The sequence below is a fragment of the [Actinomadura] parvosata subsp. kistnae genome, assembly GCF_900323885.1.
GTDB lineage: Bacteria > Actinomycetota > Actinomycetes > Streptosporangiales > Streptosporangiaceae > Nonomuraea > Nonomuraea composti.
In genome coordinates, this window is the sequence record NZ_OOHJ01000005.1 from 338170 (window position 1) to 451634 (window position 113465).

Here is a 113465-nt window from a genome sequence, read left to right on the forward strand (position 1 = left end):
CGGCTCCACCTGGACCGGCTCGCCCGCCCGCTGCACGGCATGCGCTTCGGCGACCTGGCCGGGCTGCAACGGTGGATGCACGGCTACCTGGCGGCCGACCTGAAGCGGCGGGCCGACCCCGCCTTCAGCCCCGACCTGGCGCTGGTCCTGGCCCTGCGGGACGCGCGTCCCCGCATGGCGGGCGATCCGTGGTTCGAGGGGCTGTACGGCCTGGTGGCCGACGGCCCGCCGCTGGCCCGCCAGGCCGAGCTGCACGCCCTGGCCAGAGCGGGCGTCGTCACCTTCATCGGGGCCGAGCCGCGCATCGAGCGGGACGCGGACGGCTGGCGGGCGAGCGGCCCCACCGTCCCCGGCACGACGACGGCCCGGACCCTCATCGAGGCGCGCCGGGCTACTGCAGACCGCTCCTGACGGAGGTGATGCGGCGGGTGTTGAAGCCGAGCCAGTGCATCCGCCCCACGTAGCGCGCGTGCTCGACCTTGAGGCAGCGGTCCATGATCACGCTCACGCCGCCGTCCTCCGCGATCCGCGCCCCCTCCTCGTTGATCACGCCGAACTGGCACCACAGCGCCTTGGCGCCGATCGCCACCGTCTCCCGGGCGATCCCCGGCAGGGCGTCGGGGGCGCGGAAGACGTTCACGAGGTCGACCGGGACGGGCACGTCGGCCAGGCCCGGGTAGCTGGTCTCGCCCAGGATCTCCTTCTCGCGCGGGTTGACCGGGATGATCCGGTAGCCGTGCCGCTTGAGGTAGTAGCCGACGAAGTGGCTGGCCCGCAGCTCGTTGCCGGACAGGCCGACGATCGCGATCGTCGTGGTCGAGTGCAGCACGCGCTGGATCGTCAGCGGGTCCTGGTAGCGGTCGAGTCCGGTCATGCCGTGCCGATCCCTTCTCCGGCGCCGATCCCTTCTGCGGCGCCGATCCCTTCTGCGACGCGGGCCAGGGCCTGCTCCAGGTCCCAGATCAGGTCCTCGACATTCTCGATGCCGACCGACAGCCGCACCGTGCCGGGGCCGACGCCGGCCGCGCGCAGCTCGTCGTCGCCGAGCTGCCGGTGCGTGGTGCTGGCCGGGTGGATGACGAGGCTCTTGGCGTCGCCGACGTTCGCCAGGTGCGACCAGAGCGTCAGGCCGCCGATCAGGCCCTGCCCGCCGGCCCGGCCCCCGGCGCAGTCGAAGGAGAACACCGCGCCGGCGCCGCGCGGCAGGTACTTGTCCACCAGCGGCCGGTAAGGGCTGTCGGGCAGGCCCGGGTAGGTGACGGCGGAGGCCAGCTCGTGCGAGCGGAGGAACGCGGCGACCGCCCGCGCGTTGCCCACGTGGCGGTCCATGCGCAGCGACAGCGTCTCCAGCCCCTGCAGGAACAGGAAGGCGTTGAACGGCGACAGCGCCGCCCCCAGGTCGCGCAGGGTCTCGGCGCGCAGCTTCATCAGGTAGCCGTACTCGCCGAACGTCTCGTGGAAGCGCAGCCCGTGGTAGGCCGGCGACGGGTCCGCGACCACCGGGAAGCGCCCGTTCGACCAGTCGAACGTGCCCGCCTCCACGACCACCCCGCCGATGCTCGTGCCGTGCCCGCCGATGAACTTCGTCGCCGAGTGGACCACGATGTCGGCGCCCCACTCGATCGGGCGGCACAGGTACGGCGTCGCGAACGTGTTGTCCACGATCAGCGGCAGCTCGTGCTCGTGCGCGACGGCCGCCACGGTCTCGATGTCGAGCACGTTCCCGGCCGGGTTGCCGATCGTCTCGCCGAAGAACGCCTTCGTGTTCGCCTGCACCGCCTTCCGCCACGCGTCCGGATCGTCGGGATCGACCCAGGTCAGCTCGACGCCCATCTTGCGCAGCAGGTGCTTGAGCTGGTTCACCGTGCCGCCGTACAGGGCCGAGGACGACACCACGTGGTCGCCCGGCTGCAGCAGCGTGAACAGCGCGGCCGCCTGCGCGGCGATGCCGCTGGCGAACGCCACCGCGCCGGCGCCGCCCTCCAGGTTCGCCACCCGTTCCTCGAACACCGCGACGGTCGGGTTCATGATGCGCGAGTACGTGTTCCCGTACTCCTGGAGGTTGAAGTACGCCGCCGCGGACTCGGGGTCCTCGAAGACGTAGCTGGTCGTCTGGAAGATCGGCACCGCTCGGGCGCCCGTGTTCGGGTCCGGCCGCTGCCCGGCGTGCAGCTGCCGGGTCTCGAACCCGAACGCGCGGGCCTGTTCGGCGCGGGGGAGCTGGTCGGTCACGAAGAGCCTCTCTCTTGGACGGGCTGAGCCAGGAACCGGCGGATGACGGGCGTCTGCCGCGCCTCCTCCAGCAGGAAGCAGTCGTGCCCGTAGGGCGCCTCGATGACCTCCAGCTCGACCGGCTTGCCGAGCGCGCGCAGCGCCCCCGCGATCTCCTCCGACGCCGACGGCGGATACAGCCAGTCGGAGCTGAAGGCGATCAGCAGCGTGCGCGCCGAGACGCCTTCCAGCGCCCGCGCCAGCGACCCGCCGCCGTGCTGCCGGGCCAGGTCGAAGTACGTCAGCGCGCGCGAGGTGTAGAGGTAGGTGTTGGCGTCGAAGCGCTTGACGAACGCCTCGGCCTGGTGGCGCAGGTAGCCCTCCACCTCGAACTCCGGCTCGGTGATCGTGTAGCCCGGGCCGTCGCCGGAGCGCAGCCGCCGCCCGAACTTGGCCTCCAGCGCGGGCGCCGACAGGTACGTGATGTGGCCGACCATCCGCCCGATGCCCATGCCGGCGTCGGGGGCGCGGCCGGTGCCGTGGTAGCGGCCGCCCTGCCAGGCCGGGTCGCGCAGGATCGCCTCGCGCGCGATGGCGTTCCAGGCGACCCCCTGCGGGTGCAGCGCGTGCGTGCTGGCGATCGGGATGACCGCGTCGACCTGGTCGGGATAGAGCACCGCCCACTGCAGCGCCTGCATCCCGCCGAGCGAGCCGCCGGCCACCGCCGCCAGCCGCTCGATGCCCAGCGCGTCGAGGAACGCGCGTTGCGTGCGGACCATGTCGGCGACCGTGATCACGGGGAAGTCGGGCCCGTACGGCTCGCCGGTCGCCGGGTCGATCGAGGACGGCCCTGTCGTGCCCCGGCAGCCGCCCAGCAGGTTCGTCGAGACGACGAAGAACCGGTCGGTGTCGAACGCCTTGCCGGGGCCGATCATGCCGTCCCACCAGCCGAGCCCCTTGCCGTGCCCTTCGGCGCCGAACCCGTCGCGGGCGCTGCCGCCGGACGGCGCCCTGGACAGGCCCGCCGCGTGCGCGTCGCCGCTGAGCGCGTGGCACACCAGGACGACGTTGTCGCGGCGGGGCGACAGGGTGCCGTAGGTCTCGTACGCGACCCGGACCGGGTGCAGCTCCCGGCCGCAGTCGAGGGGGACCGGCTCCGGCAGGTCGAGGTGGCGGGTCTCCACCACCCCGACGCTGCCGGGCGCGAGCGTGGTGGCCGGCTGCGACATGGGTCTTATCGTAACCGCCACGGGCAGTGTATGGTCAAATACCTACCGGAAATACAGGGAGTCGGAGGAGCGGTATGACCACGGTCGCCAACGGAGTCAACGTCCAGGCGCTGCTGGAGGCGCGCGAGGTGCTGAAGGGCGCGCCCGAGGCCGCCCGGTTCGTCTGGCGGGCCACCTCCACGTGGCGCGGCGGCGTCCACAGCACCACGACCGTCAAGGAGTTCTACGGTCTCGGGCAGGAGCGCAGCCACAAGAGCGAGGCCGTGTTCGACGCCGACCACCCCGAGGTCTTCGCCGCCGAGGACCAGGGCATCACGCCCATCGAGTACCTGCTCGTCGGCCTGGCGAGCTGCCTGACCGCCGGCGTCGCGTCCGTCGCCCAGAACCGCGGCATCCAGCTCCGCTCGGTCGAGGCCACCCTCGAAGGCACCCACGACATCCGCGGGATCCTCGGCGCCGACCCCGACGTCCGCAACGGCTTCGACGACATCACCGTGACCTTCCACATCGACGCCGACGCCTCCCAACAGGACATCGAGGCGCTGGTGGCCCAGTCGCAGAAGCGCTCGGCCGTCTTCGACGCCCTGACGAACCCGACGAACGTCACCGTTCAGGTCGCCTGAGAGCCAGGCACGTCCGAAAGGGCCGAGCGCATATGAGCGGGCCGAGCACGTCTGAGAGGGGCGAGTCATAGAGCACGTCACCGCCGTCGTGGTCGGCGCCGGGCACGCCGGCCTCGCCGCCAGCCACTTCCTGCGCGAACGCGCCATCGACCACCTCGTGATCGAGCGCGGCGAGGTCGCCAACTCCTGGCGGCGCGAACGCTGGGACTCCTTCCGGCTGCTCACCCCCAACTGGCAGACCCGCCTGCCCGGCCACGCCTACGAAGGCCCGGACCCCGACGGCTACATGACCGCCAAGGAGGTGACCCGGTTCATCGAGGGCTTCGCCGCCCTCTCGCGGGCCCCCGTCAGGACCGGCACCGAGGTCACCTCCGTGCGGGCGGCCGGCGACGGCTACCGCGTGACGACGAGCCACGGCGAGATCCGCTGCCGGGCCGTCGTCATCGCCGGCGGCGCCTGCAACCGGCCCGTGGTGCCGCCGTTCAGCGAGGCGGTGCCGCCGTCCGTGCGGCAGCTCACCGCGTTCGACTACCGCGAGCCGGGGCAGCTCCCCGACGGCGGCGTGCTGGTCGTCGGCGCGTCGGCGACCGGCGTGCAGCTCGCCGCCGAGCTGCGCCGCTCGGGGCGGCCGGTCGTCCTGTCGGTGGGGGAGCACGTGCGGCTGCCCCGCACCTACCGCGGGCGCGACGTTCTGTGGTGGATGGACGCCTCAGGCGTCTGGGACCAGCGCCACGACGAGGTCGAGGACCTGGCGCGGGCCCGCCGGCTGCCCTCGCCCCAGCTCGCCGGCACCCCCGAGCGCGCCACGCTCGACCTGAACGCGCTCACCGCCATGGGCGTCGAGCTGGTGGGCCGCTGGGCCGCCGTCCGCGACGGGTGGGCGCTGTTCTCCGGCGGGCTGCGGAACGTCTTCTCCCTCGCCGACCTCAAGATGGAACGCCTGCTCGACACGTTCGACGCGTGGGCGCGCACGCACGGCGTCGATCCCGGCCCTGCCGAGCGCCTGCCGCCGACCCGCGTGCCCGAGCGGGCGCGCCTGCGGCTCGACCTGCGCGGCGGCGAGATCCGCACGATCGTCTGGGCGACCGGCTTCCGCCCCGACCACGACTGGCTCCACGTCCCCGTCCTCGACGACAAGGGACGGCTGCGCCACGACGGCGGCATCGTCGATCACCCCGGCCTGTACGCGCTGGGGCTGCCCTTCCTGCGCCGGCGCCGGTCCACGTTCATCAACGGCATCGAAGCGGACGCCCGCGAGGTGATCGCCCACCTCGCCGGCCACCTGGCGGCCCGGGCGCGCTGAACCGGCGTCAAGAGGCGGACTGCGCCTGCCAGCCGTGGACCAGCAGGCCGAACGCCGTCTCCACCGCCGCCCGCGGATCCTGCCGGCTCCTGGACAGGGCCGGGATCTGCAGGACGAACCGGGCCAGCGCCCAACAGGCGAGATCGTCGGCGTCCCGGCCCAGCTCCTGCGCGATCGCGGAGCCCAGGGCGGCGGCGTGCCGCGTCCACATCCGTTCCGCGTACTCGCGCAGCGCGGGCGTCCGGTCCACCAGCTCCGTGAAGCCGCGCAGCCGCGGATCCGACGCGAGCGGCACCCACACCTTCAGCGCGTGGGCGCGCAGCGCCTCGACGACGTCCTGACCAGGGGCCCGTTCGCGGACCGCGGCGACCAGGCCGGCCTCGACGTCCTCCTCGCGGTCGAAGACCAGCGCCTCCTTGCTCGGGAAGTGCGTGAACAGCGTCGTCGTCGACACGTCGGCCCGGTCGGCGACGTCGCGGACGCTCACCTGCTCGAAGCCGCGCTCCATGAAGAGCTCAAGAGCGGCGTCGGCGATGGCCTGCCTGGTCGCGGCCTTCTTGCGCTCGCGACGGCCAACGGTCGGGGAGTCGGGCATGGCGCCACTGTAGCCCATGACTGGACCGGAACCGAAACTGGTCCGAGTTCAGTTTTGAAGCTATTGCACTTTCGTACTCACTTCTGCTTTGGTGGTCTCCGTACGGCCCTCGGCCTCTCTTGGCCAGGCAAGCCTCACCTCGTCCGGAAGGAATCCACCATGACCAGCTCACCGACGCCCGCCCACGCGCGGATCAGCATCATCGGCGCCGGCCCCGGCGGCCTCACCTGCGCCCGCATCCTCCAGCGGCACGGCATCGAGGCGACCGTCTACGACCGCGACCCCGCCGGGGACGCCCGCGACCAGGGCGGCTCGCTCGACCTGCACGAAGAGGACGGGCAGCTCGCCCTGCGCGAGGCCGGGCTGCTGGAGCGGTTCCACGCGCTGGCCAGGTTCGAGGGGCAGGAGATGCGCAGCATGGATCCCGCTGGGCGCGTCCTGGCCCACCACGTGCCCGAAGAGGGCGAGAAGCGCAAACCCGAGATCGACCGCGGCCGGCTCCGCGATCTCCTGCTGGGCTCGCTGCCCGAGGGCACGGTCCAGTGGGGCCGCACGCTCGCCTCGGTCAGCGGAACGGCGGGCGGGCCGCGCACCTTGACGTTCACCGACGGCACGGTCACCGAGGCGGACCTCGTCATCGGCGCGGACGGCGCGTTCTCCCGCGTCCGGCCCGCCGTGTCGCCCGCGGCGCCGCACTACACCGGGGTCGGCTTCGTGGAGGCGTGGTTCGACGACCTCGACGACGCGCACCCCGAGGTCGCCGAGCTGGTCGGCCAGGGGAGCGCCCACGCCGCCGACGGGGAGCGCGGCCTGTTCGCGCAACGCAACGGCGGCGGCCACCTGCGCGTCTACATCATGCGGAAGGTCCCGCTCGACTGGATGGCGGCCGCCGGGCTGCGCCCCGACGACACCGACGGCATCCGCGCGCACCTGGCCCGCGAGTACGCGTCCTGGTCGCCGCCGCTGCTGGGGCTGATCACCGACAACGACGGTCCGTACGTCGACCGCCCGCTGTTCGCCCTGCCGGTGCCGCACACCTGGGAGCACACGCCCGGCGTGACCCTGCTGGGGGACGCCGCGCACCTCATGCCGCCGCTGGGCGTCGGCGTCAACCTCGCCATGCTCGACGCCTGCGACCTCGCACTCGCGCTGGCACGCGCGGCGACGATCGACGACGCCGTCCGCGACTACGAGAAGACGATGCTGGCGCGCTCGTCCGAGATCGCCCGGACGCTGGAGGGCGGCGCCGAGTTCCTGCTGGAGGTCCCCGACGGCAACGGCCCGCCCGACCACGCCCACGCCTGAAAGACGTGAGCCATACGTCGGGGCCTGGTCACCGGCTCGTGGGTCACCGGCTCCTGGTCACCAGTTCCGCACCTCGTGGGCCCACGCGACCAGCCCCGCCACGAACCCCTGCCGCTCCACGGGCGACAGCTCGTCCAGGACCCGTAGCAGAGGCGCGGCACGGAGAGCGACGAACCCCTCGATCATGGCCCGATGCCGAGGGGCCAGCGACACCAGCGTGCGGCGGCGGTTGGCCGGGTCCTCCCGGCGCTCGACCAGGCCCGCCCGGCTGAGATCGCCCAGCAGCTCGCTCGCGGTCGTCAGCGACATGCCCATCCGGCCCGCCAGCTCGCTCACGCTCAGCGACGTCTCCACCGTCAGCTGCGGGAGGACCGCGCCGTGCCGGGCGGTGAGCCGGTGGCCGCGGAAGATCTCGCGCAGCTCGTCGGGCATCTCGGTCTGGGCGCGGCGGAAGTAGGCCTCCACCAGCGGCACGAAGCCGAGGGCTTCCTTGACCTCCTCCGGTCGCGGCAGTCGAGGGGGCGGGGCGTCGTCCATCACGGCCACAGGATACAGTCCTGATATCCCAACAGTTCGGATATCCGAAGTGAGGTAGCCGTGATACTGGTGACAGGGGCGACGGGCAATGTCGGCCGTCATCTGGTCGACCTGCTGCTCCAGGCGGGCGAGCGGGTCCGCGCGATCAGCAGGAACCCCGAGCGGGCCGGCCTGCCCGACGGCGTGGAGGTGGTCAGAGCCGACCTGTCCAGCCCGGACGACCTGCGGGCCGCGCTGCGCGGGGCCCGGCGGGCATACCTGTTCCCGGCCGCCGGCCAGGTGCGGGGCTTCCTGGACGAGGCCAAGCGCGCCGGCGTCGAGCACGTGGTGCTGCTGTCCGCGCTGGCGGTGAACATGAAGCAGTCGGGGGTGATCGGCAGCCTCCACGCCGAGTACGAGCAGGCCGTGACCGAATCCGGGCTGCCGTGGACGTTCCTGCGGCCGGGCGCGTTCATGGCCAACGACCTGCGGTGGGCGCCCGGCGTCAAGAACGGCGGCGTCGTGCAGGCCCCCTTCGCCGAGGCCGCCACCGCCCCCATCGACGAACGCGACATCGCCGCCGTCGCCGCGCGGACCCTGCTGGAGGACGGGCACGCGGGCAAGGCGTACGAACTGACCGGCCCCGCCTCGCTGACCACGACGGAGCGGGTCCGCATCCTCGGCGAGGTGCTGGGGCGCGAGCTGCGCCTGGAGGAGCTGTCGCCCGAGGAGGCCCGGGCCCAGATGATCCCGCAGACGCCGGCGCCGGTGGTGGAGTCGATGCTGACGCTGTTCGCCTCGTTCGTCGGCCAGGTGGCGGAGGTGTCCCCGGCGGTGCGGCAGTTGACGGGCCGCGACCCGTACCCCTACGCCGACTGGGCGGCCCGCAACGCTGCGGCGTTCCGCTGACGCCGACGCCGACGCCGACGCGGATGCCGACGCTGTCGCGGACGCCGACGCGGACGCCGACGCTGACGCGCAGGAACACCCGCCGCCTCGCGCTCCATGCAGGGCTGCTTGCGTGGCGCCACCCTTGCAGCAAAGCGGATAGGCCGTTCCACTTCGGTAGGATGGGGGCATGAGCACGACGGCCGAGCCCGACCCGTCCGACGGCGCGCAGCCCCGAGGGGAGCTGCGCGCCGACGCCGAGCGGAACCGTGAGCGCATTCTGGCCGCCGCCCGCCGCCTGTACGCCGACCAGGGGCTCGACGTCTCCATGGCGTGCGTGGCCCGGGAGGCGGGCGTCGGCAAGGCCACCCTGTCGCGCCGCTTCGCCACCCGCGAAGAGCTCATCAACGCCGTCTTCACCGACCGCATGGACGCCTACGCCGCCACCACCGCCGAAGCGCTCGCCGACCCCGACCCGTGGCGCGGGTTCGTCGGGTTCATCCGGTCCGTGTGCGCGATGCAGGCCGCCGACCGGGGTTTCGCGGCCGTGCTGGCCATGACGTTCCCGGCCGCCAAGGCGCTGGAGGCGCGCCGCGCCGAGGCGTACCACGGCTTCCTGGAGCTCATCTCCCGCGCCAAGGCCACCGGCAACCTGCGCGCCGACTTCACCGCCGAGGACCTCATCGTCCTGCTGATGGCCAACGCCGGCGTCGTCGCCGCCACCGCCGACAGCGCCCCCGGCGCCTGGCGCCGCCTGGTGGGGCAGATGCTGCGGGCGTACGCGGCCCCCGGCGCCGACCTGCCTCCCATGGAGCCGTCGCCGGAGCCCACGGCCCTGTACCGCGCCATGGTCCGGCTCGGCCGCACCTAAGCACCGGACCGGCGCATCTCGATGGTGGCCGGTGTGCGAGCCGCCCGACCTGCCACCTCATCCAGGGCGAATCCACCTGAACGGGCACCGCCCCGCACGACGGCCCACCGCCCGTGCACGGCGGCCCATCGGCCCCGCGCAACTGCTCACCGCCCCCGCATGGCTGCTCACCGCCCCTGCATGGCTGCTCACCGCCCCTGCATGGCTGCTCGCCGACCCTGCGCGGCGGCTTACCGGCCCGGCACAGCGGTTCACCGGTGCGGCGGCCCTGCGACCGGCCGGAGGAGCCGTCCCGCACGGCGGGGGAGTCGTCCCGCACGGTCCGGCTCACCGCCCCGCACGCCTCCCCCCGTTGCCCAGCGCGGAGATCCGGCGACCGGCGGGGGAGCCGTAGACCCCCGGGTGGCCCCCGTCCGGCGGAGGGTTGTGCGGGCTGATACTGTGTCGGTCTCGTCGGAGGACCGTTCTTGGGAGGTGAGACCCATTACCGCTGCGTCAGTCTGGGTGCTCCCTCCTCTTCAAGCGGCCCACAGGGATTAGGTGACCGCGGGAGCGCCCATCGGCATCCCGGAAGGCTCCTATGTCGGTTTTCTCGTCATCTATCCGTACTGCTGCCATCGTTGCCCGCCTTCGCGCCGCCGGCTGTGTCTTCGCCGAGGACGAGGCCGAGTTGCTCCTGTCCACCGCCTCCACCCCCGCCGACCTCGACGCCATGGTGGCGCGCAGGGTCGCGGGGGAGCCCCTTGAGCACGTGCTGGGGTGGGCGGAGTTCTGCGGGCTGCGGGTGTACGTCGAGCCGGGCGTGTTCGTGCCGCGGCCGCGCACCGCGTTCCTCATCGAGGCGGCCGTGGCCCTGGCCCGTGAGGTAGAGGGCACGCCGGTCGTCCTGGACATGTGCTGCGGCACGGGCGCGATGGGCGCGGCGGTGGCGGCGGGCCTGCCGCGGGCCGAGTTGCACGCCGCCGACCTCGATCCCGCCGCCGTGCGGTGCGCGCGGCGGAACCTGACGGGCTCGGCGACGGTGTACGAGGGCGACCTGTACGACCCGCTGCCCGCCACCCTGCGCGGGCGGGTGGACCTGCTCATCGCCAGCCCCCCGTACGTGCCGTCGGAGTCCGTGGGCCTGCTGCCGCCCGAGGCCCGGCTGCACGAGCCGCTGCTCGCGCTCGACGGCGGCGCCGACGGGCTCGACGTGGTGCGCCGGGTGATCGCCGGCGCGCCCGCCTGGCTCGCGCCCGGCGGCCGGCTGCTGGTGGAGACCAGCGAGCGCCAGGCGGAGGCGACCGCCGAGTCCGTACGGGCCGCCGGGCTCGCCGCCCAGGTGGCCACCTCCGACGACCTGGACGCCACGGCCGTCATCGGCACCCGGCGCCGGGAGGTCTGACGGCCCAGCACCATCCAAGGCGGTCGGCCTGGCCGCGGTTGAGGTGATCGGCTCGGACACCAGGCAAGGTCCAACGCTGTCGGGGTGGTCGGCTTAGCGGTGTTAAGGTGATCGGCGATGGCACAGAAGGGACTGGCGCGGGACACCGTCGTCCGTGCGGCTCTCGAGCTGCTCGACGAGACCGGCCTGGAGGGCCTGTCGGTCCGTCGCCTCGCCGCCCGCCTCGGGGTCCAGAACCCGGCGCTCTACTGGCACTTCCGCAACAAGCAGGAGCTGCTCGACGAGATGGCCCGCGAGCTGCTCGCCCACGACATGGGCGGGCCGGCCGAGGGGGAGGGCTGGCGGGCGTGGCTGACGCGGCGCGCGCACCGCTACCGGCGCACGCTGCTCGCGCACCGCGACGGCGCGCGCCTGGTCGCGGTGGGCAACCCGGGGCCGGAGGTGGCGAGGAGCTTCGAGGCGGAGCTGCGGGCGCTGACCGGGCTCGGCTTCACGCCCGCGCGGGGCCTGCACGCGATCACGGCGATCAGCCACTACACGCTCGGTTTCGTGCTGAACGAGCAGGCCGCGCTCGACCGGCAAGCGAGCGGCGGCGGCTTCGACCTGGCCGCCTTCGCCGCCGAGCATCCGCTGACGGTGGAAGGGGTCCGGACGGGCGGCGCGCCCACGAGCGACGAGGCGTTCGCGCACGGCCTGCGGCTCATCCTCGACGGCATCGCCGCCTCGGCACCGGCGTGAAGGGTGCCCGGCCTCGTGCAGTGATTTCGCACCTTTTGCAGTGCGGCATGCGATTGTTTTGTTCGTGGACTTCTCCGTTGAGAACCGCTTTCATTTCCTCCGTCGAATTCCGGGACGGAGGAACAATTGTCGCGTACACGGAGAAGTGCACGAAGAATTACCGAAATGACCCTCGCGTTCGCGGTGGTGGCGGGCACGGCCCCGCCCGCCGCGGCGGCGGCCCCGCCCGAGCCCGTACGGATCACCCGCTTCCTGGGTGAGCAGCGGATCCCGTACAAGGAGACGTTCGCGGGCACGACCGTGGGCGGCCTGTCCGGGTTCGACCGTGACCCGCGCACCGGCGTGTGGTATTTCGTCTCCGACGACCGCTGGCGCTACGGCCCCGCCCGCTTCTATACGGGCCGGCTGGCCTTCGACCGGGTGACGGGCGGCTTCACCGGCGTGCGGCTGACCGGCGTCACCACGCTGACCAGGCCCGACGGCACGCCGTACCCGGGCTATGGCAAGCCCGGCTCGGCCGACCCCGAGTCGATCAGGGTCGACCGGTGGAGCGGGCGGCTGCTGTGGGGCGACGAAGGAGACCGGCCCGACCGGTCGAATCCGGATATTCCCGTTTCGCATTCGACGGTGCGCGAGACGAATCTCGGCGGGCGCGAGACCGGCGCGCTGCCGCTCCCGTCGAATTTGCGGTTCACGACCACGGAAAGCGGGCCCCGGCGCAATTTCGGGTTCGAGGGCGTGGCCGTCACCGAGCGCAGTGTCACCGCCATCACCGAGGGGCCGCGCTTCGAGGACGGGCCGGTGCCGACGGCCGACGACGGTTCGGTGACCCGGCTGACCGTGTGGGACCGCCGCGGCCGGGTGCGCGCCCAGTACGCCTACCCGCTCGACGCGCTCGCGGCCCCGCCGAGCCCGCCGACGGGCCTGACCGACAGCGGCGTGTCGGAGCTGCTGGCCATCGACGACCACCGCTACCTGGCGTTGGAACGTTCCTGGATCCAGGGGGTCGGCTACCGGGTCAAGCTGTACGAGATCGACGTGCGCGACGCCTCCGACGTGCGCAACCGCGACTCCCTGACGCGGTACCGGACGTACCGGCCGGTCTCCAAGCGGCTCGTGCGCGACCTCGGCGCGTTCCGGCCGCCGGTGCAGAACCTGGAGGGCATGTCGTGGGGGCCGAGGCTGGCCAGCGGCGAGTGCACGCTGGTGATCGGCTCCGACGACAACTTCTCCGAGGACGAGGTCACCCAGCTCATGGCCTTCGGCGTCACCGGCTGTCGCTGACCCCGTCCGGCCGTCACATGCCGTGGATGCGGCGGCCCGTGATCTGCTGGGGGACGATGCGGATGTAGAGCTGCCGCTCGCCCCCGGCCCACGGCGTGACGCCCGAGCCGGTCACGCCGGCCAGCTCCTCCGGCGGCACGTGATGGGCGGGCCCCTGCACCAGCACGCTCCACCCCTCCCGGTTGGTCTCGTCGATGTTGTCGATCTGGAAGGCGATCTTGATGTCGACGCCTTCCAGCCCGGTACGCAGGTCCTTGTCCATCGCCCCGCCCGCGGCCGTGCGGAAGACGATCGCGCCCTCGTGCACCTTGTAGTTGACCGGCAGCACCGTGGGCCCGTGCGAGCCGTTGAACGCCACCCGCCCGATCCCGCCCGGCGCGATCAGCCGCCGGCACTCCGCCTCGTCCAGCGTCTCCAGAGTCGGGTGCGCCATCGCGGGGCCGCGCCCGCGCGGCCGGTCCTGGCCGCCGCCCAGCAGGTCCTCCACCGTCGTCCGCAACGCGTCGGCCAGCCGGTAGAGCGCGCCCGTGTCGGGCGTGTCGGCGTTCTCCTCCAGGTACTTCAGGTAGCCCGGCGACATGTCCGCGTGCTCGGCGACCTGCTCGCGGGTCAGCCCCAGCCGCTCGCGGTGATGGATGATGCGCCGGCCGAGATCCCCGGTGCCTGCCATGATGACTTCCTCTCTGCCATGGGTACGGGGCTCGCCCTCCGGCCCGGGCGGGCTCATCGCCGGCCCACCGGCACGCGGCCCGTCACGTCGGCCTCCGCCAGGTCGGAGACGACCGCGCCGGCGCCGGCCGCCAGCATCGCGGCGGCCTGCGCGCCGCTCCTGTCCACGGCCACCACCTGCCCGAACCCGCCCCGCCGGCCCGCCTCCACGCCGGGCAGCGCGTCCTCCACGATCGCCACCTCCCGCGGCGGCAGCTCCAGCCGCCGCGCCGCCTCCAGGAACAGCGCGGGATCCGGCTTGCCCGGCAACCCCAGCCGGGCCGCGTCGTCGCCGTCCACGAGCACGTCGAACAGGTGCAGCAGCCCCGCCGACGACACCACCGCCCGGCAGTGCCGGCTCGCCGACACCACTCCCGTACGGCAGCCGCGCCGCCGCAGCTCGTGCAGCAGCGCGACCGTGGAGGGGAAGGCGGCCACGCCGTGCCGCCGGATCTGCTCCACGAACAACGCGTCCTTCGCCAGCCCGAGCCCGTGCACCGTCGGCGCGCCCGGCCCGTCGTCCGGGCCGCCCTCGGGCAGCGTGATGCCGCGCGAGGCCAGGAACGTGCGCACGCCGTCGAGGCGTGGCCGGCCGTCCACGTGGGCGAGATAGTCGGCGCGGATGTCGAAGGGCGCCGAGCGCCCGCGCAGGAACGCGTCGAAGACGTGCTTCCACGCCGCGGCGTGCACCCGGGCCGTGTCGGTGACCACGCCGTCGGTGTCGAAGACGACGGCGCGCGAACCGGTCAGATCGAAGGTGGCCATGCAGGGACGCTACCCGCGTACGTGCCGGCCAGCCATGGTCCTCGGACCTCAGGGCACGGGACCTTCGGCCCGCCTCACGGGAAGCGGGAGCGCGCAGTGGGTAAACCTCTCACCAGGCCGCGCCACGTGAATCCCCGTTCCCACCGCCATGGCAGGAGGCGCCCCGCATGAGAGCGTTGACCGCAGGATCGTTGTCGTTGCTGGCCGTGCTGGGGGTGGGTGTGGCCGGCTGCGGCGACGCCGGGCCGCCGCGTTCCCAGGGCACCGCCACGCTCAGCCCCGCACCCGCCCCGACCCCGCCCGCCCCGGACACGCCCGTTTCGACCACCCCGGCCCCGGACGCGACCGGTCCCGCCACGGAACCGCCCGCCTCGCCCTCGGCTTCCGCGAGCACGGGACCGCCCGGAGCGGGGGAGAGCCTGGTCGCCGGCCGCTACCAGCCGCTGTGGCCGTTCTCCAGCCCGGAGGAGGTGGCGGCCTGGCAGCGCGAGTACCGGGCGGGCGGCCACCAGCCGTGGCACCTCGACGCCCGCGGCACCGCGATCGCCTTCAGCCGCGACTTCCTCGGCTTCTCCGGCATCGACCGCGCCGTCAAGACCGTCACGGACGGCGCGCACGCGCGCGTCCACGTCGGCTTCGGCGCCGAGGGCGTCGCCGACCCGCCGGTCGCGGCCGTCGTGCACCTCGTCCGGTACGGCTCCGGCCAGGACGCCCCTTGGGAGGTCGTCGGCACCGACGACACCACGCTCTCCCTGACCAGGCCCGCCTACGGGGCCGCGGTCCGCTCCCCGGTGACCGTCGGCGGGCGCGTCACCGGCGTGGACGAGAGCATCCGGATCCAGGTCCGCCACCCCGGCTCCGGCTCGCCGGTGGGGCAGCGGTGCTGCGTGAGCGCGGGCGGCCAGAACGCGCCCTGGTCGGCCTCGGTCACGTTCAGGCGGCAGCCGGGGCGGACGCTGACCATCGTCGCCTCGACCGGCGGCCACGTGGCGCAGGTCGAGCGGTTCGCGGTGACGGGCGTGACCTCACCGCCCTGACCTCCCCGCCCTGACCTCACTGTCCTGAGTGGGCCCTAGCATGGGTGGGCATGGAGCTGCGGCAGCTTGAGTACTTCGTGGCCGTCGCCGAGGAGGCCGGCTTCACCCGGGCCGCGGAGCGGCTGCACGTGGCCCAGCCCGGCGTCAGCGCGCAGATCCGGCAGCTGGAGCGGGAGCTGGGCGAGCCGCTGTTCGACCGGTCGGGGCGGGTGGTGCGGCTGACCGCGGTGGGGGAGGCCGTGCTGCCGTACGCGCGGGCCGCGCTGGCGGCGGTGTCCGGGATGCGGATGGTCGCCGACGAGTTCAGCGGGCTGCTGCGGGGCCGCGTCGTGATGGGCGCGGTGTCCACGCCGTCCGTGCTCGACCTGCCGGGGATGCTGGCCGGCTTCCACGAGCGGCATCCGGCGGTGGAGATCTCGCTCGTGGAGTCCGACCCGGGGCGGCTGCTCGATGGCGTCGTCACCGGGCGGATCGACCTCGCCCTGCTCGGCCTCGGCGCGCCGCTGCCGCCGGGGCTGGAGGTGCGGGTCGTCGTGGACCAGGAGCTGGTGGCGGCCGTGCACCCCGGGCACGAGCTGGCCGGGGCGGGGCCCATCGAGGTGACGGAGCTGAAGGGGCTGCCGCTGATCAGCCTGCCGCCCGGCACGGGGCTGCGCACGGCGCTGGAGGAGATGTGCGCGCGGGCGGGGTTCGCGCCGCACGTGGCGTTCGAGGCCAGCGAGCCGTACGTGCTGGGGCAGCTCGCCGCGCGCGGCCTCGGCGTGGCCGTCCTGCCCGAGTCGGCGGTCGCGGCGCCCGCGTCCGAGCTGCGCGTGCTGACCTTCAGCGGGTCCGGCCTGCGCGGCCGGATGGGCCTGGTGTGGCGGGGCGGCGGCGAGCTCAGCCCCGCCGCCAGGGCCTTCGTCGAGCACGCCCGCCGCCACCTGCCCGACCTGGGGCCGGACTGCTAGTTTACGAACGAGCATTCACTAATCGTCGGGGGGACACGATCATGGGCAGGCCCCGCACCACCAGCGACGAGGCCATCCTGGGGGCGACCGCCCGCGCCATCGGGCGGCACGGCCCGCAGGGCCTCACGCTGGCCGCCGTGGCCCAGGAGGCCGGGCTGTCCCCGGCCACGCTCGTGCAGCGGTTCGGCTCCAAGCGCGGCCTGCTGCTCGCCTTCGCCGCGCACGCCGCCGGCGCCGCCGCCGAGCCGTTCCAACGCGCCCGCCAGGAGCACCGCTCACCCCTGGCCGCCCTCCAGGCCGCGCTCGTGCACCTGTCGGAAGGCGTGTCCACGCCGGAGGAGCTGTCCGGCAGCCTCGGGTTCCTGCAGCTCGACCTGACCGACCCCGACTTCCGCGCGCACGCGGCCGAGCACGCCCGCCGCACCCGCGACGAGATCGCCGCCCTGCTCGCCGACGCCGTGGCCGCCGGGGAGCTGCGCGGCGACGCGCAGGCGGCCCCGCTGGCCAGGGCGGTGCAGACCACCTACAACGGCACCCTCATCCTGTGGGCGCTGACCGGCGACGGCCCGCTGCCCGGCGCGATGCGCGCCGCCCTCGCCCAGACGCTGGGCCCGTACCTCGCCGGATGAGTTCTCGACTCCGCGACGCTCCGGGCCAAGACTGGACCGACGGCCCCCGCCGCGAGGCATGATCGTTATCGCAGGACCCATGGCCACCGGGCCGCCGGCACGGTGGCCGCAACGCTTCGAGGTGCTCATGACCCAAGTGGAAGACCCCGCGCCGCAGTCGCAGTCGCAGTCGCTGGCGGAGCTGGCCCGCAGGTACGGGCTCAGGCCCGCCATCGCGCGTCCCCGCTTCCCCGTCTACCTGCGCCAGCTCTGGCAGCGGCGGCACTTCGTGCTGACGTACGCGACCTCCCGCAACGTCTCCAAGTATTCGGGCTCGGCCCTGGGCCAGCTCTGGCAGGTGCTCACCCCGCTGCTGAACGCGGCCATCTACTATGTGATGTTCGGCCTCATCCTCGGCGGCAGCAAGAACATCCACAACTATCCCGCGTTCCTGCTCACCGGCATGTTCGTCTTCACCTACACCCAGCGCACCGTCACCGCCGGAGCCAAGTCGATCTCCGGCAACCTGTCGCTGATCCGCGCCCTGCACTTCCCCCGGGCGTCGCTGCCGCTGGCGTACACGATCCAGGAGTTGCAGCAGCTCGTCATCTCCATGGGCGTGCTGCTCGTCATCGTGCTCCTCACGCACGAGCCGCTGACGCTGTTCTGGCTGATGATCCCGATCGTGCTGGTGCTGCAGACCATGTTCAACATCGGCGCGGGGCTGGTGCTGGCCAGGCTCGGCGCCTCGCTGCGGGACCTCAACCAGCTCCTGCCGTTCATCATGCGGACCTGGCTGTACGCCTCCGGCGTGTTCTTCGCCATCCACGACAAGGTCGTCAACAGCGCCGGGCTGCCCGAATGGGTGGCCACCGTCATGTACCTGAACCCGGCGGCCTCCTACATCGAGTGGATGCGCGACATCCTCATCGCGGGCCACACCCCGCCGCAGCTGGTGTGGATGTCGTGCGTCGTGTGGGCGGTCGTCGCGCTCGCCGCCGGCTTCTGGTACTTCTGGCGCGCCGAGGACCGCTACGGACGCGGCTGACCCGGCACTCAGACGGCTCGCGGGCGGTACGGGCGCCGCTGACCCCGGCGCTCAGGCGGTACGCCAGCCCGGCTCCACCCACCCCGCGACCTCGGGCAGCCCCAGCCGGAAGCGGGCCCGCGGCGCCTGGCCGAGCCGGTAGGAGACCGAGCCGAACGTCCGGATCGGCCATTCCGGGACGCCCGGCACGCAGATCGGCACCGTGTCGTCCGTCAGCAGCTCCTCGGCCTCGGCCGCCGACCCCTCCGCCCGCCACGCGGCGTCGAGGAAGCTCAGCCGGGCCTGCGAATCCCGGACGCTGCCCCGTTCCCGCAGCTCCCGCAGCGCGCCCTCGTCCAGATCCGCGCTGGCCAGCGCATGATTGGTGTGCACCAGGCGGCCCTCCCGCAGCGGGACGGGCACCGCGCCGCCCGCCGAGCACTCCAGGCTCTCGATGCCGCCACCGTCGCCGACCGCGTAGTGCTGGCCGCTGGCATGCGGCACGCCCCGCACGAACGCCGCCGCCCCGGCCCGGTCACGGTGCGCCAGCGCGCCGCGGATCACGGCGGCCACCGGCAGCCCGTGCGGGTCACCGTTCAGCATGCCCAGCGTGTTCACGCACACCGCGACGCCCGCCGCGTTCACGCCGGTCAGCGCCAGCATCCCGGCGGAGGTCAGCACGAGCTGCTCGGGAGCGTCGTGCGGGCGCAGGCGCAGGATCAGCTGCGAGCCGTCCATGAACGCCGGCAGATCCATGTTCTGCGCCAGCCGGGCGCCCGAACCGCCCCGGCCGGCCCCCACGACGCTGCAACCATGCCGGCGCAGGTACTGGCGGCGCATCCACCACGCCTCGTCCATCCAGTTGCAGGCCACCACGTCCGCGAACGGCACCCCGGCGCCCTCCGCGATGCCGCGCAGCTCATCCGCCAGCCCCGGCAGCAGCCGCCGGACGGTGCCCAGCAGCGGCGAGCCGGTGACCAGCTCGGCCGTCGAGCGGGACGTCGACTCCCGCCACACCTCCAGCGCCCGCCGCACCTCCGCCCGCGCCTGCTCACCGTGCGCCCGCCCCATGTCGAGGTGGGTGCCCGCGCACTCGATCACCGTCATCGCGACCCGCCCGGGTACGCCCTCGCCATCGTCCCCTCCATCACCGGCAACCCGCCAGGCGGTCCGCGATCAACGCAGCACCCGCCGCGCGGCCGCGATCGTGCCGACGACGGCCGCGGCGGTCAGGACGCGGCGGACGGCGGTCTTCCGCCTGCCGTGCCAGCCTCCCGCCACCGTGCCCGGCCCCTCGTCCGGCCGGAACAGGTTCCCCGGAGTGTCCGGCGCCGGCTCCTTGCGCGACAGGTGCGTACGGTCCACCTGCACCGCCATCATCCGCTCCGTCAGCCCGGGAGCGAGCCTCGACTGCACGACCAGGTTACGCCCCATGGGGCCCACCACCACCTCGCGGCGCGGCCGGCGCACGAGGCCGACGACGGCGCGGGCGACCCGCTCGGCCGGATACACCGGCGGCATCGCCACGGCCCTCCGCCCGGTGTGGTTGGCCGCGTGCTGGAACAGCGGCGTGTCGATCGTGGCCGGCATCACCGTGCACACCTTCACCCCGCGCACCCCGTCCAGCCGCAGCTCCTGCCGCAGGCTGGCGCCGAGCGCCCGGACCGCGTGCTTCGACATCCCGTACGCGTGCGCGTACGGCTGCGCCACCACGCCCACGATCGACGCCACGTTCACCAGCACGCCCTCGCCCCGCTGCCGCAGGTGGGGCAGGGCGGCGCGGGCCCCGTGCACGTACCCCATGACGTTGACGTCCAGCACCCGGCGGAACTCGTCGAGCGGCACCTCCCCGAACGGCCCGAACAGCGTGACGGCCGCGCAGTTGACCCACACGTCGACGCGCCCGAACCGGGCCACCGCCTGCCGGGCGAGCTCCTGGACGGCGTCCGCGTCCGTGACGTCGGTGGGGACGGCGAGCGCCCGCCCGCCCCGGCGCTCGCACTCCAGCGCCGCCTCCTCCAGCGCCTCCCGCCGCCGCGCCGCCAGCACGACCGCGGCCCCCTTGGCGGCGAACGCCAGGGCCGTGGCCCTTCCGATCCCGCTGGACGCCCCCGTGATCACCACGACCTTGTCGTTGACTCTCATGGGCAGCGACACCTACCCACCGCCCCCCGCCTAAACGACCGCCCCTCAGGAGGGCGCTGTGCGGGGCGAGCGGGACCGACCTGGAGGCCGAGCGGTGCGAGTACGATCCGTCGTGGGTGGCGGGTGTCTCAGGGGCGGAGGTGGCCGGACAACCAGCCCACCACCTTGGTCACGAAGCTGATCCGGTTGGCGACCTGCCGGATCTCGTGGCCCTCGTCGTGGAAGATGAGGTGGTCACAGGGGACGCCGAGGGCGGTGGCCGCCTCGATCACCTGCTCGGCCTCGTACAGAGGCACGTTGGTGTCCTGGGCGCCGTGGACGACCAGAAGGGGCACGGCCAGCCGGTCGAGGGCGCGCAGCGGGGACAGGGCGCGCAGCAGGTCCCGGTCGGTCTCCGGGTGGCCGTACTCGCCGACCGCGGCCGCCGCGATCCACGGCTCCGAGCGGGCGTAGAAGGTCTCGAAGTCGGCGATGCCGCTGACGCTCACGCCGGCGCGGAACAGGCGCGGGTGGGTGACGAGCGTGGCGAGGGTGAGGTAGCCGCCGTACGACCAGCCCATGCAGGCCAGCCGGGACGGGTCGGCGGCGCCGAGGCGGACCAGCTCGGCGGCGCAGTCCGCCACGTCGTCGACGGCGTGGAAGCGCAGCTCGCGGTCGTCGGCCTGGCGGAAGGCGCGGCCGTACCCGCCGGAGCCGCGCACGTTCGGCGCGAGCACGCCGATCCCGGCGGCCAGCAGGTTCTGGTACAGGGGGTTGAAGGCGGGCCGCTCCTGGTCCTCGGGGCCGCCGTGCAGGAACACCACGAACGGCGCCGGCCCGCGCACGTGCGGCGGCCTGTAGAGCCAGGCGGCCAGGTCGAGGCCGTCGCGGGCGTGCAGGTGCACCAGCTCGGCGCCGGCCGCCGTGGGCAGCGGGCCGGCGCCGGCGGCGTGCCGGTAGCCGCCCCGGTCCAGGTCGCACAGCAGCACGTGGGACGGCTCCCGCGGGCTCTGCGCGGCCAGCGCGGCCAGGGTGCCGTCCCAGCCGATCCTGGCCGAGGTGACCAGGTCGGCGGGCGGCGGCGGGAGGTGCCGCAGCTCGCCGCGTTCCAGCTCCATGACGTCCAGTTCGGAGCGGCCGTGCACGTTCCACAGCAGCAGCGCGCGGCGGCCGTCGGCGCTGAGCGCGAGCCGGTCCAGCTCCGCGTCCGGCCGTTCCGCCAGGACGACGGCCTCGGCGCCGTTCCGCACGGCCAGCAGCGCGGCCCGGTCGCGGCCCGCGTCCGAGACGAGGTAGGCGATGTCACCGCCGGGGGAGAGCGCTCCCGCGTCGGTGGTGCCGGGCAGGCCGGGCAGCAACGGGCGTTCGCCGCTCGGCAGGTGCGCGCCCAGCGCCTCGGCGCGCAGGTCGGCCACGAACATGCGCCGCCGGCCGCGCGCGCCCCGCCGCAGCAGCATCGTCGCGTGGTCCCGGCTGATGGCCACCGGGCGCAGCAGCCTGCCGGACGCGATGACCTGCCGGCCGCCCGTGACGGCGTCGATGAGCGCGGCCTGGGTCAGGCCGGTGGACGACGTCTCGGCGACCAGCAGCGTCTCGCCCCGTCCCGTCCAGCGGATCAGCGCGGCCGAGCCGCCCTCCGGGGCCGACAGCAGCCGCAGGTCGCCGCCGTGCGGCTGGACCGTCCACACCTGCGTGTGCTCGCCGCCGCCCGGCGCCACGAGCACCGCCAGGTGCGTCCCGGTCGGCGCCCAGCTCACGTCCACCGCCGGCTGCGGGCCGGTGTCCACGACCCACGCCTCGTCGGCGCCCCGGAGCGGCTGGATCCACACCCGGGGAGAGCCGCCGTGGTCGCTGACGAACGCCACCGCGCTGTTGTCGGGGGCCAGCGCGGGCGCCAGGCAGCTCCACGCGGTCAGGCTCTCGGCGGCGGGCAGGTGCGGCAGCCCGCCGAGCAGGTGCACCCTCCCATCAGGGTGCGGCGGGCCACCGGTGAGGCCCGGTGTCACGCTTTCCGTCGCAGGTCGCATCACACGCCGTGGGTCTGCAGCCACAGCTCGAGCAGCCCGAGCTGCCACAGCGTGTTCACGCCGGTCGTCGCCCGGTCCCGCTCGGGGTCGGCGAGCAGCCGGTCCACGTAGTCCTGGCGGAACAGGCCACGGTCGCGGGCGGCCCGGCTGGTGAGCGCGTCCCGGACGAGCTCGAGCAGGGCCCCGTCCACGTGCCGGACGGCGGGGACGGGGAAGTAGCCCTTGGGCCGGTCGATGACCTGGGCGGGCAGCAGCCGCCGCACGGCGTCCTTGAGCACGCCCTTTCCGCCGTGGGCCAGCTTGAGCTCGGCGGGGCAGGCGGCGGCCAGCTCGACCAGGTCGTGGTCGAGGAACGGGGTGCGCGCCTCCAGCCCGTGGGCCATCGTCATGTTGTCGACCCGCTTGACCGGATCGTCCACGAGCATGGCGGTGGTCTCCAGGCGCAGCACGGCGTCCAGCGCGGTGTCGGCGCCCGGCCTGGCCAGGTGGGCGCGGACGAAGTCGCCGCTGGCGTCGTGCTCCGGCAGGAGCCCGGGTGACACGATCGCGGCCAGCCCGTCGTGGGGGCGGTCGAAGAACGCGCGCGCGTAGATGCCGGCCGCCTGCTCGCGCGGCGCGCCCGCCAGCGGCGGGAACCAGCTGTACCCGGCGAACACCTCGTCGGCCCCCTGCCCCGACTGCACGACCTTGACGTGCCGGGCGACCTCCTGCGACAGCAGGTAGAACGCGACGCAGTCGTGGCTGACCATCGGCTCGCTCATCGCCCGCACCGCGTCCTGCAGCCCGTCCAGCAGGCGGGCGTCGGGGATGCGGATGCGGTGGTGGTCGGTGCCGAACTCCCGGGCGACCAGGTCGGAGTAGGCGAACTCGTCGCCCTGCTCGCCGCCGGCCGCCTCGAAGCCGATGCTGAACGTGGCCAGGTCCTCCTGCCCCTGCTCGGCCAGCAACGCCACGATGAGGCTGGAGTCGAGGCCGCCGGACAGCAGGACGCCGACCGGCACGTCGGCGACCATCCGGCGGCGCACCGCGACGCGCAGCGCTTCGAGCACGGCCTGACGCCACTCCTCGGCGCTGAGACCGGCGTGCTCGGGCAGGGCGCCGCGCGTGTGGGAGGGCTCCCAGTAGCGGTGCTCGGTGGCGGTGCCGTCGGCCTCGATGACCCGTACGGTGGCGGGCGGCAGCTTGCGCACCCCGTTGAGAATCGTGCGCTCGCCGGGCACCAGCGAGTGGAAGGTCATGTAGTGGTGCAGCGCCACCGGGTCGATGCCGGTGTCGACGTCGCCGGCCGCCAGCAGGGCGGGCAGCGTGGAGGCGAAGCGCAGCCGGCGGCCGTCGCCGGCCAGGTACATCGGCTTGATGCCGAGCCGGTCGCGGCCCAGGATGAGCCGCCCGGTGTCCCGCTCGTGGACGGCGAAGGCGAACATGCCCTTGAACCGCTCCACGCAGGCGGGCCCCCACCGGTGGAACGCCTTCACCAGCACCTCCGTGTCGGAGGTGGAGAAGAACCGGTAGCCCGCGCTGCGCAGCTCCTCCCGCAGCTCGCCGTAGTTGTAGAGGCAGCCGTTGAACACCACCGCCAGCCCCAGCTCGCCGTCCACCATCGGCTGGGCCGCCTTCTCCGACAGGTCGATGATCTTCAACCGGCGGTGTCCCAGCGCGACCGGACCCTGCGACCACAGGCCGCAGCCGTCCGGGCCGCGCTCGTGCATGGCCTCCGTCATCCGGCCGACCGCCCCGATGTCGGCCGCGGTGCCGTCGAAACGTACCTCTCCGCTCAGTCCGCACATCCCGGCCTCCTCAGGACGCCGACCGGTACGCCGGGGGGTCGCCCGCCGGCCGGTCCCACTCGCAGGCCCTGGTCTCGCTCAGGAGCAGGTCCACCACGTCCGCCAGCCGGCCCCGCCGGGCGAACGCGCGCCGCTGCCGCTGCGCGGAGCTGCCCGTGGCCAGCACCTCCTCGGCCAGCTCCGAGACGAGCTCCCAGTCGCCCGCCTCCTCCAGCTGCGGGCGCAGGCCCTCCAGCATGCGCCGGACCACCACGGGCGCCGGGCGTGGCAGGCCGCCCACCGGGTCGATCAGCTCCCCTTCCAGCCCCGAGCGCGCCGCCTGCCAGGTGGCCGCGCGTACCGCCTCAAGATGCACGTCCCGCTCCACGCCCTGCCGCACCGCCTCCAGCTCCCTGGCGACCAGCGCGCGGAACACCCCGGCGATCAGCACGATCTCCTGGACGCGCGGGCAGGAGTCGCAGATGCGCAGCTCCACCGTGGGCACGTGCTGCGACGGCCGGATGTCGAAGTAGAGCATCCCCGGGTCGGTGATCACGCCCGACCGGATCAGCTCCTTGATCATTTCCTCGTACTCGGCGGCGGACTCGTACTTGGCGATCGGGCCCGCCGTGGGCCAGCGCTGCCACACCAGGCTGCGGAAGCTGGCGTAACCCGTGTCCTCGCCGTCCCAGTACGGCGAGCTCGCCGACAGCGCCAGCAGCGGCGGCAGCCACGGCGTCAGCCGGTGCGCCACCGCCACGGCCAGATCCCGATCGGGCACCTCCGCGTGCACGTGCGTGCCGCAGATCAGCTGCTCGCGCGTGAGCTGCTGGTAGTCGTTCAGCATCTGCTCGTAGCGCGGCTCCGGCGAGACCTTCACCTCGGCCATCTCCACCAGCGGCGAGCTGCCCGCCGCGCTGATCCCCAGCCCCACCTCGTCGGCCTGGCGGATCAGCCGCCCGCGCAGCTCGCACAGGTCACGCGCCAGCTCCTCCAGGCGGCTCCACGGCCTGCTGTTGGACTCCACCGTCGAGCGCTGCAGCTCCTGCGCGAAGCTGGCCTCGGGCAGCGCCTCCAGCAGGAGATCGGCCCGCGCGGCCAGCCGGCGCGTGCCGACGTCGACGATGTGGAACTCCTCCTCCACTCCCACCCTGATCGATTTCTCTTCTCCCTCCACGACCATCACCCCCGGCTCATACGATTCATGCAGGGTTGTCTACTCCCCCGAGATCGGCCTCATGCACGTCATGATTTTGTGGGCCGGGTAACGCTTCAGCCACGGGCCTTTGCCAGCGCTTTCTCCAGCTCCCGCTTGGTCATGCGGGAACGCCCGGGAATGTCGGCCTTGCGCGCCCGCTCGTACAGCTCCGTCTTGGTGAGCGTCTGGGCGGGCGCGCCGGCTCGCGTCTTCGTGCGACGGCCGCCGCCGGAGGCGGCCGCCCGGCCCTTCTTCGAGGCGGCCCCGTCCTTCTTCGGGACGGTCAGCGCGCGCAGCTCCTGCTGCCGCCGCTGCTGGAACGCCTTGCCCAGCTCGCGCAGCCGCCGGCCGTCCACGGTGCGGGCCAGCAGCGGCAGGAGGGTGCTCTCCTCCTCCTGCACGTGATGGCTCACCGAGACGGCCAGCAGCGCGTGCGCGCCGGCGAACTCCGCGCTGCCCGGCTCGGCCCGCCTCAGGCTGTCGAGCAGCACCTCGGCCTCCTTGTGCTCCTCCAGGCCGTGGTGGGCGTCGAGGCAGGGATAGACCACGTCCTCCTCCGCCCGTGCATGGGCGGTGAGCAGGGCGTGCAGGGCGGCCACGATGGCGCGCCGGTCGCCCTTGCCGGAGGTCAGCCGGGCGAACAGCTCCTCGACCTTGCGGTGGTCGGCGGTGATGAGGGTGATGACGTCGTCTGCCATGGCGGCTCGCTACCCTGTCGCCTCGACGTCAAGCCCTGCCGCTGCTTCCCGCGCCGGGCCGCGACGTCAGGGCTTCTTGCCCATGGCCTGGCGGATGACGTCGCGGGCGCGGTCCATCATCGCGATGGGGGTGCCCATCAGCACGTTCTTGGTGGCCGACTCCGTGCCGGGATGCGGGTGCGTGGGCGCCATCGCCTCGGCGGCCTTGACGCCGGCGGCCATCGTGCGGCGCTCGGCGTCGCTGGTCTGGCCGCGCAGCTTCGTGAACTCGTAACGCTCCTCGCTGCGGGCGTGCGCCTCCACGGCGGCGCGCAGCATCAGGAGGTTCTGCATGAAGTCGGGGGCGTCGGGGCCGGCCTCGTCCATCCGCGACAGCAGCTCCTTGGCCTCCCGCTCCTCCGCCAGGCGGTCGTCCACCACCCCGTCGCCGCCGTCGATCGCGTGCCGGGCGTACGGGTGGACGATCTCCTCCTCCGCCGTCTCGTGCACGGCCAGCAGCCGCACCAGCCGGGTGAACGCCTCCGCGCGCGCCTCGCCGGCCGGGGCCTGCTCGACCTCGTCGAACAGGTTCCTGATCATGCCGTGCTGGGCCAGCAGCAGGTCGATGACGTCCGTCTCGCCCATCGTCTCCGGGGCCGTCCTGGTCATGACGTTCCTCTCCTTCTCCGAGTACGCGCGTGGCCTACCCGGCAGGACCCGGGCCACGCCTGGACGGGCGAAGGCCGGTCGAGCTCCTTACCGAATCCGTCCCCGATCCCGGCCCGCCCCCGGCCCGATCCCCACTGTCCCCGCCGTTTGCCTGCGGGGCGGGCGGGCAGCCACGCAGGCACGACCGCTCAACACGACGGAGGAGAACGCAGATGGGCAGGACGCGGGGCGAGCCGTCGGTCGCCGCCTCCGGGCAGTGGCGCGACGAGCAGGGCGTACGGCGCCCGTCGGGCGAGGCGCACGCCTGGCTCCCCGGGACGAACCAGACACTGTGCGGGGTGCCGCTCAGCCGCGCCGGGCTGCTCCGCTTCCACCACGTGGCCTGGCCCGAGGTGTTCCCGGAGTCGGGCGGGGCGGCCGAGCACGTCGGCGAGGTGTGCCGCCGCTGCGTCGCCGCCTCCGGCCACCGCTCCCACCGTGGCTGGAGCCCCCGCTGGACCCGCCACTCCCCACGCCCCTGACGACGGACACCGGCCGGTGCGCCCAGCCCGCGACGGCGGGGCCCGCCGTTTCCCCCGCGGGCTCAAGGGCAGGGACGGACCTCATGCTGATGCTGGACGACACGCTCTCCCTGCTGCTCGACGGTTACGCCTGGCTGCCCGGCCTGCGGCGGCGCGCCGGAGGCGAGGTGGTGCGCACACGGCTGATGGGCCGGCGCGCGGTGGGCCTGCGCGGCCCGGACGCCGCCCGCTTCTTCTACGACGACGACCACGTCCACCGCCGCACGGCGCTGCCCGAGCCGGTCAAGAGCACGCTGGTGGGGCACGGCGCGGTGCACACCTTGGACGGCGCCGCGCACCGCGCCCGCAAGGCCATGTTCATGCCCCTGCTGACCGGCGACGGCGTCGGCACTCTGGTGGAGCACACCGTCACCGCCTGGGACGAGGCGGTGGCCCGGTGGGGCGACGGGCGGCCGGTCGTCCTGTTCGACGAGACCGCCCGGGTGCTGACCAGGAGCGTGTGCCGGTGGGCGGGCATCCCGCTCGACGAGGCCGACGTCCCGTCCCTGGCCGCCGACCTGACGGCCATGGTCGACGGCTTCGGCAGCGGCGGTCCCAGGAACGTGCGGGGCCGCCTGGCCCGCAGGCGCCGCGAGGCGTGGCTGACCACCTTGGTGCAGCAGCTCCGCGACGGCACGGCCAGCGCGCCGCACCAGGCCGGCACGCCGGACGGCACGGCGCTCGCGCCGGACGGCTCGGCGTTCGCCGCCGTCGTCGCGCACCGCGACGCCGACGGCGAGCCGCTGGACGCGCACACGGCGGCCGTGGAACTGCTCAACATCATCCGCCCGACCGTGGCGGTCACCTGGTACGTGACCTTCGCCGCCCACGCGTTGCACCGCTGGCCCCGCCACCGCCAGGCACTCCGTGACGGCGACGCCGCCTACGCCGAGGCGTTCGCGCAGGAGGTGCGGCGCTTCTACCCGTTCGCCCCGTTCGTCGGCGGCCGGGCGGTCCGCGACCTGTCCTGGGCGGGCGAGCGCGTCCCCGAGGGCAGCCTGGTGCTGCTCGACATCTACGGCCAGAACCACGACCCCGGCCTCTGGGACGACCCGTACACCTTCGACCCGGGACGCTTCGTCGGCCGCGAGCCGGGCCCGTACGAGCTGATCCCGCAGGGCGGCGGCGACGCGCGCACCGGCCACCGCTGCCCCGGCGAGGACATCACGCTCGCCCTGCTGCGCACCCTGGCGGCCCGGCTCGCCGCGCTGGACTACGACGTCCCCGACCAGGACCTGAGCATCTCCCTGCGGCGCATTCCGACGCGCCCGGCGAGCGGCTTCCTCCTGACCGGCGCCCGCCCGGCGGTCACCCGCCCGCAGGAGCGCGCCCTGCACCGGTGACCCCGTGGGAGGCCCGTGAGCCGCCGGGGGTCAGTCGTGCTGCGGGTGGTCGCTGACCAGCGTGGTGAGCGATCGCGGCGCGAGGGTGACGGAGGTGTGGGGGCCTCGCCGGGAGACCAGCGACTGGTCCCGCTCCAGGTTGTGGCCGGAGTCCGTCAGGTAGGCGTCGGGCCGCTTCAGGTCGACGGTGGTGGTCACGGGCTCGGTGGAGGTGTTGAGCAGCTCGACCACTTCGGTGCCGTCGGTGTTGCGGTACGCGGAGACCTTGAGCCCGCCGGCGGCCCCGTCGACGCCGAGGCGGACGGCGCCGGGCCGGATGAAGCGGCTGTAGGCGGCGAAGGCGTAGAGCCGCGACGAGACGCGGTAGGCGTCGGCGGCGTCGTCGATCTGGATCAGCGCGGCGGTCTTCCCCCGGGACCCGCCGAGCCAGTAGACGAACGCGGTGCTGCCGGACAGGGCCAGGGTGTCGTGGATGCGCTCGGCGACGTTGATGCCGTCGGTGACCTTGCCGCTGTCCGTGCCACCGCCCGTGCCACCGCCCGTGCCGCTGTCCCACGCCTCGTTCCAGCCGTCGGCGACGCTGGACGGCGCCCATTCCGACATCCAGGTGCGCTTGGAGGTGGGCAGCGGGAAGTCGGCCCCGCTGGCGTAGCCGTGGCCGGACATGATGTCGAGGTGCTCGCGGGCCTCGGGGTCGTTCTCGATGGCCTGGGCGTAGGCCTCGGAGTTCTTCCAGCCGATCGACTCGCAGCAGACCACGTTCAGGCCGGCCTGGTCGGCGTAGGGGCCGAGCACCTTGACGAACTCGGCGGCCTGGGCCGGGGTGAAGCGCATGGAGGCGTAGCCGGTGGTCCAGTCGGGCTCGTTCAGGAAGGCGAGGTCGGAGATCCGGATGCCCTCCCGCTCGTAGAACTTCGCGTACTGGACCAGGTAGCGGGCGTAGGCCGCGCGCCAGTCGCCACTGGCGCAGGTGGCGCCTTGCAGGCCGCACAGGGAGCCGCCGTTGATGTCGGTCCCGTTGGTCTTCATGTAGCCGGGGGCGCTCCAGGCGTCGGCGTAGAACCGCTCGACGCCGCGCCGCCGGGCCTCCTTGGAGAACCAGACCTGGCCGCCGTCCCAGCCGTCCCAGGTGTACTTCGGCGGGGCGTCGGGGCCGCCCGGGTCCGCCGGCTGGATGGACAGCATGGAGTCGTAGACGTTCGTGGCCGAGGAGCCGATGCCGAGGCGCAGGATGCTGGGCGCGGCGCCCTTGCGGCGGTCGAGGAGGAGGTCGAGCACTTCCGCCTGCTTGGCGGGGGAGAGGTTGTGCACGAGCGTGGCGCGCTGGAACGCGGTGGAGTAGCCGAACCCGTCGATGGTCTGGTGCGTCTGTGACCGCTGGATGTCGAGCCGCGGCTCGGGGGCGGCGCCGGCGGCGGGACCGGTCAGGGCGATGGCGGGCACGAGTGCCGCCGCGACGGTGAGGGATCGAAGCACCCTCTGCTCCTCTGGTCTGTGCGGGGGGTGGGGACGGCCGGAGGCCGCCGGACGCGAAGTTATCGATCACTTTTGCGTTTCCGAGGCAGACTAGTGATCGATCACATCTGCGTCAATGCCCCGGTGAGCGGGGGAGCGGCTAGGCTGTGACGCGCGGAGCGAGGGAAGGGGTCACGTGGACGAGGTCGAGACGCCGCGCCTCACCATCCATGAGGTGGCCCGGCTCGCGGGGGTCTCCCACCAGACCGTGTCCCGATACTTCCGGCACAACGAGACCCTGAAACCGGCCACCCGCGCGAAGATCGACTCGGTCGTCCAGCAGTTCAACTACCGCCCCAACCTCGTCGCCCGCTCCATGCGCACCCGCCGCACCAACCGGCTGGCGATCACCCTGCCCGTCTCCAGCTACCAGTGGCCCGTGCGCCTGCTGCGGGCCGCCTCCGCCACCGCCCACGAGGAGGGCTTCCAGCTGGAGGTCGTCAGCGTCGAGGGCGACCCGCGCGCCAGGGCGGAGCGGGTGCTGGAGCTGGCCGCGTCGGGCCAGGTCGAGGGCATCCTGTCGCTGACGCCGATGGAGATCGACCCCGCCGCCTCGCCGGTGCCCGTCGTCGTCACCGGCGACTACGACGACAAGCTGCGCGGCGTCAACGAGCTCGCCGACGCCTCCCCCGTCCAGGAGATCGTCGAATACCTCGCCTCGCTAGGCCACCGCGTCTTCTTCCACATCGCGGGCGCGCAGAGCTGGGCCTCCGCCCGCAACCGCAAGCTCGTCTACGAGGAGACGGTCGAGCGCCTCGGGCTCACCTCCTACGGGGTCGCCCTCGGCGACTGGAGCCCCCAGTCCGGCTACGACGCCGTGCGCGGCCTGCCCGACGGGTGCGGCGTCACCGCGATCGTCGCCGGCAACGACCACGTGGCCATGGGCGCCGTGCGGGGCGCGCTGTCGCGCGGCTGGCGGGTGCCCGGCGACGTCAGCGTGTTCGGCTGGGACGACGAGGAGCTGGGGCGCTTCGCCACCCCCTCGCTGTCGACCGTGGCCGTCGACCGCGAGGTGCAGGGGCGGGAGGCGATGGCCAGGCTCATCGCGGCCGTGCGCGGCGAGCCCGCCCCGCCGCCGCCCGAACGCTCGATCAACCGGGTCATCGTGCGTGAGTCGGCCGGCCCGCCGCCCCGCCGGGCATGACCGTTGAGCCCGACGGCGCTGATGTGCTAACTCTATGGCGCCATGGACCCTACCCGCCCGGAGCTCCAGCGATGAGCGCAACGCGGCCGGCCGCTCCGCGGATGATCACCCTTGATGACCAGGTCCGGCATCAGGAGATCGACGGGTTCGGCATCTCCACCGCCTTCCGGCGCAACGAGCTGCTCAAGACCCTCCCCGAGCAGACGCGCCGCGAGATCCTCGACCTGTGGTTCGACCCCGTCAAGGGGGCCGGGCTGACCATCCTGCGCCTGGGCATCGGCTCGGCGCCGGCCGGCAGCCCGTACGACGACATGGTCTCGATCCAGCCGGAGGACCCGGGCGGCCCCGACGCCCCGCCCCGCTACGTCTGGGACGGCGACGACAACAGCCAGCTCTGGGTGGCCAAGGCCGCGCAGGAGTACGGCGTGAAGCGGTTCTTCGCCGTCGCCTGGAGCGCGCCCGGCTACATGAAGGACAACGGCGACGACAAGAACGGCGGCCGGCTCAAGCCCGAATGGCGCCGCGCCTACGCCGACTACCTGGTGCAGTACACGAGGTTCTACCGGCAGGAAGGCATCCGGATCACCGACCTCGCCTTCGCCAACGAGCCCGACTGGACCGCCCCGCACCCCTCCATGCGCTTCACGCCGCAGGAGGCCGCCGAGTTCGTCAAGATCCTCGGGCCGCTCGCCTCGGGCGTGCGGCTGGTGTGCTGCGAGTCGCTGGGCTGGAACGAGGCCAGGGCGTACATCGCGGCCATCGCCGCCGACCCCGAGGCCCGCCGCTGGGTGAAGGTCTTCACCGGCCACGGCTACGGCACGCCCGTCGACGCGCCGCTGCCGACCAGGCGGCCCACCTGGATGTCGGAGTGGAACCCGAACGGCAGCACGTGGAACGAGAGCTGGTACGACGGCACCGGCTCCGACGGCTACACCATCGCCTCCGCCGTGCACGACGCGCTCACCTTCGCCAACGTCTCCGGCTACCTCTACTGGCTGGGCGCCTCCAAGGGCAACACCCGGGCGCTGCTGCGCGTCGACGAGGAGACGGGGACGTACCGGGTCTCGAAGCGCATGTGGGCGCTGGCCGCGTACAGCAGGTTCATCCGGCCGGGGGCGGTCAGGATCGGCGCGGCGGGCGCGGTGCCGTCGCTGAAGGTGTGCGCGTTCCGCAACCGCGACGGCTCGCGCGTGGTCGAGGTGCTCAACACCGGCGTGGCGCCGCGCACCTGGGAGGACGTGGACGAGCCGGCCGAGGTGTACCTGACGGACGCGACCGCCTCGCTGGCCCGGGTGCCGATCCTCGACGGGGCGGTGACGTTCCCGCCGCGCGGCCTGACCACGATCGTCCTGCCCTGATCACCTCGCCCGGCCCGCCTCATGCCGGCCCGCCGGGGCGCGTGCCCCGGCGGGCCGCCGGGGTGTGCGCCCGGCGGCCCGGTGGCGTCAGCCCGTCAGCGGGGTCCAGGTGCGCAGCCGGCCGCACATGCCGAAGGCGCGCGGCCCCGGCCTGGGCGCGGTCCTGACCACGGTGGCCTGCCCGAGATGGGCGGGATCGCCGCTCTCGACCGCGTCGAGGTGGGCGCGGGTGCGCTCGGTCTCGGCCGCGACGGTCCCGTTCCACAGCTCCTTCCAGGACGCGGCCCGCGGCCGGACGAGCCGCACCGCGAGCCGGTGGAAGTCCGCGAGGGCCTGCCCGCCCCGCTCCTCCACCTCCCGCAGGAGCTGCCCGAACCCGTCGATCGCCAGGTCCCGGCGGGCCCGCGCGGCCGCCGCCCGCTCGTCCTCGGACGCCCGCTCCGGCAGCGTGGCGGCGGCCCGGTAGGCGTCGGGGTCGCGCAGGACGTGGGCGGGGAAGGTGAGGACGGCGTCCCCGGCCTCGGGCAGGCCCGCGTTCTGCATGATCACCACCAGCCGGAGGCCGTCCTCGTTGACCAGGCGGTGGATCGTCCCCGGCGAGAACCACAACACCGAGCCGGGTTCCAGCCGGTCGCGGGCGAAGCCCGCGGCGCTGAGCGTGTGCACCTCGCCGCGCCCCGCCGTGACGACGTACGCCTCGGTCGAGACCGTGTGCAGGTGCGGCGTGCCGCCGTGCACCCCGTCGGCGCACTCCCAGTCGTAGACCGCGAGGTCGCTGATCGAGGTGCCGCCGGGGAACAGCGGCGTCACAGGGCGAACTCCGCCCCGAGCGCCTCCAGCTCGTCCCGCTCGCACATGTGGTCGATGAACACGTAGCGGTGCGCCAGCTCCAGCGTGTCCCCGTCGGCGAGCGCGATCTCCTCGTCGAACGACGGGGACGGGCTGATCACGGCGAACGCCTCGTTCCTGACGAACCACTTGATCCGCACGGACGCGCTGGAGTGCCCCGCGAAGGCCAGCACGGTGCCGCCGCCGTCGATCTCGTCGTGCTGCCCGACGATGGCCAGCCACGGCGCCTGCTCGCCCATCATCTCCTGCCCGCCCCGCCCGCCGGCGGCGATGATCGTGCCGCCGGTCCACGAGCGGGGGCCGCGCCAGAAGTAGCCGGCGTACCCGGCCAGCGGCCGGCCGTGCGTGGTGGGGCTGCCGAACTCGAGCGTGGCGCCGCGCACGTTGCGCAGCGACGTGCTGAAGTCCAGCGCCCAGATGCCGCGCGCGGCGTCCACGCCGTGGAAGACCTGGCGGCGCCGCTCGGTGATCCAGTGCTCGCCCCGCGAGGAGACCCAGTGCAGGCTCTCCTCGGCCACGACCCGCTCGCCGTCGCAGGACAGCTCGGTGAAGCCGAGGTGGTTCATGTGCCCGTGGTCGTCGCGCGAGTGGTAGCCGCGCTCGGCCGAGAAGGTCGGGCCGCCCCAGAAGTTCTGGCCCGACAGGTGCGCCCACGTCATCTGCAGGCCCTTGTGCCAGCGGTGGTCGTGCGGCCGGTAGCTCGACATGGGCGCGCCGGACAGGCTGCGGATCGGGTGCAGGTAGGGCTTGGGCGACTCGGAGTCCGGGGCGTCCGGGTGGTGGACGTACTCCGCGATGTCCACGTCTCCGGCGGTGATGATCACGGACTTGCCCGCGTCGCGGACGCTGAGCCGGGGGTCAGGCATGGGTGCTCTCCTTGGACGGGCGCAGGCGGGCGGCGGCGGCCTGCGGGTCGCCGCCGTTCAGCGCGTGGTAGAAGGGGTTGGCGGGGACGAGCTCGGCCCGGGAGACCGGGCGGCCGGTGAGCGCCGACTGGTACATGCCGGTGATCAGCTCCATGACGCGCCGGCCGTCGGCGCCGCCGGCCTGGGGCCGCTCGCCGGCCCTCATGGCGGCCAGCAGGGCGGCGAGCTGGGCGCGGTGCGAGCTGGGCGTGTTCTCCTCCGGCGCCCAGCCGGCGATGCGGTCCTGGTCGGTGACGTGCGGGGCGGGCGTCCAGCGCCAGTTGCCGTTGTCGTAGCCGTACAGGTGCTCGACCTCCACCGTGGCGTCGGCGAAGTCGAAGCGCAGGTAGCTCGTCTCGCGCGGGGACAGGACGCTGTTGACGACCGAGGCGACCGCGCCCGACGCGAAGCGGACGATCGCGAACGAGACGTCCTCCGTCTCGACCCGGCGGCCGAGGGTGGCCGCTACGGCGTGCACCTCCTGCCAGTCGCCGAGCAGGCTCAGCATGAGGTCCATCTGGTGGATGCCGTGGCCCATGGTGGGGCCGCCGCCCTCGGTCTCCCACTTGCCGCGCCACGGCACCTCGAAGTAGTCGTGGCCGCGGTACCACAGCGTGTTGCACACGGCGACGAGCGGCGCGCCCAATGCGCCGTCGTCGATGTGCCGCCGCAGCCTCTGTGCCGCGCTGCCGAAGCGGTGCTGGAAGACGTAGCTCGCGTACGGGCCGCCGTCCCGCTCGTGGGCGGTGATCTCGTCGTACTCGGCCAGCGACAGCGTGGGCGGCTTCTCGCACCACACCCACGCGCCCGCGTCCAGGCTCGCCGTGACCGCCTCGCGGTGCGCGACCGGCGGCGTGGCGACCACCACCAGGTCGGGGCGGTGCGCGGCCAGCATCTCGCCGGGGTCGGTGTGGCGGCCGGGGACGCCGAAGGCGTCGGCGACCTCGCGGGTACGGGCGGGGTCGACGTCGCACACGGCGACGATCTCCACCTCGTCGCCGGCGGCGGCCAGCGCGGGAAGGTGACAGGCTTTCGCGATGCCCCCGGCGCCGATGACGGCGACCCGGATCGGGGGCGAGGACGCAGGCATGCGTAACTCCTTCGGACGACACCCCTGGGCCGGCCCAGAAGTGATCGATCACTTTTGCCTGGTCAACCTATGTCGATCAGCCCGCGAGGGTCAACCCCCCGGACGGAGCGGAGGTCAGGAGAGAGGGGGAGGGGCGGTGCTGTCGCGGACGACCAGCTCCGTGGCCAGCTCGATGCGGCTCTGCGCGAGCTCCTCGCCGTTGGCGAGCTGGAGCAGCATCCGGGTGGCCGCGGCGGCCATCTGGCTGAGCGGCTGGCGGACGGTGGTCAGCGGCGGGATGGCCCACCGCATCGAGGGGAGGTCGTCGAAGCCGACCACGCTCAGGTCGTCCGGAATGCGCAGCCCGAGCCGGTGGGCGGCGTGGTAGACGCCGATCGCCTGGCCGTCGTTGGTGGCGAAGATCGCGGTGGGGCGGTCGGGCAGGCACAACATCCGGTGCGCCGCGGCCAGGCCGCCCTCGATCAGGAAGTCGCCCCGGCCGATCAGCTCCGGGTCGGCGGGCACGCCGGCCATGTCGAGGGCGGTGCGGTAGCCGTCGAGCCGGGCCCGGCTGGACAGCGCGGAGTCGGGCCCCGTGATGATCGCGATGCGGCGGTGCCCCAGCTCCAGCAGGTGCCGGGTGGCGGTGAGCCCGCCGTTCCAGTTGCCCGCGCCGACCGAGGGGACGTTCTTGCCGGGGGCGTCGGCCGGGTCGAGCAGCACCAGCGGGATCTCGCGGCGGGTCAGCTGCTCGTGCTGCGTCTCCGTCAGGCCGGAGAACACGGCGATCACGCCGCTCGGGCGGCGCCGCAGCACGCCGTCGATCCAGGCGTCGGCGGCGTTGTGGTCGCGGTGCAGGTCGGAGATGCCCACGGTGAGGTCGTGCTCGCGGGCGACCTGGGCGACGCCCTTGGTGATCTCGACGGGGTAGTCGCCTTCGAGGGCGTGGAAGACCAGCTCGACCAGGGCGGTCGGGGTGGAGCGGCGGCGCTGGCGGCGGTAGCCGTGCAGGCGGATCAGCTCCTCCACGGCGGCGCGGGTCTCGGAGGAGACCTCGGAGCGGCCGTTCACGACCTTGGAGACCGTCGCGGTGGACACGCCGGCCAGCTCGGCGAGCTGGGCGATGGTGAGAGGGGACGACTCCGTGGTCATGGCGGCAGTCTAGCCAGGGAGCCCCGCGGGCGGGCGGCCCCGCAGCACCAAGATCGGATTTTTCGCCCCATGGACGGCGAGAGCCCTGGACACGTCCCCAGCCGGCCGTGTCCAGGGCTGTCATGCCGTCAGCGCTGCAGGGTCAGCAGGCCCGGCCGGTAGGGCAGCAGGCCGTAGTCGCCGCCCGAGCTGGGGCTGCGCCCCTGGTAGAGGAGCTGCAGGTTGCAGGGGTCGACGGTGAAGGTCTGGTCGGCGCTGGTGCGGATCAGCTCACCGTGGCTGATGTCGTTGGTCCACGTGGCGCCGCTGTTGGCCTTGCCGGCGAACGGGTTGCTCTCGGTCGCGGCCTGCGGGGTCCACGAGCCGTTCAGGCTGGTGGCCGTGAACGAGCGGAAGTAGCGGCCCTGCGCGCCGATCGCCTCGACGAGCATGAGGTACTTGTTCTGGTCCTTGAGCTTGTAGACCTGAACGGCCTCGAACAGGTTGTTCGTCGAGTCGCTCATGATCACCGTGGACGTCGAGCCGAAGCTGCCGGGGAAGTTCCCGATCGGCATGCTGGCCCGGTAGATCTTGCCGTTGTCCCCGGCGAAGAACAGGTACATGTTCGTGCCGTCACCGATGACGGTCTGGTCGATGGGGCCCGTCCCCGAGCCGGAGATGCTGCCGGAGAACAGCGTCTGCTGCGCCGACCAGCCGTTCGGGTTGGTCGGGTCGGTCGAGGTCCGGTACGAGAACGCGGTCCCGCCCCACTGGTAGGCCAGCACCCAGATGTTCTTCGGCGCGAAGTAGAACAGCGTGGGCGCGACCGTGGAGTTGGTCATGGCGTTCTGGCTCGCCGTGGCCATCTCCGACCAGTTGGTGAAGGGGCTGAAGTTCATGGAGCCCCACCGGGTGCCGGTGTCGTGCGTCGTGGCGTAGACGAGGTGCTTGCCGTTGTAGGGGGCCACGGTGAAGTCCTTGAGCGAGACCCAGCCCGCCTTCGGGGTGGCCAGGGGCCCGGTCGAGGTCCAGCGATAGGACGAGGGCAGGTCGCACTGGCCGGGGTTGCCGGTGCCGCCGTCCACCTTGACGAGCTGCCACTGCTGGTTGGTGCCGCCCCAGTCGTCGTACTGGACGATGTTGCCGCCGTCGGCGGTCGAGGCGCCCTGCACCTCCAGCGCCTTGTTGCTGTTGCGGTTGATGAAGCGCACGTAGCCGTCGGAGCTGTCGGCCAGCCGCCACTGCTGGTTGGTGCCGTTCAGGTCGGACCACTGGACGATGGAGCCGCCGTTGGCGGTGGAGAAGTTGTAGACGTCCAGGACCTTGCTGGACAGGCGGGACTTGATCCGGTAGTAGCCGCCGCCGGAGTCGACGAACTGCCACTGCTGCTGGTTGCCGTTGTTGCGGGTCCACTGCGTGATGCGGGCCCCGTCGTTGGTCGCCAGGTTGTAGACGTCCAGGGCCTTGCCGCTGTTGCGGTTGACCAGGACGTACCAGGCGGTGGTGTCCACGGTGGCCGCGTTCGCCGGCTGCGTCTGCAGGCCGATGAACAGGCTCGCCAGTAAGGTGGCCACCGTCGCGAGGACGGTCAGGGATCTGGATCTCACGTGTGTGCCTTTCCTGTCAGGGGGTGGTGAGGTCGAAGCGGCGCACGGTCACCGCTCCGCCGAGGGACTGGGTGGCGTAGTTGAAGATGCCGAAGCGGTAACCCATGAAGAACTGCCAGGCGTTGTTCAGCGTGAACGCCGGGCCGAGACTGACGAACGTGGTGCCGTCGGTGCTGTAGGAGAAGCGGGCCGTTCTGCCGGAGCCGGGCCGGATGTCGGCGTTGACCCGCAACCAGATGCGGCCGCCCGAGATGTTCGCGCCCGCCGCCTCGGTGCCGGTGCCGGTGGTCTGCCACGAGCCGTTCATGGTCAGGCCGTTGGTCATCACCACCCGGTTGACGCCGTTGTCGCGCTTGACGCCGATCCAGGCCGACTGGTCGCGCAGCATCGCCAGGCCGGCGCGGTCGCCGTTGGCCATCTGCGAGTAGTCGAGCTCGATCGTCGCCGTGGACGACGGGCCCTGGATGCGGTGGGTGAGCGTGTTGCGGGCGTTGTAGAGGTCGTTGGTGACGGTCGCGGTCTGCAGGCGCAGGCCGTTGCCGGTGGAGTAGCGGCTGGTGTCGGGGTTGTGGTTCCACTCCCAGCGGTGGCCGAGCGTGGGCGAGGTGAACGTGTCCGGGCCGATCATGGACGCGACGGTCTTGCTGGTCTGGATGTTCGGCTTCGGGTACGTGGCGCCCCAGCCGCCGTTCACGGTCTGGATCGTCGGCCAGTCGCCGGACCACGTGATCGGCGCGAGCGCCGGCACCCGGCCGCCGGGATAGGCGTCGACGAACGACATGTAGTACCAGTCGCCGCCCTGCGTCTGGACGAGGCCGCCCTGGTGCGGCACGCCGCCGCCGGAGATGGGGCCCGGCATGTTCAGCAGGACCTGCCGCATCTCGTACGGGCCCCACGGAGAGGTGGAGCGCAGCACGTACTGGCCGTTGGCGGGGCGGGTCAGCCAGATGTAGTAGTAGCCGTTCCGCTTGTAGAAGCGGGCGCCCTCCAGGGTGCCGACGCTGCTCGGCGTCTGGAACACCTGCTGGCTGCGCACCTGGCTGAGCCCGTCGGCCGAGAGCTGGGCGACGCTGATCGTGGTGTTGCCGTAGGCGACGTACATGGTGTCGTCGGTGTCGACCAGCAGGCCGGCGTCGTAGTAGCAGTTGTTGATCTGCGAGCGCTTGGTCCACGTGCCGTCCACGGCGGACGCCGTATAGACATAGGTCCGGTTGAACTCGACGCAGCCGATCCAGTAGTAGGTGCTGTTGCTGGGCCGGTAGTTCAGGGTCGAGGCCCAGATGCCCTTCACGTACGCCCGGCCGCCGTTGAGGTCGTAGGCGCTGGAGCCGAAGTCGAGCCTCGGCACCGAGTGGCCGGCGTACTCCCAGTCGACCAGGTTGTACGAGCGCAGGATCGGCGCGCCCGGCGAGTAGTGCATCGTCGAGGCCGAGTAGTAGTAGGCGTCGCCGACGCGGATGATGTCGCCGTCGGCGAAGTCCTGCCAGACGACCGGGTTGTTGTAGGTGCCGCCGCCGGGATCGGGGTTGCCGCCGCCCATGGGCACGAGCTGCCACTGCTGGTTGGCGCCGCCCCAGTCGTCGTACTGGACGATGTTGCCGCCGTCGGCGGTGGAGGCGTTCTGCACTTCGAGAGCCTTGTTGCTGTTGCGGTTGATCAGGCGGACGTGGCCGTCGGGGGAGTCGGCCAGCCGCCACTGCTGGTTGGTGCCGTTGTGGTCGCTCCACTGGACGACGCTCGCGCCGTTCGCCGTGGAGGCGCCGGAGACGTCCAGCACCTTGCCCGACAGGCGGGACTTGATCCGGTAGTAGCCGCCGCCGGAGTCGACGAACTGCCACTGCTGCTGGTCGCCGTTGTTGCGGGTCCACTGCGTGATGCGGGCGCCGTCGGCGGTGGACAGGTTGTAGACGTCCAGGGCCTTGCCGCTGTTGCGGTTGACCAGCACGTACCAGGCGTTCGGGTCGACCGTCGCCGCCGACGCCTGGGGCACGGGTAACAGGCCCAGGAGAAGCAGTGTCGAGAGCAGCGCGAGCACGCGTCTCACAGGAACCTCCAGAGGTTGTTGGTCGAGCCGTTGTCGTCGGCGAGCACCACCTGCGCGCCCTGCGACGTGCCGGCCAGGCCGAGGACCCGGCCGCCATTGGCGCACTGGATGCGGAAGGTGAAGCCGGAGGTGTGGCGCAGCCGCCAGCGGTGGTCGGCGGTGCCGGTGTCGCCCCACTGCACGACGCGCGACCCGGCGGCGCTGGCCCCGCCCTCCACGCCCAGCACCTTCTGGCTGTGGGAGACGCGCAGCCGCAGGTAACCGCCGGTGTCGACGATCGCCGTCCACAGGTGGTCGGCGGTGCCGGTGTCGCCCCACTGCACGACGAGCGCGCCGTCGGCCGTCGACATGCCGGTGACGCCCAGCACCATGCCGGTGCCGACGTTCTGGACGCGCCGCGCGCCGTTCGGCACCAGCCGCCACTGGTTGTCGGCGCCGCCGTTGTCGGAGTCCTGGACGGCCTGCGCGCCGTTGGCCGTCGAGCCGTTCTGGATGCCGAGCAGCTTGGAGCTGTTGACGTTGCGGATCTTGACGGAGCCGTCGCCCACGTCGGTGATCGTCCAGCGGTGGTCGGCGGTGCCGTTGTCGCTCCACTGGAGCACCCGGGCGCCGTCGGCGGTGGACATGTTCTCGACGCCGAGCACCTTGCCGCTGTTAGCGTTGCGCAGGCGCACCGCGCTGCCGTCGGCGACCGGGATCCAGTCGTGGTCGGCGGTGCCGTTGTCGGTCCACTGCAGGGCCAGGCCGCCGTCGGCGGTGGACATGTTCTGGATGCCGAGCGCCAGCCCGCTGGCCGCGTTGAGCAGCCGGAAGCTCGCCGCGCCCGTCCCGCCCTGGCCGCCGGTGTTCCAGTAGACGACGTAGTTGTGGGCCGAGGCGTCGTAGAACGGGCCCAGGCCGACGCTCGCGCCGTTCGCGGTGGCGGTGAAGGCCAGCGACGACGTGCTGGTCCGGGTGATCGACGATGGCGTCAGCGACGGGGCCGACGACAGCGACGTATTGCCGTAGTCGCCCGACAGCACGACCGGGCCGTAGACGGCGGCGGCCAGCGCGGCGTTGTCGTTGGCGGCCTTCATCACCACCCGCATGGGCAGCCGCACGGTCACGGTGTCGCCCGAGGCCCACGTGCGGGTGAGGTCGGCGTAGGAGCCCGGGGTAGTGGCCACGTCCTGCTGGACCCCGTTGACGCTGATCGTCGCGTCCTGCGTCCAGGCCGGGATGCGGATCCGCATCGACCAGGAGCCGCTCACGTCCCCGGTGACCTGCAACGACGTGGTGTCGCTCACCGGGTAGGAGGTCGTCTGGGTGACGGTGATGCCGCGCTGGCTCCAGGTGAGCGTGGACGGCACGAACAGGTTCACGAACAGCGTGGTGCCGTTGTGGAAGTAGATCGAGTCCATCAGCTTGGTGTTGGTCTCGATGCCGGTGCCCTGGCAGCACCAGAAGGAGTTGTAGTCCGTGCTCCAGGTGCCGCCGCCCCAGGCCGGGCCGACGCCGCGGCGCCCGCCGGGGTTGAGCGGCGTGAAGTAGGTGACGTGCCCGTGCGCGTCGGCCGGGTTCTGCTGGCCGAGCAGGTGGTTGAGCAGCGCGTTCTCGTAGAAGTCGAAGTAGTCGGCCCGGTTCGGCGACAGCAGCCACAGCTCGCGGGTCAGCTTGAGCATGTTGTAGGTGTTGCAGGCCTCGCCGGTGTCCCTGCTCAGGTAGGCGGCGATCGCGTTGGGGGCGCGGAAGTGCTCGGCCTGGCTGTTGGAGCCGTTGACGTACGAGTGCGCGCCGACGGTGATCGACCAGGCGTTGGCGGCGATGTCGCGGTAGCGGGTGGTGCCCGTCGCCTTGTACTCGCGGGCCGCGCCGATCCACTTGGGCACCTGCGTGTTGGCGTGCAGCCCGTTGAGCTGGTCCTGGCCGGCGGCCAGCGGGTTGAACACGGCCGCGTGGTCGAACCGCTGCGCCGTGGCCAGCCAGCGGGAGTCACCGGTCATCTGGTACAGGTCCGTCAGCACGGCGTTCATGCCGCCGAACTCGGTGCCGAGCATGGCCTGCATCTGGCTGGAGCTCAGCCGCGACGTGCGCGTGTCCACCCAGCCGGCCAGGGCCAGCAGGACGGTCCTGGCCTGGGTGTTGCCGGTCAGCCGCCACACGTCCAGGAGCCCCGCCAGGGTCTTGTGGATGCAGTAGTACGGCACGTTGCCGTTGCTCAGCGTGCGGTTCTCCAGGGCGGTGATGTCGGACTCGGGGAAGCCGGACAGGTAGCCCGCGGTGAAGCCGGCGGCGCCGTTGTTGGCCTGGCACTTCGCCAGCTCGGCGACCATGTAGGCGGCCTTGTCGCGGCAGGTGGTGTCGCCGAGCACGGCGTACGCCTGCGCCCACGCGGTCAGGAAGTGGCCCTGCATGTGGGAGCGGAACGGGAAACTGGGCGCGTCCCAGCCGCCGTTGGCCGTCGCGCCGCCGGTGGAGAGCCGGTGGTTGGCGCGGAAGACGTACAGCAGCCGGTCGACGTCGACGAAGCGCAGGTAGCTGAGCGTGCGGTTCTGGTTGTCCAGCAGGCGGCCGGAGGTCAGCCGGACCTGGCCGAGGTCGAACTCGTAGGCCGAGACCCCGATGTCGGGCCTGGCCCACGGCACCGCGGCCAGGGCGGGTGCGGCCAGGGCGGGTGCGGCGCCGGCCACTTCTCCGGCGACCGTGAGGGCGGCGGTCGCCCCCGCGGCCTGTAAGAGCCGGCGACGGCTCAAGGACATGGGAACTCCTTCGAGGTCGGGGCGCGGGCCCGGCCGCCGCCGGGCACGCGTTCACGAGGCCGGGCCTCGGATGGTCTGCGATGTGTTGTTAGCGCTAACATCCGGTCCTGCGGACAGCCGTGCGGCCGACTCCCTTGTGCGTTGTCGCGGAGTACATCCGACGGCCCGCCCTCACGTCAACGAGGGGCACCCCTCGCCACGTGGGCGGTCGCCGCCGGAACGGCGTCCCGCCTGGAGTTTCACGCCTCCGGGAGATCACGCCGCACTGCTGGTGACTGTGAAAGTTTCACAGAAGTTACTCGAAGGCAACAGGGTAAGTTGCGAAAGATCAGCGGTTAAGTTGCCGTCTCGGGAACGCGGTCATCCCGCGTGACAGGAGGGCTCCCTGCCCTGTGCTGGACCGATACCGCTCATCGATGGCCTGGGCGAGGGCCGGATCCGATCTTCGTTAAGTTTCTGGACCGGGCTCTGTTGACGAGCGGCAGTCAGAGCCTTACCTTCCTGCAAAGAGATGTTAACGCGAACAAACGGCCCGCGCTGCTAGCCGCCGCTCGCGCCAGGAAGCCGGCCCGCCAGGGCCGGCTGCTCACCCGCGCGCGCTCCGACGCCGCCGCCGACTCCCTCTCCCTGCCATGCCCGGACCGGCCCGCCCATCGGCGTGCCGCGCCCACCAGCCACTAGGAGGAGACATGACCCAAGGCCCGGCCGATCGGCGGGCGGCCGATCAGCAGGCGGGCCGTCGCCCGCTGAGCCGCAGAGCCGTCCTGGCCACGATGGGCGCTCTTCCGGTGCTCGCGGCCACGGCGACGCCCGCGGCGGCCGCCGCCGCGGTGGTCATCGACCCGTCGGCGCGGCGGCAGACGATCAGAGGCTTCGGCGGCATGGCCCACGCGGCCTGGATCGGCGACCTGACGGCCGCCCAGCGGGACACCGCGTTCGGCACCGGCGACGGCCGCCTGGGCTTCTCCGTGCTGCGGATCCCCGTCCCGGAGAACCAGGCCGACTGGAGCCGCGACCTGGCCACGGCGCGGCGCGCGGCCGAGCTCGGGGCAGCCGTCATCGCCTCGCCGTGGAACCCGCCCGCCTCGATGGTCGAGACGTTCGTGCGCGGCAGCCAGACCAACGCCCGGCGCCTGAAGTACTCCTCGTACGCCGCCTACGCCCAGCACCTCAACGACTTCACCACCCACCTGCGCAACAACGGCGTCAACCTGTACGGCATCTCCGTGCAGAACGAGCCCGACTACGCCCAGGAATGGACGTGGTGGACCGCCGCCGAGATGGTGCGCTTCTTACGGGAGAACGCCGGCTCGATCAGCACCAGGGTCATCGCGCCCGAGTCGTTCCAGTACCTGAAGAACATGTCGGACCCGATACTCAACGACGCCACCGCGCTGGCCAACGTGGACATCATCGGCGCCCACCTCTACGGCACCTCCTACGCCAACTTCCCGTACCCGCTGTTCAAGCAGAAGGGCGCGGGCAAGGAGCTGTGGATGACCGAGGTGTACTACCCCAACAGCACCGACTCGGCCGACCTGTGGCCGCAGGCGCTCGACGTGGGCGAGCACGTCCACCACGCGATGGTGGACGCCGAGTTCCAGGCGTACGTCTGGTGGTACATCCGGCGCAGCTACGGGCCGATGCGGGAGGACGGGCAGCTCAGCAAGCGCGGCGCCTGCATGGCGCAGTTCGCCAGGTTCGTCCGCCCCGGGTACGTGCGGATCGACGCGACGGCCAACCCGGTGTCGAACGTCTACGTCTCGGCGTACCAGGGCGGTGACGGCACGGTCGCCGTCGTGGCCGTCAACAAGGCGGCCTCCGCGGTGAGCCAGCAGTTCACGCTGGCGAGCGGCACCGCCTCCAGCGTCTCGTCCTGGGTGACGGACGCGAGCAGGAACGTCGCCGCGCAGGGCACGGCCGCCGTCTCGAACGGCTCGTTCACCGCCACCCTGCCCGCCCGCAGCGTGACGACGTTCGTGACCGGCGTGACGCAGACGCCCGGCGGCGGGATCGACACCACCGCCTGGTACGTGCTGGTCAACCGCAACAGCGGCAAGGCCCTGGACGTCTACAACCTGTCCACGGCCGACGGGGCCCGCATCACGCAGTGGACCCGCAACAACGGCAACCAGCAGCAGTGGCAGTTCGCCGACTCCGGCGGCGGCTACTACCGGATCAAGTCCCGCCTTTCGGGCAAGGTGCTGGACGTCTCCGGCTTCTCCACCGCCAACGGCGGCGCCGTCGTCCAGTGGACCGACCTGAACGGCACCAACCAGCAGTGGCGGCCGGCCGAGTCCGGCGGTTACATCCGCCTGATCAACCGCAACAGCGGCAAGGCGCTGGAGGTGCAGGGCGCCTCCACCGCCGACGGCGCCAACATCGTCCAGTACGACGACTGGGGCGGCGCCAACCAGCAATGGCAGCTCGTCCGGGTCGGCTGACCACCATCCCCCTAGGGAAGCGACATGTCTGACTTATCGCGAAGGCAAGTGCTGCGGTTCGGTGCGGCCGGAGCCGGTGCCGCCATGCTGCCGATGTGGCCGGCCACCGCCCACGCGGCCGCCTCCCCGGCGGGCGACCTGGCCCTGTGGTACGACGAGGGCGCCGGCACCGACTGGCTGCGCGCCCTGCCGATCGGCAACGGCCGCCTGGGCGCCATGGTGTTCGGCAATGTCGACGTCGAGCGGCTGCAGCTCAACGAGGACACCGTGTGGGCGGGCGGCCCGTACGACCAGAGCAACACCAAGGGCGCGGCGGCGCTGGGCCAGATCCGGCAGCTCGTCTTCCAGAACCAGTGGAGCCAGGCCCAGAGCCTGATCGACCAGAACATGCTCGGCAGCCCGGCGGGCCAGCTCGCCTACCAGACCGTCGGCAACCTGCGGCTCACCCTCGGCGGCACCTCCGGCGTCAGCGAGTACACCCGCCACCTCGACCTGACCACCGCCACCGCGGGCGTGTCGTACCTGCAGAACGGCGTCCGCTACCGCCGCGAGACGATCGCCAGCGCGCCGGACCAGGTGATCGCCCTGCGCCTGACCGCCGACCGGCCCGGCTCGATCACGTTCTCGGCGACGTTCGACAGCCCGCAGCGCACCACCCGCTCCAGCCCGGACGCGGCCACGGTCGCGCTCGACGGCGTCTCCGGCGACATGGAGGGCGTGGCCGGGCGGGTCCGGTTCCTGGCGCTGGCCAGGGCCGTCGCCACGGGCGGCACCGTCACCAGCTCCGGCGGCACGCTGCAGGTCAGGTCCGCCGACAGCGTGACCGTGCTGATCTCCATCGGCACCAGCTACGTCGACTTCCGCGACGTGAGCGGCGACTACCAGGGCATCGCCCGCCGCCACCTCGACGCGGCCGCCGGCCGCTCCTACGACGACCTGCGCGCCCGGCACGTCGCCGACTACCAGCGGCTCTTCAGCCGTACGACGCTCGACCTCGGACGTACCGCGGCGGCCGACCAGACGACCGACGTGCGCATCTCCCGGCACGCCACCACCGACGACCCGCAGTTCGCCGCGCTGCTCTTCCAGTACGGCCGCTACCTGCTGATCAGCTCCTCCCGCCCGGGCACGCAGCCGGCCAACCTCCAGGGCATCTGGAACGACTCGCTGACCCCGGCGTGGGACTCGAAGTACACGATCAACGCGAACCTGCCGATGAACTACTGGCCGGCCGACACGACGAACCTGTCCGAGTGCTTTGAGCCGGTGTTCAAGATGATCAACGAGCTGGCGATCACCGGCGCCCGCACGGCCCGCGTGCAGTACAACGCGGGCGGCTGGGTGACCCACCACAACACCGACGCCTGGCGCGCGACGTCCGTCGTGGACGGCGCCATGTGGGGCATGTGGCAGACCGGCGGCGCGTGGCTGGCCAGCCTCATCTGGGAGCACTACACCTTCACCGGCGACCTGGAGTTCCTGCGGCAGAACTACCCGGCGCTGAAGGGCGCCGCGCAGTTCTTCCTCGACACCCTCGTGGAGGAGCCGACCCTGCGCTACCTGGTCACCAACCCGTCGAACTCGCCGGAGCTGGCCCACCACTCCGGCGTCAGCGTCTGCGCCGGCCCCACGATGGACAACCAGATCCTGCGCGACCTGTTCAACGGCTGCGCCCAGGCGGGCCAGGCGCTCGGCGTCGACGCCGACTTCCGCGCGCGCGTCCTGGCCGCCCGCGACCGGCTCGCGCCGATGAAGACCGGCTCGCGCGGCAACATCCAGGAATGGCTGTACGACTGGGTCGAGACCGAGCCCAACCACCGGCACATCTCGCACCTGTACGGCCTGCACCCCAGCAACCAGATCACCAAACGCGGCACCCCCGCCCTGCACGCCGCCGCCCGCCGCACCCTGGAGCTGCGCGGCGACGACGGGACCGGCTGGTCGCTGGCCTGGAAGGTCAACTACTGGGCGCGCATGGAGGAGGGCGCCCGCGCGCACACGCTGCTGCGGCTGCTGGTGACCCCGGACCGGCTGGCGCCCAACATGTTCGACCTGCACCCGCCGTTCCAGATCGACGGCAACTTCGGCGCCACCTCCGGCATCGCCGAGATGCTGCTGCAGAGCCACAACGGCGAGCTGCACGTCCTGCCGGCCCTGCCGCCCGCCTGGCCGAACGGCAAGGTGCAGGGCCTGCGCGGACGCGGCGGCTACACCGTGGACGCCACCTGGAGCTCCGGCGCGGCCACCGAGATCCGCGTCACCTTCGACCGGGGCGGCACCGTCTACGTGCGCGGCCGCATGTTCACCGGCAGCCACCAGGTGACCGACGCCGCGACCGGCGAGGCCGTCACCGTCACCAGGCCGGAGACCGACGTCATCGGGCTGACCGGGCAGGCCGGGCACACGTACCGGATGACCGCCTCCGGGCCGCCGGCCGCCTACGTGCGGATCGCGAACGTCACCACCGGCCTGGTGCTGGACAGCGGCGGCAACGTCGCCTCCGGCTCGGTGCTCAAGCAGTGGAGCTGGGACGGCAGCACCAACCTGCAGTGGCAGCTCGTGGACCTGGGCGGCGGCTGGTACCGCATCGTCAACCGCACCAACGGCATGGTCATCGACAGCTGGGGCAGCACCGCCAACGGCGCCAGCGCCCGGCAGGCGGCCTGGAGCGGCGGCAACAACCAGCAGTGGCGGCTCAACAGCACCGGCAACGGCCGCTACCAGATCATCAACCGGGGCACCGGCACGGCACTGGACGGCATGGGCAACAGCACCGCCGGCTCGACGGTGGCCCTGTGGGCGCCGAACTCCAGCACCAACAACCAGTGGACCGTCACCGGTGTCTGAGCGAGTCAGGGCTGGAGCAGCACCTTGATCGCGCTCGGGTGACGAGGTCGGTGGCGCCGAACCGGCGGGCCGGCTCCTGCCGGGGCGAACCAGCCGGTGCCGAGCACGTCGGAGGCGGCCGGCAGGCCCGGCACCAGGTCCAGGTCCGGCATGCCGGGGGTCGCCACGAGCGTGCCGTCGGCCGGCGGGACCCGGGCGAGCTGCGACCGGGTGCCGATCGCGGTGCTTTGCCCTGCCCCCGCCACTCCCTGCCGCCGCTACTCCCCGCCGACCCGCGCGCTCAGCGCCGCGAGCGTGGCGGAGAGCTGGGGGTCCGCCTGGCCCGCCGCCTCCAGCGCGGCGCTCAGGGTCTCCTCGTACGTGCGGCTGGCCTCGGCGTGCCTGGCCCGGCCCGCCTCGGTGATGACGGTGTAGACGCCGCGCTTGTCGTCGGGGCACAGGTCGCGGTAGGCGAAGCCGGCCGCGTTCAGCCGGGCGACCAGTCGGGTCACCGAGCTCTGGTTGAGCCCGACCTTGTCGGCCAGCTCCTGCATGCGCAGCTCGCTGGCAGGGGAGGTGGCGAGGTGGCCGAGCGCCCGGTACTCCGACAGGCCGATGCCGTGGTGGCGCTGCAAGGCGGTGGCGAGCCTGCTCTCCACCCGGGCGTGCAGGAGCAGCACGCGGTGCCAGGTCGCGGCGACGTCCGGGACGGGCGGCGCGGCGGGGGCTTCGGAGGCCATGGGGATCTCCTCGTTCCAGGATCTTGAAGACCGGCTTGACAGAAGAATACATGTACATACATCATTCTGCCCGTCGGGCATCTACTTGCAGATACATACAAATAGGAGTCATGTGATGGCCTGGATCTACCTGCTCGTCGCCGCCGTCTTCGAGGTCGTCTTCGCCCTGGCCACCAACGCCACCGAAGGCTTCACGCAGCTCTGGCCGTCCCTGCTCACGGCGGGCGCGGCGGCCGGCGGCATCTTCTTCCTCAGTCTCGCCCTGCGCACGCTGGACGTCGGCGTCGGCTACACCGTGTGGACGGGCATCGGCTCCGTCGGCACCGTCGTGCTCGGCGCCGTCATCTTCGGCGAGCAGATCACCATCTGGAAGGCCCTCGCGTTCGTGCTGATCATCGGCGGCGTGCTCGGGCTCAAGCTCTCCGACCGCCTGTCCGCGAGCAAGCCGTCCGCCGCCTGACCCGCTCCCATAGAAAGGTTTCCGTACCATGGCCTGGATCTACCTGTCCGTCGCGATCGTCTTCGAGATCTGCTTCGCCCTCGGCACCAACGCCACCCGCGGCTTCACCCGCCTGTGGCCGTCGGTCTTCACGCTGCTGGCGGCGGCCGGCGGCATCTTCACCCTCAGCCTGGCCCTGCGCACCCTCGACGTCGGCGTCGGCTACACCATCTGGACCGGCATCGGCTCCATCGGCACGGTCGTGCTCGGCGCCCTCATCTACAAGGAGCGGATCACTCCCGCCAAGCTCGGCTCGTTCGCCGCGATCATCGGCGGCGTCCTCCTGCTCAAGCTCGCGGCGGGCGTCTGACCCGCTCCGGGACGGCTTGGTTCGATGGCTGTCGTACGATGGGGACCATGGTCACAGCGCGACGAGCCGGGCAGGACCGGGTGCCGCCGCACCCCGACCCCGCCGAGATCAGCCTGCAGCAGGTCCTCGAAGCCCTGGTCGACCCGGTGCGCCGGCAGATCGTCCGCGAGCTGCACGCCGCCGGCGAGGACCTGCGGTGCGGCGTCATCGACCTGCCGGTCAGCAAGTCCACCGCCACCCACCACTTCAACGTGCTGCGCGAGGCCGGCCTCATCCGGCAGTACTACGTCGGCACCTCCCGCATGAACGCGCTGCGCCGCGACGAGGTCGAGCGGGCCTTCCCCGGGCTGCTGGCCCTCGTCGCGGCCGACACCCCCTCGGGTGCGCAGCTTTCAGGCGTCGGCTGAGTCCTTCCGGAGCTCGGCTTCCCGGGCGTCCGCCGAGGTGCCGAGGGCGCTGCCCGCCAGCCACTCCTGCCACGACTTGGCCCAGGGCGTCGGCCCGTTGCCGAACCGCAGCCGCCGCGAGGTGCCCGTGACCTCGATGATGTCGCCCCGCTGCGTGAAGCCGTAGAACCAGCGGGCGTTGCTCGTGCTCGCGTTCACGCAGCCGTGGCTGACGTTGCGGCGGCCCTGCGCGCCGGTCGACCAGGGGGCGGCGTGGAAGAACATGCCGCTGTACGTCATCCGCACGTTCCACTTCGTGTGGTGGAAGTACTCGCCCGGGATGCCGATCGTGGCGGAGTCCATCAGGAAGTCCTCCGCCTTCTCCTGGGCGATCATCGTGCCGGACCAGCTCTCGTAGCCCGGCTTGCCCAGGCTGACCGGGATCCTCCGGACGACCTCGCCGTTCTTGCGGACGATCGCCCGGTGCGTCTTGTTCCGGATCGTGGTGATGTGCTCGGGGCCCACGGTGAAGGACAGCGTGCGGTCCTTCGTCCCCCAGAAGCCGCCGCCGATCCGCAGGCCCGCCAGATGGGCGACCACCGTGACCCGCTCGCCGCTCGGCCAGTACTCGCGCGGCCTGAACTGCATCTCCCGGTCGCTCACCCAGCTCCACGCGCCCTCGACCGGCTGCGACATCCGCACCTCCAGCGACCGCTCCACCGCCGCCCGGTCCTCGCGGGCGGTCACCGGCTTCGACAGCAGGACCTGGATCGGCATCCCCACGCCGACCCGCTCGCCGTCCAGCGGCGACATGCCGGTCTCCAGCACCTTCCTCGGCTTGAGCGTGGTGAACGCGGACCGCTCCGTCACCACCTGCCCGCCGTCGGCGCCGGTGGCCTGCGCCCGCACCGTGTACGCCGTGCCCGGCCGCAACGGCCAGCGCGGCCGCCACGTGCCGTCGGCCGCCAGGGCCCCGCTGACCTCGCGCCCCTTGGCGTCGGCGACCGACAGCGCGGTGACCTTGCCGCCGGTGACCCGGACGCCGATCCCCGTGTCCGGCGGGACCTTCTTCGCGCCGTCCACCGGCGTGATCGTCAGGCCGGGCGGCGGGAGCGGCCGGGACTCCTGAGGCGGTGCGGGGGTGCCGCCGCCCGAGGCGCAGCCGGCGGTCACGAGCAGCACCGCCGTGGACGTGCTGACGAGGATGGTGCTGCCGTTCCGCATCGCGGATGCCCCCAACTTCTCCCGACACATGGGCCTATTTCGGACTAGGTGATCCCTCTTCGGGACGAGAAGGGTTATGCCCGTCACTCTGTGTAATCATGCGATGGCGTCCTTCGTCTTTCGCGGACGTTCAAGAGCCGTGCGGAAACCCGCGACGCCCACCCGTACGTCACCCTGCTTGACACCACCGTGATCGATCCTTAACCTCTCGGGGGCAAGGCGGCCTGAATCGTTTTTATCCCTGTTATGTACCTTCCGTGAGGGGGTGCGCTTCAGAGCTCGATGTCCTGCCCATGAAGTGCGGGGTTGCGGCGACGCTGCGTAACTCTCCTCGACCCTTCGACGGCCCGCCGCCCATCGAACCTCTCTGAAACGTTCAAACCAAGGCCGCGAGACGTCCCCCGACCCGACGGAGGAACTCATGACCACCACCCCCGCCTTACGCACTCCCGAGAAGCGCCGCAGGCTCGCCCGGACCGTCGCGGCCCTCGCCCTCCTCGCGGGCGGCCTCGCACTAGGCTCGCCCCCCGCGTCCGCCGCGGCCTGCGGTGACGGCACCTTCCAGGCGCAGGTGACGGTCAGCGGCAGCACCTGGACCGCCCGCAACAGCGCCGGCGCCGCCGTCTACACCGGCACCGACTTCCGGGCGGCCGTGCAGGCGGGCATCGGCAGCCTCACCGCCGGGCGCACCTCCATCCAGCGGGTCCTCGTGCGCGGCAACGGCTCGATGAGCGCCGGCAGCCGGATCTCGCTGCCCAGCCACACGTCCCTGTCGGTCTGCGGCACGATCAACGTCACCGGCTCCGGCAGCGGCGACTACGCGCCGGTCTACTCCCGGGGTACCACGAACATCGAGGTCCCGTACCTCAACGTCACCGGCACCCCCGTCTACGGCATCTTCCTGCGCAACGTCACCAACGTCTGGCTCGGCCAGATCGACATGCGGCTCGGCGCGGGCCTCGGCGTCCGCATCGACAACCGCGGCGACACCAGCCAGTGGACCCGCAACGTCCGGGTCGACAACGTGTACGTGCAAGGTGCCAGTTCGCACGCCATGGAGACGTACGGCGTGGACGGCCTCACCGTCGGCACCGTGACGGCCCGCAGCGTCGGCGAGTCCGGCCTGCTGCTCAACCAGACCATCAACGCCACGGTCGGCACCGTGGACGCCGACAACGCCGGCGCCGGCACCGGCTACGCCGCCTTCCGCATGGCCAACCGCAACGGCCGCATCGGCAGCTCCTACCCGAACAACATCCGCGTCGGCACCGTCAAGGCGCGCGGCGGCGGCCGCGGCGTCTTCTGCGTCTCGGAGAGCGGCGGCGCCACCATCGACCGGGTCGACATCGCCAACACCGGCAACAACTCCGTCCTGGTGGAGAACTGCTACAACGTCGTCATCGCGGGCGTGTCGGGCACGATCAGCGGCGGCGGCGAGGTGCGGATCGCGGCCCGCACGGAGTTCCCGCCGTCGTCGGGCATCCGGTTCCAGAACCTGACGGTCAGCAACACCGGCATCCGGTGGAGCCCGTGCACCGGCAGCAACAACACGATCAGCAACGTGACACGGGTGAACTCCACGCTGACCTGGTGCTGAACCACCCACCCCGTACCGTCGCCGCCTCGGCGGGCGAGCCGCCGTCGGTGGCCGAGTCGCCTTCGCCGAGCTGGTCGCCTGCGTCGGGCCAGTCGCCTGCCACGGGCGCGTCGCCTGCGAGTCACCTTCGGTGGGCCCGCCGCCTCCTATGGGCACGTCGTTCTCGGTGGGGGGTCGCCTTCTGGGCGGTCGCCTGCGGAGGGCGAGTCGCCTCCGGAGGATGCGGGGGGCCACTCAGGGCGGCCCGGCCCGTGTGGACCGGGCCGCCGTTGTGGCCTGCCGCTCCGGCGACGAGCGCCGCGTCACTGGCGGCCAAGCCGCGCTCGGCCCGTTCGCGGTGCTGCGCGGCCTCCGCATCGGGCCTGGTGCTGAGGCGATTGTTCCGGCGGGCACGTTCATCGCCCGCACCACGTCCGTCCTGCTCGCGGACGCCCGCACCGGCCCGCGGCCGTCCGCCGGGTCGGTGCGGGCCGTGAGATGTCGTGATCGGCGGTGCCGTTCACGCGCTGCCACCGCACTGCCGCCGCCCACCGCGCCGGCGCGCCCGCCGCGGCCCCTGAAGCCGCCAGGGGACCGGGGGCCGGTGGTTTATCCGGGTGCGGTGGGTGCGGCGGCCGGGGGAGGATGGCCGCGCCCGGCCCGTGGAGGCCGGTATCCCGGACGAGGAGCGTGTCATGGGCGCCATCGGATCCGCAGGCCCCGAGGTCAGGGTGAGGGCGGGGAGGCTGCGCGGCCGGATGGAGGGCGGTGTGGCCGTGTTCCGGGGCGTGCCGTTCGGGCGGCCGCCGGTCGGGGCGCTCCGGCTGGCCGCGCCGGTGCCGGCCGAGTCGTGGGACGGGGTGCGGGAGGCGGTGGCGTTCGGGGCGCCGCCGCCGCAGTCGCGGCTGCTCGGCGCGTCCCGCGCGGACGGCGGCGACGGCGACTGGCTGACCGTCAACGTCTGGTCCCCGAGCCTGGGGGGTGCCCGGCTGCCGGTGATGGTGTGGATCCAGGGTGGCGGATACATGTACGGCTGGTCCGGCGACCCGCTCTTCGACGGCCGGGTGCTGGCCGGTGACGGCGTTGTCGTGGTCACGTTCAACTACCGGGTCTCGGCCGAGGGCTTCGGGCACTTCCGTGGGGCGCCGGCCAACCGCGGCCTGCTGGACCAGGTGGCGGCGCTGCGGTGGGTGCGTGACAACATCGCGGCGTTCGGCGGGGACCCTGACCGGGTCACCGTCTTCGGCGAGTCGGCGGGCGCGGGCAGCATCGCGGCGCTGATGACCATGCCCTCGGCCGCTGGGTTGTTCCGCCGGGCGATCGCGCTGAGCGTGCCGGGCCTGTTCTTCTCCGCCGAGGTGGCCGCGGACATCGCCGCCGCCGTGGCCGCCGAGCTGGGCCTGCCTCCGGACGCGGGCGAGCTGCGGAGCCTGCCGCCGGAGCGGCTGATCGACGCCGGTGACGCGGTGGCGGACAAGTCGGGCGGCTGCCCGCAGTGGGGCCGGGCCGCGTACGTCCAGACGCCGTTCGCGCCGGTCGTGGACGGCGAGGTGCTGCCCGACGTGCCATGGAGGTCCGTACCGGACGGGCCCGCGCCCGGGGCCGCGGACGGGACCGCGTCCGGTGTGGACTTGATCGTCGGGCACAATCGCGACGAGTACCGCCTCTTCATGCTGATCAAGGGCGACCTCGGCCAGATCACCGCCGAACGCGCGGACGCCGCGCTGCGGCAGCTCGCCCCCGACCCGGCCGGCTACCGGGCCGCCTTCCCGGACGCCTGCGAGGAGCGGCTGTTCGAGCTGGTGCACTCGGACTGGTTGTTCCGGATGCCGTCGCTGCGCCTGGCCGAGGCCCATCAGCGGCGCGGCGGCAGCACCCGCCTGTTCGAGCTGACCTGGCCGGCCCCCGGCATGGGCGGCGACGTGCTGGGCGCCTGTCACGGCCTCGGCCTGCCGCTGACGTTCGGGAATCTGACCGAGGGAGTGGCGGCCCTGCTGCTCGGCCAGGAGCCGCCGCCGGCCGCGGCGGAGCTGTCGGCCAGGGTGCGGGCGGCCTGGACCGCGTTCGCGGCGACGGGGGATCCGGGCTGGCCGGCGTACGAGCAGGAAGGGCGCCTCACGTGGGTCGTCGGCGCCGAGCCGGCCGTGGCGGCGTATCCGGAGGAGACGTCGCGCGCGCTGTGGGCGGGGTACGGCTTCGACCCGCTCCCGCTCGGCCCACGCTGACGTGAAGCCTGTCCTATATATACCTTTTTATGCGCTTTTGGGGGGTTCAATCGGGGTAGGGGGAGGCCGGAACGGGAGCACGAGCCCGACACAGGGTCAGGGCCGAAGGGGGAGGGTGCTTCGATGACCTACCATCACACACGGCACGTCAGCGGCTGGGTCGGCTGGATCTGGTTCGCCGGGATGCTCATGATCATCGCGGGCGTCTTCAACATCATCGGTGGCCTGTACGCGGTCATCAACGACGACGTCTACGTCCGCACGCCGCTGCGGCTGCTGTTCTTCGACGTGTCCACCTGGGGATGGCTGCACCTGATCTTCGGCGTGGTGCTCCTCGCCACCGGCCTCGCCGTGAGCGTCGGGCAGACGTGGGCCCGCGTGGTCGCCGCGATCCTGGTCATGCTGAACGCGATGACCCAGCTCACCTGGATCGGCGTGAACCCGTGGTGGTCGCTGGCGGTCATCGCGGTGGACGTGCTGGTGCTCTACGCCCTCATCGTGCACGGCCGCGAGGCCAGGCAACTCGACACCTGAGCCCCCCTTGAAAGGACGCCCTCTGGCCTTCCGGTCAGGGGGCGTTCGCCGTGCCCCACCGTACGTCCCGCAAGCACGGCCGAAGGTCCTTCAGCGGCAGGGCCGTGCGTTCATTGCCGAGCCGGGCCCCGGCGGCTACTGCCGCCACCGAGGCCCGGCTCTGTCCGTGACCGCCGCTCAGCGGGTCAGCCGGAGGTGGGGGTGTAGGTCCACTTCTGGTTGCCGCCGCCGTGGCAGGTGTAGAGCTGCAGCCCGGTGCCGTTGGCCGTGCCCTGGCCGATGGCGTCGAGGCACAGGTTGGACTGGACGCCCACGATGCTGCCGTCGCTGTTGACGCGCCACTGCTGGTTGGCGCCGCCGTGGCAGGCGTAGATCTGGATCCGGGCGCCGTTGCCGCTGCCGCCGGCGTCGAGGCACTTGCTGCCGTACACCTTCAGCTCACCGGCGGAGGTCTGCGACCACTGCTGGTTGCTGCCGTTGTTGCAGTCCCAGAGCTGCACCTGCTGGCCGTCGCTGGTGCTGTTGTTCGGGACGTCCACGCAGCGGCCGGAGGCGGTGCCCTTGATCTGCCCGGCGTTCCCGCCCGGCGTCGGCGTCGTGGTGGTGCCGCCGTTGAGCGCGTTCAGCACGGCGTCGTAGGCCGGCTTCTTGTTGCTGCCGCTGAACAGCAGCGGGGTGTCGCCGGAGCGCCAGGAGTCCTGGTCGCGCACGCCCCACACGGTGATGCCGTTGCAGCGGGGCACGGCCAGGCAGTCGTTGACGACCGCGGCGTAGGTGGAGGGCGAGGCGCCCTGGATGTCCAGCTCGGTGATCTGCACGTCCACGCCGAGGGCGGCGAAGCTCTGCAGGGTGGTGCGGAAGTTGCTGTTGTACGGGCTGCCGCTGTTGAAGTGGGACTGGAAGCCGACGCAGTCGATCGGCACGCCCCGCGACTTGAAGTCCCTGACCATGTTGTAGACGCCCTGCGTCTTGGCCCAGGTCCAGTTCTCGATGTTGTAGTCGTTGTAGCAGAGCTTGGCGGCGGGGTCGGCGTTGCGCGCGGTGCGGAAGGCGACCTCGATCCAGTCGTTGCCGGTGCGCTGGAGGTTGGAGTCGCGCCGGCCGCCGGAGTTGCCGTCGGCGAACGCCTCGTTGACCACGTCCCAGGCGTAGATCTTGCCCTTGTAGTGGTTCATGACGCCGTTGATGTGGTCGATCATCGCCTGGCGCAGCGAGCTGCCCGACAGCGACTGCATCCAGCCGGGCTGCTGGGCGTGCCAGGCCAGGGTGTGGCCGCGCACGCGCTTGCCGTTCTGCACGGCCCAGTTGTAGACGCGGTCGCCGCTGCTGAAGTTGAACTGCCCCCGGTTGGGCTCGGTGGCGTCGATCTTCATCTCGTTCTCGGCGGTCACCATGTTGAACTCGCGGCTGGCGATCGTCGTGTAGGCGGAGTCGCCGAGCCTGCCGGCGGCGATGGCGGTGCCGAAGTAGCGGCCGCTCTGCTCGGCGGCGGCGCCGAGCGTGCTGGCGGCGGCGTCGGCGGGGATCGCCGTCGCGAACGCGGTGATCAGGCCGAGTGCGCCGAGCGTGCCGGCGATGATCGCGCGGCGGCGGGCGCCGCGCGGGCGGGGGGCGGTGGATGGGGACATGGCGTTCACGCTCATGCCTGAGCCTCCATAAACGAATCCTGGGGGAGGAGCGTGCCGGCCGGCCGCACCCGCGCTCATGGGGAGCGCGACATGTCATGGGGGAGATCGTCTCGGGCACTCAGTTTGGGAAGCGTCCCGAAAATTGTCAAGGAAAAGCTGAAAAGTTTCGGGATCACCTCCTTGCGGGTAGGCGGATTGGCCTCGTTGTATAGGGAAGCGCGGGTCCTGAAACTTTCGAAGCAGCGAGTCCGGATGATTTCGGCGTGAAAGTTTCATGCCGATCATTCGGCGCCGGAACCGAAAATACGAGGTGAGCGTGGCGGCCGCGACCCCCGCCGCCCGACCGCCGCCCTGACTGGTCTTGACAGTACCTTTCCACCTCGGATTTGCTCCCTCCGCCACCGGCCCCCAACCGGCCCGAAGATCAGCAGTCCGATCGGCGCTCCAGATTGTTAGCGCTAACAGCGGGAGGCGGAACGATGAGAGAGGCGCACGACATGCAAGCGCGCAGGAGAGGGTACGCGGGCTTCGCCGGCGCCCTGGCGGCATTGGTCGCGGTCGCGGCCACCGTTCTGGCCATGTTCCTCGCGGGCGCGCCCCGCGCGTCGGCCGCGGCCCTGACCGAGGTGACCGGCTTCGGCAACAATCCGGGTGGCCTGCGGATGTACATCTACGTGCCCGACCGCGTGGCGGCCAAGCCGGGCGTGCTGGTCGCGATGCACGGCTGCAACGGCTGGGCGCCCGGCTTCCACCAGGGCACCGAGTTCGCCTCCCTGGCCGACCGGTACGGCTTCGTCGTCATCTACCCGCAGGCGAACAAGAGCGCCAACGGCATGTCGAACTGCTTCGACGTGTGGTCGAACGAGGCCCTGCGCCACGCCGGCGGCAGCGACCCCGTGTCGATCGTGTCCATGGTGAGCTACGCCTTGCAGCGCTACAACGGCGACCCCGAGCGGGTGTTCGCCACCGGCTTCTCCTCCGGCGCCATGGAGACGCTCAACCTGCTGGCCACCTACCCCGACGTGTTCAAGGCGGGCGCGCCGTTCGCCGGCGTCCCCTACGGCTGCCTCGGGCCGGCCGGCTGCGGCGACAAGACGCCGCAGCAGTGGGGCGACCTGGCCAGGAACGCCTACCCGGGCTACACCGGGCCCCGGCCGCGCGTGATGGCCTGGCACGGCACCGCCGACAACGTCCTGGCGTACTCCATGCTGCAGGAGGAGGTCGACCAGTGGACGAACGTGCACGGGCTGAGCCAGACGCCCACCTCGACCGACAGCCCGCAGTCCGGCTGGACCAGGCGGGTGTTCGGGTCCGGGCAGGTGGAGTCGTACACGATCAGCGGCGCCGGACACAACCTGCCGCACACCGGGATGGCCGCGTACGCGATCCGCTTCTTCGGCCTGGACGACGGCGGCTCGTCCACCCCGACGCCCGGCGACGGGGCCGCGCCGATCAAGGGCGTCGGCTCGGGCCGCTGCGTGGACGTCCCGAACAACGGCACCGCTGACGGCACGCAGGTGCAGCTGTGGGACTGCAACGGCCAGGCCAACCAGCAGTGGACGCGGACCTCCGCCGACGAGCTGAAGGTCTACGGCAGCAAGTGCCTGGACGCCGCCGGCACCGGCAACGGCGCCCGCATCCAGATCTACGCCTGCCACGGCGGCGCGAACCAGAAGTGGCGCGTCAACACGGACGGCACGATCACCGGCGTGCAGTCGGGGCTGTGCCTGGACGCGGTCGGCCAGGGCACCGCCAACGGCACCCGGCTGCAGCTCTACACCTGCCACGGCGGCGCGAACCAGAAGTGGAGCAGGGCCTGATGAACAGAATGGCATCCGCACTCCGGCGCGCCGGGCTCGTGATCGTGGCGTTGCTCTGCACCGCGACCGTGATCACCGGCCCGGCCAGGGCCGACAACCCGATCATCCAGACGATCTACACCGCCGACCCGGCGCCGCTGGTGCACAACGGCCGCGTCTACCTCTACACGGGGCACGACGAGGACGGCTCGACCTACTTCACGATGAAGGAGTGGCGGGTCTGGTCGTCGGCGGACATGGTGAACTGGACCGACCACGGCTCCCCGATGAGCGTGTCCACCTTCGCCTGGGCGAGCGCGGACGCGTGGGCCGGCCAGACGATCGAGCGCAACGGCAAGTTCTACTGGTACGTGCCGGTCAAGGACCGGGCCAGCGGCCAGATGGCCATCGGCGTCGGCGTCTCCACCAGCCCCACCGGGCCCTTCACCGACGCCATCGGCCGCCCGCTGGTCAGGAACGGCGAGATCGACCCCACGGTGTTCATCGACGACAACGGCCAGGCGTACCTGTACTGGGGCAACCCGAACCTGTGGTACGTCCGGCTGAACGCCGACATGATCTCGTACTCGGGCAGCCCCACGCAGATCCCGCTGACCACGGCCGGGTTCGGCACCCGCACCGGCAACGCGAGCCGGCCCACCCTGTACGAGGAGGGGCCCTGGGTCTTCAAGCGCAACGGCCTGTACTACAACGTCTTCGCGGCGCGCTGCTGCTCGGAGTTCATCGCCTATTCGACGGCGCCCGGCCCCACCGGCCCCTGGACGTACCGGGGGACGGTCATGCCGACGCAGGGCGGAAGCTTCACCAACCACGCCGGCATCGTCGACTTCAACGGCGGGTCGTACTTCTTCTACCACAACGGCGCGCTGCCGGGCGGCGGCGGTTACACGCGCTCGGTGGCGGTGGAGAAGTTCACCTACAACGCCGACGGCACCATCCCGACGATCACCATGACCACGTCGGGCGCTCCACAGGTGGGGACGCTGAACCCGTACGTGCGCCAGGAGGCCGAGACGATCGCCTGGGAGAGCGGCGTGGAGACCGAGCGCGCCAGCGAGGGCGGCATGAACGTCGGCTGGATCGAGAACGGCGACTACATCAAGGTCAAGGGCGTCGCGTTCGGCTCCGGCGCGACCTCCTTCACCGCCCGCGTGGCCTCGGCGAGCTCCGGCGGCCGGATCGAGCTGCGCCTCGACGGCGCCAACGGCCAGCTCGTGGGGACGTGCACCGTGCCCGGCACCGGCGGCTGGCAGACGTGGACGACCGTCACCTGCCCGGTGAGTGGCGCGACGGGCACGCACGACCTGTACTTCAGGTACGCCGGCGGCAGCGGCTACCTGTTCAACGTGAACTGGTGGCAGTTCAACGGCGGCTGACCGGCGGGACAGGAGGAACCGGATGCGCAAGATCATGAGAGGGCTCCTGGCGGTGTTACTGGCGGCCGGCGCGCTGGTCGTCGCCGGCGGCGGCACGACGCCGGCCGCGGCCCTGGACAACGGGCTCGCCCGCACCCCGCAGATGGGGTGGAACGACTGGAACACCTTCTTCTGCAACGTCAACGAGAGCCTGATCCGGCAGACCGCGGACATCATGGTCTCCAGCGGCATGGCGGCGGCGGGCTACACCTACGTCAACATCGACGACTGCTGGTCGACCAAGAGCCGCAACGCCGCCGGCGATCTGGTGGCGGACCCGCAGAAGTTCCCCAGCGGCATGAAGGCGCTGGCCGACTACGTGCACTCCAAGGGGCTGAAGCTCGGCATCTACTCCTCGGCGGGCACGACCACGTGCGCGGGCTACCCGGCCAGCCTCGGCTATGAGCGGCGCGACGCCGCGCTGTGGGCGTCGTGGGGCATCGACTACCTGAAGTACGACAACTGCGGCGACCACCAGGGCAAGAGCGGGCAGCAGCGCTACACCGCCATGCGGGACGCGCTGGCCGCCACCGGCCGGCCGATCCTGTTCAGCCTGTGCAACTGGGGCCAGGAGAGCGTGTGGACGTGGGGGATGCCGGTCGGCAACTCATGGCGCACCACGGGCGACATCGCCGCGAACTGGAACTCCATCATGGGCATCCTCGACCAGCAGGTGGGGCTGGAGGCGTACTCGGGGCCGGGCGGCTGGAACGACCCGGACATGCTGGAGGTGGGCGTCGGCTCGCTGACGGCGACCGAGGGGCGCGCGCACTTCAGCCTGTGGTCGCTGCTGAACGCCCCGCTCATCGCGGGCAACGACATCCGGTCGATGAGCGCCGAGACCCGGACCATCCTGACGAACACCGAGGTCATCGCGGTCAACCAGGACTGGGGCGGCCGGCAGGGCCACAAGATCAGCGACAACGGGAACCTGGAGGTGTGGCGCAAGCCGATGTCGAACGGCTCGGTCGCGGTCGTCCTGCTCAACCGGGGCACCTCGACCTCGACGATCTCCACCACCGCCGCCGCGCTGGGGCTGGGCTCGGTCGCCTCCTACACGGTGCGCGACCTGTGGGCGCACACGACGTCGACCTCGACGGGGACGATCAGCGCTTCCGTACCGGGGCACGGGGCGGCCATGTTCCTCGTCACCGGCGGCGGCATCACGCCCACGCCGACCGGCACCATCAAGGGCGCCGGCTCGGGCCGCTGCCTGGACGTCACCGGCGCCGCCGCGACGAACGGCGCGCAGGCGCAGATCTGGGACTGCAACGGCCAGCCGAGCCAGCAGTGGACGCCCACCGCGAGCGGCGAGCTGCGCGTCTTCGGCACCAAGTGCCTGGACGTCTACAACCGCGGCACCGCCGACGGCACCAACGTGATCATCTGGGACTGCAACGGGCAGACCAACCAGCAGTGGCGGCTCAACAGCGACGGCACGATCACGGCCGTGGGCGCGAACAAGTGCCTGGACGTGCCCAACAACGCCACCGCCAACGGCACCAAGCTGGTCATCTGGTCCTGCAACGGCGGCGCCAACCAGCGCTGGACCCGCACCTGAGTCCCGCGCCGGAGGCGGCGGGGTCCACCGCCTCCGGCGCGACCACCCGGGCTACGCGCCCGACTGGCGCAGGGACATCACCGCCCACGGGGCGAGCTCGACGTCGAGGTGCAGCACCCCGTCGGCGGGCACGGTCAGCGCGTACCTGAGCAGCGAATCGGCGACCCCTCTCAGGTACGCGCCCTGCTCCCTGGACAGGTTCAGCGGCGACCCGAGCCGGTACCAGGCCTCGGCGGCGTTCCCGTGCTGCCAGTCCACGACCTCCACCAGGAACGTGGTGCCGGGCTCCAGCCCGCCGATCGAGTGGCGGATCCGCCGGCTCGGCCCCACCCCGGCCAGCGAGCGGGCCGCCGCGTACGAGGTCGCCGACCCCACCCCCTTGCCGCCCATCTCCTCCGGGTAGTTGAAGAACACCGCGGAGACGGCCGACGTGCGGCTGTCACGCGTCACCACCCCGTGCGGCGTCGTCAGCAGCGCCCGGTCCCCGAGCCGGGTCAGCATCGCGAACGCGTGGAACGTCGGCTTGTGCACCCCGTCCTCGTTGACCAGCCCGAACCCGCCGTGGAACGGCCCGATGCCCGCGCCGCCCTCCTCGAACACGTCGGTGAAGGTCCAGTAGGCGATCGAGTCGGCCAGCGTCGCGCACTGCAGGAACGACCGCGTGATGGCGGCCGCCGCGAACGGCGTGTCGTGGATGAAGTCGCGGGCGGACGGCGACGTCGACCACTCGGTGATGTGGATCTCCGCGTCGGGGTAGGCGCTGCCGCGCACCAGCTCGCGCAGCAGGGTCAGGTCGTCGTACGTGGCGTCGGCGTACCGGGTGATCTGCACGGCCTCCCCGCTGGCGCCGTAGGCGAAGTCGGTGGGGTAGGTGTGGGTGGAGATGAAGTCGACCGGCAGCTCGCGCTCGGCGCACCAGGCGATGAAGTCCTCGATCCAGACCGGCCGCCAGTCGAGAGCGTCCACGTCCTCGGCGGCGGCGGTGGCGAACGCGGCGGAGCGGTCCTCGACCTCGCCCTTGTAGCGGTCGTCCGGCACGAAGACGCTGGTGGCGGGCCCGCCCACCTTCAGCTCAGGGTCGATGGCCTTGATCGCCCGGACGGTCCGCTCGTACAGCTCGAAGTACTCGGTCTTGGTGCCGGTCCAGAAGTGCGGGACCAGGTTCGGCTCGTTCCACACCTCGAAGCGCCACTGCCGCACCTCGTCCAGGCCGTAGCGGCCGATCCAGTGCTCGACCGACCGGGTGACCAGCTCGACCCAGCGCTCCATGTCGTTGGGCGGGCTGCAGTGGGCGCCCCACCAGAACACGGTCTCCGTCTGGGTCGCCAGGTCGCGCGGCATGAACCCCAGCTCGACGAAGGGCCGCACGCCGTGGTCGAGCAGGAAGTCGAACACCTTGTCCACGTAGCTGAAGGTGTGGACGGGGGCGGGCAGCGGGGCGTCGGGGCCGAAGCCGCCGCCGTAGCGGGCCCGGTAGACGAACATGTCGTCGTGGAAGACGCCGTGGAAGCGGAGGTAGCGCACCCCGAGGGCGGCGATCTCGGCGAACTGCCGCTGCCAGTCGGCGCGCAGCGCCTCGTTCGCCCGCCCGGCGCCGACGCACCGGCTCCAGACGTGCGGGAGCGCGCTCTCGTCGCACGGCCTGCCGTCGATCCAGATGTTCATGGTCTCATTTCTGTTGGGGAGAGGGTCAGCCCTTGACGGCGCCCAGCGCCAGGCCCGACTGCCAGTACCGCTGCAGGCTGAGGAACGCGATGATCAGCGGGACGATCGTCAGCAGCGCGGAGGTGATCACCAGGTTCTGGACGAGCGCGCCGTTGCCGGCCGACGAGCCGAGCTTGTTCCACTGGTTGATGCCGACCGTCAGCGGATACCAGTCCGGATCCTTGAGCATGATCAGCGGCAGGAAGTAGTTGTTCCAGATCGACACGAACGAGAACAGCAGCACCGTCACGCCCGCCGGCGCCAGCAGCGGCAGCGCGATCTGCAGGAACGTCCTGAACTCGCCGGCCCCGTCGATCTTGGCCGCCTCCAGCAGCCCCGACGGCACCGCCTCGGCCGTGAACACCCACATCAGGTACAGCCCGAACGGGTTGATGAAGGACGGGATGAGCACCGCCCACGGCGTGTCGGTCATGCCGAGCTGCGCGAACAGCAGGAACTGCGGGATCGCCAGGGCGATGCCGGGCACCGAGATCGACCCCAGCACGACCAGGAGGAACACCCGCTTGCCGGTGAAGTCCAGCTTGGCCAGCGCGTACCCGCCGAGCGCGGCCAGGAACGTCGACACGGTCGCGCCGACGACGACGTAGAGCACGGTGTTGAGCAGCCACCGGGCGAAGATCCCGTCCTGGTAGGTGAACACCTGCGCGATGTTGTCCCACAGCGCGAACTCGTGGCCGGGCCCCAGCCCGAACGTCGAGACGAAGTCGGCCTGCGACTTGGTCGCGTTGATCACCAGCCACACCAGCGGCAGCAGGCAGTACAGGGTGAACAGGGCCGTCATCACCGTGAGCGTGGTGCTCTTCCTCGGGTTGCCCACGGTGTGCAGGCGGCTAGCGGCCGGACGAGGCATTGCGCAACCCCCTGATCTGGACGGCGTAGGCGACGGCGATCGTGATCGCCGCCATGACGAGGGCGAGCGCCGCCGCGTAACCCTGCTGCGACCCGGTGAACGCCAGGTTGTAGGCGTACAGGTTGGGCGTGTAGAAGGTGGTCACGCCGCTGTTGGCCACCATCGAGGGCAGGATTTGCGGCTCGTTGAACATCTGGAACGTGCCGATGATCGAGAAGATGACGGTGACGACCAGCGAGCCGCGCAGCGCGGGCAGCTTGATCGCCCGCACGACCTGCAGCTCGTTCGCGCCGTCGATCGCGGCCGCCTCGTACAGCTCGCGCGGCACCGCCTTGAGCGCGGCGTAGAAGATGAGCATGTTGAAGCCGGTGAACGCCCACGTCACCATCACCCCGATGGAGATGAGCGTGGTGCCGGGGGAGAACGGATCGAAGTCCGTGCCCAGGGCCTTGTTGAGGCTGCCGAACAGGCCGTACTTGACGCCCAGCAGGAACCCCCACATGAGCGTCGAGACGATCGCCGGCACCGCGTACGGCAGGAAGATCGTCACCCGCAGGAACTTCGTGCCGTGCAGGCGCATGGAGTCGAGCGCCAGCGCCAGCGCCATGGACAGCACCAGCATGATCGGCACCTGGACGAGCGTGAACCGGGCCACGCGCGCCACGCCGTCCCAGAACTGCGGGTCGCGCACCAGCTTGGTGTAGTTGTCGAGCCCGACGAACGTGGTGCCGCCGACCAGCCTGTCCTGGAAGAAGCTCAAGTAGGCGGCGTACAGGATGGGCACGATGAACACGAGGGCGAACAGCGCGGCGAAGGGCGCGATGAACGCCAGCCCCGCCTGCGGCCTGCGCGGCTTGCGCGGGCCGCGGGCAGCGGCGTCGGGCTGACGGGCCTGGGCCACGCTAGCTCACCTCGAAGCCCTGCTCGTTGCCGTACTGGATGCAGCGCTGCCGCCACTGCTCCAGGATCTCGGCCAGCGAGCCCTTGCCGGTGGTGTAGAACGGCGAGGCGAGGTCGCCGTAGATCGAGCGGGCCCACTCGAAGAACGGCGGGTACTGCCAGCCGCTGCCGACGATCTCCGAGGCCTCGGCGAGCACGGCGCCGACCTTCTGGCCGCCGAAGTAGGTGCTCTCCTTGTCGCGGAACGCCTTGTCGTCCAGCACCGACAGGTTCGGCACGAAGGCGCCGGCCTCGACCCGGGACGACAGCCCCTTGCCGTGCGCGAAGTACTCCAGGAACTTGTAGGCCGCCTCCTTGTGCTCGGCCGCCGCCGGGATGCCGAAGGAGCTGCCGCCGTTCGCCGCTCCGACCTTGGTGCCCGGCTCCCACTGCGGCATCAGGGCGACCTTGAAGTCGCCGCTGGCCTTCGGGGCGCGCTCGGGCAGCGTCGAGGTCAGCCAGCCGCCCATCGTCTGGGTGGCGAGGCTGCCGTCGTTGAGCGCCCGGTTCCAGTCGTCGGACCAGCCGGTGATCTTCGTGTTGATCAGGCCCTCGTCGAGCATCTTCTGCCAGAAGGCCACGGCCTTGGTCGTGCCGGCGTCGGTGAAGTCGATGTGCACCTTCGTGCCGTCCACCTTGAACGGGCGGCCCCCGGCCTGCCAGATGAGCGAGAGCAGGAAGAAGATGTCGCCGGTGTCCTGGGCGATGTAGTGGTCGCCGCCGAGCGCGCGCACCTTCTTGGCGGCCTCGTAGTACTCGTCCCACGTGGCCGGCGGCTTGTCGACGCCGGCCTTCTTCAGCGTGGCCTCGTTGTAGAACATCGCCGACGGGCCGTAGTCGGAGGGCAGCGCGTAGACCTTGCCGCCCACGGTCACGTCGCTCCACGCGGCCGGCACGTAGTCCTGCTGGAGCTTGCCGGCGCCGAACTCGCCGAGGTCGGCGAGCTTGCCGGGGATGGCGAAGTACGGCACGGCGAAGTACTCGAACATCACCAGGTCGGGCACGCCGGAGCCGGCCTGGATGGCGTTGTCGAGCGCCTTGTACTCGTCCTGGGAGGAGCCCGCGTTGACGACCTCGACCTTGATGTTCGGGTTGGCGGCCTGGAAGCCGGCCACGGCGCCTTCGACGGTGCCGTCCCAGCTCCAGACCTTGATCTTCACCTGCTCGTTCGCGCTCGCACCCGTCCCGCCGCCGCCGCTGCCGCCGGAGCAGGCGGTCAGCGCGAGCATCGGCGCGAGGGCCGCGGAAAGGAGCCTGAGTTTGCGGGAGAGCCGCATCGGCCTCTCCTCTCGTCCTGCTGGTTACGAAAATAATTCGCAACATGTTCGGTGTTGCGCAGACCTTAGGAGCCCGGTCTGTTGCCTGTCAACGGGCGGCGACCGGGCGGGAATGTTCGTGGTAGGTTTCGAAATAATTTCGCAAGCCCTGGTGGAAGGAGCCTGGATGGGACGGCGAGGTCGTTCCGAGCGGCCCACGCTGGCGGACGTCGCCCGGCTGGCCGGCGTCTCGCCGACGACCGCGTCGAAGGTGCTCAACGGGCGCAGCGACGTGGGGGCGAAGACGCGCGATCTGGTGCTCGGCGTCATGGCCGAGATCGGCTACAAGCCGACGGCCGCACGGCACGAGCAGCCCCGCGAGCGCACCCTCGTCACCGTGCTCGACATCGTCGAGTCCCGCTACGCCGGCACCGTGCTCCAGGGCATCCTCGTGGCCGCGACCGCCGCGCAGGCCGAGCTGCTGCTGCGGCTGCCGCCGGGCGAGCCGGTCAGCACCAGCCCGGCGGTGGCGCGCGGCTGGATGGAGGAGCAGCGGGCCTCCGGGGTCGTCGGCCTCATCGCGCTGGCCGTCGCCATGCCCGACGCGATGCTGCTCGCGGCCGAGGAGCTGGAGCTGCCCATCGTGACGATCGACCCCATCGACACGACCGAGTCACGCCTGGTCAGCATCGGCTCCACCAACTGGGCGGGCGGCCGCTCGGCCACCGAGCACGTGATCAGGCTCGGCCACCGCCGCATCGGCTGGATCGGCGGGCCGCTCGGCTCGGCCCCCTCGCTGGAGCGCTTCCACGGCTATCAGGCCGCGCTCGACTCGGCCGGCATCACGCCCGACCGGGCGCTGGTGCGCCACGAGGCCTTCGCCGTCGAGGCGGGGCAGCGGCACGGACGCGACCTGCTCTCGCTGCCCGAGCGGCCGACCGCGATCGTCGCGGGCAACGACGAGATCGCCGTCGGGGTGCTCGCCGCGGCCAAGGAGCTCGGCATCGCCGTGCCCGGCGAGCTGTCGGTCACCGGGTTCGACGACACGCCGCAGGCGCAGTGGACCACGCCCCGGCTCACGTCGGTGCGGCAGCCGCTCGTCGGCATGGGCCGGATGGCGGTCGAGACCGTCCTCGGCATGGCCGACGGCGTGCAGCCCGCCTCGCGCCACCTCCAGCTCGCCACGACGCTGAGTGTCCGCGACTCGACCGGGCCGGGACCACACGCTCCGGGCAATGTTTCTACCTGATGAACGGCCTGGTGAAAAGGTCTTGTTTCCGACATCCTGATCGCTTACCTTTGCGCTGCAAACGTAACCGATAACGATTGCAACGTGTGAGGGCGGCATGGCCGAGGGCGGCGCGCCGGTGACGATGAGCGATGTCGCACGCTTGGCGGGCGTGTCCACCGCGACCGTGTCCCGGGTGGTCAACGGGCGCTACGGCGTCAGCGCGAGCACCGTCGCCCACGTGCGCGCGGCGATCGAGCGGCTCGGCTACGAGTCGAGCCTCGTGGCGACGAGCCTGCGGCGCAGCCGCACCAACGTGCTCGGGCTGGTCACCCACAGCTTCCAGTCCTACACGGCCGAGGTGCTCAAAGGGGTGATGGACGCGTTGAGCCAGTCGGGCTTCGACCTCATCATCTACGCCAACAGCGACCTGTACGGCACCTACTCCGAGGGCTGGGAGCAACGGCACCTGGCCCGCCTGGCGGGCACCCTCACCGACGGCTGCATCGTGGTCACCCCCTCGGGCGAGGTGCGCAGCGGCACCCCGGTCGTCGCGATCGATCCCGCCATGGGCTCCACGGTGCCGGCGGTGACGGCCGACAACCTCGCGGGCGCCACCGCCGTGGTCGAGCACCTTCTCGCCCTGGGGCACCGGCGCATCGGCTTCATCGCGGGCCGCTCCAGCCTGGAGGCCGCCTGGTCGCGGGAGGAGGGTTACCGCAGAGCGCTGGCCGCGGCCGGCATCGCGGCCGACCCGGCCCTGATCGCGCGGGGCGACTTCAACGCCGAGTCCGCGGCGCCGCTCGCGCGGGAGCTGCTGGAGCGGCCCGACCGCCCGACGGCGATCTTCGCGGCGAACGACGGGATGGCGCTGAAGACCCTGGAGGTCGCCAGGGAGCTGGGGTTGAGCGTGCCCGGCGACCTGTCGGTGGCCGGGTTCGACAACATCCCGGAGTCCGCGCTGGGCGAGCCCGGGCTGACCACGGTCGACCAGTCGATGTACCGGCTCGGCTACGAGGCGGCCCGGATGCTCAAGTCGCTGGTGTGCGGCGACTGGGAGGGCCCCGGCCGGATCGTGCTCCCGACCCGCCTGGTGACGCGCGGCTCCACCGCGGCAGCACCCTAATCTTGACGCCGCCCGCGGGCGCGCGTCACCTCCCCGATCGATCCCCAACGGAGGTGCGGACACCACAGTCATCACAGCTTTATCGATCAATAACAACTTTATCGATCAAGCAGCGTTTGTGCGCAAAAAGATCGGGCCGGCCGGGTGCCATCCGGAGCCGGCCCGCGAAGGGACTTCAAGCATGCCTTCATCCGGAACCTATCACGGCAGCTCACGCGCCCAGGGCGGGCGCCGCCGGCTCCAGGCGGCCGTCACCGGGGCCGTGCTGATCGCCACCGCGTTAGCCGCGCCGCGCCCGGCCGTGGCCGCGGCCGACACGCCGTGGCTCAACCTCTCCCAGGACGGCTACGCCTCCTTCAGCCTCCCGGCCGCCGCCGTCGAGGCCGGCGTGGGCCAGGTGTCGCAGGTCGTCATCGAGGGCAACTTCGGCCCCTCCGCCACCTGGGCCGAGTACGGCCTGACCCGCCGGGGCGACGTCTGGTCCGGCGTCCTCGGGCCGCTCAAGCCCGGCCTGTACTCGTACCAGGTCACGGGCGATGACACCAAGGGGCTGAAGGACCCGACGAACGGCACCGGCGTGGCCTCCAAGCCGCTGTGGAGCACGTTCTTCGTGCCCGGCGAGTCGGCGCGCCTGCTCGCGGACGTGCCGCAGGGGCAGGGCGGCAAGGTCGAGACCCTGACCTACCGGGCCCAGCAGCAGGAGCGCTCGGCCCTGGTGTGGACCCCGCCCGGTTACGCGCCCAGGGGACCGAAGGCCTACCCCGTGTTGTACCTGCAGCCCGGCGACGGCGGCAGCGCCAGCGACTGGCTCGATCTGGGCCGGGCCAAGCAGATCCTCGACAACCTGGCCGCCCAGAAGGCCATCGAGCCCATGGTCGTCGCGATCAGCGACGCCGGCGGGACCGACGACGACCTGCGCGCGGCGGTCGCCGGCCGCTACCGCGTCCTGCGTGACCCCGCCCACCAGGCCATCGCCGGCATCGGCGCCGGCGGCGCGCAAGCGGTGCGTGCCGCGCTGGCCCGCCCCGAGCGCTTCGCCTACGCCGGCTCGTTCTCCGGCCTTGCGGCCGACGACCCCGGCCGGGCGCTCAACCGGCATCCCAAGCTGCTGCGTCTGTACACGGGCAACGTGACCGACCCGGCCTACAACGCCACGTACAAGCTGACCAAGGCACTCGACCGCGCCCGCGTCGGCTACGAGTTCGACGGCGTCAACCCCGACGCCGGCGGCAACTGGAACGCCTGGCAGGAGAACCTGATCGACTTCCTGCCGCGGCTGTTCCGCAAGGTGCGCGACCACGGCCCGAGCGACGGGCACGGGCCGCTGAAGGGCGAGTTCACCCCGCCCGCGCCCGGCACCACGCCCACCCCGTTCGTGACGAAGGACGGCTTCGTCACCTTCGAGACCACCACCGCCTTCAAGGACGCCCAGCAGGTCAAGGTGTGGGCCAACTGGGCGCCCAACGGAAGCTGGCTGCGCGTGCCGGCGACCCGCGCCGGCGACCGCTGGCGCGTCACCGTCGGCCCGCTCGACCCCTGGTTCTACTACTACCGGTTCATCGTGGACCGCACCTCCGTCAAGGACGCGTCCAACCCGACCAAGGTGACCTCCGAGCCGACCTGGAGCACCTTCATGGTGGACGGGGAGCGCTCCCGCCTGCTCTCCGACGTCCCCGCAGGTCAGGGCGGCAAGGTCGAGAGCATGACGTACCGCAGCACCGTGGCCAACGCGGACCGCACCGCGCTGGTGTGGACGCCGCCCGGCTACGACCCGAACCGGGCCGAGCCGTATCCCGTCTTCTACCTCCAGCACGGCGGCGGCCAGAGCTACACCGACTGGGTCGAGATGGGCCGCGCCAAGCAGATCCTCGATCACCTGTCCCTCGACGGGAAGCTCGAGCCGATGGTCGTCGTCATGGGCAACGGCAACGTGCCCGACTTCAACAAGGAGCTGCTGGAGAACATCGTCCCGGCCGCCCGCTCCCACTACCACGTCTCCTCCGACCCGGCGCGGCAGGCCCTCGCCGGCCTGTCCATGGGCGGCGGCCAGACGTTCGGGGTGCTCAAGGCCTACCCCGGCCGGTTCGCCTACGTCGCGGCGTTCTCCGCCGGGTTCGGCAGCGCCACCGGCGTCGACGCGCAGGCGATCAACAACGGCACCAAGCTGCTGCGCCTGTACGTCGGTGACCAGACCGACTTCGTCTACCCGTCCTTCATGACCTCCCTGACCACCCTCAACACCCTCGGCATCCGCTACGAGTTCGACGGGGTCACCCCCGGGCCGCACGGCTGGGACGTGTGGCAGAAGAACCTCATCGACCTGGCTCCACGCCTGTTCAAGCGCTAGACGCGCACCTGGGAAGGTGCCGGGGGCGGGGCGCGGGTCGTGTCACCCGTGCCCCGTCCCCGGCCCTTCGCTCGCCCCACCAGCGGCGCACCGGCCTTCCGTACGCCGCCACCCCGAAGGAAACATGCCAATGAACAACAAGAGGCTCCTCACCGCGGCGGCCGTGCTCGCCGCCGCGACCACGCTGGCCGCCTGCTCCTCCGGCGGAGGAGGGGGCGGCGGCGGCACCGCGAGCGGCGGCGGCGGTGGCGCGAGCAACTGCACCAACACGATCCCCAAGAAGAACCTGCCGACCGTGACGATGTGGGGCTGGTACCCCAACATGCAGCTCGTCGTCGACAACTTCAACAAGCAGAACGCCGAGGTCCAGGTCTGCTGGACCAACGTCGGCCAGGGCAGCGACGAGTACGACAAGTTCCAGACGGCCATCTCCGCGGGCACCGGCGCGCCCGACGTCATCATGATCGAGATGGACCGCATCCCGACCTTCCAGATCCAGAAGGCGCTCGTCGACATCAAGAAGTTCGGCTTCGACGCCGTCAAGGCCGACTACGGCCCCGGCGCCTGGAAGGACGTCTCCATCGGCGACGCCGTCTACGGCGTCCCCGTCGACGGCGGCCCCATGGCGATGATCTACCGCAAGGACATCTTCGACAAGTACGACATCAAGCCGCCCAAGACCTGGGCCGAGTACGAGCAGGCCGCGCAGAAGATGAAGGACGCCGGCGGCCCCCAGTTCGGCGACTTCGCCGCCAACGTCTCCGCCCTCACCATGGCGCTGCAGATCCAGAAGGGCGCCTCCCCGTTCACCTACGACCCGGCGCAGCAGAGCACCATCGGCATCAAGCTGAACGACCAGGCCTCCAAGGACGTGCTCGACTACTGGGGCAACCTCGCCAAGAAGGGGCTGGTCGGCACCCAGGACCAGTTCACCCCCGAGTACATCTCCGGCGTCATCAACGGCAAGTACGCCACCTACATCTCCGCCGCCTGGGCGCCCGGCTACCTCACCGGCGCCGGCGTCGGCAAGGGCGAGGACACCGGCAAGTTCGCCGTCGCGCCGCTGCCGCAGTGGGACCCCGCCAACCCCGTGCAGGTCAACTGGGGCGGCTCCGCGTTCTCCGTGACGAGCCAGGCCAAGAACCCCGAGCTCGCCGCGAAGGTCGCCTACGGCCTGTACGCCGACAAGGAGTCGCTCACCGACGGCTGGACCAACCAGATCATCTTCCCGCTCAACCTCAAGGCGCTCAACGACCCCGAGTTCATCAACCTCAAGGTCGCCTTCTTCGGCGGGCAGCAGGCGAACAAGGAGGTCTACGTCCCGGCGGCCTCCGCCTACAAGGGCATGACCTACAGCCCGTTCGGCCAGTACTACTTCGACGCCATGACCAAGCAGGTCAGCGCCATCATCGACGGCTCCGTCACCGGCGCGCAGGCCGCCGACAAGCTCCAGGAGGACGTGGCGGCCTACGCCAAGGAGCAAGGCTTCACCGTCCAGTGACAACGTGAGGCTTCACCGTCCCGTGACAACGTGAGGCTTCAGCGTCCAGTGACGACGCGAGGCTTCACCGTCCCGTGACGACGCGGAGCCTCACCGTCCAGCGACGACGCGAAGCTTCACTCTCCCGTGACGACGCGCGTGGACCGGGCGGGGCCGCCCGGTTCACCCGCAAGCAGGCCCTCAGCACCCATCCTCCCCGGAGCCCAACGATGACCCTCCTGACCACCGACACCAAGAGCGCGCCACGCGCCCGAGACAAGACCCCCGACCGGCGCGGCAAGGTCCGCCTGCGCGAGCACGTGATGGGCTGGCTGTTCGTCGGGCCGTTCGGGATCGTCTTCCTCGCGCTGCTCATCGCGCCGCTCGCCTACGCGCTCTACCTGAGCCTCTTCCAGAAGAAGCTCATCGGCGGGACCAGCTTCGTCCTGTTCGACAACTACGTGAAGGCGTTCACCGACCCGAGCTTCCTGTCCGGGTCGTGGTTCGTCATCCGCTTCTCGCTCGTCTCCATCCCGCTGCAGATCATCGTCGCCCTCGCGATGGCCCTGATCCTCGACACGGTGACGTCCCTGTTCACCCGCTTCTCCCGGCTGATGATCTTCCTGCCGTACGCGATCCCCACCGTCATCGGCGCCGTCATGTGGGGCTTCCTCTACAGCAAGAGCTTCGGCCCCCTGACGGACCTCTTCGGCCTGTTCGGCGCCACCCCGCCCGACTTCCTCAGCGGCAACCTCATCTTCTACGGCCTCGTCAACGTCGTCACCTGGCAGTGGGCCGGCTACTACATGATCATCCTGTACGCGGCGCTCCAGGGCATCGACCCCGCACTCTACGAAGCCGCCCGCATGGACGGCGCCGGCCGATGGCAGATCGCCCTCCGCATCAAGATCCCCCTCATCGCCCCCGCGCTGCTCCTCATCCTCGTCTTCTCCCTCATCGGCACCCTGCAGTTCTTCAACGAGCCGCAGATCCTGCGCTCACTCGCCGCCGGCACCATCGGCCCCGACTTCACCCCCAACATGTACGCCTACCAGCAGGCCTTCGCCCTCGCCAACTTCAACTACGGATCGGCGATCTCCTTCGCGCTCGGCGGCATCGTCTTCGTCGGCGTCTACGCCTTCCTCTTCCTCACCCGCAAGCGGAGGACCTTCCTGTGATGCGCGCCCGCCCCCGCCCACAACGCCACCTCCCCCTCCAGGTGCTCCTCGGCTTCCTCGTCGTCTACTTCCTCGTGCCGTTCTGGTGGGTCATCGTCAACAGCTCCAAGGACGCCCCCGGCCTCTTCGGCGGCGGCAACACCCTCTGGTTCGCCGACACCATCGACTACCTCGGCAACCTCCAGCAGCTGTTCACCTACGACAACGGCATCTACGGCCGCTGGATACTCAACTCCACCCTCTACGCCCTCGCCGGCGGCATCGGCGCCACCGTCCTCGCCGTCATGGCCGGCTACGGCTTCGCCAAATACCGCTTCGCCGGCCGCCGCTTCAGCTTCGCCCTCGTGCTCGGCGCCCTCATGGTGCCCGCCACCGCCCTCGTCATCCCCACCTTCATGATGTTCTCCGAGTTCGGCCTCACCAACACCATCTGGGCCGTCATCCTGCCGTCCCTCCTCAACCCCTTCGGGGTCTACCTCATGCACGTGTACGCCCGGGACGCCGTCCCCGACGAGATCCTCGACGCGGCCCGAGCCGACGGCGCCGGCGAGATCCGCACCTTCCTCCAGGTCGCCTTCCCCCTGATGCGCCCCGCCGTCGTCACCGTCCTGCTCCTGTCGGCCGTCGCCTCCTGGAACAACTACTTCCTCCCCCTCGCCATGCTCTCCGACAACCGGCTCTTCCCAGTCACGGTGGGGCTGGGGGTGTGGCAGGGCATCGCCTCGGCCAACAACGCGGGCAGCACGTCGCTGTGGAGCCTGATCATCATGGGGGCGCTGGTGTCGGTGGTGCCGCTCGTCATCGCCTTCTTCACCCTGCAACGCCACTGGCGCGGCGGCCTCTCGGTCGGCGGCCTCCGCTAACCGCGCCCCGCGCCCCGGCGCCCGCCTCACGCGCCGCTCGGGGCGTCGGGCCCGTGCGCCCGCTCCGTGCGCCCGCTCGGTGCGCCCGGCTCGCCCCCGCCGGGCCCGGTCCGCGCGGCCCGCGCCCCGGTGCACGCCGCGCCCGGCTCGCACTCGGTGCGGGCCGCACCCGCGCGCGGTGCGGGCTGTGCCTGCCCTATACGTGCGGGCGGTGCGCTGGCGTGCTCTCGGCGTTGTGCCTGGTCGCGGTGGTGCTCAGCGCTGCTGCCTTCGCCCGAGCTGCCCGCGCCGCGCCCGGCTCCCGCCCGGTCCGCGTTCGCCGAGGCCCGGCTCGTCCTCGTGCGGTCGAAAGCGGGCGCGGGGCCGTGGGAGGTGAAAGGCCGGCCACCGGTTGCGGCGGGTGCGCGGGTGGTGGCCGGCCGGATGACGTTAGTCGCGGGGGTTCCAGCCGTCGGTGTCCACGGCGAGGTCGAGGTCGTCGGCGATGTCGTCCCAGTCGACGAACTTGAAGTTGGTGTTCTCCCGATCCGGCACCTCAGGCGTGTTGGCGCCGTCGTGGGCGATGAACATGCCGTGGTCGAAGTCCCCGAGCGGGACGTTGATCACGGCGGAGCCGTCGCTGTGCTCGACCCCGTCGAGCCCGTTGCCGTCCGCGACGCGGAACTGGCCGACGTAGGCGTTGCCGGGTTCGCGGCGGTAGACGGCGAAGGTGTTGTCGCCCTGGCTGGAGGCGAGCAGGTAGCCCTTGCCGTTCTCGCGGTAGTAGATGGTCAGGCCCTCGGCGTCGGCCGACAGGTGGGTGCCGCCGTAGCCGGGGTCGGCGCCGGGGGTGCACTCCTCGGTGGCGGGGTCGTAGGTGCCGGGGACGCCGTACTCCTTGACCTTGTCGACCAGGACGGGCGTGCCGGTGAGGTCGGCGCGGACGCGCCAGATGCCCACGTCCTCCTGGGCGGCGTAGAGGACGTCGCGCTGCTGGTCGACGACCATGCCCTCGACCTGGGCGAGCTCGTCGGGCTCCATGCAGGGGGCCCAGGTGGTGCCGTTGGGGAGGGTGAAGGAGGCGGGCAGGTCGAGGGCGCGGACCTTCTGGTAGCCGACCTTGCCGCCGGCGGTGGCGACCAGCTTGAACAGGCCGATGGAGGTCTTGTGGCGGCGGCTCACGAGGGCGTACGTGCCGGTGGCGTCCTTCCAGGTGGTGAGGCCGTAGCCGGTCTCCTGGTCGTTGACCTGCGCCTGCGTGGTGTTGAACAGGAACGGCACGGCGGGGTCGGTGACGTCGGTGAGGTGGCCGTCGCGGATGGCGTAGAAGCGGAGCTGGTCGCGGCCCCGGTCGGAGACGACGGCCAGGTCCTTGCCGGCGAAGCCGTAGGTGGTGTCGACGTTGTTGAAGCGGCCGTTCTCGTCGTCGGGGCCGGGGGCGGCGGGGGCGTCGAAGTGCTGGAGCTGCTGCCCGTCGAGGTCGTAGACGTTGAGGCCGCCTTCCTTGGCGGTGGTGACGATGACGCTGTCCTCGTCGTCGTCCGGGTCGACCCAGATCGCCGGGTCGTCGCCGTTGGCGTTGCCGCCGGCCTCGTCGTCGAACAGGGCGGGGGTCTCGACCTGCGGGTCGACGGACGCGACCGTGTTGGCGGAGGCGGCGGTGGGTGCGGTTAAGCCTCCCATGAGGAGGGTGGCGAGGGCGGTCAGCAGGACGGGGTGGGGGCGACGCATCGTACTCCTTGTGCAGTGGGTGATCGTGTGGTGCAGAGGAGAAGACATTGTCATGTCAGGACATGAACGGACATGAAACGGCGCGGCTCTCCCGAAGGAACCGCACGCCGCGAAAGGTGACGGCGCCAAGGTCTCCACGCCGCCATGGTGCGGGGGCGCAGAACTCCGCGCCGCCGTGGTGCCGATGTTGAACGGGCTGCGCGCCGTTGTGCCATGAGGCCTCGGGGCCGTGCCGCGGTGGCACCATGGCGCCGGCGTTCAAAGGGCGCGCGTCGCTGCAGCGCTGGGCGAAGTGGCCCCGCACGCCGATCTGACGCCGGACGTGCAGGCCGCCCACAGCCGGGGTGCCGGCGGCCGAGATGTCGGCCTGGTGCCGGGGTTATGTCGGGTGGTGTGGGCGTTCGCAATGCGCGTCGCCGTGGCGGCGGGTGAAGTGGCCGGGCGCCGCCGTGACGGCCGGCGCGCACAGGTCGTACGCCCGAGGGGTGCGAACGCTCAGCGGTGGTTGACGCGCCAGAAGTCGGAGGCGACCTGCCGGTTCTGCAGGTCCGAGACCAGAGCCTTCGGGTCGGTGTGGAAGAGCTGGCCCTTCCAGTCGGCCAGGCCGGCGGGGGTGACCCGGGGCTGGACGGTGCTGTTGCCGGAGATGCCGCCCTCGCCGATCTCGTGCTTGACGCCCTCCTCGGTCATGATGAAGCGGGCGTACAGCTTGGCCGCGTTCGGGTGCTTCGACTTGGTGGCGACGGCGACGTACTTGGGGTAGCTGAAGCCGGTGAAGGGGGTCATGCCGGCGCAGGCGGCCTGGGTGTAGCCCTTGTCCTCGTTGTTGCGGAACTTGGAGATCGACATGAAGCCGATCTTCTTGTCGGTGGCGCCGGGCGCGCCGACGGCGCCGGAGATGTCCTCGTCGGAGCCGGTCAGGACGGGTTTGTTGGCCGCCAGGCGCTTGATCCACTCGTAGGCGGCGCTCTTCTCCTCGGTCTTGAGCGGTTCGCCGTACTTGGCCTGGTACGCCTGCTCCAGCGCCTGGTTGCCGTGCGCGTCGAGCTGGGTGAAGAAGGACAGGACGGTCGGCTTGCCGAGCGGGTCCTGCATGACGAGCTTGCCGGACCAGGCGGGCTCGGTGAGCTCCCAGATGTTCTTGATCGGGCAGCCGCCGGGCGACAGCTTGGTGTTGTAGGCGAAGACGGTGGCCTTGGACAGGGCGCGCAGCGGGTTGCGGTCCTCGGGCAGGATCTGGTCCTGGAGGTCGGCGGGCACCCACGTCTGGACGATGCCCTGCGGGATGAGCTGCCCCATCAGCACGCCGCCGTCCTCGTACATGGCGGCGTCGATGGTGACGTTGTCGGCCGCGTGCTCGCGGGTCATCTTCTCGGCCGTCTGCGGGGTGTCGGACTTCACGCCTTCCATGGCGATGCCGTACTTCGCGGTGAAGGCCGCGGCCACCTCCTCGATGTCGCCGCTGGAGTCGTAGACGAGCAGGCTGCCTTCCTTCTTGGCCGCCGCGACCAGCGCGTTCAGGTCGAAGTCGGCGTCGACGGAGGCCGCGGGCAGCGGCTTGCCGGCCGCCTGCGCGCCGCCAGGCTGGCCGGCCTGGCCGGCGGTGGACGGTGCGCATGCGGCCAGGGCCAGCAGGGCCGCAACAGGGACGATCTTCTTCGTACGCCGCATGGTGGCGGTACTCCTCGTGACTCGCAGTGCCGTACGCGCCGCCCTCCGCCCCGATCGGCGCCGCGGTGGGCTCCACGATGAACGGGAGATTAATAAGTTGTCAAGACATACTCATGTCAGTGATGAGGTGACGTGTCTATTCGTCGTTATGTCAGGACAAACTATTGACGTTCACTTTCCGTTCATCTACAACTGGAGCCTCTGAGCGAGGAGGCGGCATGCGTGTGGGCTTGATGGGCCTGGGACGGATCGGGCGGTTTCATGCGGGAACGTTACCCAGGCTGGCCGGCGAGCTGATCGTGGCCGACGCCGACCGGCGCCTGGCCGAGGAGGTGGCCGCCGAGACCGGCGCCGTGGTGGGAGACCCGTGGAGCGCGGACGCCGTGGTGATCGCGACCCCGACCTCCACCCACGCCGAGCTGCTCCTGCGGGCCTGCGAGCAGCGGATCCCCGTCTTCTGCGAGAAGCCCGCGGCGCCCGGCGTGGCCGAGACCAAGCGGGTGGCCGAGGCGGCCGACCGCAGCGGGACCCTCGTGCACATCGGCTTCCAGCGGCGCTTCGACCCCGGGTTCGCCGCGGCCCGGCAGGCGCTGCTCGGCGGCGCGCTGGGCGAGCTGCACCGCGTCCACCTCCTGACCGGTGACCCGCGCCCGCCGGCGCCGGAGTACGTCCCCCTCTCGGGCGGCATCTTCCGCGACTGCCACATCCACGACTTCGACATCCTGCGCTGGGTGACCGGGCTGGAGGCCGAGACCGTCTACGCCGCCGGCGCCAACCGGGGCGAGGCGTTCTTCGCGGCGGCCGGGGACGTCGACACCAGCGCCGCGCTGATCACCATGGCCGACGGCACGCTCGTCACCCTCCAGGGCTCCCGCTACAACGGCGCCGGCTACGACGTGCGGATGGAGCTGGCCGGCACCCGGGCCACCTGGGCGGCCGGCCTGGGCCCGCGAACGCCCCTGCACCGCGCCGACGCCGGCGCCGACGAGGGAGCCGACGGCAGGGCCGCGAACGGGGCCGACGCCACATCCGACGGCAGGGCCGTCAACGGGGCCGTCAACAGGGCCGGCAACAGGGCCGGCAACAGGGCCGATGACGGTGCCTCCTCCGAGGGGCCGTGGCCGGACTTCCAGGCCAGGTTCGCCGCCGCGTACACGGCCGAGATCGAGGCGTTCCTGGCTGCCGCGCGCGGCGAGCGCGGCAGCCCGTGCACCGCCGGCGACGCGCTGGCCGCGCTGTACCTGGCGGAGGCGGCCGACCTGTCCCGCCGCGAGGGACGCCCGGTCCAGCTGGCGGAGGTGACCAAGTGAGCGGCGCAGATCGCGGAGGCCCGCACGTGGGCGGCCCAGATCGCGGAGGCGATCACCTGAGGACGGCTGCCGCGCCCATCTCGTGGGGTGTGTGCGAGGTGCCGGGCTGGGGATACCAGCTCGACCCGGAGCGGGTCCTGGGGGAGATGGCCGAGCTCGGTCTGGACGCCACCGAGCTCGGGCCGGACGGGTTCCTGCCGCCCGCCGCCGACGAGCGCTCGCGCCTGCTCGACCGCTACGGCCTGCGGGTCGTCGGCGGGTTCGTGCCCGTCGTGCTGCACGACCCGGACCACGACCCGCTGCCGGGCGTGCGCGCCCTGCTCGGCTCGTTCGAGGAGGAGGCGGTGGTCGTGCTGGCGGCGGCCACCGGCGCGGCGGGCTACGACGCCCGGCCCGCGCTCGACGCCCGCGGCTGGCGGACGCTGCTCGCCAACCTCGACCGCATCGCCGGCGCCCTCCGCCACCCGGTGGCGCTGCACCCGCACGTCGGCACCATGGTCGAGACCGCCGAAGAGGTGGACAGGGTGCTCGACGGCAGCGCCGTCCCGCTGTGCCTCGACACCGGCCACCTCCTCGTCGGCGGCGCCGACCCGGTGGCGCTCGCGTCCCGCGCCGCCGGGCGGATCGCCCACGTCCACCTCAAGGACGTCGACGCCACGCTGGCCGAACGGGTGAGGGGCGGCGCGATGAGCTACACCGAGGGGGTGCGCGCCGGGATGTACCGGCCGCTGGGCCGGGGCGACGTGGACGTCAAGGCCATCGTCACCAGCCTGACCGCCGCCGGCTACACCGGCTGGTACGTCATGGAGCAGGACGTCGTCCTGGACGCCGAGCCGCCCGCCGGCGCCGGCCCGATCGGCGAGGTACGCGAGAGCCTGTCCTTCCTGCGGAGCCTCGCGTGAACGAAGAGCCGAACGCGGAGCGGGCCGGCGCCGAAGCGCCGGTCACGGGACGCGCTGGTGCCGGAGCGCCGATCACGCGGCCGGCCGGCGCCGACGCGCCGACCACGGGGCGGGCCGGTGCCGAAGTGCTGACCATGGGGCGGGCCGGGGTCGACCTCTACCCCCTCCAGACCGGGGTCCCGCTCGACGAGGTGGAGACGTTCGGCCGGTATCTGGGCGGCAGCCCCACCAACGTGGCCGTCGCCGCCGCCCGGCTGGGCCGCACCGCCGCCGTGATCACCAGGACGGGGAAGGACCCGTTCGGCGCGTTCGTCCGGCGGGCGCTGCGCGGCTACGGCGTGGACGACCGGCACGTGACCGCCGTCCCCGGGCTGCCGACCCCGCTGACGTTCTGCGAGATCCGGCCGCCGGAGGACTTCCCGCTGTTCTTCTACCGCCTGCCGAAGGCCCCCGACCTGGAGATCCGCCCGGACGAGCTCGACCTGGACGCCATCGCCCGCGCCCCGCTGTTCTGGGCGACGCTGACCGGGCTGTCGCAGGAGCCCTCCCGGCAGGCGCACTTCGCCGCGTGGCGGGCGCGGGGCCGCAGGCCGTACACGGTGCTGGACCTGGACTACCGGCCGATGTTCTGGACGGACCCGCGGCAGGCGGCCGAGCAGGCCAGGCGGGCGGTCGGGCACGCCACCGTCGTGGTGGGCAACGTGGACGAGGCCGAGGTGGCCACCGGCGTCCGCGAGCCGCGCCGCGCCGGTGAGGCGCTGCTGGCGGCCGGGGTGGAGCTGGCGATCGTCAAGCGCGGCTCCGCCGGGGTGCTGGCGATGACCGCGCGGGAGTGCGTCGAGGTGCCCGCCGTGCCGGTCGAGGTCGTCAACGGCCTCGGCGCCGGTGACGCCTTCGGCGGTGCTCTGTGCCACGGCCTGCTGTCGGGCTGGCCGCTCGAACGTACGGTGCGCTTCGCCAACGCGGCGGGCGCCATCGTCGCCGGCCGCCTGGCCTGCGCGCCCGCGATGCCCACGGCCGGCGAGATCGACGCCCTGCTGACCAGCCGCGACGCCGAGGAGGCCGCGCATGCTTGACGACTCCCCCAAGTGCACGCTCACCAGGCGCCTGCCCGAGGACGCCTTCCACCGGCTGCGCGAGGATCGTGCCCGCTTCCCGGAGCGCGTGGTCCAGATGGCCGCCGGGCGGCGGCGCCGGCCCGTGCTGGCCGGACGCGACCAGCTGCTGATCATCGCCGCCGACCATCCGGCCCGCGGCGCGCTCGGCGCCGGTGACCGGCCGGCGGCGATGGAGAGCCGGCTCGACCTGCTCGACCGCCTGATGACCGCGCTGGCCAGGCCCGGCGTGGACGGGCTGCTGGCCACTCCGGACATCGTCGAGGATCTGCTGCTCCTCGGAGCCCTCGACGACAAGCTCGTCATCGGCTCGATGAACCGGGGCGGCGTGCAGGGCTCGGTCTTCGAGTTCGACGACCGGTTCACCGCCTACACCGCCGACTCGATCGCCGGGATGGGGCTGGACGGCGGCAAGATGTTGTGCAGGATCGCGCCGGAGGACTCCGCGACCGTGGCCACGCTGGAGCGGTGCGGGCAGGCCGTGTCGAGCCTGGCGGGGCACAGCCTCATGGCGATGATCGAGCCCTTCTGGTCCCGGCACGTGGGCGGCTCGGTCAAGCATGATCTGTCGGCGGCGGCGATGGTGCGGGCGATCAGCGTGGTGCAGGCGCTTGGCACGACCTCCGCCCGTACGTGGCTGAAGATCCCCGTGGTGGCGGACATGGAGCGGGTGATGGCGGCCACCACGCTGCCGACCCTGCTGCTCGGCGGCGACCCCGGGCAGGCGGCGGACGAGGCGTTCGCCGCGTGGGGGAAGGCGCTGCGGCTGCCGGGCGTGCGCGGCCTGGTGGTCGGCCGGGCCCTGCTGTACCCGCCGGGCGACGACGTGGCGGCGGCGGTGGACGCGGCGGCGAGCCTGCTGCACCAGGCGCCCCTCTCGAACGCGGCGGTCCTGGACCAGGCACCGGACGCGGGGGAGCGCCGATGAGGCTCACCACGGCTCAGGCGCTCGTCCGCTTCCTCGCCGCCCAGTGGACCGAGCGCGACGGCACCGAGCAGCGCCTGATCGAGGGCTGCTTCGGCATCTTCGGCCACGGCAACGTGGCCGGGATCGGGCAGGCGCTGGCCGAGCAGGGCGCCGGGCTGCACGACCCGCTGCCCTACTACCTGGCCCGCAACGAGCAGGCGATGGTGCACACGGCGGTCGCCTACGCCCGCACCCGCGACCGCCTCTCGGCCTTCGCCTGCACCACGTCGATCGGCCCCGGCGCCACGAACCTGGTCACCGGCGCGGCCCTGGCGACGATCAACCGGCTGCCGGTGCTGCTCCTGCCGGGGGACGTCTTCGCCACCCGCGCCGCCGGCACCGTCCTGCAGGAGCTGGAGGACCCGCGCTCCCACGACGTCACCGTGAACGACTGCCTGCGCCCGGTCTCCCGCTTCTTCGACCGGATCGACCGCCCCGAGCAGCTGCCCGCCGCGCTGATGGCGGCGATGCGGGTGCTGAGCGACCCGGCGGAGACGGGCGCGGTCACGCTGGCGCTGCCGCAGGACGTGCAGGCCGAGGCGGCCGACTGGCCGGAGGAGCTGTTCGCGCGGCGGGTCTGGCACGTGGCCAGGCCGGTGCCGGAGCCGGCCGCGCTGGAGCGGGCGAACGCGCTGCTGCGCGGCTCGCGCCGGCCGCTGATCGTCGCCGGTGGCGGGGTGAAGTACAGCGGCGCCTGCGCCGACCTGCCGGCCTTCGCCGAACGGCACGGCATCCCGGTGGCGGAGACGCAGGCGGGCAAGGGCGCCATGCCGTACGACCACCCGTGCGCCGTGGGCGCGATCGGGCACACGGGGACGGCCGCCGCCGTCGCGCTGGCCCGCGAAGCGGACCTGGTCATCGGCGTCGGCACCCGGTACACGGACTTCACCACGGCCTCGCGCACGCTGTTCGGCCGCGCGCGCTTCCTCAACGTCAACGTGGCCGCCTTCGACGCGGCCAAGCACGCGGGCGAGATGCTGGTCGCCGACGCCCGGCAGGCGCTGCGGGCGCTCGGCCCGGACGGCTGGCGCGCCGATCCGGAGTGGAGCGGGCGGGCCGCGAGCCTGTCCCGGAGCTGGCAGGAGGTCGCCGCCCGCGCCTACGCGGGGGAGGAGCTGACCCAGCCGGTGCTGCTCGGCCTGGTCAACGAGGCGGCGCGCGGCGGCGTCGTGGTCAACGCGGCCGGCTCGATGCCGGGCGACCTGCACCGCCTCTGGCGGGCCGATCACCCGGCGCAGTACCACGTCGAGTACGGCTACTCCTGCATGGGCTACGAGATCGCCGGCGGGCTCGGGGTGAAGCTGGCGGTGCCGGAGCGCGAGGTGTTCGTGCTGGTCGGCGACGGCTCGTACCTGATGATGGCGCAGGAGCTGGCGACGGCGGTGCAGGAGGGCGTCAAGCTCGTCGTGGTCCTGGTCGACAACGGCGGGTTCGCCTCGATCGGCGCGCTGTCGGAGGCGGTCGGCGCGGCCCGGCTGGGCACCGCCTACCGGGCGCGCGGCGGCTCCGGGCACCTCGACGGGGACCCGCTGCCGACCGACCTGGCGCTGAACGCGGCCAGCCTCGGCGCCGACGTGCTGACGGCCGGCGACCCGGACGCGTTCAGGCAGGCGCTGGAGAAGGCGGTGGCCGCCACCAGGACCACCGTGATCCACGCCAGGACCGTCCCCGGCGGCGGCCCCGAGGCGCAGGCGTGGTGGGACGTGCCGGTCGCCGAGGTGTCGGGGCGGGCCGAGGTCAGGCAGGCCAGGGCGCGGTACGAGGCGGCCAGGCGCGACCAGCGGCCGTACCTGTGATGGGGTGGACCCTCGCCTTCGCCGGCACCGCCGTGCTGTTCGTGCTGGTCACCGGGGCGAATGACGGGGCGGCGCTGATCGGGCTCGGCCTGCGCTTCCCGAAGGCGCCCGGGTGGCTGGCCGTCGCGCTGCCCGCCGCGGCGCTGATCGGCGTGCCGTACGTGCTGGGCGTCGCGGTGGCGGCCACGTTCACCGAGCGGCTGGCGGGGCTCGGCAGCGAAGGGGGCGCGGCGGCGTTCCTGGCGGGCGTGGTGATCGCGGTCGGCGTGGTCGCGGTGCTGGCCGGGCGCGGGCTGCCGACGAGCCTGACGCTGGCGGTCGTCGGCGGCATCACCGGCGCCGGGTTCGGGGCCGGGCTGCCCGTGTCGGCGGCCGGGCTCGGCACGGTGCTGGCGGTCGGCGCGCTGGCCCCGCTCGCCGGCGTCCTGCTCGGCTACCTGCTCGCCGCGTGCTCCCGCCGGGTGCCCAGCCACGGCCGCATGCCGCGGCTCGTGCTCGCCGCCCACCTGCTCGCCTACACCGCGCAGTGCGTCGCCTACGCCGTCAACGACGGGCAGAAGATGGTCGCCGTCGTCAGCGTGGCGCTGGAGGTGGGGCGGCACGGGGTCGGCGGCATCGGGCCGTCAGCGTCGGCCCGGCCTGGATGGCGCTGCTCGTCCTGGTGTTCCTGACCGGCGCGCTGACCAGCCTGCCCACGGTGGGCGCCCGGCTCGGCCGCGGCCTCGTCCTGGCCAGACCGCTGTACGTGGTGTCGGCCGAGACCGCCGCCGCCGGGGCCGTCCTCGGCAGCTCCGTCCTCGGCGCGCCGGTGAGCATGACCCAGTCCGTCACGGCGGGCGTCGTCGGCGCCGCCGCCAGCGAGGGAAGCAGGAGGGTGCGATGGCAGGGCGTGGCGAACATGGGGACGGCCTGGCTGGTCACGCTGCCGTCGTCGATGGCCCTGGGCTGCCTGGCCGGCCTCGCGGTGAGATGGCTGTGAACCGGCCAGGACGGCGGCGGCGCGGGCTCGCGCGGGCGTGGGACGACCTGCGCGGCAGATCGTCCCGGCGCGTCGTCGGCCTGGTCAGGGCGCAGATCGCGGTCGCCAGAGCGGGCGCCGAGCTGGCGGGCCAGATGGCCGGCGGGCACGACCGCTCGCTGGCCCGCGCCCGCATGGCCGAGATCGAGCACCAGGGCGACGCGGCGCGCGCCGAGCTGGTGACGCTGCTGCGGCGGGTCCTGGTGACGCCCATCGACCGGGAGGACCTGTTCCGCCTGTCCCGCTCCATCGACGACGTGCTCGACCAGCTGCGCGACTACGTCCGCGAGGCCGACCTCTTCGGCCCCGGCGACCTCGGCTTCGCCACCGAGCTGCTCCAGGCGCTCACCAAGGGCCTGGACGAGCTCGAACGCGCCGTGCAGCACATGATCGACGAGCCCGGCTCCGTCACCGAGGCGGTGCTGGCCACCCGCAAGGCCAGGACCCGCATGCGGCAGCTGCGCCAGAGCCGGCTCGGCGAGCTGTTCACCGGCACGCTGGACATGGACACGCTGCGCCGCCGCGAGCTGCTCTCCCGCCTCGACGCCGTCGGCCAGCGCCTCGGCGAGGCCGCCGACGCGCTGGCCGACGCGATGCTCAAACGAAGCCACTAGAGCCGGCCGCGGCTCGGACGAAGCCACTAGAGCCGGCCGCGGCTCGAACGAAGCCACTAGAGCCGGCCGCGGCTCGGACGAAGCCACTGAAGCTCCCATGAGACCCCCCGAAGGAAACGCATCCATGGCTGTTCGCACCAAGGCGGCGCCACCGCCCCCACCGCCGCTGAGACGCCGCAGGCTGCTCTACCGCCTGCGCGTCCTGCGCCACGACCCGACCGCCGTGCTGGGCCTGATCCTGGTCGGCGTGCTGGCCTACCTGGTCGTCGCCCCGCTCGTCGCGGTGCTGTCCGACGCCTTCCGCCTGCAGTACGGCGACGAGGTGCACGCCGGGCAGCAGCCGGGTGAGTGGACCGGCTACTACCTGTGGCGGGTGTTCCGCTCGCAGGTCAGCGGCCTGCTGTTCTACGAGCCGCTGCTCAACACGCTGGTCGTCTCGCTCGGCACGGTGCTGTTCGCGCTGGTCGTGGGCGGCGGCATGGCGTGGATGGTGACCCGCACCAACGTGCCGGGGCGCAGGTGGCTGGCGGGGGCGCTCGTGGTGCCGTACATGCTGCCCTCGTGGACGTTCTCGCTGGCCTGGCTGACCCTGTTCAAGAACGACCGGGCCGGCGGGCAGGTCGGCGTGCTCCAGGCGCAGGGCATTCGGACGCCCGACTGGCTGGCGTACGGGCCGCTGCCGATCGTCGTGACGCTCGGCCTGCACTACTACCCGTTCGTGTTCCTGCTGGTCGGCAACGCGCTGCGGCGGATCGACGCGCAGCTTGAGGACTCGGCCCGCATCCTGGGCGCGCCCCGGCGGGTGGTGGTGCGCAGGATCGTGGCGCCGCTCATGCTGCCGGCGCTGTCGTCGGCGGTGCTGCTGGTCGTGGGCCGGGTGCTCGGCACGTTCGGCACGCCGTACGTGCTGGGCCTGCCGGCCGACTACCGGGTCCTGTCGACCGGGCTCTACCAGGCGATCCGCGACCGCAGCACGGGCGTGGCCTCGGTGCTGACCGCCGTCATCGTGATCATCGGCGTGCTGATCGTCTTCTGCGACGCCCGGCTGCTGCGCGAGCACCGCCGCTTCGTCACCGTGGGCGGCAAGGGCGCCATGGACCGGCTCTCCGACCTGCGCACCTGGCGGTGGCCGGCGTTCGCGCTGGGCGCGGTGATCTTCGTGGTGAGCGTCGTGGTGCCGGTGCTGACGCTGCTGCTGTCGTCCCTCACCCGCACGCCCATGGACCTGTCGACGCTGACGCTGAGCTACTGGTTCGCCGACAGCCTCCCGGGCGCGGTCGGGTTCCCGCACGGGATCTTCCGCGGCTCCGAGCTGTGGACCGCGGCCTGGAACTCGCTGCGCATCGTCGGGCTCGCCTCGGTGATCTGCGCGGTCGCCGGCCTGCTCATCGGGTACGTGGTGGTGCGCGGCTCGGCGCCGAGGATCGCCGCCTTCCTGCGGCAGGTGTCGTTCCTGCCGTACCTCATCCCGGGCATCGCGTTCGCGGCGGCGTCGCTGTCGCTGTTCGCGGTGGCGCGCGGCCCGGTGCCCGCGCTCTACGGCACCACGTTCCTGCTCATCCTGGTCATGGCCGTGACCCACCTGCCCTACAGCTCCCGCTCGGGCATCGCGGCGATGACGCAGCTCGGCCGCGACCCGGAGGAGGCCGCGCAGATCGCCGGCGCTAACTGGTGGCAGCGCATGCGGCGGATCGTCTTCCCCATCCAGAAGGGGGCGCTCGTCACCGGGATCGTGCTGCCGTTCATCTCCGGGCTCAAGGAGCTGAGCATCGTGGTCATGCTGACCACGACCGGCACCGAACTGCTCACCACCCTGTCGATCGGCCTGGTCGACTACGGCTACACCCAGCTCGCCAACGCGGTCGTCCTCGTGATCGCGCTGGTCTCGTTCACCATGACCTACCTGACGCAGCGGCTCACCAAGAGCAGCCTCGCGTCCGGCCTGGGAGGATAGATGCCTGCGATCGAACTGAGCGGCGTCGCCAAGAGCTACGGCGGCGGCGACCACGCGGTCAGGAACCTCGACCTCGTCGTCCCGACGGCGCTTTCATGTGCCTGCTCGGCCCCTCCGGGTGCGGCAAGACCACCACCCTGCGCATGATCGCCGGGCTGGAGCAGCCGTCGGCCGGCACCATCGCGGTCGGCGGGCGCGTCCTCGACTCCGTGGAGCAGGGCGTGTACGTCCCGCCGGAGAAACGCGGGATGGGGCTCGTCTTCCAGAGCTACGCGCTGTGGCCGCACCTGTCGGTACGCGAGAACGTCGAGTTCGGGCTGCGCATGCGCAAGGTGCCGGCGCCCGAGCGGCGCTCCCGCGCGGAGGCGGCGCTGAAGATGGTGCACGTCTTCGACGCCATGGACCGCTACCCGTCCCAGCTGTCGGGCGGGCAGCAGCAGCGGGTCGCGCTGGCCCGCATGCTCGCCGTCGACCCGGAGGTGCTGCTGCTGGACGAGCCGCTGTCCAACCTGGACGCCCGCCTGCGGCTGGAGATGCGGGCCGAGCTGAAGCGCATCCACGAGGAGTCGGGCGCCACCATCGTCTTCGTCACCCACGACCAGCTCGAGGCGCTGACCATGGCCACTCACGTGGCCGTGATGAACCAGGGCGAGCTGCAGCAGCTCGCCCCGCCCATGGAGATGTACGCCCGCCCGGCCAACCGGTTCGTCGCCGAGTTCGTCGGCAGCCCCGCGATGGCCATCGTGGATGCCGGCCCGGCACCGGGCGGGCTGGCCGCCTCGCTGCTGGCGCACGTCCAGGGGCACGACCGCCCGGCGGCGTTCGGCATCAGGCCGGAGGCGCTGCACCTTGGGACGCCGCCGCCGCCCGGCGCCTGGTCGGGGCCCGCCACGGTCGAGGCCGTGCTGCCGGCCGGCGCGTCGTGGACGGTCCGGCTGCGCGTCCTGGACACCGAGCTGTTCGCCGTCACCCACACCCCGGTCGAGGCCGCCCCCGGCGACACTGTGACCTGCTGGACCGACCAGCTCCACCTGTTCGACGCCGCCGGGCTGCGCCTGCCGGCCCTGGACGATGTGGCAGCTCGCGCATGACCCCGCCGAACGCCGTGCCGGCCTCGCCGAAGGCCCCGCTGACCTCGCCGAAGGCCCTGCTGCTCGACTTCGGCGGTGTGCTGGTCGAGACCGCCAGACGCCCGGGGTGGGCGGCCGAGCTGGCCGCCGACGTGCACGCCCTGCTGGACCGCGCCGGTTTCGGCGGGCTGAGCCCTGCCGAGATCGAGACCGACATCCGGGCGGGCGCCCGCGCCGACTCCCGATGGAAGGACTCCACCTCCCGCCAGTACGCGCCGCAGGAGATGACGCACCGCCGCTTCTGGGCGGAGTTCGTCGCGACGGACTGGCCGGAGCAGGCGCGGGAGCTGGTCACCGCCGAGGCGAGCCCGCTGTGCCGGCGCATGGGCGAGCTGCGCAGCGAGCGCGCCCTGCGCCCCGGCGTCAAGGAGCTGCTGGCCGCCTGCTGGGCGCGCGGCGTGCGCCCAGCCGTGGTCAGCAACGCCCTGTGCGGCCTCGTCCACCGCGACTTCCTGACCCGAAACGGCCTGGACGGGCAGGTGGCCGTGCAGGTCTACAGCGACGAGGCCGGCGTGCGCAAGCCGAACCCGGAGCTGATCCACATGGCCTGCCGGGCCCTGGCCGTCGATCCCGCCGAGGTCTGGTACGTCGGCGACAACTACGACCGCGACGTCGTGTGCGGCGTGCGCGCCGGGGCCGGGGCGACCGTGCTCATGGTCTCGCCCAGCACGGACAAGATCCCGTACGAGGTGCGGCAGCGCCCGCACGCGACCGTCGACAACCCGCTCGGCCTGCTGAGACTGCTGGAGGACACGTGGACCTGACCACCTCGCGCGAGCTGGCCGCGATCGCGAGCCGGGCGGCCAGGGCCGTCGGCGACCGGTTGCGCGGCGCCTTCCGGTCCAGGCCGGAGGTGGCGACCAAGCGCGACTTCCACGACCCGGTGACCGAGCACGACAAGGCGGCCGAGGAGGAGATCCGCGAGGTGCTGGCCCGCCACTGCCCGGACAGCCTCGTGGTCGGCGAGGAGGGCGGCAGCCAGGGCGACGGCACGGTGCACTGGTACGTCGACCCGATCGACGGCACCGCGAACTTCGCCGCGGGGTTGCCGTTCTTCTGCACCTCGATCGGCGCGGCCGTGGACGGCGAGATGGTCGCGGGCGTCGTCTACGACCCGGTCCGCGACGACGAGTTCACCGCCTGGCTCGGCGGCGCGCAGTGCAACGGCGAGCCGATCCGCAGCACGGGGGCGCGCACGGACCGGGAGGCGGTGCTGCTGTCCAGCTATCCCGCGCCGCGCGACCTGGCCGCGGAGGGCGACGAGGCGCTGCACCGCTTCGCCCGCATGGTCAACGCCTTCGCCAGCACCCGCCGCCCGGGCAGCGCCGCGCTCAAGCTCGCGCACGTCGCCGCCGGCTGGTCCGACGTGGCCTTCGGCACGCACGTCAACGTCTGGGACGTCGCGGCCGGCTCCCTGCTGGTACGTCAGGCGGGCGGCACGTACCTCCCCCTGTCGGGCAGCGTCTTCGCCCCCGGCGGCTACCTGGCCTGCGTCGGCGGGTTCGACCTCGACGGCTCCGTGATGGCCGAGGTGGCGACGGCGGTGAAGCCCGCATGATCCGCTGGATCGTCACCGACCTCGACGGCACCCTCGTCGGCCGCGACCTGGCGATGGTGCCGGCCAGCCGGGACGCCCTGCGCCGCTTCCGCGCGGCCGGCGGCCAGGTCGTCATCGCCACCGGCCGGATGGAACGCTCCGCCTTGCGCTACTACGAGGAGCTCGGCCTGGACGGCCCCGCCATCCTCTACAACGGCGCCAGGACGGTGAACCTGGCCACCGGCTCCGTCGGGCGCTCGTGCTCGCTGCCGCCGGAGGCGTGGAAGACGCTGCTGGCGATGTTCGACGACCTGCCGGACGGGGTCCACCCGGTCGCCTTCAGCGGCGGCGAGGCGTACGCGGTCGAGCGGGCGCCCGCCCTGCGCGACTACGCCCGGCGCGACGGGATCACGCTGCGCGACCCGGGCGACTGGACCGCGCTGCCCGCCGGGGACGTCACCAAGTGCATGCTGATCGGCGACCCGCTGCCCGACCCGGACATCCCGGGCACCGTCACCACCCGCTCCGAGGCCACGTACCTGGAGATCCTGCCCGAGGGCGCCACGAAGGGCAGCGCCCTGCGCGAGCTGGCGGCGGCGGCCGGCGTGCCGCCGCGCGAGATCGCCGCCGTCGGCGACAACCCCAACGACCTCGACATGATCGAGCTCGCCGGGCTCGGGGCGGCGGTGGGGGACGGCCACCCCACCGTGCGCGCGGCGGCCGACGTGGTCGTCCGCGCCTGCGCCGACGGGGCCGTGGCGCACGTCGTGGAGCTGGCCTGCCAGGCCAACGGCTGGTCCTGAGAGCTGAGGAGTCGCAAGTGACGAAGACGGTCAAGCATTGGATCAACGGGGCTCTCGCGGACGGCGATTCCGCCCGTGCCGCGGAGCTGTTCGACCCGGCCACCGGCGAGGTGAGCGGGCACGTCGCGCTGGCCTCGGCGGCCGACGTGGACGCGGCCGTCGCCGCCGCGTCCGCCGCCTTCCCGGCCTGGCGCGACACCTCGATCTCGCGGCGCGCGCAGGTGCTGTTCCGCTTCCGCGAACTGCTGGCGGGGCACCTGGACGAGATCGCGGCGGCCATCTCGGCCGAGCACGGCAAGGTGCACTCCGACGCGCTGGGCGAGGTGGCGCGCGGGCTGGAGGTGGTGGAGTTCGCCTGCGGGATCCCGCACCTGCTCAAGGGCGGCTTCTCCGAGGGCGTCTCGACGCGGGTGGACTCCTACTCGATCCGGCAGCCGCTGGGCGTGGTGGCCGGGATCACGCCGTTCAACTTCCCGGCGATGGTGCCGATGTGGATGTTCCCGGTGGCGATCGCGTGCGGGAACACCTTCGTGCTCAAGCCGTCGGAGCGGGATCCGTCGGCGTCGCTGCTGATAGCCCGGCTGTGGCAGCAGGCCGGCTTGCCGGACGGCGTGTTCAACGTGGTGCAGGGCGACAAGGTGAGCGTGGACCGGCTGCTGGAGCACCCGGACGTGCGCGCGGTCTCGTTCGTCGGCTCCACCCCCATCGCGAGCTACGTGTACGCGACCGGCACCGCGCACGGCAAGCGGGTGCAGGCCCTGGGCGGGGCGAAGAACCACATGCTGGTGCTGCCGGACGCGGACCTGGACCTGGTGGCCGACTCGGCGGTGTCGGCCGGGTTCGGCTCGGCGGGCGAGCGGTGCATGGCGATCTCGGTGGTGCTGGCCGTGGACCCGATCGGTGACGAGCTCGTCGCCAAGATCGTCGAGCGGGTCGCGAAGCTGACCGTGGGCCCCGGCGATGACCCCCGCTCGGAGATGGGGCCGCTGGTCACGGCCGCGCACCGGGACAAGGTGGCCTCCTACCTGGACCTCGGCGTGGAGGAGGGCGCCAAGCTGGTCGTGGACGGCCGCCGGAGCACGCTCGTCAGCGGCGAGCAGGCGGACCAGGCGGCCGGGTTCTGGCTCGGCCCGACCGTGCTCGACCACGTGCCGGTCGGGTCGCGGGTGCACACCGAGGAGATCTTCGGCCCGGTGTTGTCGATCGTGCGGGTCCGCTCTTATGAGGAGGGCCTGGAGGTGATCAACGGCGGCGCGTACGGCAACGGCACCGCCGTGTTCACCAACGACGGCGGCGCGGCCCGGCGCTTCCAGAACGAGGTCGAGGTCGGCATGGTGGGCATCAACGTGCCGATCCCGGTGCCGATGGCGTTCTACAGCTTCGGCGGCTGGAAGTCCTCGCTGTTCGGCGACACGCACGTGCACGGCACCGAGGGCGTGCACTTCTACACCCGCGGCAAGGTCGTCACCTCCCGCTGGCTCGACCCCTCCCACGGCGGCGTGAACCTGGGCTTCCCCACGAACGGGTAGCCCCGTCAGCTCTTGGCGCGGGCGTCGAACCAGGGGTAGATGCGCTGCTTCTTGTCGGCCTTCACCAGCGTCTCGACGACCCGGCCCTTGAGGTCGACGACGCCGAAGCCGTCGCGGACCGGCGCGAGCAGGTGCCGCTCGTCGTACCAGCCGAGCACGGGCCCCCAGACGGGGCTGAAGGCGATCTTGATCCGCGTGACGGCCTTACCGGTGCGGGTGTCCCAGACGCACGCGGCCTTCTCCAGCGAGGTGCACGCCGTCACGAAGCGGCGGCCCGACGGGGAGAACGTGCCGAGGCCGTGGCCGACGGGCCGGCCGCGTACCTGCCAGGTGCGCTTGACGGCGCCGGTGAGGTCGTACTGGCGGACGGCGGACCTGCCGTTCTTGCCCCAGCGCACCACGACGCCCTTGCTGTCGCGGGTCCACTGGAAGCCGCCGACCGTGATCAGCGCGTTCTCGATGCGGACGAAGCGGGCCTTCAGCGCGGGCACCTCGACCAGCACGATGCCTTCCGAGCGCGGCTCGAAGCCCGGCTCGAAGACGTTGAGGAGCAGGGTCCGCCCATCAGGGGACCAGGTGGGCCAGGACGTGTGCAGGTAGCCGCGCCCGCGCTCGAGGTCCTCCGGCACGGGCAGCTCCACCTCGGTCTTCCTGCCGGTCCGCCGGTCGAGGAAGCGCACGGTGGGCGCGGCTGGGGCGCGGGTGACGAGCGTGGCCTCCCAGCGCTCGCCGGGGGAGACCGTGACCGGGCCGTCCGCCTTGACGAACGCCTTCTTGGCCGGGCTCCACGCCCGCTGCGAGTCGGGCCTGAGCACCGAGTAGGAGGTGAGCCGCACCGGCCGCCCCGCCAGGTCGGCTACGACGCGCGCGCCGGTGCCCGGCAGCCTCGTGCCGGCGGCCGGCTGGGCGGGCGGGGCGCCGAGCGTGGCGGTCAGGGCGAGCGCGGCCGCTAAGTTCGTGATCATGATGTCCTCCCGGAAACGGATCCGAAGATCATAGCCGCGGGGGATGAAGCGGCGGGCCCGCCCGGTTGCACCGGAGGAACGCGACCAGAAACGTGAGGAGAGACCGGCCCATGACCACGCACCCCACCTCCCCCAACGGCCCCGTCCGCCAGCTCAGGCTGGTCGTCGAGGCGGAGGACTACGAGGCCGCGCTGGCCTTCTACCGCGACGTGCTGGGCCTGCCGGAGCAGGCCGCGTTCTCCAGCGGCGACGGCGCGCGGGTGGCGATCCTCGACGCGGGCCGCGCCACCCTGGAGATCGCCAACCCGGCGCAGAAGGCGATGATCGACGAGGTCGAGGTGGGGCGGCAGGTGGCGCCCAAGATCCGGGTGGCGTTCGAGGTGGACGACGCGGCGGGCACCACCGAGCGGCTGGTCTCGGCGGGCGCGACGGAGGTGGCGCCGCCCACCGTGACGCCGTGGGAGTCGCTCAACGCCCGCCTCGACGCGCCCGCCGGGCTGCACATCACGGTCTTCCAGGAGCTGCGCACCCTGGAGGAGCGCGAGGCGCTCGACGGGTTCGGCAAGGACGCGTAGCCCCGGTCGGATCCGGTCCGCGGGAAAAGTAGAGTTTTTGAGGGGTCGTTTCAGCATCGAGCAGCGAAGACGTGAGACATGGACAAGGTCGAAGGTCAGGACGGTGAGCACCTGTCGGTCGGGGCGCCCAAGACGTGGGCGGCCGGGCTGCCCGGCGTGCGGCACGCGTTGTCGTACGCGTTGTCGCAGACGTCGCCCCGCCGCACCGCGCTGACGCTGCTCAACCTCAACCAGGCCACCGGCCTCGACTGCCCCGGCTGCGCCTGGCCGGAGCCGGGGCGCCGGCACGTCAACGAGTACTGCGAGAACGGCGCCAAGCACGTCACCGACGAGGCCACCACCCGCCGCGTCACCCGCGAGTTCTTCCGCGAGCACCCGGTCTCCGAGCTGGCCGGGCGCTCCGACCAGTGGCTCAACCAGCAGGGCAGGCTCACCGAGCCCATGGTCAAGCGGCCCGGCGCCGACCACTACGAGCCCATCGGCTGGGACGACGCGCTCGGCCTGCTCGCCGCCGAGCTGCGCGGCCTCGACGACCCCGACCGCGCGCTGTTCTACACCTCGGGCCGGCTCGGCAACGAGGCCGCGTTCCTGCTGCAGCTCTTCGCCCGCGCGTACGGCACCAACAACCTGCCCGACTGCTCCAACATGTGCCACGAGTCCAGCGGCGTCGCCCTGATCGACACCCTCGGCGTCGGCAAGGGCAGCGTCAGCCTCGACGACATCCACGACGCCGACCTGGTGTTCGTCGTCGGCCAGAACCCCGGCACCAACCATCCCCGCATGCTGTCGGCGCTGGAGCAGACCAAGCGCTCGGGCGGCAGCGTCGTCGCGGTCAACCCGCTGCCTGAGGCCGGGCTGCTGCGCTTCAAGAACCCGCAGAAGGCGCGCGGCATCGTCGGGCGCGGCACGCCGATCGCCGACCAGTTCCTGCAGATCCGCCCCGGCGGCGACCTCGCCCTGTTCCAGGCGCTCAACCTGCTGCTGCTCCAGTCCGAGGACGAGCGCCCCGGCACCGTGCTCGACCACGCCTTCATCGAGCGGCACACCACCGGCTTCGCCGAGTTCGCCGAGCACGTCCGCCAGGTGGAGTGGGCGGATGTCCTGGCCGCCACCGGCCTGTCGCGGGAGGAGATCGAGCGCGTCCACGCCCGCGTCCTGGCCAGCGAGAAGATCATCGTGTGCTGGGCGATGGGGCTGACCCAGCACAAGCACGGCGTGGCCACCATCAAGGAGATCGTCAACTTCCTGCTGCTGCGCGGCAACGTCGGCAAGCCGGGCGCCGGCGTCTGCCCGGTGCGCGGGCACAGCAACGTGCAGGGCGACCGCACGATGGGCATCTGGGAGCGGCCCCCGAGGGCCTTCCTCGACGCGCTGGAGCGCGAGTTCGGCTTCACCCCGCCGCACAAGCACGGCCTCGACACCGTGGGCGCCATCCAGGCCATGCTCGACGGCCGGGCCCAGGTCTTCCTCGGCGTCGGCGGCAACTTCGTGCGCGCCACCCCCGACAGCGAGGTCACCGAGCGCGCCATGCGCTCGTGCCGGCTGACCGCGCACATCTCCACGAAGCTGAACCGCTCCCACACCGTCTGCGGCCAGACCGCGCTGATCCTGCCGACGCTCGGCCGCAGCGACCGCGACGTCCAGGCGGGCGGCGAGCAGTTCGTGACCGTCGAAGACTCGATGAGCCAGGTCCACGCCTCGCGGGGCCGCCTCCACCCCGCCTCCGACCTGCTGCTCAGCGAGGTGGCCATCATCAGCCGGCTGGCCCGGCTCGTGCTCGGCGACCGGCCCGACATCCCCTGGGAGACGTTCGAGGCCGACTACGGCACCGTCCGCGACCGCATCTCCCGCGTCGTGCCCGGCTTCGAGGACTTCAACGCCCGCGTGGCCGAGCCCGGCGGCTTCCGCCTGCCCAACCCGGTCAGCGAGCGCGTCTTCCGCACCCCGAGCGGCCGGGCCGTCTTCACGTGCAACCCGTTCGCGCGGCTGGAGGCCCCGCCCGGCCACCTGATCCTGCAGACGCTGCGCGCCCACGACCAGTGGAACACGATCCCGTACTCCGGCGACGACCGCTACCGGGGCATCCGGCACGGCCGCCGGGTCGTCCTCGTCAACCCCGACGACCTGGCCGAGCTGGGCATCGCCGAGCGCAGCGTGGTGGACCTGGTCGGCGTCTGGCACGACGGCGTGGAGCGGCGCGCCCCCGCGTTCACGGTGGTGGCCTACCCGACCGCGCGCGGCTCGGCCGCGGCCTACTACCCGGAGACGAACGTGCTGGTGCCGCTGGACAGCGTGGCCGACCACAGCAACACGCCCACCTCGAAGGCCGTGGTCATCCGGCTGGAGCCCGCCGGGCAGGGCTGATGCCGGCTACTTGCCGGAACGGGTGGTGCGGCGCGGCGCCCGGCCCTGCCCGTCGTGCGGCGTCTCCACGAGCGGCGTGTCCACCAGGTGCTCGACCAGGAACCAGGTCTGCAGCTCGCCGGTCCTGATCACGTCGGACACCAGCAGGTCGTTGGTGCCGTCGTCGCCCAGCTCCGCCGCCCTGGACGCGGCGTCGTGCGAGGCGATGAGGATCGTCTCGTGCGCCTCGATCAGCCGCGACAACATCGCCGGCACCTCCTCGGCGCCGTTCGGGGGCCGCGGCACCACCGTAATCTCCGCGACGTGCCGGGGGTCGCCGACCGCGATGCCGCCCAGCGTCTGCACCCGCTCGGCGATCAGGTCCACCAGCTTGAGCTGCTCGTCGGCGTGCTTGTCCAGCAGCAGGTGCAGCTGGTAGAACGTCGGGCCGCGCATCAGCCAGTGGTGCTTCTTGTACAGCGCGTAGAGGATCTGCGTGTCGGCCAGGATCTGGTTCAGCCGCTCGCAGGAGTACTCGCGGGCCTCGTCCGACAGGCCCAGCGGCCACGTCCTGACGGTGCCGAACTCCTGGATCTCGGTGCCGTCGACGTGCAGCCACGGCTGGCTGCTCGACTGCTTCTTCGTCGTCGTCCTGGTGCTGCTTCTGGTCTTGGCGGGCACGATCATCTCCAGGTCCGGTGAGGTGTGAGCCGATCCGACCTCGAACCTTCCCGTACGTCCGGAGAACGAGCTTTAGCCCAGGCCAGCGCATGGCAAAAGTTGTCCGGCTCACGGCTGGCGCACGGCTCAGGGCGCTCGGCTCAGGGCTCGCGGCTCAGGAGGGGAGGGCGGCCGGTGGCCTGAGCAGCCGGTGCCGCAGCCGCGTGACGAGCGGCGCCACGCGGGTGGCCAGGTCGCGGGCCGCGATGCCGGCCCTGGTGGCGGGCACGATGAGCGACGCGGCCTGCGCGATGCCGCGCTGCTTCGGCTCGACCAGGCGGCGGTGCGCCTGCTCGTACCGCTGGAAGGCGGCCTCCGGGTCGCCCGGCGTGGCGGCCAGCTCGCCGGCGAGCGTGGCCGCGCCCGCCATGGCCAGCGTCGAGCCGTCGCCGAACAGCGACACGCACGACCCGGCGTCGCCCAGCAGCACGACCCGCCCGCTGGACCAGCGCGGCAGGCGGACCCGGCTCACCGAGTCGAAGTAGAGGTCGCCGGCGGTGCGCACCCGCTCCAGCAGCTCCGGCGCGCGCCAGCCCACGCCCGCGAACGCCGCGGCCAGCAGCCGCTTGTGCTGCTCGGTGTCGCGGTGGTCGAAGCCGGGCTCCTGCGGCGCGCGGTAGAGGAAGAAGGCCAGGTCGCCGGACGGCGTGGGGCTGACGGCGACGGCCTGGCCGGGGGTGTTGTGCATCAGCACGTCCCGGCCGGGACCCGCCTGGCCGCCGATCGGGGTGGTGGCCACGTACAGGCCCATGTGGCGCACCTCGGCCGCGCCGGGGCCGAACGCCAGCCGCCGGGTCACCGAGTGCAGCCCGTCGGCGCCCACCACCAGGTCGAAGCGGCGGGGCGCGCCGCGCTCGAAGGTGACGTCCACGCCGCCGGCATCCTGGGTGAGGGTGGCGATCGAGTCGCCGAAGACGAACTCGGCGTGGTCGCGGGCGCGCTCGTACAGGATCGAGGCGAGCGCGCCTCGCGGCAGCTCGACCTCGCCCGCGCGCTGCCCGGCGGCCAGGTCCATCCGGGCGACGGTCCGGCCGTCGCCGTCGACGAAGCTGAGCCCGGTGTTGCCGGTGGCGGCCTCGTGCAGCCGCGGCAGGACGCCCATGCGGGCGGCCACGTCCACGGCCGGCCCCCGCACGTCCACCGGGTTGCCGCTGGAGCGCAGGTCCGCGGCGCGCTCGACGACGGTGACGCGGAAACCGTGCCGGGCCAGCCAGTACGCGAGCGTCGGCCCGCCCACGCCGGCGCCGGAGATCAGCACGTTCATGACCCGCCTCCCAATATCTGGAGGAATTTCCTCCACTTGTTTGACGGTAGCATAAGCGGAGGACAAACCTCCAGTCGTGGAAGAGGGAGACAATGGCCGAGGCGCAGGGACTGCGGGCGGACGCGCGCCGCAACCGCGAGCTGATCGTGGCGGCGGCCCGCGAGCTGTTCCTGGAGCAGGGCGTGGACGTGGCACTGGAGGAGGTCGCGCGCCGGGCCGGCGTCGGCATCGGCACCCTCTACCGCCGCTTCCCCGACCGCGACGCGCTGCTGCACGCCGTCGGCGAGCAGACCCTCACCCGCCTGGCCGGCCTGGCCGAGGCCGCCTGGGCCGAGGAGCCCGACGCCTGGCACGCGCTGCGCCGCTTCCTGCGCGGCTGCGCCGAGCTGCGCCTGGGCGAGCTGTCGTCCAAGCTGGACCCGCACCTGCACCAGCCGCTGCGCGCCGGCGACGACCTGCGCGAGCTGCGGCAGCGCTCGATCGACCTGCTGCTGCGGATGACCGAGCGGGCGCAGGCCGACGGCCACCTCCGCCCCGACATCGGCCCCGGCGACCTCGCCCTGCTGATGACCCTGCACGTCCACACCCCGCCCGGGCTGCCCGCCGGCGAGGCCGTCGCCCGCGTCACGGAGATCGTCCTGGACGGCCTGCGCGCCGGCCCCGGCGCCACCCCCCTGCCCGGCACCGCGCTGAGCGGCGACGATCTCGTCCGCCACACGCAGTCCGGCTGAAATACCCGATTGCCCGGCGGTGGCCCCCGGCGGGAGGATCTCCGCCATGCCCTACTACTCAGCCCACGACGGGACCCGCCTCGCCTACCACACCTCGGGCGCCGGCGACCCGCTGATCTGCCTGCCCGGCGGCCCCATGCAGGACGCCACCTACCTCGGCGACCTCGGCGGCCTGGCCGCGCACCGGCGGCTCATCCTGGCGGACCCGCGCGGCACCGGCGACTCCGACCGGCCCGACGACCCCGCCACCTACCGCTGCGACCGGCTCGTGGACGACGTCGAAGCCCTGCGCGAACATCTCGGCCTCGACCGCGTCGACCTGCTCGGCCACTCCGCCGGCGGGAACCTCGCCGTCCTGTACGCCACCCGGTACCCCGACCGCGTCGCCCGGCTCCTCCTGATCGCGCCCAGCACCAAGGCCGTCGGCCTGGAGCCCACCCCGCAGGCCCGCCTGGAGGCGGCGAAGCTGCGCGCCGGCGAGCCCTGGTTCCCCGAGGCGTTCGCCGCATTGGAGCAGGTCCAGGCCGGCACCGCCACCGCCGCGACGTGGGAGGCCGTCGATCCCTTCATGTTCGGCCGGTGGGACGACGCGGCGCGCGCCTTCCAGGAGCTCTGCGACCGGCACCGGAACGACGAGGCCGCCGCCGTGTTCGGCGCGGAGGGCGCCTACGACCCGGAGGCGACCCGCGCGGCTCTGGGCTGCTTCGCCGCGCCGGTGCTGGTGCTGGCCGGCGAGCTCGACCTCAACACGCTCCCGTCCGCCGCCGCCGAGTACGCCGCGCTGTTCCCCGCCGCCGAGCTCGTCGTGCAGCCCGGCGCGGGCCACTCGCCGTGGCTCGACGACGCCGACGCGTTCGTGGCGGCGGTGACGGCTTTCCTCGGCCGTTCTAGCTGAGGCCGCCGTTGCTCAGCAGGAGCTGCCCGTTGATCCACCCGCCCTGCGGCGAGCACAGGAAGGACACCAGGTCAGCGGTGTCGCGCGGGGTGCCGAGCCGGCCCAGCGGCGTCAGGCGCAGCAGCTCCTCGCGCGTCCCGTCCGACATCCAGCCGGTGTCCACCGGGCCCGGGTTGACGGCGTTGGCGGTGACGCCGAGATGGGCCAGCTCGCGCGCGGCGGCCAGCGTGATGCGGTCGAGGGCGCCCTTGCTGGCGCCGTAGGGCAGGTTGCCCACCGTGTGGTCGCTGGTCAGGGCGATGATCCGGCCGGTGCCGTGGGCGCCGGCGAAGCGCCGGCCGTACTCGCGGATCAGCAGCCACGTGGCGCGCGCGTTGACCGCGAAGTGCCGGTCGAAGCTCTCCACGGTGGTGTCGAGCAGGCCGGAGTCGACCGACTCGCAGTGGCACATCACCAGCGCCGTCACCGGGCCGAGGCGGCGCTCGGCCTCGTCGAAGACGAACGCCGGGGCTTCGGGGTCCGACAGGTCGGCCTCGATCGCGGCGGTGGCGGCGCCGCGGGCGGTCAGGGTCTCGGCGATGGCCTCGGTCGCCCCGGCCTCGACGCCCCAGGTCATGCGCTCGTCGTACGGCGTCCAGAAGGTGAAGGCGACGTCCCAGCCGTCGGCGGCGAGCCGCTGCGCGATGCCCGCGCCGATCCCGACCGTGCGGCCGACGCCGGTCACCAGTGCCAGCGGACGGGGAGCGCGGGGCGTGTCATGTGCAGGTGTCACACGACATGATCCTCAAGGGCGCGACACCCGCCCGGCAACTCATTTCCAGGGGAAGAGACGGTGATCCACCGCTTCACGACCGGAGACCTGCCACGAGCCGCTCCGGCTCGCCCACCAGCGGTGGCGCACCCCGTGGGACCGGGACGCGGCCCGCCGCCGGCTCCGGGCGTGGGCGGCGGACGAACGCCTGCTCGTCCACGCCTGCCACCCGCCCTTCGACGAGACGCCGGCGGCCCGGCAGGGAGGCGTCGCCGCGAGGAGGGCTGCCGGGCGGAGGGGGAGGGGCCAGGGAGAGGGGCGTCAGACGCGGTCGGCCGCGATCAGCAGGTACTGGAAGCTGCCGCTCTTGTACGCCTCCAGGAAGGCGTCCTCGATCCCGGTGGCCAGGTGCGTCCTGGCCCGCAGCTCCCAGTAGGGGATGGTGGCGGCCGTGAGGTCCACCACGCTGACCGGCACGAGGCGGTGCGCGGCCAGCTCCTTGAAGTAGGTGCTGCGCGAGTGGATGTCGCAGATGTAGTGGGCGTTGATCTGGCTGATGGCCCGGGAGGGCAGGCCGTAGGCGTCGTTGTAGCAGCCGGTGATGCAGACGTAGCGGCCGCCGCGGCGCAGCAGCCTGGAGTGCTCGGCGAACAGCAGCGACAGCTCGACGTACATGGTGCTCTCGTTGTTCCAGATGGCCTGGAAGTCGCCGGTGGGGAAGCCGGTGTCGAGCATGTTGCGGAAGTGGAAGCGCACCCTGTCGTCCACGCCGCGCTCCTTGGCCTGCTGGTTGGCGAAGGCCACCTGCGACTCGGAGATGGACACGCCGTCGACCTGGCAGCCGGTGCGCAGGTTGGCCAGGAAGCTGGAGCCGCCGCGGCCCGACCCGGCGTCGAGGACGCGGTGCTCGGGGCGCAGCGGGCCGAGATGCGCGACCAGCGTCTCGGCCTGCGTGCTCTCCAGCCGGTGCAGCTCCTTGACGACGCGCTGCTCCCTGGTCTCGGCCGGGCCGTCGAGGACGGACCAGTCCACGTCGCCGATGCCGTAGTGGTGGTGGTAGAGGCCGTCCACCTCCCCCAGGCGCAGGTTGACGGGGTTCTCCTCCGCGTTCCAGTAGTCGGCGACGGACTGCTGGTAGAGACTGCTCAGAACGGGGACTGCATTCGTGGTGACGGTCACCTCGTGCTCCTTCCTATCGCGGTCGATGACGGGATCAGGACTGGTATCGGGTGGTGCTGCCGTGCCATTCGAGCCCGCCGGCCATCCACGCCTGCGCGCCGCGCAGGAACCGCTTCAGCTCGGGGGAGGGCAGGGCCGACAGCTCCCGCTGGCTCTGCTCGAACCCGCGGACGAACGCGTTGTGCAGGCGGACCGTGCGCTCGACGGCCTCCTCGGTGGAGCAGCCCTCCTCGGCGGCGATGAGCAGCACCACGTTGGAGTCGGGCAGCTCGTCGGCGGCCTCCTTGGCGGCCGAGTGCAGGTCGTTGACCAGCACGGAGGCGGTGCCCGCCTGCATGAGCGCGGTGTGGAAGCGCCGCTCCGCGAACAGGTGCGGGGGCAGCTCGTAACCGCCGACGATGTCGATGAGCGTCATGGAGGTGTAGAAGCTGTCGTGCTGGCGGGCCGCGAGGTAGCGCCACACGGGCGGCGGCGTCTCCAGGTAGCGCCAGGCGGCGTAGGCGTCCCAGCTCACGTACATCTGGCTCGTGATGTTGCACAGCCGCATGACCTGCGCGGACGTGGCGTGGCGGGCGGCGTGGCTGGTGGCCGAGCGCAGCGAGACCAGCACCGGGTCGTTCCTGATCGCCTCTTCGAGCTGCTCGGTGTAGCCGCCGGCGTCCGGCGGCGGGTCCATCGCCGACATGACCAGGGCCAGCCGGGGCGGCAGCTCGGTCGGCGTGGCGCCGAGGTCGGTCTCGTCGGCGTAGTAGTCGTCGGCGGCCCACCAGGCGGCGTTCATCTGCGCCGAGATCAGCAGCAGGTCGGGGTCGTCGCTGTCGCTGTGGGTGAGCATGGCCAGCCGCCCGAACCCGGTCGAGGCGAACTCCGCCATCCGCCCCTCGTGCAGCCCGATCCGCTCGGCCCACGCGACCAGCCGCCGGTCCACCTCCGCGCCGAGCGCGTCGTCCACGCGGTCGGTCGCGGGGCAGTAGAGCGGCGGGAACGTGCCGTCGCCCCAGCTCCGCTCCCCGTAGGGCAGCGGCGTCAGGACCGGCCCCCTGAGGGAGCCGCTGGGGGAGGGCGGCTCGTGCCCGTCGTTCTCCTCGAACGGGCGCCGGTACGGCCGCAGCGCGGAGGGCAGGCTGAGCGTGTACGAGCCGAGACCCGTCGGCCCGGCGGGGATGTCAAACGGCATGACGCGCCTCCTGCTCTTCGTGGGGCGGCCGGGTCACGAGCGCGGGGCGGCGACGTCGACGTCCTCGAGGATCCCGATCGCGTCGGGCACCAGGACCGCCACCGAGAAGTAGGCGCTGACCAGGTACGACATGACGGCCTGGGCGTTGATGCCCATGAAGCGCACGTTCAGCCCCGGCTCGTACTCCTCGGGGATGCCCGTCTGGTAGAGCCCGACGACGCCCTGGTCGTCCTCGCCGGTGCGCAGGGCCAGGATCGACGTGGTGCGGTGCTCGGAGATCGGGATCTTGCCGCAGGGGAAGATCGGGATGCCGCGCCAGGCCGGCACCTCGTGCCCGTTGACCTCGGTGCTGCCCGCGACCAGCCCGCGCTTGTTGCACTCGCGGAAGAACGCGGCGATCGCCTTGGGGTGGGCCAGCAGCAGCCGGGTCTTGCGGCGCATGCTGATCAGCTCGTCGAGGTCGTCGGGGGTCGGCGGGCCCGACCAGGTGTAGATGCGCTGGTCGTAGTCGGTGTTGTGGAGCAGCCCGAACTCGGGGTGGTTGAGCAGCTCCGACTCCTGCCGCTCGCGCAGCTCGTGGATGGTCAGGCGGAGCTGCTGCTCGATCTGGTTCATGGGGTCGTTGAACAGGTCGGCGACCCGGGTGTGCACGCGCAGGATGGTCTGGGCGACGCTCAGCTCGTACTCGCGGGGGTGCAGGTCGTAGTCCACGAACGTGCCGTCGATGACCGGCTCGCCGGTGTGGCCCGCCGACAGGTGCACGGCCGCCTCGCCGCGGCGGTTGGCCGGCCTGCTCAGCTTGTCGAGGTAGCCGGCCAGGTGCTCGCGCAGCGCCGCCGAGCGGTCGGCGACGCGGCGCAGCCCGTCGCGTGGCGCGAACAGCGCCGTGCACGGCGTCGTGGCCCTGAATGTGCACGGCCAGCGGGCCTCGTCGTCGGTCAGCACCTCGTCGCCGAACTGGTCGCCGTCGGCGATGACGCCGAGGAACTGGGGGTTGCCGTACCGGCCGGTGGACACGCGCTCGACGCGGCCGTGCGCGATCACCCAGGCGCCGGTGACCGGGTCGCCTTCTTCGGCGACGACGTCGCCGGGCCGCAGCTCGCGCGCCGTGAACTCGCCGGCGATGGCCGCCAGCACGCCGTCGTCGCCGAACCCGCGCAGCGCCGGGATCTCCGTCAGCGTCCCCGGCACGATCCGCGCGTCGCCGGCGCCGCCCGGCACCACGCCGACGCGCCCGCGCCCGGGCCGGTGCGTCAGGCGGCGGTTGACCCGGTAGGTGCCGCCGCGCACGTCGACCCAGGGCAGCATGCGCAGCAGCCAGCGGGAGCTGATGGCCTGCATCTGCGGGCGGGTCTTGGTCGTCGTGGCCAGGTTGCGCGCGGCCCGGGTGTCCAGGCTGAGCCGGGTTTCCGTCGGGTCCGTGGGCATTGTTCCTCCGGGGGGTCGGCTGCCAGTCGCTACTAAAAGTAGTTATATGGCCACTGAGCGTAGAGTCTCTTGATCGATAGGAAAGCTGTCGGGCAGGTGACCCCGATGTGGCCGATCAGTTACTGTCCGTGACAGCAGGAGGAAGCATGAACGACCTGTACGACCGCGTCGCCATCGTGACCGGAGCCGACTCCGGCATCGGGAAGGCCACCGCCGTGGCGCTGGCCGAGCAGGGGTTCGACGTCGGCATCACCTACCACTCCGACCGCGACGGCGCGGAGGAGACCGCCCGCCTCGTCCGCGAGCCGGGCCAGGCGGCCGCGATCCGGCAGCACGACCTCACCGACCCCGAACGGGCCGCCGCCGTCGTGGACGAGCTGGCCGGCGAGCTGGGCGGGCTCGGCGTCCTGGTGAACAACGCCGGCACCGGCAGTCACGAGCCGCTGCTGGAGATGGGCTACGAGCGCTGGCGCCAGATCCTGGCCGTCGACCTCGACGGCGCCTTCCTGTGCGCCCAGCGGGCCGCCCGCCGCATGGTCGGCACCGGGCGCGGCGGGCGGATCGTCAACGTCACCAGCGTGCACGAGGAGTACCCGAAGATGGGTTCGGGCCCCTACTGCGCCGCCAAGGGCGGGCTGCGCATGCTCAGCCGCGTGCTCGCGCTGGAGCTGGCCGACCACGGCATCACGGTCAACACCGTCGCGCCCGGCGAGATCGCCACCCCCATGACCGGGCAGGAGGACCTGCCGCCGCAGCGGGGCAGCCGGCCCGGCAACCCGATCCCCAGGCCGGGCGACGCCCGCGAGGTCGCCGCCGTCGTGGCCTTCCTGGCGGGGCCGACGGCGTCCTACGTGACCGGGGCGACGGTGTTCGTGGACGGCGGCATGACGCTCATGGGCCCGCAGGGCGCCTCGGCGCTCGGCTCGGGCGACTGGCGCGAGCTGTAGGCGCCCGGGGCGGGCATCGTCTACCAGTCGCTACCAGCCGCTACGAGCCGCGGCCGCGCAGGAACGCGGCGCAGCGGTGCGTCCAGTCGGCGACGACCGGATCCTCATCGGCCAGCCCGAGGCCGTGCCTGCCGCTCGGGTACACGTGCACCTCCTGCGCCACGCCGTGCCGGGCCAGCGCCTGCGAGAGCATCAGCGTGTTCTCGACGGGCACGGCCTCGTCGTCGGCCGTGTGCCACAGGAACATCGGCGGCGTGTCCGCGGTCACCCGGCTCGCCAGCGACAGCTCCGCGCGCAGGGAGTCGGGGGCGTCCGCGCCGAGCAGGTTGTCGGAGGAGCCCCGGTGCGCGGCCGGGCCGGTCAGCGCGGTGACGGGGTAGCACAGCACGGCCAGGTCAGGACGGTGGTCGGCCTCGTCCACGGCGTCGTGCGGGCCCTCCGCCGGCACGGGCCCCTTCTCGGTGGCCAGCAGCCCGGCCAGGTGCCCGCCCGCCGAGAACCCCAGCACCCCCACCCGGCCCGGATCCACCCCCAGGTCCGCGGCGTGGTGCCGGACCCAGCGCACCGCCCGGGCGGCGTCCAGGAGGGGGAGCGGGTGGCGGTGCGGCGCGATCCGGTACCGCAGGACGAACGCCGCCACCCCGAGCGCGTTCAGCCACCGGGCGACCGGCGCGCCCTCGTGGTCGGCCAGGTGCTGGTAGGCTCCGCCGGGGCACACCACGACCGCCGGCGCCGGGCCGTCACCCTCGACGGGAAAGGCGGTGATGGTGGCCTCGCCGGTCGCCGGCCACAGGGGGTGCTCGCTCATGCTGGTGCCTCTCGGTGTTGCGCGTTGCTGGTAGAAGGACGTTCAGTAGCCGGGGAGGACGCGGCGCGGCAGGCCGAGGCCGGGCGCTCGGCGTCCCGGGGGTCAGCCGGCGGTCAGGGCGTTCCCGAGCACCGAGGCGACCGCGTCGCGGACGTCCTCGGGCCAGATCGGCAGGCCGTCCGTGCCGGCGAACATGAGGTGCGCGGTGCCCACCAGCGTCGGGGCGAGCCGGCCGATGTCGGCGCCGGGCGCGATGCGGCCCAGCTCCCGCTCGGCGGTGAGGTAGTCGGACAGGATCATCCCGATCTCCGTCATGACCGGGAGCCCGCCGACCGGCCTGGCCTCGCGCAGCCGGGCGCGCACCTGGTTGTGGAAGGTGACCAGGGCGACGATGGAGACGGCCACCGGGTCGAAGAGCTTGATCAGGGCGTCGGTGAGGTTGTCGACGACGGTGCCGGTGCCGGCGGAGTCCTTCAGCACGTCGCCCTGGGCCCGCATCAGGTCGATGCGGTCGAGCACGAACTCCGCGAGGAAGGCGTCGAACGACTCGAAGTGCCGGTGCAGCACCCCCTTGGCGCAGCCGGCCTGCGCGGTGACCGCCCGGCTGGTCAGCGCGTCGGGGCCGCCCTGCCGCAGCACCTCCTCGGCCGCGGTGAAGAGCTGCTCCCGCGGGTCGCGCAGGTGTACGCCGGTCGGCATCGTCGATCCTCTTCCGCCTGGGACCACGCCGTTCGATTGACTAACGGGCGCCTGCCCACTAGGGTGAGCCGACGTTCACTATAGCGCAGCGGCCGCCCTGGCGATCAGCGACCTGCGCAGCAGCGGCCTGATCACCGCGAGCTGGGCCACCGCCAGCAGGAGGCAGGTGAGGGCCAGCGTGCCCCACAATCCCGCCGGCCCCGCGCGATCGAGGAGCTGCGTGCCGCACAGGGGCGCCAGCACGGTGGCGAAGCCCCACGAGATGCCGAAGACCGACAGGTAGCGCCCGCGCGCGTCCTCCGGGGCGAGGTCCACGACCAGCGCGTAGCTGCGGCCGAACATCAGCACGTCGCCCGCGCTCCACACCACTGTCGCGGCCAGGTGGCCCGCCAGCCCGTCCGCCACCGCGTAGCCCGCGAGGCCGGCGGCGAGGAGCAGGTAGCCGTACGCCATCGCCGCGTGGTGGGACAGCGCCGCCGTCCACCGCACCAGAGGCTGGCAGGCCACCATGGTGACGGCCGCGACGGCCGACAGCAGCCCGGCGTCGGCCGCCTCCAGGCCGCGCCGCGCGAGCGCCAGCGGCATCGCCATCCCGGCCTGCATGAAGATCACGGCGGAGAGGGTGCCGGACAGGAGCAGCAACAGGAGCCCGCGATCCCGCCAGACCGACCCTGAGTGTGCGGGGAGGGGCCGGGTTTCGGCGTGGTGCGGAAGGTGGTCGGCGGGCAGGACGAGGCGGACGACGATCGCGCAGAGCACGCAGCTCACCGCGTCCGCCACGAACAGCCAGCGCAGGTCCCACCGGCCGAGACCGGCGGCGATCAGGCCCGCGCCCATGCCGCCCACCGCCAGCGCCGTGTTGAACAGGCTGAACGCCCGCGCCTGCTGGGCCGGCCGCACGGCGTCCGCGATCATCGCCTGGGACGGCGGCTCGTAGAGCTCGAAGACCAGCCCGAGCAGGACGGCGAACACGGCGACCATCGCCACGGACGACGACAACGCGATGCCCGCCTGCGCCAGCGCGCACCCGGCCAGCCCGGCCACGATCGTGCGGCGGCGGCCGAACCGGTCGGCCAGCACGCCGCCCAGCAGCCGCGAGGGGATCGTGGCCAGGCCGAACGCGGCCGAGATCGCGCCCGCGGCGACCGCGCCCACCCCGAAGTCGGTGGTGATCAGGACGGTGAGGAAGCCGAGGGAGAAGGCGCCCAGCCGGTTGATCGCGCGCGCCAGCACGAGCCACCACACCGTACGCGGCAGGCGCTCCGTACGCTCGAGAACCGGCATGAACGCCTCCCGCGTGACCGACCAAGCTGCTAACGTCGGTCACGACCCTAGAGCGCGAAAGGTGACCAGTCAAGTGCTGTTCGATAGTCACGTGGCGATCCTGCTCGACACCGCGGTCTCGCTCGTGAACGTCCTCACCGACGGCGGCGACCGCGGCAAGCCGTACGCGGCCCCCAAGGGCGACGCGCTGCCCGGCGCGATCCGCGCCGTGCTGCCGGGCGGCGTGCCGGTGTCGCCCGAGGAGGCCCTCTACCTGGCCGGCACCACGCTGAAGGTGCGGCGCGTGTTCGAGGCCATGGACGAGGGACGCGAGGACGACGCCGCGGCCGTCGTCAACGCGCTCGTCATCAGCACCGGCGCCCGGCCCCAGCTCGACCGGGCGCCGGGGGAGCCGTGGCAGGTGCACTTCCACGGCGCCGACGACAGCCTCGCCGTCGGCTGGAGCGCCGGCATCGCCTCCGCCCTGACCCTGGCCATCGGCAGCGACCTCGGCGGCCGGCTCGGCGTCTGCCAGGCCCGGCAGTGCGACCGCGTGTACGTGGACGCCTCCCGCAACGGGGTGCGGCAGTTCTGCTCCCGCTCGTGCCAGAGCCGCACGAAGGCGGCCGCCTTCCGCGCCCGCCACGCCGCCCGCTGAGCGTTCCCGGGACGTCGGCGCGTGGTTCTGGCGGGCGCCGGAGTCCCAGGGGGCGCGGCAGGAGGGGCGGCGGGCGCGCGGGCGCAGGCGCAACGTCAGCGTCACCGTGGTGCTCGCGGGCAGCTCCACCGCCAGGCACGCCCCGCCCCCGGCGCCTGAGGGGGTTCCCCGGGCGGGGCCGCGTGCGTCAGCATGCTTGGGTGCGGACCCGGCGGAGGGATGAGCGCATGCTGTCGTACGAGCCCCTGACCCCCACCAGCTTCCTCGAACGATCCGCCACCGTCTTCGGCCCGCGGCTCGCGGTCGTGGACGGCGAGCTGGAGCTCACCTACGCCGAGCTGTGGCAGCGCGTCCAGCGCCTGGCGGGCGCGCTGGCCACGGCCGGGGTGCGGCCCGGCGACCGGGTGGCGGTGCTCGCGCTCAACGGGCACCTGCTGCTGGAGTCCACGTTCGGCGTGCCGGCGGCGGGCGCCGTCATGGTGCCGCTGAACATCCGCCTGTCCGCCGGCGAGCTGGCCTACATCATCGGCCACGCCGAGGTGACGCTGCTCCTGCACGACGACGCCCTCACCGGCCTGGCCAGGCAGGCGGCCGAGGGGACCGAGGTGCGGCTGGTGTCGGCCACCGCCTGTGAGACGCTGCTGGCCGTGGCCGAGCCGCTGCTGGTCAGGGTGGAGGACGAGCTGGCGCCGCTGTCCATCAACTACACCAGCGGCACCACCGGCCGCCCGAAAGGCGTCGTCTACCACCACCGCGGCGCCTACCTCCAGGCGCTGGCCATGGCCCTGCACACCCGGCTCGACGCCGCCTCCTCCTACCTGTGGACGCTGCCGATGTTCCACTGCCACGGCTGGTGCTTCCCGTGGGCGGTCACGCTGGCCGGCGCCCGGCACGTCTGCCTGCCGAGGATGGAGCCGGACGAGGCGTGGCGGCTGATCCGCGCCCACCGCGTCACCCACCTGTGCGGCGCGCCGACCGTTCTCACCTCGCTGCTCGCGCACGACGACGCTCCGGCGCGGGCGTCGGACCCGCGCCTGCTCGCCTGCGTCGGCGGCGCGCCCCGAGCCCCGCCCTGCTCGGCCGGGCGCTGCGGGCCGGCATCGACGTCATCCATCTGTACGGGCTCACCGAGACGTACGGGCCCGTCGCCATCTGCCAGCCCCAGCCCGAATGGTCTGACCTGCCGGTGGCGGAGTCGGCCGCGCTGACCGCCCGCCAGGGCGTGGGCAACGTGATCGCCCAGCGCCTGCGCGTCGTCGGCGACGACGGCCGCGACGTGCCCGCCGACGCCGCCACCGTCGGCGAGATCGCGGTGCGCGGCAACGACGTCATGCTCGGCTACCACCGCGACCCGGCCGCCACGGACAAGGCCGCGCCCGACGGCTGGTTCCGCACCGGCGACCTCGGCGTGCTGCACCCCGACGGGTACGTGCGGATCGTGGACCGGGCCAAGGACGTCATCATCTCCGGCGGCGAGAACATCGCCTCCGTCGAGGTCGAGAACGTGCTGGTGGAGCATCCCGGCGTGCGGGAGGCCGCCGTCGTGGCCCGGCCCGACCCGCACTGGGGCGAGGTCCCGGTCGCGTACGTGAGCCTGGCCGCCGGGGCGCGCGCCACCGAGGCCGAGCTGATCGAGCACGTCCGCGCCCGCCTGGCGCACTTCAAGGCGCCCAAGGCGATCACCTTCTGCGAGCTGCCCAAGACCTCCACCGGCAAGATCCAAAAGAACGTCCTGAGGCAGCGCGCCGCAGGTTAGCCGCCGCCCAGGAGGGAAGGGCCCACCCACAGAGCACGGACGGGTCAAGGGGGCGTCATGGTCTCTTCGCGCAGCGTCTTCCGGCGCAAGCCCGTGGCACAGATCGCCACGGAGCACGAGGGGGAGCTGTCCAGGTCGCTCGGGCTGTGGCAGCTCACCGCCATCGGCGTGGGCGGCATCATCGGCGCGGGCATCTTCGCGCTGGCCGGCGCGGTCGCCAACGAGAGCGCCGGCCCGGCGGTGCTCGTCTCGTTCCTCATCGCGGGCATCGCCAGCGCCGCCGCCGCGCTCTCCTACGCCGAGTTCGCCGGCCTCATCCCGAAGGCCGGCTCCGCCTACACCTACGGCTACGCCGTCCTCGGCGAGATCGTCGGCTGGTTCATCGGCTGGGACCTGCTGCTGGAGTACACCGCGATCGTCGCCGTCGTGGCGATCGGCATCTCCGGCTACTTCGGCTTCCTCGTCCAGCAGCTCGGCCTCACGCTGCCCGCGTGGTCGCTCGGCGCGCCCGGCACCGGGCCAGGCCACGTGGTCGACCTGTTCGCGGCGGTGCTGTGCCTGCTCATCGCGGCCCTGCTGAACCTCGGGATCCGCGCCGCGGCCAGGTTCGAGACGTTCGTGGTGGCGATCAAGGTGGCGGTCGTGCTGCTGGTCGTCGTGGTCGGCTTCTTCCACATCAACACCGCCAACTACACCCCGTTCTTCCCGTTCGGGGTCGGCGGCGCCATCACCGGCGCGGCCACCGTGTTCTTCGCGGTGTTCGGCTACGACGCGATGAGCACCGCCGCCGAGGAGTCGCGCGACGCCCAGCGGCACATGCCGAAGGCGATCATCTACTCGCTGCTCATCTCCATGGTCCTGTACGTGCTGGCCTGCCTCGTCCTGACCGGCATGCAGAACTACCGCGACATCGACCCGGAGAGCGGCTTCTCCTCCGCCTTCGCCGCCGTCGGCCTGTCGGGGCTGGCGTCGGTGATCGCGGTCGGGGCCATCGTCGGCATCCTCACCGTCATGTTCACGTTCATGCTCGGCGTCACCCGCGTCTGGTTCTCCATGAGCAGGGACGGCCTGCTGCCCGCCTGGTTCGCCCGGCTGCACCCGGTCCGCAGGGTGCCCACGCGCGTCACCTGGATCGTGGGCGTCGCCTCGGCCCTCATCGCCGGGTTCCTGCCCATCAAGGAGGCCGCCGAGCTGACCAACATCGGGATCCTGCTGGCGTTCGTCGTCGTGTGCGTGGCGGTGATCGTGCTGCGTTACCGGCAGCCGGACCTGCCGCGCACGTTCCGCACGCCGTGGATGCCCGTCGTGCCCGCCGTGGGCGTGCTGTTCTCGGTCTGGCTGATCACGTTCCTGTCGCCGGTGACGTGGCTGCGCTTCGCCGTCTGGTTCCTCATCGGGCTGGTCGTCTACTTCGCCTACAGCAAGCGGCACTCCGTCCTGGAGTGACCGCTCCGAAGTGACCGCGTCACATCGGCTCGCTCCCGGACGTCAGTGTGGTGACCGACGCGAGACAGCGAGACGAGGCGTGGCCCGATGAACGATCGTGAATTCCTGGCTGACCGGTTCGAGGCGCACCGGGGGCACCTGAAGGCGGTGGCGTACCGCATGCTGGGCTCGCTCACCGAGGCCGAGGACGCCGTGCAGGAGGCGTGGCTGCGGCTGAGCCGCAGCGAGCCCGACGACGTGCGCAACCTCGGCGGCTGGCTGACCACCGTCGTCGGCCGCGTCTGCCTCGACATGCTGCGCGCCCGCACCTCGCGCCGCGAGGAGCCGCTGGAGGCGCGCATGCCCGACCCCGTCGTCAGCCCCGCCACCGGGCCCGACCCCGAGCAGGCGGCGCTGCTGGCCGACTCCGTCGGGCTGGCGCTGCTCGTCGTGCTGGAGTCGCTGGCCCCGGCCGAGCGGCTGGCGTTCGTGCTGCACGACATGTTCGCGGTGCCGTTCGAGGAGATCGCGCCGCTCGTCGGCCGCTCCCCGGCCACGGCCCGGCAGCTCGCCAGCCGGGCCAGGCGGCGGGTCCGCGGCGCCGCGCCGGTGCCCGACCCCGACCTCGCCCGGCAGCGCGAGATCGTCGAGGCGTTCCTCGCCGCCGCCCACCGGGGCGACTTCGCCGGGCTGGTGTCCGTGCTCGACCCCGAAGTGGTGCTGCGCGCCGACGCCGGCGCGCTGTCCGGCGGCCTGCGCGAGGTGCGCGGCGCGGACAACGTGGCCGGCCAGGCGCTCGCCTTCCGCCGCCACGCGCCGTCCACCGCGCACGCCGCGCTGGTCAACGGCCTGGCCGGGGTGGTCAACACCGTGAACGGG

The 113465-nt window shown here is 72.4% G+C and carries 99 protein-coding genes and 1 pseudogene (2 of these 100 only partly in view); 58 read left to right on the forward strand and 42 right to left on the reverse strand.

Annotation, left to right across the window (positions count from 1 at the left end; all coding sequences use genetic code 11):
• Positions 1–411 carry the 3' portion of a hypothetical protein gene (locus KIS93_RS02905; RefSeq protein ID WP_080037945.1) on the forward strand. It extends 579 nt beyond the left edge of the window, so only the last 411 of its 990 coding nucleotides appear in the window; its start codon lies off the left edge, out of view; its stop codon occupies positions 409–411.
• Here the strand turns inward: KIS93_RS02905 and KIS93_RS02910 are convergent.
• The 3 genes from KIS93_RS02910 to metX are packed head-to-tail and all read right to left on the reverse strand — an operon-like array spanning position 392 to position 3440.
• Positions 392–874 (reverse strand): CoA-binding protein, encoded by a 483-nt coding sequence (locus KIS93_RS02910; RefSeq protein ID WP_080037946.1) that lies wholly within the window; start codon positions 872–874, stop codon positions 392–394. The two genes, KIS93_RS02905 and KIS93_RS02910, sit on opposite strands and share 20 nt — an antisense overlap.
• Positions 871–2232, reverse strand: a complete 1362-nt coding sequence (locus KIS93_RS02915; protein ID WP_080037947.1) for an O-acetylhomoserine aminocarboxypropyltransferase/cysteine synthase family protein — start codon at positions 2230–2232, stop codon at positions 871–873. The genes KIS93_RS02910 and KIS93_RS02915 overlap by 4 nt, the downstream gene beginning before the upstream one ends.
• Positions 2229–3440 (reverse strand): homoserine O-acetyltransferase MetX, encoded by a 1212-nt coding sequence (gene metX, locus KIS93_RS02920; protein WP_080037948.1) that lies wholly within the window; start codon positions 3438–3440, stop codon positions 2229–2231. The genes KIS93_RS02915 and metX overlap by 4 nt, the downstream gene beginning before the upstream one ends.
• 74 nt (positions 3441–3514) lie before the next feature.
• Between metX and KIS93_RS02925 the strand changes: the two genes are divergently transcribed.
• Positions 3515–4063 (forward strand): OsmC family protein, encoded by a 549-nt coding sequence (locus tag KIS93_RS02925; protein WP_080037949.1) that lies wholly within the window; start codon positions 3515–3517, stop codon positions 4061–4063.
• Positions 4064–4151: 88 nt separating this feature from the next.
• Complete coding sequence (locus tag KIS93_RS02930; protein ID WP_222107188.1) at positions 4152–5366, forward strand: NAD(P)-binding domain-containing protein; 1215 nt, start codon at positions 4152–4154, stop codon at positions 5364–5366.
• A gap of 7 nt (positions 5367–5373) precedes the next feature.
• Here KIS93_RS02930 and KIS93_RS02935 read toward each other — a convergent pair whose 3' ends face one another.
• Complete coding sequence (locus KIS93_RS02935; RefSeq protein ID WP_080046627.1) at positions 5374–5961, reverse strand: TetR/AcrR family transcriptional regulator; 588 nt, start codon at positions 5959–5961, stop codon at positions 5374–5376.
• 159 nt (positions 5962–6120) lie between these two features.
• Between KIS93_RS02935 and KIS93_RS02940 the strand changes: the two genes are divergently transcribed.
• On the forward strand, positions 6121–7266 hold the full coding sequence (locus KIS93_RS02940; RefSeq protein WP_080037951.1) for an FAD-dependent oxidoreductase: 1146 nt from the start codon (positions 6121–6123) through the stop codon (positions 7264–7266).
• 57 nt (positions 7267–7323) lie between these two features.
• Here KIS93_RS02940 and KIS93_RS02945 read toward each other — a convergent pair whose 3' ends face one another.
• The gene (locus KIS93_RS02945; protein WP_080046628.1) at positions 7324–7803 is read right to left on the reverse strand and encodes a MarR family winged helix-turn-helix transcriptional regulator; all 480 of its coding nucleotides are present in this window, start codon (positions 7801–7803) and stop codon (positions 7324–7326) included.
• 60 nt (positions 7804–7863) lie between these two features.
• On the opposite strand from KIS93_RS02945, the gene KIS93_RS02950 reads away from it, so the two are divergent.
• The 5 genes from KIS93_RS02950 (at position 7864) to KIS93_RS02970 (ending at position 12947) form a co-directional block, all read left to right on the forward strand.
• A complete protein-coding gene (locus KIS93_RS02950; RefSeq protein WP_080037952.1) occupies positions 7864–8691 on the forward strand; it encodes an SDR family oxidoreductase in 828 nt (275 codons plus the stop codon).
• Between the two features lie 169 nt (positions 8692–8860).
• Positions 8861–9541 carry a TetR/AcrR family transcriptional regulator gene (locus KIS93_RS02955; protein ID WP_080037953.1) on the forward strand — a complete coding sequence of 227 codons (681 nt, stop codon included), beginning with the start codon at positions 8861–8863 and terminating at the stop codon, positions 9539–9541.
• A gap of 580 nt (positions 9542–10121) precedes the next feature.
• Entirely contained in the window at positions 10122–10925 is an 804-nt protein-coding gene (locus KIS93_RS02960; protein ID WP_080037954.1) for a putative protein N(5)-glutamine methyltransferase, read from the forward strand.
• A gap of 117 nt (positions 10926–11042) precedes the next feature.
• Positions 11043–11663 (forward strand): TetR/AcrR family transcriptional regulator C-terminal domain-containing protein, encoded by a 621-nt coding sequence (locus KIS93_RS02965; protein ID WP_222107190.1) that lies wholly within the window; start codon positions 11043–11045, stop codon positions 11661–11663.
• A gap of 165 nt (positions 11664–11828) precedes the next feature.
• On the forward strand, positions 11829–12947 hold the full coding sequence (locus KIS93_RS02970) for an esterase-like activity of phytase family protein (RefSeq protein ID WP_080037955.1): 1119 nt from the start codon (positions 11829–11831) through the stop codon (positions 12945–12947).
• Positions 12948–12960: 13 nt separating this feature from the next.
• Here KIS93_RS02970 and KIS93_RS02975 read toward each other — a convergent pair whose 3' ends face one another.
• Complete coding sequence (locus KIS93_RS02975) at positions 12961–13617, reverse strand: helix-turn-helix domain-containing protein (protein ID WP_080037956.1); 657 nt, start codon at positions 13615–13617, stop codon at positions 12961–12963.
• A gap of 53 nt (positions 13618–13670) precedes the next feature.
• Complete coding sequence (locus tag KIS93_RS02980) at positions 13671–14420, reverse strand: HAD family hydrolase (protein WP_080037957.1); 750 nt, start codon at positions 14418–14420, stop codon at positions 13671–13673.
• Positions 14421–14587: 167 nt separating this feature from the next.
• Here KIS93_RS02980 and KIS93_RS02985 point away from each other — a divergent pair, with 167 nt between their 5' ends.
• The 4 genes from KIS93_RS02985 to KIS93_RS03000 all read left to right on the forward strand — a co-directional run bounded on the left by KIS93_RS02985 (position 14588) and on the right by KIS93_RS03000 (position 18063).
• The gene (locus KIS93_RS02985) at positions 14588–15457 is read left to right on the forward strand and encodes a hypothetical protein (RefSeq protein ID WP_080037958.1); all 870 of its coding nucleotides are present in this window, start codon (positions 14588–14590) and stop codon (positions 15455–15457) included.
• A gap of 50 nt (positions 15458–15507) precedes the next feature.
• Entirely contained in the window at positions 15508–16407 is a 900-nt protein-coding gene (locus KIS93_RS02990; RefSeq protein ID WP_080037959.1) for a LysR family transcriptional regulator, read from the forward strand.
• 41 nt (positions 16408–16448) lie between these two features.
• Complete coding sequence (locus KIS93_RS02995; RefSeq protein ID WP_080037960.1) at positions 16449–17036, forward strand: TetR family transcriptional regulator; 588 nt, start codon at positions 16449–16451, stop codon at positions 17034–17036.
• 127 nt (positions 17037–17163) lie between these two features.
• A complete protein-coding gene (locus KIS93_RS03000; RefSeq protein ID WP_080046630.1) occupies positions 17164–18063 on the forward strand; it encodes an ABC transporter permease in 900 nt (299 codons plus the stop codon).
• Positions 18064–18114: 51 nt separating this feature from the next.
• On the opposite strand, the gene KIS93_RS03005 is transcribed toward KIS93_RS03000, so the two are convergent.
• The 7 genes from KIS93_RS03005 to KIS93_RS03035 form a co-directional block, all read right to left on the reverse strand.
• Entirely contained in the window at positions 18115–19149 is a 1035-nt protein-coding gene (locus KIS93_RS03005; RefSeq protein WP_080037961.1) for a C45 family autoproteolytic acyltransferase/hydrolase, read from the reverse strand.
• A gap of 69 nt (positions 19150–19218) precedes the next feature.
• Entirely contained in the window at positions 19219–20187 is a 969-nt protein-coding gene (locus KIS93_RS03010) for an SDR family oxidoreductase (protein WP_080046631.1), read from the reverse strand.
• A 128-nt stretch (positions 20188–20315) separates the two neighbouring features.
• Entirely contained in the window at positions 20316–22127 is a 1812-nt protein-coding gene (locus tag KIS93_RS03015) for an alpha/beta fold hydrolase (RefSeq protein ID WP_230466089.1), read from the reverse strand.
• Between the two features lie 65 nt (positions 22128–22192).
• Positions 22193–23980 (reverse strand): N-acetylglutaminylglutamine amidotransferase, encoded by a 1788-nt coding sequence (locus tag KIS93_RS03020; RefSeq protein WP_080037963.1) that lies wholly within the window; start codon positions 23978–23980, stop codon positions 22193–22195.
• A 10-nt stretch (positions 23981–23990) separates the two neighbouring features.
• Positions 23991–25136, reverse strand: coding sequence for a carboxylate-amine ligase (locus tag KIS93_RS03025; RefSeq protein ID WP_230466090.1), 1146 nt, complete (start codon positions 25134–25136; stop codon positions 23991–23993).
• Between the two features lie 95 nt (positions 25137–25231).
• Positions 25232–25855 carry a hemerythrin domain-containing protein gene (locus KIS93_RS03030; protein WP_080037965.1) on the reverse strand — a complete coding sequence of 208 codons (624 nt, stop codon included), beginning with the start codon at positions 25853–25855 and terminating at the stop codon, positions 25232–25234.
• Positions 25856–25921: 66 nt separating this feature from the next.
• Positions 25922–26503 (reverse strand): hemerythrin domain-containing protein, encoded by a 582-nt coding sequence (locus tag KIS93_RS03035; RefSeq protein ID WP_230466091.1) that lies wholly within the window; start codon positions 26501–26503, stop codon positions 25922–25924.
• A 212-nt stretch (positions 26504–26715) separates the two neighbouring features.
• Between KIS93_RS03035 and KIS93_RS03040 the strand changes: the two genes are divergently transcribed.
• Positions 26716–27024, forward strand: coding sequence for a hypothetical protein (locus tag KIS93_RS03040; RefSeq protein ID WP_080037966.1), 309 nt, complete (start codon positions 26716–26718; stop codon positions 27022–27024).
• A gap of 83 nt (positions 27025–27107) precedes the next feature.
• Complete coding sequence (locus tag KIS93_RS03045; protein ID WP_080037967.1) at positions 27108–28406, forward strand: cytochrome P450; 1299 nt, start codon at positions 27108–27110, stop codon at positions 28404–28406.
• Between the two features lie 30 nt (positions 28407–28436).
• Here the strand turns inward: KIS93_RS03045 and KIS93_RS03050 are convergent, their stop codons facing one another.
• Positions 28437–29882: a glycoside hydrolase family 30 protein gene (locus KIS93_RS03050; RefSeq protein WP_080037968.1), complete on the reverse strand. Its 1446-nt coding sequence runs from the start codon at positions 29880–29882 to the stop codon at positions 28437–28439.
• Between the two features lie 175 nt (positions 29883–30057).
• Between KIS93_RS03050 and KIS93_RS03055 the strand changes: the two genes are divergently transcribed.
• Together KIS93_RS03055 and KIS93_RS03060 are read left to right on the forward strand one after the other, a co-directional pair.
• Positions 30058–31065 carry a LacI family DNA-binding transcriptional regulator gene (locus KIS93_RS03055; RefSeq protein WP_080037969.1) on the forward strand — a complete coding sequence of 336 codons (1008 nt, stop codon included), beginning with the start codon at positions 30058–30060 and terminating at the stop codon, positions 31063–31065.
• 101 nt (positions 31066–31166) lie between these two features.
• Positions 31167–32423: a glycoside hydrolase family 30 protein gene (locus tag KIS93_RS03060; protein WP_230466092.1), complete on the forward strand. Its 1257-nt coding sequence runs from the start codon at positions 31167–31169 to the stop codon at positions 32421–32423.
• A gap of 87 nt (positions 32424–32510) precedes the next feature.
• On the opposite strand, the gene KIS93_RS03065 is transcribed toward KIS93_RS03060, so the two are convergent.
• The 7 genes from KIS93_RS03065 to KIS93_RS03095 form a co-directional block, all read right to left on the reverse strand.
• Positions 32511–33233: a cupin domain-containing protein gene (locus KIS93_RS03065; protein ID WP_080037971.1), complete on the reverse strand. Its 723-nt coding sequence runs from the start codon at positions 33231–33233 to the stop codon at positions 32511–32513.
• The gene (locus KIS93_RS03070) at positions 33230–34138 is read right to left on the reverse strand and encodes a DUF6807 domain-containing protein (protein WP_080037972.1); all 909 of its coding nucleotides are present in this window, start codon (positions 34136–34138) and stop codon (positions 33230–33232) included. Before KIS93_RS03070 ends, KIS93_RS03065 begins: the two co-directional genes overlap by 4 nt.
• The gene (locus tag KIS93_RS03075) at positions 34131–35267 is read right to left on the reverse strand and encodes a Gfo/Idh/MocA family protein (protein WP_080037973.1); all 1137 of its coding nucleotides are present in this window, start codon (positions 35265–35267) and stop codon (positions 34131–34133) included. Before KIS93_RS03075 ends, KIS93_RS03070 begins: the two co-directional genes overlap by 8 nt.
• Before the next feature lie 114 nt (positions 35268–35381).
• Positions 35382–36398, reverse strand: coding sequence for a LacI family DNA-binding transcriptional regulator (locus tag KIS93_RS03080; RefSeq protein WP_080037974.1), 1017 nt, complete (start codon positions 36396–36398; stop codon positions 35382–35384).
• Positions 36399–36526: 128 nt separating this feature from the next.
• Positions 36527–37951, reverse strand: a complete 1425-nt coding sequence (locus KIS93_RS03085) for a non-reducing end alpha-L-arabinofuranosidase family hydrolase (RefSeq protein ID WP_222107213.1) — start codon at positions 37949–37951, stop codon at positions 36527–36529.
• 49 nt (positions 37952–38000) lie between these two features.
• Positions 38001–40028, reverse strand: coding sequence for an RICIN domain-containing protein (locus KIS93_RS03090; RefSeq protein ID WP_186403549.1), 2028 nt, complete (start codon positions 40026–40028; stop codon positions 38001–38003).
• Entirely contained in the window at positions 40025–42766 is a 2742-nt protein-coding gene (locus KIS93_RS03095) for a beta-L-arabinofuranosidase domain-containing protein (RefSeq protein WP_186403550.1), read from the reverse strand. Before KIS93_RS03095 ends, KIS93_RS03090 begins: the two co-directional genes overlap by 4 nt.
• Before the next feature lie 689 nt (positions 42767–43455).
• Between KIS93_RS03095 and xynC the strand changes: the two genes are divergently transcribed.
• Positions 43456–45210: a glucuronoarabinoxylan endo-1,4-beta-xylanase XynC gene (xynC, locus tag KIS93_RS03100; protein ID WP_080037977.1), complete on the forward strand. Its 1755-nt coding sequence runs from the start codon at positions 43456–43458 to the stop codon at positions 45208–45210.
• A 24-nt stretch (positions 45211–45234) separates the two neighbouring features.
• Positions 45235–48057, forward strand: coding sequence for a glycosyl hydrolase family 95 catalytic domain-containing protein (locus tag KIS93_RS03105; protein WP_080037978.1), 2823 nt, complete (start codon positions 45235–45237; stop codon positions 48055–48057).
• A 5-nt stretch (positions 48058–48062) separates the two neighbouring features.
• Here KIS93_RS03105 and KIS93_RS62925 read toward each other — a convergent pair whose 3' ends face one another.
• Both KIS93_RS62925 and KIS93_RS03115 read right to left on the reverse strand, forming a co-directional pair.
• Positions 48063–48302 carry a hypothetical protein gene (locus KIS93_RS62925; protein WP_080037979.1) on the reverse strand — a complete coding sequence of 80 codons (240 nt, stop codon included), beginning with the start codon at positions 48300–48302 and terminating at the stop codon, positions 48063–48065.
• Positions 48303–48314: 12 nt separating this feature from the next.
• Complete coding sequence (locus KIS93_RS03115; RefSeq protein ID WP_080037980.1) at positions 48315–48776, reverse strand: MarR family winged helix-turn-helix transcriptional regulator; 462 nt, start codon at positions 48774–48776, stop codon at positions 48315–48317.
• A 115-nt stretch (positions 48777–48891) separates the two neighbouring features.
• Between KIS93_RS03115 and KIS93_RS03120 the strand changes: the two genes are divergently transcribed.
• The 3 genes from KIS93_RS03120 to KIS93_RS03130 are packed head-to-tail and all read left to right on the forward strand — an operon-like array spanning position 48892 to position 49992.
• The gene (locus tag KIS93_RS03120) at positions 48892–49236 is read left to right on the forward strand and encodes a DMT family transporter (protein WP_080037981.1); all 345 of its coding nucleotides are present in this window, start codon (positions 48892–48894) and stop codon (positions 49234–49236) included.
• Between the two features lie 28 nt (positions 49237–49264).
• On the forward strand, positions 49265–49585 hold the full coding sequence (locus tag KIS93_RS03125) for a DMT family transporter (RefSeq protein ID WP_080037982.1): 321 nt from the start codon (positions 49265–49267) through the stop codon (positions 49583–49585).
• Positions 49586–49632: 47 nt separating this feature from the next.
• On the forward strand, positions 49633–49992 hold the full coding sequence (locus tag KIS93_RS03130; protein ID WP_080037983.1) for an ArsR/SmtB family transcription factor: 360 nt from the start codon (positions 49633–49635) through the stop codon (positions 49990–49992).
• Here KIS93_RS03130 and KIS93_RS03135 read toward each other — a convergent pair.
• Complete coding sequence (locus KIS93_RS03135; RefSeq protein WP_080037984.1) at positions 49978–51195, reverse strand: L,D-transpeptidase; 1218 nt, start codon at positions 51193–51195, stop codon at positions 49978–49980. The two genes, KIS93_RS03130 and KIS93_RS03135, sit on opposite strands and share 15 nt — an antisense overlap.
• Positions 51196–51616: 421 nt before the next feature.
• Between KIS93_RS03135 and KIS93_RS03140 the strand changes: the two genes are divergently transcribed.
• From KIS93_RS03140 to KIS93_RS03150, 3 genes are all read left to right on the forward strand, one after another.
• Positions 51617–52792, forward strand: coding sequence for a hypothetical protein (locus tag KIS93_RS03140; protein WP_222107191.1), 1176 nt, complete (start codon positions 51617–51619; stop codon positions 52790–52792).
• A gap of 674 nt (positions 52793–53466) precedes the next feature.
• Positions 53467–54996 (forward strand): carboxylesterase/lipase family protein, encoded by a 1530-nt coding sequence (locus KIS93_RS03145; protein ID WP_080046634.1) that lies wholly within the window; start codon positions 53467–53469, stop codon positions 54994–54996.
• A gap of 123 nt (positions 54997–55119) precedes the next feature.
• Complete coding sequence (locus KIS93_RS03150) at positions 55120–55530, forward strand: DUF7144 family membrane protein (protein WP_080037986.1); 411 nt, start codon at positions 55120–55122, stop codon at positions 55528–55530.
• Between the two features lie 185 nt (positions 55531–55715).
• Here the strand turns inward: KIS93_RS03150 and KIS93_RS03155 are convergent, their stop codons facing one another.
• Positions 55716–57173 (reverse strand): endo-1,4-beta-xylanase, encoded by a 1458-nt coding sequence (locus tag KIS93_RS03155; protein ID WP_222107192.1) that lies wholly within the window; start codon positions 57171–57173, stop codon positions 55716–55718.
• A 464-nt stretch (positions 57174–57637) separates the two neighbouring features.
• Here KIS93_RS03155 and KIS93_RS03160 point away from each other — a divergent pair, with 464 nt between their 5' ends.
• The 3 genes from KIS93_RS03160 to KIS93_RS03170 are packed head-to-tail and all read left to right on the forward strand — an operon-like array spanning position 57638 to position 61954.
• Entirely contained in the window at positions 57638–58978 is a 1341-nt protein-coding gene (locus KIS93_RS03160) for an extracellular catalytic domain type 1 short-chain-length polyhydroxyalkanoate depolymerase (RefSeq protein WP_230466093.1), read from the forward strand.
• Positions 58979–58986: 8 nt separating this feature from the next.
• Positions 58987–60354, forward strand: a complete 1368-nt coding sequence (locus KIS93_RS03165; protein WP_080046636.1) for a glycoside hydrolase family 43 protein — start codon at positions 58987–58989, stop codon at positions 60352–60354.
• Between the two features lie 22 nt (positions 60355–60376).
• Positions 60377–61954, forward strand: a complete 1578-nt coding sequence (locus tag KIS93_RS03170; RefSeq protein WP_080037988.1) for a lectin — start codon at positions 60377–60379, stop codon at positions 61952–61954.
• Positions 61955–62005: 51 nt separating this feature from the next.
• Here the strand turns inward: KIS93_RS03170 and KIS93_RS03175 are convergent, their stop codons facing one another.
• From KIS93_RS03175 to KIS93_RS03190, 4 genes are read right to left on the reverse strand one after another with little or no spacing between them, the layout of a single operon-like run.
• Positions 62006–63619: a GH39 family glycosyl hydrolase gene (locus KIS93_RS03175; RefSeq protein ID WP_080037989.1), complete on the reverse strand. Its 1614-nt coding sequence runs from the start codon at positions 63617–63619 to the stop codon at positions 62006–62008.
• A gap of 25 nt (positions 63620–63644) precedes the next feature.
• The gene (locus KIS93_RS03180) at positions 63645–64496 is read right to left on the reverse strand and encodes a carbohydrate ABC transporter permease (RefSeq protein WP_246005159.1); all 852 of its coding nucleotides are present in this window, start codon (positions 64494–64496) and stop codon (positions 63645–63647) included.
• 13 nt (positions 64497–64509) lie between these two features.
• Positions 64510–65430: a carbohydrate ABC transporter permease gene (locus KIS93_RS03185; RefSeq protein WP_155126846.1), complete on the reverse strand. Its 921-nt coding sequence runs from the start codon at positions 65428–65430 to the stop codon at positions 64510–64512.
• Position 65431: 1 nt separating this feature from the next.
• The gene (locus tag KIS93_RS03190; protein ID WP_080037991.1) at positions 65432–66745 is read right to left on the reverse strand and encodes an ABC transporter substrate-binding protein; all 1314 of its coding nucleotides are present in this window, start codon (positions 66743–66745) and stop codon (positions 65432–65434) included.
• A 166-nt stretch (positions 66746–66911) separates the two neighbouring features.
• Here KIS93_RS03190 and KIS93_RS03195 point away from each other — a divergent pair, with 166 nt between their 5' ends.
• The 6 genes from KIS93_RS03195 to KIS93_RS03220 all read left to right on the forward strand — a co-directional run bounded on the left by KIS93_RS03195 (position 66912) and on the right by KIS93_RS03220 (position 74946).
• Entirely contained in the window at positions 66912–67973 is a 1062-nt protein-coding gene (locus KIS93_RS03195; RefSeq protein WP_080037992.1) for a LacI family DNA-binding transcriptional regulator, read from the forward strand.
• A 124-nt stretch (positions 67974–68097) separates the two neighbouring features.
• Positions 68098–69078, forward strand: a complete 981-nt coding sequence (locus KIS93_RS03200) for a LacI family DNA-binding transcriptional regulator (RefSeq protein ID WP_268966945.1) — start codon at positions 68098–68100, stop codon at positions 69076–69078.
• Between the two features lie 181 nt (positions 69079–69259).
• Positions 69260–71425 (forward strand): alpha/beta hydrolase, encoded by a 2166-nt coding sequence (locus KIS93_RS03205; protein ID WP_080037993.1) that lies wholly within the window; start codon positions 69260–69262, stop codon positions 71423–71425.
• Between the two features lie 130 nt (positions 71426–71555).
• Positions 71556–72926, forward strand: a complete 1371-nt coding sequence (locus tag KIS93_RS03210; protein WP_080037994.1) for an extracellular solute-binding protein — start codon at positions 71556–71558, stop codon at positions 72924–72926.
• 209 nt (positions 72927–73135) lie between these two features.
• Complete coding sequence (locus KIS93_RS03215) at positions 73136–74083, forward strand: carbohydrate ABC transporter permease (RefSeq protein WP_080037995.1); 948 nt, start codon at positions 73136–73138, stop codon at positions 74081–74083.
• Complete coding sequence (locus KIS93_RS03220) at positions 74083–74946, forward strand: carbohydrate ABC transporter permease (RefSeq protein WP_080037996.1); 864 nt, start codon at positions 74083–74085, stop codon at positions 74944–74946. Before KIS93_RS03215 ends, KIS93_RS03220 begins: the two co-directional genes overlap by 1 nt.
• Before the next feature lie 429 nt (positions 74947–75375).
• Here KIS93_RS03220 and KIS93_RS03225 read toward each other — a convergent pair whose 3' ends face one another.
• Positions 75376–76656 carry a phytase gene (locus KIS93_RS03225; protein ID WP_080037997.1) on the reverse strand — a complete coding sequence of 427 codons (1281 nt, stop codon included), beginning with the start codon at positions 76654–76656 and terminating at the stop codon, positions 75376–75378.
• A 495-nt stretch (positions 76657–77151) separates the two neighbouring features.
• The gene (locus KIS93_RS03230; RefSeq protein WP_080037998.1) at positions 77152–78327 is read right to left on the reverse strand and encodes an ABC transporter substrate-binding protein; all 1176 of its coding nucleotides are present in this window, start codon (positions 78325–78327) and stop codon (positions 77152–77154) included.
• A gap of 218 nt (positions 78328–78545) precedes the next feature.
• Here KIS93_RS03230 and KIS93_RS03235 point away from each other — a divergent pair, with 218 nt between their 5' ends.
• The 14 genes from KIS93_RS03235 (at position 78546) to KIS93_RS03305 (ending at position 93002) form a co-directional block, all read left to right on the forward strand.
• Positions 78546–79637, forward strand: a complete 1092-nt coding sequence (locus tag KIS93_RS03235; RefSeq protein WP_222107194.1) for a Gfo/Idh/MocA family protein — start codon at positions 78546–78548, stop codon at positions 79635–79637.
• A gap of 98 nt (positions 79638–79735) precedes the next feature.
• Positions 79736–80539 carry a TIM barrel protein gene (locus KIS93_RS03245; protein WP_230466095.1) on the forward strand — a complete coding sequence of 268 codons (804 nt, stop codon included), beginning with the start codon at positions 79736–79738 and terminating at the stop codon, positions 80537–80539.
• Between the two features lie 134 nt (positions 80540–80673).
• Complete coding sequence (gene iolC, locus KIS93_RS03250; protein WP_080046640.1) at positions 80674–81615, forward strand: 5-dehydro-2-deoxygluconokinase; 942 nt, start codon at positions 80674–80676, stop codon at positions 81613–81615.
• Positions 81608–82582, forward strand: coding sequence for a Cgl0159 family (beta/alpha)8-fold protein (locus tag KIS93_RS03255; protein ID WP_230466096.1), 975 nt, complete (start codon positions 81608–81610; stop codon positions 82580–82582). Before iolC ends, KIS93_RS03255 begins: the two co-directional genes overlap by 8 nt.
• A complete protein-coding gene (gene iolD, locus KIS93_RS03260) occupies positions 82579–84417 on the forward strand; it encodes a 3D-(3,5/4)-trihydroxycyclohexane-1,2-dione acylhydrolase (decyclizing) (RefSeq protein ID WP_080037999.1) in 1839 nt (612 codons plus the stop codon). The genes KIS93_RS03255 and iolD overlap by 4 nt, the downstream gene beginning before the upstream one ends.
• Complete coding sequence (locus KIS93_RS03265) at positions 84417–85088, forward strand: inorganic phosphate transporter (protein ID WP_186403551.1); 672 nt, start codon at positions 84417–84419, stop codon at positions 85086–85088. The genes iolD and KIS93_RS03265 overlap by 1 nt, the downstream gene beginning before the upstream one ends.
• A complete protein-coding gene (locus KIS93_RS03270) occupies positions 85061–85396 on the forward strand; it encodes an inorganic phosphate transporter (protein ID WP_186403552.1) in 336 nt (111 codons plus the stop codon). Before KIS93_RS03265 ends, KIS93_RS03270 begins: the two co-directional genes overlap by 28 nt.
• Positions 85393–86049 (forward strand): DUF47 domain-containing protein, encoded by a 657-nt coding sequence (locus KIS93_RS03275; protein WP_222107195.1) that lies wholly within the window; start codon positions 85393–85395, stop codon positions 86047–86049. The genes KIS93_RS03270 and KIS93_RS03275 overlap by 4 nt, the downstream gene beginning before the upstream one ends.
• Positions 86050–86173: 124 nt before the next feature.
• Complete coding sequence (locus tag KIS93_RS03280; RefSeq protein ID WP_080038002.1) at positions 86174–88003, forward strand: ABC transporter permease; 1830 nt, start codon at positions 86174–86176, stop codon at positions 88001–88003.
• A gap of 95 nt (positions 88004–88098) precedes the next feature.
• Positions 88099–89094 carry an ABC transporter ATP-binding protein gene (locus tag KIS93_RS03285; RefSeq protein ID WP_222107196.1) on the forward strand — a complete coding sequence of 332 codons (996 nt, stop codon included), beginning with the start codon at positions 88099–88101 and terminating at the stop codon, positions 89092–89094.
• Positions 89091–89897: an HAD family hydrolase gene (locus KIS93_RS03290; RefSeq protein ID WP_080038004.1), complete on the forward strand. Its 807-nt coding sequence runs from the start codon at positions 89091–89093 to the stop codon at positions 89895–89897. Before KIS93_RS03285 ends, KIS93_RS03290 begins: the two co-directional genes overlap by 4 nt.
• Entirely contained in the window at positions 89888–90691 is an 804-nt protein-coding gene (locus KIS93_RS03295) for an inositol monophosphatase family protein (protein ID WP_080038005.1), read from the forward strand. The genes KIS93_RS03290 and KIS93_RS03295 overlap by 10 nt, the downstream gene beginning before the upstream one ends.
• Positions 90688–91473: a Cof-type HAD-IIB family hydrolase gene (locus tag KIS93_RS03300; RefSeq protein ID WP_080038006.1), complete on the forward strand. Its 786-nt coding sequence runs from the start codon at positions 90688–90690 to the stop codon at positions 91471–91473. The genes KIS93_RS03295 and KIS93_RS03300 overlap by 4 nt, the downstream gene beginning before the upstream one ends.
• Before the next feature lie 17 nt (positions 91474–91490).
• Positions 91491–93002, forward strand: coding sequence for a CoA-acylating methylmalonate-semialdehyde dehydrogenase (locus tag KIS93_RS03305; RefSeq protein ID WP_080038007.1), 1512 nt, complete (start codon positions 91491–91493; stop codon positions 93000–93002).
• A gap of 5 nt (positions 93003–93007) precedes the next feature.
• On the opposite strand, the gene KIS93_RS03310 is transcribed toward KIS93_RS03305, so the two are convergent.
• Positions 93008–93967, reverse strand: coding sequence for a PD40 domain-containing protein (locus KIS93_RS03310; protein ID WP_080038008.1), 960 nt, complete (start codon positions 93965–93967; stop codon positions 93008–93010).
• Between the two features lie 110 nt (positions 93968–94077).
• On the opposite strand from KIS93_RS03310, the gene KIS93_RS03315 reads away from it, so the two are divergent.
• Positions 94078–94542, forward strand: a complete 465-nt coding sequence (locus KIS93_RS03315; protein WP_080038009.1) for a VOC family protein — start codon at positions 94078–94080, stop codon at positions 94540–94542.
• A 78-nt stretch (positions 94543–94620) separates the two neighbouring features.
• On the forward strand, positions 94621–96906 hold the full coding sequence (locus tag KIS93_RS03320; RefSeq protein WP_080038010.1) for an FdhF/YdeP family oxidoreductase: 2286 nt from the start codon (positions 94621–94623) through the stop codon (positions 96904–96906).
• A gap of 6 nt (positions 96907–96912) precedes the next feature.
• On the opposite strand, the gene KIS93_RS03325 is transcribed toward KIS93_RS03320, so the two are convergent.
• Together KIS93_RS03325 and KIS93_RS03330 are read right to left on the reverse strand one after the other, a co-directional pair.
• Positions 96913–97566 carry a Dps family protein gene (locus tag KIS93_RS03325; protein WP_230466097.1) on the reverse strand — a complete coding sequence of 218 codons (654 nt, stop codon included), beginning with the start codon at positions 97564–97566 and terminating at the stop codon, positions 96913–96915.
• A 154-nt stretch (positions 97567–97720) separates the two neighbouring features.
• A complete protein-coding gene (locus KIS93_RS03330; RefSeq protein WP_080038012.1) occupies positions 97721–98869 on the reverse strand; it encodes an FAD-dependent monooxygenase in 1149 nt (382 codons plus the stop codon).
• A gap of 92 nt (positions 98870–98961) precedes the next feature.
• Between KIS93_RS03330 and KIS93_RS03335 the strand changes: the two genes are divergently transcribed.
• On the forward strand, positions 98962–99600 hold the full coding sequence (locus KIS93_RS03335) for a TetR/AcrR family transcriptional regulator (protein WP_080038013.1): 639 nt from the start codon (positions 98962–98964) through the stop codon (positions 99598–99600).
• A 46-nt stretch (positions 99601–99646) separates the two neighbouring features.
• Positions 99647–100495 (forward strand): alpha/beta fold hydrolase, encoded by an 849-nt coding sequence (locus KIS93_RS03340; protein ID WP_080038014.1) that lies wholly within the window; start codon positions 99647–99649, stop codon positions 100493–100495.
• On the opposite strand, the gene KIS93_RS03345 is transcribed toward KIS93_RS03340, so the two are convergent.
• From KIS93_RS03345 to KIS93_RS03360, 4 genes are all read right to left on the reverse strand, one after another.
• Positions 100488–101267 carry an SDR family oxidoreductase gene (locus KIS93_RS03345; protein WP_080038015.1) on the reverse strand — a complete coding sequence of 260 codons (780 nt, stop codon included), beginning with the start codon at positions 101265–101267 and terminating at the stop codon, positions 100488–100490. The two genes, KIS93_RS03340 and KIS93_RS03345, sit on opposite strands and share 8 nt — an antisense overlap.
• Positions 101268–101567: 300 nt before the next feature.
• A complete protein-coding gene (locus KIS93_RS03350; RefSeq protein ID WP_080038016.1) occupies positions 101568–102425 on the reverse strand; it encodes a geranyl diphosphate 2-C-methyltransferase in 858 nt (285 codons plus the stop codon).
• 34 nt (positions 102426–102459) lie between these two features.
• The gene (locus KIS93_RS03355) at positions 102460–103602 is read right to left on the reverse strand and encodes a family 2 encapsulin nanocompartment cargo protein terpene cyclase (protein WP_222107197.1); all 1143 of its coding nucleotides are present in this window, start codon (positions 103600–103602) and stop codon (positions 102460–102462) included.
• A 33-nt stretch (positions 103603–103635) separates the two neighbouring features.
• On the reverse strand, positions 103636–105030 hold the full coding sequence (locus KIS93_RS03360) for a family 2B encapsulin nanocompartment shell protein (protein WP_080038017.1): 1395 nt from the start codon (positions 105028–105030) through the stop codon (positions 103636–103638).
• Positions 105031–105176: 146 nt separating this feature from the next.
• Between KIS93_RS03360 and KIS93_RS03365 the strand changes: the two genes are divergently transcribed.
• Complete coding sequence (locus tag KIS93_RS03365) at positions 105177–105977, forward strand: SDR family oxidoreductase (RefSeq protein WP_080038018.1); 801 nt, start codon at positions 105177–105179, stop codon at positions 105975–105977.
• 40 nt (positions 105978–106017) lie between these two features.
• Here KIS93_RS03365 and KIS93_RS03370 read toward each other — a convergent pair whose 3' ends face one another.
• The 3 genes from KIS93_RS03370 to KIS93_RS03380 form a co-directional block, all read right to left on the reverse strand.
• Positions 106018–106785 (reverse strand): alpha/beta hydrolase, encoded by a 768-nt coding sequence (locus tag KIS93_RS03370; protein ID WP_080038019.1) that lies wholly within the window; start codon positions 106783–106785, stop codon positions 106018–106020.
• 102 nt (positions 106786–106887) lie between these two features.
• The gene (locus KIS93_RS03375; RefSeq protein ID WP_080038020.1) at positions 106888–107484 is read right to left on the reverse strand and encodes a TetR/AcrR family transcriptional regulator; all 597 of its coding nucleotides are present in this window, start codon (positions 107482–107484) and stop codon (positions 106888–106890) included.
• A 78-nt stretch (positions 107485–107562) separates the two neighbouring features.
• Complete coding sequence (locus tag KIS93_RS03380) at positions 107563–108768, reverse strand: MFS transporter (RefSeq protein ID WP_222107198.1); 1206 nt, start codon at positions 108766–108768, stop codon at positions 107563–107565.
• A 73-nt stretch (positions 108769–108841) separates the two neighbouring features.
• Here KIS93_RS03380 and KIS93_RS03385 point away from each other — a divergent pair, with 73 nt between their 5' ends.
• The 5 genes and pseudogenes from KIS93_RS03385 to sigJ all read left to right on the forward strand — a co-directional run.
• Entirely contained in the window at positions 108842–109405 is a 564-nt protein-coding gene (locus KIS93_RS03385) for a CGNR zinc finger domain-containing protein (protein WP_222107199.1), read from the forward strand.
• Positions 109406–109632: 227 nt separating this feature from the next.
• Positions 109633–110690, forward strand: a pseudogene (locus KIS93_RS64470) (AMP-binding protein); the annotation flags it as partial.
• Between the two features lie 45 nt (positions 110691–110735).
• Complete coding sequence (locus KIS93_RS68250; RefSeq protein ID WP_335673876.1) at positions 110736–111161, forward strand: AMP-binding enzyme; 426 nt, start codon at positions 110736–110738, stop codon at positions 111159–111161.
• Positions 111162–111218: 57 nt separating this feature from the next.
• Positions 111219–112607: an amino acid permease gene (locus KIS93_RS03395; RefSeq protein WP_080038023.1), complete on the forward strand. Its 1389-nt coding sequence runs from the start codon at positions 111219–111221 to the stop codon at positions 112605–112607.
• A gap of 87 nt (positions 112608–112694) precedes the next feature.
• Positions 112695–113465, forward strand: the 5' portion of a protein-coding gene (sigJ, locus tag KIS93_RS03400) for an RNA polymerase sigma factor SigJ (protein WP_080038024.1). Its footprint extends 114 nt past the window's final position; the window shows 771 of its 885 coding nt (coding positions 1–771); it begins with the start codon at positions 112695–112697; its stop codon lies beyond the right edge, outside the window.

Coding starts and splice junctions, on each gene's coding strand:
- KIS93_RS03320 (WP_080038010.1), top strand. CDS start 94,621: ATGGACAAGGTCGAAGGTCAGGACGGTGAGCACCTGTCGGTCGGGGCG.
- KIS93_RS03005 (WP_080037961.1), bottom strand. CDS start 19,149: ATGACGGTGATCGAGTGCGCGGGCACCCACCTCGACATGGGGCGGGCG.
- KIS93_RS03170 (WP_080037988.1), top strand. CDS start 60,377: ATGCGCAAGATCATGAGAGGGCTCCTGGCGGTGTTACTGGCGGCCGGC.
- KIS93_RS03165 (WP_080046636.1), top strand. CDS start 58,987: ATGGCATCCGCACTCCGGCGCGCCGGGCTCGTGATCGTGGCGTTGCTC.
- KIS93_RS03270 (WP_186403552.1), top strand. CDS start 85,061: ATGGCGCTGCTCGTCCTGGTGTTCCTGACCGGCGCGCTGACCAGCCTG.
- KIS93_RS03235 (WP_222107194.1), top strand. CDS start 78,546: ATGCGTGTGGGCTTGATGGGCCTGGGACGGATCGGGCGGTTTCATGCG.
- KIS93_RS02970 (WP_080037955.1), top strand. CDS start 11,829: ATGACCCTCGCGTTCGCGGTGGTGGCGGGCACGGCCCCGCCCGCCGCG.
- KIS93_RS03395 (WP_080038023.1), top strand. CDS start 111,219: ATGGTCTCTTCGCGCAGCGTCTTCCGGCGCAAGCCCGTGGCACAGATC.
- KIS93_RS03120 (WP_080037981.1), top strand. CDS start 48,892: ATGGCCTGGATCTACCTGCTCGTCGCCGCCGTCTTCGAGGTCGTCTTC.
- KIS93_RS03300 (WP_080038006.1), top strand. CDS start 90,688: ATGATCCGCTGGATCGTCACCGACCTCGACGGCACCCTCGTCGGCCGC.
- iolD (WP_080037999.1), top strand. CDS start 82,579: ATGAGGCTCACCACGGCTCAGGCGCTCGTCCGCTTCCTCGCCGCCCAG.
- KIS93_RS02935 (WP_080046627.1), bottom strand. CDS start 5,961: ATGCCCGACTCCCCGACCGTTGGCCGTCGCGAGCGCAAGAAGGCCGCG.
- KIS93_RS03360 (WP_080038017.1), bottom strand. CDS start 105,030: ATGCCCACGGACCCGACGGAAACCCGGCTCAGCCTGGACACCCGGGCC.
- KIS93_RS02960 (WP_080037954.1), top strand. CDS start 10,122: ATGTCGGTTTTCTCGTCATCTATCCGTACTGCTGCCATCGTTGCCCGC.
- KIS93_RS02925 (WP_080037949.1), top strand. CDS start 3,515: ATGACCACGGTCGCCAACGGAGTCAACGTCCAGGCGCTGCTGGAGGCG.
- KIS93_RS03045 (WP_080037967.1), top strand. CDS start 27,108: ATGCTGATGCTGGACGACACGCTCTCCCTGCTGCTCGACGGTTACGCC.
- KIS93_RS03205 (WP_080037993.1), top strand. CDS start 69,260: ATGCCTTCATCCGGAACCTATCACGGCAGCTCACGCGCCCAGGGCGGG.
- KIS93_RS03280 (WP_080038002.1), top strand. CDS start 86,174: ATGGCTGTTCGCACCAAGGCGGCGCCACCGCCCCCACCGCCGCTGAGA.
- KIS93_RS03035 (WP_230466091.1), bottom strand. CDS start 26,503: ATGACCAGGACGGCCCCGGAGACGATGGGCGAGACGGACGTCATCGAC.
- KIS93_RS03150 (WP_080037986.1), top strand. CDS start 55,120: ATGACCTACCATCACACACGGCACGTCAGCGGCTGGGTCGGCTGGATC.
- KIS93_RS03080 (WP_080037974.1), bottom strand. CDS start 36,398: ATGACCACGGAGTCGTCCCCTCTCACCATCGCCCAGCTCGCCGAGCTG.
- KIS93_RS03225 (WP_080037997.1), bottom strand. CDS start 76,656: ATGCGTCGCCCCCACCCCGTCCTGCTGACCGCCCTCGCCACCCTCCTC.
- KIS93_RS03095 (WP_186403550.1), bottom strand. CDS start 42,766: ATGTCCTTGAGCCGTCGCCGGCTCTTACAGGCCGCGGGGGCGACCGCC.
- KIS93_RS02975 (WP_080037956.1), bottom strand. CDS start 13,617: ATGGCAGGCACCGGGGATCTCGGCCGGCGCATCATCCATCACCGCGAG.
- metX (WP_080037948.1), bottom strand. CDS start 3,440: ATGTCGCAGCCGGCCACCACGCTCGCGCCCGGCAGCGTCGGGGTGGTG.
- KIS93_RS03285 (WP_222107196.1), top strand. CDS start 88,099: ATGTGCCTGCTCGGCCCCTCCGGGTGCGGCAAGACCACCACCCTGCGC.
- KIS93_RS03365 (WP_080038018.1), top strand. CDS start 105,177: ATGAACGACCTGTACGACCGCGTCGCCATCGTGACCGGAGCCGACTCC.
- KIS93_RS03140 (WP_222107191.1), top strand. CDS start 51,617: ATGACCACCACCCCCGCCTTACGCACTCCCGAGAAGCGCCGCAGGCTC.
- KIS93_RS03290 (WP_080038004.1), top strand. CDS start 89,091: ATGACCCCGCCGAACGCCGTGCCGGCCTCGCCGAAGGCCCCGCTGACC.
- iolC (WP_080046640.1), top strand. CDS start 80,674: ATGGGGCGGGCCGGGGTCGACCTCTACCCCCTCCAGACCGGGGTCCCG.
- KIS93_RS03145 (WP_080046634.1), top strand. CDS start 53,467: ATGGGCGCCATCGGATCCGCAGGCCCCGAGGTCAGGGTGAGGGCGGGG.
- KIS93_RS03200 (WP_268966945.1), top strand. CDS start 68,098: ATGAGCGATGTCGCACGCTTGGCGGGCGTGTCCACCGCGACCGTGTCC.
- KIS93_RS02910 (WP_080037946.1), bottom strand. CDS start 874: ATGACCGGACTCGACCGCTACCAGGACCCGCTGACGATCCAGCGCGTG.
- KIS93_RS03195 (WP_080037992.1), top strand. CDS start 66,912: ATGGGACGGCGAGGTCGTTCCGAGCGGCCCACGCTGGCGGACGTCGCC.
- KIS93_RS03160 (WP_230466093.1), top strand. CDS start 57,638: ATGAGAGAGGCGCACGACATGCAAGCGCGCAGGAGAGGGTACGCGGGC.
- KIS93_RS03135 (WP_080037984.1), bottom strand. CDS start 51,195: ATGCGGAACGGCAGCACCATCCTCGTCAGCACGTCCACGGCGGTGCTG.
- KIS93_RS03040 (WP_080037966.1), top strand. CDS start 26,716: ATGGGCAGGACGCGGGGCGAGCCGTCGGTCGCCGCCTCCGGGCAGTGG.
- KIS93_RS02995 (WP_080037960.1), top strand. CDS start 16,449: ATGGGCAGGCCCCGCACCACCAGCGACGAGGCCATCCTGGGGGCGACC.
- KIS93_RS03220 (WP_080037996.1), top strand. CDS start 74,083: ATGCGCGCCCGCCCCCGCCCACAACGCCACCTCCCCCTCCAGGTGCTC.
- KIS93_RS03155 (WP_222107192.1), bottom strand. CDS start 57,173: ATGAGCGTGAACGCCATGTCCCCATCCACCGCCCCCCGCCCGCGCGGC.
- KIS93_RS02945 (WP_080046628.1), bottom strand. CDS start 7,803: ATGGACGACGCCCCGCCCCCTCGACTGCCGCGACCGGAGGAGGTCAAG.
- KIS93_RS03000 (WP_080046630.1), top strand. CDS start 17,164: ATGACCCAAGTGGAAGACCCCGCGCCGCAGTCGCAGTCGCAGTCGCTG.
- KIS93_RS03355 (WP_222107197.1), bottom strand. CDS start 103,602: ATGCCGTTTGACATCCCCGCCGGGCCGACGGGTCTCGGCTCGTACACG.
- KIS93_RS02955 (WP_080037953.1), top strand. CDS start 8,861: ATGAGCACGACGGCCGAGCCCGACCCGTCCGACGGCGCGCAGCCCCGA.
- KIS93_RS03030 (WP_080037965.1), bottom strand. CDS start 25,855: ATGGCAGACGACGTCATCACCCTCATCACCGCCGACCACCGCAAGGTC.
- KIS93_RS02980 (WP_080037957.1), bottom strand. CDS start 14,420: ATGGCCACCTTCGATCTGACCGGTTCGCGCGCCGTCGTCTTCGACACC.
- KIS93_RS03190 (WP_080037991.1), bottom strand. CDS start 66,745: ATGCGGCTCTCCCGCAAACTCAGGCTCCTTTCCGCGGCCCTCGCGCCG.
- xynC (WP_080037977.1), top strand. CDS start 43,456: ATGACCCAAGGCCCGGCCGATCGGCGGGCGGCCGATCAGCAGGCGGGC.
- KIS93_RS02965 (WP_222107190.1), top strand. CDS start 11,043: ATGGCACAGAAGGGACTGGCGCGGGACACCGTCGTCCGTGCGGCTCTC.
- KIS93_RS03105 (WP_080037978.1), top strand. CDS start 45,235: ATGTCTGACTTATCGCGAAGGCAAGTGCTGCGGTTCGGTGCGGCCGGA.
- KIS93_RS03020 (WP_080037963.1), bottom strand. CDS start 23,980: ATGTGCGGACTGAGCGGAGAGGTACGTTTCGACGGCACCGCGGCCGAC.
- KIS93_RS68250 (WP_335673876.1), top strand. CDS start 110,736: ATGCTCGGCTACCACCGCGACCCGGCCGCCACGGACAAGGCCGCGCCC.
- KIS93_RS03070 (WP_080037972.1), bottom strand. CDS start 34,138: ATGCCTGACCCCCGGCTCAGCGTCCGCGACGCGGGCAAGTCCGTGATC.
- KIS93_RS03075 (WP_080037973.1), bottom strand. CDS start 35,267: ATGCCTGCGTCCTCGCCCCCGATCCGGGTCGCCGTCATCGGCGCCGGG.
- KIS93_RS03265 (WP_186403551.1), top strand. CDS start 84,417: ATGGGGTGGACCCTCGCCTTCGCCGGCACCGCCGTGCTGTTCGTGCTG.
- KIS93_RS03230 (WP_080037998.1), bottom strand. CDS start 78,327: ATGCGGCGTACGAAGAAGATCGTCCCTGTTGCGGCCCTGCTGGCCCTG.
- KIS93_RS03060 (WP_230466092.1), top strand. CDS start 31,167: ATGATCACCCTTGATGACCAGGTCCGGCATCAGGAGATCGACGGGTTC.
- KIS93_RS02940 (WP_080037951.1), top strand. CDS start 6,121: ATGACCAGCTCACCGACGCCCGCCCACGCGCGGATCAGCATCATCGGC.
- KIS93_RS03175 (WP_080037989.1), bottom strand. CDS start 63,619: ATGAACATCTGGATCGACGGCAGGCCGTGCGACGAGAGCGCGCTCCCG.
- KIS93_RS03315 (WP_080038009.1), top strand. CDS start 94,078: ATGACCACGCACCCCACCTCCCCCAACGGCCCCGTCCGCCAGCTCAGG.
- KIS93_RS03330 (WP_080038012.1), bottom strand. CDS start 98,869: ATGAACGTGCTGATCTCCGGCGCCGGCGTGGGCGGGCCGACGCTCGCG.
- KIS93_RS03375 (WP_080038020.1), bottom strand. CDS start 107,484: ATGCCGACCGGCGTACACCTGCGCGACCCGCGGGAGCAGCTCTTCACC.
- KIS93_RS03130 (WP_080037983.1), top strand. CDS start 49,633: ATGGTCACAGCGCGACGAGCCGGGCAGGACCGGGTGCCGCCGCACCCC.
- KIS93_RS03340 (WP_080038014.1), top strand. CDS start 99,647: ATGCCCTACTACTCAGCCCACGACGGGACCCGCCTCGCCTACCACACC.
- KIS93_RS03215 (WP_080037995.1), top strand. CDS start 73,136: ATGACCCTCCTGACCACCGACACCAAGAGCGCGCCACGCGCCCGAGAC.
- KIS93_RS03310 (WP_080038008.1), bottom strand. CDS start 93,967: ATGATCACGAACTTAGCGGCCGCGCTCGCCCTGACCGCCACGCTCGGC.
- KIS93_RS03335 (WP_080038013.1), top strand. CDS start 98,962: ATGGCCGAGGCGCAGGGACTGCGGGCGGACGCGCGCCGCAACCGCGAG.
- KIS93_RS03255 (WP_230466096.1), top strand. CDS start 81,608: ATGCTTGACGACTCCCCCAAGTGCACGCTCACCAGGCGCCTGCCCGAG.
- KIS93_RS03125 (WP_080037982.1), top strand. CDS start 49,265: ATGGCCTGGATCTACCTGTCCGTCGCGATCGTCTTCGAGATCTGCTTC.
- KIS93_RS02990 (WP_080037959.1), top strand. CDS start 15,508: ATGGAGCTGCGGCAGCTTGAGTACTTCGTGGCCGTCGCCGAGGAGGCC.
- KIS93_RS03010 (WP_080046631.1), bottom strand. CDS start 20,187: ATGAGAGTCAACGACAAGGTCGTGGTGATCACGGGGGCGTCCAGCGGG.
- KIS93_RS03370 (WP_080038019.1), bottom strand. CDS start 106,785: ATGAGCGAGCACCCCCTGTGGCCGGCGACCGGCGAGGCCACCATCACC.
- KIS93_RS03115 (WP_080037980.1), bottom strand. CDS start 48,776: ATGGCCTCCGAAGCCCCCGCCGCGCCGCCCGTCCCGGACGTCGCCGCG.
- KIS93_RS02985 (WP_080037958.1), top strand. CDS start 14,588: ATGAGAGCGTTGACCGCAGGATCGTTGTCGTTGCTGGCCGTGCTGGGG.
- KIS93_RS03380 (WP_222107198.1), bottom strand. CDS start 108,768: ATGCCGGTTCTCGAGCGTACGGAGCGCCTGCCGCGTACGGTGTGGTGG.
- KIS93_RS03210 (WP_080037994.1), top strand. CDS start 71,556: ATGAACAACAAGAGGCTCCTCACCGCGGCGGCCGTGCTCGCCGCCGCG.